At 68.3% G+C, this 114,533-nt stretch carries 101 protein-coding genes (2 of these 101 cut by a window edge); 74 read left to right on the top strand and 27 right to left on the bottom strand.

Annotated features, from left to right (window positions below; all coding sequences use genetic code 11):
- Window positions 1–86, top strand: partial view of an ABC transporter substrate-binding protein gene (locus tag CAL24_RS06130; protein WP_094806044.1) — the 3' portion only. 1,132 nt of this gene lie to the left of the window's left edge; 86 of the gene's 1,218 nt are visible here — the last part of the coding sequence; the start codon falls outside the window, past its left edge; it ends in the stop codon at window positions 84–86.
- A gap of 72 nt (window positions 87–158) precedes the next feature.
- Complete coding sequence (locus tag CAL24_RS06135) at window positions 159–1,652, top strand: CoA-acylating methylmalonate-semialdehyde dehydrogenase (RefSeq protein WP_028356337.1); 1,494 nt, start codon at window positions 159–161, stop codon at window positions 1,650–1,652.
- Window positions 1,653–1,691: 39 nt separating this feature from the next.
- Here the strand turns inward: CAL24_RS06135 and CAL24_RS06140 are convergent, their stop codons facing one another.
- Window positions 1,692–2,192: an Lrp/AsnC family transcriptional regulator gene (locus tag CAL24_RS06140; RefSeq protein ID WP_212591726.1), complete on the bottom strand. Its 501-nt coding sequence runs from the start codon at window positions 2,190–2,192 to the stop codon at window positions 1,692–1,694.
- Between the two features lie 131 nt (window positions 2,193–2,323).
- Here CAL24_RS06140 and CAL24_RS06145 point away from each other — a divergent pair, with 131 nt between their 5' ends.
- The 3 genes from CAL24_RS06145 to CAL24_RS06155 all read left to right on the top strand — a co-directional run bounded on the left by CAL24_RS06145 (window position 2,324) and on the right by CAL24_RS06155 (window position 4,539).
- A complete protein-coding gene (locus CAL24_RS06145) occupies window positions 2,324–2,959 on the top strand; it encodes a LysE family translocator (protein WP_094806048.1) in 636 nt (211 codons plus the stop codon).
- Window positions 2,960–3,095: 136 nt separating this feature from the next.
- On the top strand, window positions 3,096–4,040 hold the full coding sequence (locus tag CAL24_RS06150; protein WP_028356334.1) for a CysB family HTH-type transcriptional regulator: 945 nt from the start codon (window positions 3,096–3,098) through the stop codon (window positions 4,038–4,040).
- Window positions 4,041–4,227: 187 nt separating this feature from the next.
- Window positions 4,228–4,539 carry a DUF2325 domain-containing protein gene (locus CAL24_RS06155; RefSeq protein ID WP_028356333.1) on the top strand — a complete coding sequence of 104 codons (312 nt, stop codon included), beginning with the start codon at window positions 4,228–4,230 and terminating at the stop codon, window positions 4,537–4,539.
- A gap of 27 nt (window positions 4,540–4,566) precedes the next feature.
- On the opposite strand, the gene CAL24_RS06160 is transcribed toward CAL24_RS06155, so the two are convergent.
- A complete protein-coding gene (locus CAL24_RS06160; protein WP_028356332.1) occupies window positions 4,567–5,211 on the bottom strand; it encodes a C40 family peptidase in 645 nt (214 codons plus the stop codon).
- Between the two features lie 36 nt (window positions 5,212–5,247).
- Here CAL24_RS06160 and CAL24_RS06165 point away from each other — a divergent pair, with 36 nt between their 5' ends.
- From CAL24_RS06165 to CAL24_RS06220, 12 genes are all read left to right on the top strand, one after another.
- The gene (locus CAL24_RS06165) at window positions 5,248–7,338 is read left to right on the top strand and encodes a propionate--CoA ligase (RefSeq protein ID WP_283162967.1); all 2,091 of its coding nucleotides are present in this window, start codon (window positions 5,248–5,250) and stop codon (window positions 7,336–7,338) included.
- Window positions 7,335–7,742, top strand: coding sequence for a heme-binding protein (locus CAL24_RS06170; protein WP_028356330.1), 408 nt, complete (start codon window positions 7,335–7,337; stop codon window positions 7,740–7,742). The genes CAL24_RS06165 and CAL24_RS06170 overlap by 4 nt, the downstream gene beginning before the upstream one ends.
- The gene (locus tag CAL24_RS06175) at window positions 7,739–9,073 is read left to right on the top strand and encodes an MFS transporter (protein ID WP_028356329.1); all 1,335 of its coding nucleotides are present in this window, start codon (window positions 7,739–7,741) and stop codon (window positions 9,071–9,073) included. The genes CAL24_RS06170 and CAL24_RS06175 overlap by 4 nt, the downstream gene beginning before the upstream one ends.
- A gap of 168 nt (window positions 9,074–9,241) precedes the next feature.
- Complete coding sequence (gene acs, locus CAL24_RS06180) at window positions 9,242–11,221, top strand: acetate--CoA ligase (protein WP_028356328.1); 1,980 nt, start codon at window positions 9,242–9,244, stop codon at window positions 11,219–11,221.
- A 108-nt stretch (window positions 11,222–11,329) separates the two neighbouring features.
- Window positions 11,330–12,214 (top strand): DMT family transporter, encoded by an 885-nt coding sequence (locus tag CAL24_RS06185; RefSeq protein ID WP_028356327.1) that lies wholly within the window; start codon window positions 11,330–11,332, stop codon window positions 12,212–12,214.
- A 64-nt stretch (window positions 12,215–12,278) separates the two neighbouring features.
- Window positions 12,279–13,289 (top strand): low-specificity L-threonine aldolase, encoded by a 1,011-nt coding sequence (ltaE, locus tag CAL24_RS06190; protein WP_028356326.1) that lies wholly within the window; start codon window positions 12,279–12,281, stop codon window positions 13,287–13,289.
- A gap of 243 nt (window positions 13,290–13,532) precedes the next feature.
- Window positions 13,533–14,525: a Bug family tripartite tricarboxylate transporter substrate binding protein gene (locus tag CAL24_RS06195; protein ID WP_028356325.1), complete on the top strand. Its 993-nt coding sequence runs from the start codon at window positions 13,533–13,535 to the stop codon at window positions 14,523–14,525.
- Between the two features lie 43 nt (window positions 14,526–14,568).
- Window positions 14,569–15,051 carry a tripartite tricarboxylate transporter TctB family protein gene (locus CAL24_RS06200; protein WP_028356324.1) on the top strand — a complete coding sequence of 161 codons (483 nt, stop codon included), beginning with the start codon at window positions 14,569–14,571 and terminating at the stop codon, window positions 15,049–15,051.
- Between the two features lie 28 nt (window positions 15,052–15,079).
- Complete coding sequence (locus CAL24_RS06205; protein WP_028356323.1) at window positions 15,080–16,618, top strand: tripartite tricarboxylate transporter permease; 1,539 nt, start codon at window positions 15,080–15,082, stop codon at window positions 16,616–16,618.
- A gap of 44 nt (window positions 16,619–16,662) precedes the next feature.
- Window positions 16,663–17,355 (top strand): GntR family transcriptional regulator, encoded by a 693-nt coding sequence (locus CAL24_RS06210; RefSeq protein WP_094806052.1) that lies wholly within the window; start codon window positions 16,663–16,665, stop codon window positions 17,353–17,355.
- Window positions 17,356–17,412: 57 nt separating this feature from the next.
- Window positions 17,413–18,645 (top strand): CaiB/BaiF CoA transferase family protein, encoded by a 1,233-nt coding sequence (locus CAL24_RS06215; protein WP_028356321.1) that lies wholly within the window; start codon window positions 17,413–17,415, stop codon window positions 18,643–18,645.
- Complete coding sequence (locus CAL24_RS06220) at window positions 18,642–19,418, top strand: enoyl-CoA hydratase/isomerase family protein (protein WP_094806053.1); 777 nt, start codon at window positions 18,642–18,644, stop codon at window positions 19,416–19,418. The genes CAL24_RS06215 and CAL24_RS06220 overlap by 4 nt, the downstream gene beginning before the upstream one ends.
- 154 nt (window positions 19,419–19,572) lie before the next feature.
- Here CAL24_RS06220 and CAL24_RS06225 read toward each other — a convergent pair whose 3' ends face one another.
- From CAL24_RS06225 to CAL24_RS06235, 3 genes are all read right to left on the bottom strand, one after another.
- Window positions 19,573–20,688, bottom strand: a complete 1,116-nt coding sequence (locus tag CAL24_RS06225) for a hypothetical protein (protein WP_094806055.1) — start codon at window positions 20,686–20,688, stop codon at window positions 19,573–19,575.
- A gap of 62 nt (window positions 20,689–20,750) precedes the next feature.
- Window positions 20,751–21,581: an NAD-dependent epimerase/dehydratase family protein gene (locus tag CAL24_RS06230; RefSeq protein ID WP_094806057.1), complete on the bottom strand. Its 831-nt coding sequence runs from the start codon at window positions 21,579–21,581 to the stop codon at window positions 20,751–20,753.
- A gap of 8 nt (window positions 21,582–21,589) precedes the next feature.
- A complete protein-coding gene (locus CAL24_RS06235; RefSeq protein WP_038854074.1) occupies window positions 21,590–23,236 on the bottom strand; it encodes an electron transfer flavoprotein-ubiquinone oxidoreductase in 1,647 nt (548 codons plus the stop codon).
- 114 nt (window positions 23,237–23,350) lie between these two features.
- Between CAL24_RS06235 and CAL24_RS06240 the strand changes: the two genes are divergently transcribed.
- The 16 genes from CAL24_RS06240 to ftsB all read left to right on the top strand — a co-directional run bounded on the left by CAL24_RS06240 (window position 23,351) and on the right by ftsB (window position 40,968).
- Window positions 23,351–23,809: an acyl-CoA thioesterase gene (locus CAL24_RS06240; protein ID WP_170947033.1), complete on the top strand. Its 459-nt coding sequence runs from the start codon at window positions 23,351–23,353 to the stop codon at window positions 23,807–23,809.
- Window positions 23,810–23,894: 85 nt separating this feature from the next.
- Window positions 23,895–24,593, top strand: a complete 699-nt coding sequence (locus tag CAL24_RS06245) for a CoA transferase subunit A (RefSeq protein ID WP_028356315.1) — start codon at window positions 23,895–23,897, stop codon at window positions 24,591–24,593.
- Between the two features lie 12 nt (window positions 24,594–24,605).
- The gene (locus tag CAL24_RS06250) at window positions 24,606–25,256 is read left to right on the top strand and encodes a CoA transferase subunit B (protein ID WP_028356314.1); all 651 of its coding nucleotides are present in this window, start codon (window positions 24,606–24,608) and stop codon (window positions 25,254–25,256) included.
- A 163-nt stretch (window positions 25,257–25,419) separates the two neighbouring features.
- Window positions 25,420–26,304, top strand: a complete 885-nt coding sequence (locus CAL24_RS06255) for a MurR/RpiR family transcriptional regulator (RefSeq protein ID WP_028356313.1) — start codon at window positions 25,420–25,422, stop codon at window positions 26,302–26,304.
- Window positions 26,301–27,278 carry an isoaspartyl peptidase/L-asparaginase family protein gene (locus CAL24_RS06260; RefSeq protein ID WP_094806059.1) on the top strand — a complete coding sequence of 326 codons (978 nt, stop codon included), beginning with the start codon at window positions 26,301–26,303 and terminating at the stop codon, window positions 27,276–27,278. The genes CAL24_RS06255 and CAL24_RS06260 overlap by 4 nt, the downstream gene beginning before the upstream one ends.
- Window positions 27,279–27,332: 54 nt before the next feature.
- Window positions 27,333–29,207, top strand: coding sequence for a dipeptide ABC transporter ATP-binding protein (locus CAL24_RS06265; RefSeq protein WP_094806060.1), 1,875 nt, complete (start codon window positions 27,333–27,335; stop codon window positions 29,205–29,207).
- A gap of 34 nt (window positions 29,208–29,241) precedes the next feature.
- Window positions 29,242–30,804 carry a glutathione ABC transporter substrate-binding protein GsiB gene (gene gsiB, locus CAL24_RS06270; RefSeq protein ID WP_028354335.1) on the top strand — a complete coding sequence of 521 codons (1,563 nt, stop codon included), beginning with the start codon at window positions 29,242–29,244 and terminating at the stop codon, window positions 30,802–30,804.
- Between the two features lie 82 nt (window positions 30,805–30,886).
- Window positions 30,887–31,807, top strand: a complete 921-nt coding sequence (gene gsiC, locus CAL24_RS06275; protein WP_028354334.1) for a glutathione ABC transporter permease GsiC — start codon at window positions 30,887–30,889, stop codon at window positions 31,805–31,807.
- 7 nt (window positions 31,808–31,814) lie between these two features.
- A complete protein-coding gene (gene gsiD, locus CAL24_RS06280; protein WP_094806061.1) occupies window positions 31,815–32,699 on the top strand; it encodes a glutathione ABC transporter permease GsiD in 885 nt (294 codons plus the stop codon).
- Window positions 32,700–32,708: 9 nt separating this feature from the next.
- Complete coding sequence (locus tag CAL24_RS06285) at window positions 32,709–33,791, top strand: P1 family peptidase (RefSeq protein WP_141218050.1); 1,083 nt, start codon at window positions 32,709–32,711, stop codon at window positions 33,789–33,791.
- A gap of 24 nt (window positions 33,792–33,815) precedes the next feature.
- Window positions 33,816–34,634, top strand: coding sequence for a M55 family metallopeptidase (locus CAL24_RS06290; RefSeq protein WP_028354331.1), 819 nt, complete (start codon window positions 33,816–33,818; stop codon window positions 34,632–34,634).
- An 8-nt stretch (window positions 34,635–34,642) separates the two neighbouring features.
- A complete protein-coding gene (locus CAL24_RS06295) occupies window positions 34,643–36,439 on the top strand; it encodes an aminopeptidase P family protein (protein ID WP_028354330.1) in 1,797 nt (598 codons plus the stop codon).
- A 266-nt stretch (window positions 36,440–36,705) separates the two neighbouring features.
- The gene (locus tag CAL24_RS06300) at window positions 36,706–38,358 is read left to right on the top strand and encodes a CTP synthase (RefSeq protein WP_094806063.1); all 1,653 of its coding nucleotides are present in this window, start codon (window positions 36,706–36,708) and stop codon (window positions 38,356–38,358) included.
- Window positions 38,359–39,213, top strand: coding sequence for a 3-deoxy-8-phosphooctulonate synthase (gene kdsA / locus CAL24_RS06305; RefSeq protein WP_028354328.1), 855 nt, complete (start codon window positions 38,359–38,361; stop codon window positions 39,211–39,213).
- Between the two features lie 51 nt (window positions 39,214–39,264).
- Window positions 39,265–40,551: a phosphopyruvate hydratase gene (eno, locus tag CAL24_RS06310; RefSeq protein ID WP_028354327.1), complete on the top strand. Its 1,287-nt coding sequence runs from the start codon at window positions 39,265–39,267 to the stop codon at window positions 40,549–40,551.
- Between the two features lie 69 nt (window positions 40,552–40,620).
- Entirely contained in the window at window positions 40,621–40,968 is a 348-nt protein-coding gene (ftsB, locus tag CAL24_RS06315) for a cell division protein FtsB (RefSeq protein WP_028354326.1), read from the top strand.
- Window positions 40,969–41,004: 36 nt separating this feature from the next.
- On the opposite strand, the gene CAL24_RS06320 is transcribed toward ftsB, so the two are convergent.
- The 10 genes from CAL24_RS06320 to CAL24_RS06365 all read right to left on the bottom strand — a co-directional run bounded on the left by CAL24_RS06320 (window position 41,005) and on the right by CAL24_RS06365 (window position 50,706).
- Window positions 41,005–41,763: a TadE/TadG family type IV pilus assembly protein gene (locus tag CAL24_RS06320; RefSeq protein WP_141218051.1), complete on the bottom strand. Its 759-nt coding sequence runs from the start codon at window positions 41,761–41,763 to the stop codon at window positions 41,005–41,007.
- A 73-nt stretch (window positions 41,764–41,836) separates the two neighbouring features.
- Complete coding sequence (gene hslO / locus CAL24_RS06325; protein ID WP_094806064.1) at window positions 41,837–42,751, bottom strand: Hsp33 family molecular chaperone HslO; 915 nt, start codon at window positions 42,749–42,751, stop codon at window positions 41,837–41,839.
- A gap of 36 nt (window positions 42,752–42,787) precedes the next feature.
- Window positions 42,788–43,309 (bottom strand): gamma carbonic anhydrase family protein, encoded by a 522-nt coding sequence (locus tag CAL24_RS06330; protein ID WP_028354323.1) that lies wholly within the window; start codon window positions 43,307–43,309, stop codon window positions 42,788–42,790.
- A gap of 19 nt (window positions 43,310–43,328) precedes the next feature.
- Entirely contained in the window at window positions 43,329–44,990 is a 1,662-nt protein-coding gene (locus tag CAL24_RS06335) for an acyl-CoA synthetase (protein ID WP_028354322.1), read from the bottom strand.
- A gap of 137 nt (window positions 44,991–45,127) precedes the next feature.
- Window positions 45,128–46,003, bottom strand: a complete 876-nt coding sequence (locus tag CAL24_RS06340) for a UDP-2,3-diacylglucosamine diphosphatase (protein WP_094806066.1) — start codon at window positions 46,001–46,003, stop codon at window positions 45,128–45,130.
- Window positions 46,004–46,086: 83 nt separating this feature from the next.
- Window positions 46,087–46,596, bottom strand: a complete 510-nt coding sequence (locus CAL24_RS06345) for an RDD family protein (protein WP_028354320.1) — start codon at window positions 46,594–46,596, stop codon at window positions 46,087–46,089.
- Between the two features lie 148 nt (window positions 46,597–46,744).
- Entirely contained in the window at window positions 46,745–46,936 is a 192-nt protein-coding gene (locus tag CAL24_RS06350) for a hypothetical protein (RefSeq protein ID WP_028354319.1), read from the bottom strand.
- Between the two features lie 190 nt (window positions 46,937–47,126).
- The gene (locus CAL24_RS06355; protein ID WP_094806068.1) at window positions 47,127–48,554 is read right to left on the bottom strand and encodes a THUMP domain-containing class I SAM-dependent RNA methyltransferase; all 1,428 of its coding nucleotides are present in this window, start codon (window positions 48,552–48,554) and stop codon (window positions 47,127–47,129) included.
- A 32-nt stretch (window positions 48,555–48,586) separates the two neighbouring features.
- Window positions 48,587–49,009, bottom strand: a complete 423-nt coding sequence (locus CAL24_RS06360) for a CopD family protein (protein WP_038853434.1) — start codon at window positions 49,007–49,009, stop codon at window positions 48,587–48,589.
- Window positions 49,010–49,254: 245 nt separating this feature from the next.
- On the bottom strand, window positions 49,255–50,706 hold the full coding sequence (locus CAL24_RS06365; protein WP_094806069.1) for a bifunctional 2-methylcitrate dehydratase/aconitate hydratase: 1,452 nt from the start codon (window positions 50,704–50,706) through the stop codon (window positions 49,255–49,257).
- Between the two features lie 171 nt (window positions 50,707–50,877).
- Here CAL24_RS06365 and CAL24_RS06370 point away from each other — a divergent pair, with 171 nt between their 5' ends.
- The 3 genes from CAL24_RS06370 (at window position 50,878) to prpF (ending at window position 55,457) form a co-directional block, all read left to right on the top strand.
- Complete coding sequence (locus tag CAL24_RS06370; protein WP_028354315.1) at window positions 50,878–51,591, top strand: GntR family transcriptional regulator; 714 nt, start codon at window positions 50,878–50,880, stop codon at window positions 51,589–51,591.
- Window positions 51,588–54,203, top strand: a complete 2,616-nt coding sequence (gene acnD, locus CAL24_RS06375; RefSeq protein WP_094806071.1) for a Fe/S-dependent 2-methylisocitrate dehydratase AcnD — start codon at window positions 51,588–51,590, stop codon at window positions 54,201–54,203. Before CAL24_RS06370 ends, acnD begins: the two co-directional genes overlap by 4 nt.
- Window positions 54,204–54,275: 72 nt before the next feature.
- Entirely contained in the window at window positions 54,276–55,457 is a 1,182-nt protein-coding gene (prpF, locus tag CAL24_RS06380; protein WP_094806073.1) for a 2-methylaconitate cis-trans isomerase PrpF, read from the top strand.
- A 192-nt stretch (window positions 55,458–55,649) separates the two neighbouring features.
- Here prpF and prpC read toward each other — a convergent pair whose 3' ends face one another.
- From prpC to CAL24_RS06395, 3 genes are all read right to left on the bottom strand, one after another.
- The gene (prpC, locus tag CAL24_RS06385; protein ID WP_028354312.1) at window positions 55,650–56,855 is read right to left on the bottom strand and encodes a bifunctional 2-methylcitrate synthase/citrate synthase; all 1,206 of its coding nucleotides are present in this window, start codon (window positions 56,853–56,855) and stop codon (window positions 55,650–55,652) included.
- Window positions 56,856–56,922: 67 nt separating this feature from the next.
- Complete coding sequence (gene prpB / locus CAL24_RS06390; protein ID WP_028354311.1) at window positions 56,923–57,816, bottom strand: methylisocitrate lyase; 894 nt, start codon at window positions 57,814–57,816, stop codon at window positions 56,923–56,925.
- Window positions 57,817–58,161: 345 nt separating this feature from the next.
- Window positions 58,162–59,151, bottom strand: coding sequence for a malate dehydrogenase (locus tag CAL24_RS06395; protein WP_028354310.1), 990 nt, complete (start codon window positions 59,149–59,151; stop codon window positions 58,162–58,164).
- 251 nt (window positions 59,152–59,402) lie between these two features.
- On the opposite strand from CAL24_RS06395, the gene CAL24_RS06400 reads away from it, so the two are divergent.
- From CAL24_RS06400 to CAL24_RS06435, 8 genes are all read left to right on the top strand, one after another.
- Window positions 59,403–60,182 (top strand): GntR family transcriptional regulator, encoded by a 780-nt coding sequence (locus CAL24_RS06400; RefSeq protein WP_028354309.1) that lies wholly within the window; start codon window positions 59,403–59,405, stop codon window positions 60,180–60,182.
- A gap of 121 nt (window positions 60,183–60,303) precedes the next feature.
- A complete protein-coding gene (sdhC, locus tag CAL24_RS06405; protein ID WP_028354308.1) occupies window positions 60,304–60,717 on the top strand; it encodes a succinate dehydrogenase, cytochrome b556 subunit in 414 nt (137 codons plus the stop codon).
- On the top strand, window positions 60,718–61,101 hold the full coding sequence (gene sdhD / locus CAL24_RS06410; protein WP_028354307.1) for a succinate dehydrogenase, hydrophobic membrane anchor protein: 384 nt from the start codon (window positions 60,718–60,720) through the stop codon (window positions 61,099–61,101).
- Between the two features lie 3 nt (window positions 61,102–61,104).
- A complete protein-coding gene (sdhA, locus tag CAL24_RS06415) occupies window positions 61,105–62,883 on the top strand; it encodes a succinate dehydrogenase flavoprotein subunit (protein WP_028354306.1) in 1,779 nt (592 codons plus the stop codon).
- Window positions 62,884–62,896: 13 nt separating this feature from the next.
- On the top strand, window positions 62,897–63,613 hold the full coding sequence (locus CAL24_RS06420; protein ID WP_028354305.1) for a succinate dehydrogenase iron-sulfur subunit: 717 nt from the start codon (window positions 62,897–62,899) through the stop codon (window positions 63,611–63,613).
- Between the two features lie 21 nt (window positions 63,614–63,634).
- Window positions 63,635–63,895 (top strand): succinate dehydrogenase assembly factor 2, encoded by a 261-nt coding sequence (locus CAL24_RS06425; protein ID WP_028354304.1) that lies wholly within the window; start codon window positions 63,635–63,637, stop codon window positions 63,893–63,895.
- Between the two features lie 20 nt (window positions 63,896–63,915).
- Entirely contained in the window at window positions 63,916–65,226 is a 1,311-nt protein-coding gene (locus tag CAL24_RS06430) for a citrate synthase (protein WP_028354303.1), read from the top strand.
- A 69-nt stretch (window positions 65,227–65,295) separates the two neighbouring features.
- Window positions 65,296–66,354 carry a hypothetical protein gene (locus CAL24_RS06435; protein ID WP_094806075.1) on the top strand — a complete coding sequence of 353 codons (1,059 nt, stop codon included), beginning with the start codon at window positions 65,296–65,298 and terminating at the stop codon, window positions 66,352–66,354.
- Between the two features lie 6 nt (window positions 66,355–66,360).
- On the opposite strand, the gene CAL24_RS06440 is transcribed toward CAL24_RS06435, so the two are convergent.
- From CAL24_RS06440 to mdeB, 3 genes are all read right to left on the bottom strand, one after another.
- The gene (locus CAL24_RS06440) at window positions 66,361–66,813 is read right to left on the bottom strand and encodes a DUF2214 family protein (RefSeq protein WP_094806076.1); all 453 of its coding nucleotides are present in this window, start codon (window positions 66,811–66,813) and stop codon (window positions 66,361–66,363) included.
- 139 nt (window positions 66,814–66,952) lie between these two features.
- Window positions 66,953–69,250, bottom strand: coding sequence for an NADP-dependent malic enzyme (locus CAL24_RS06445; protein WP_094806078.1), 2,298 nt, complete (start codon window positions 69,248–69,250; stop codon window positions 66,953–66,955).
- A gap of 294 nt (window positions 69,251–69,544) precedes the next feature.
- The gene (gene mdeB / locus CAL24_RS06450; RefSeq protein ID WP_094806080.1) at window positions 69,545–72,229 is read right to left on the bottom strand and encodes an alpha-ketoglutarate dehydrogenase; all 2,685 of its coding nucleotides are present in this window, start codon (window positions 72,227–72,229) and stop codon (window positions 69,545–69,547) included.
- A 123-nt stretch (window positions 72,230–72,352) separates the two neighbouring features.
- Between mdeB and CAL24_RS06455 the strand changes: the two genes are divergently transcribed.
- From CAL24_RS06455 to CAL24_RS06510, 12 genes are all read left to right on the top strand, one after another.
- Window positions 72,353–72,823 (top strand): Lrp/AsnC family transcriptional regulator, encoded by a 471-nt coding sequence (locus tag CAL24_RS06455; protein WP_028354299.1) that lies wholly within the window; start codon window positions 72,353–72,355, stop codon window positions 72,821–72,823.
- A 60-nt stretch (window positions 72,824–72,883) separates the two neighbouring features.
- Window positions 72,884–74,947, top strand: a complete 2,064-nt coding sequence (locus CAL24_RS06460) for an OPT family oligopeptide transporter (protein WP_094806082.1) — start codon at window positions 72,884–72,886, stop codon at window positions 74,945–74,947.
- Between the two features lie 305 nt (window positions 74,948–75,252).
- A complete protein-coding gene (locus CAL24_RS06465; RefSeq protein ID WP_028354297.1) occupies window positions 75,253–78,123 on the top strand; it encodes a 2-oxoglutarate dehydrogenase E1 component in 2,871 nt (956 codons plus the stop codon).
- A 44-nt stretch (window positions 78,124–78,167) separates the two neighbouring features.
- A complete protein-coding gene (gene odhB / locus CAL24_RS06470) occupies window positions 78,168–79,394 on the top strand; it encodes a 2-oxoglutarate dehydrogenase complex dihydrolipoyllysine-residue succinyltransferase (RefSeq protein WP_028354296.1) in 1,227 nt (408 codons plus the stop codon).
- Between the two features lie 304 nt (window positions 79,395–79,698).
- Window positions 79,699–81,126: a dihydrolipoyl dehydrogenase gene (gene lpdA, locus CAL24_RS06475; RefSeq protein ID WP_028354295.1), complete on the top strand. Its 1,428-nt coding sequence runs from the start codon at window positions 79,699–79,701 to the stop codon at window positions 81,124–81,126.
- A gap of 230 nt (window positions 81,127–81,356) precedes the next feature.
- On the top strand, window positions 81,357–82,448 hold the full coding sequence (gene zapE / locus CAL24_RS06480) for a cell division protein ZapE (RefSeq protein WP_028354294.1): 1,092 nt from the start codon (window positions 81,357–81,359) through the stop codon (window positions 82,446–82,448).
- A 142-nt stretch (window positions 82,449–82,590) separates the two neighbouring features.
- The gene (locus CAL24_RS06485) at window positions 82,591–83,067 is read left to right on the top strand and encodes a sigma-70 family RNA polymerase sigma factor (protein ID WP_419670629.1); all 477 of its coding nucleotides are present in this window, start codon (window positions 82,591–82,593) and stop codon (window positions 83,065–83,067) included.
- Window positions 83,048–84,031 carry a DUF4880 domain-containing protein gene (locus CAL24_RS06490; RefSeq protein ID WP_094806084.1) on the top strand — a complete coding sequence of 328 codons (984 nt, stop codon included), beginning with the start codon at window positions 83,048–83,050 and terminating at the stop codon, window positions 84,029–84,031. The genes CAL24_RS06485 and CAL24_RS06490 overlap by 20 nt, the downstream gene beginning before the upstream one ends.
- 183 nt (window positions 84,032–84,214) lie before the next feature.
- Window positions 84,215–86,650 (top strand): TonB-dependent siderophore receptor, encoded by a 2,436-nt coding sequence (locus tag CAL24_RS06495; RefSeq protein ID WP_094806086.1) that lies wholly within the window; start codon window positions 84,215–84,217, stop codon window positions 86,648–86,650.
- 92 nt (window positions 86,651–86,742) lie between these two features.
- Window positions 86,743–87,048 (top strand): DUF3649 domain-containing protein, encoded by a 306-nt coding sequence (locus CAL24_RS06500; protein WP_231501713.1) that lies wholly within the window; start codon window positions 86,743–86,745, stop codon window positions 87,046–87,048.
- Window positions 87,045–88,652 (top strand): PepSY-associated TM helix domain-containing protein, encoded by a 1,608-nt coding sequence (locus CAL24_RS06505; RefSeq protein ID WP_094806087.1) that lies wholly within the window; start codon window positions 87,045–87,047, stop codon window positions 88,650–88,652. Before CAL24_RS06500 ends, CAL24_RS06505 begins: the two co-directional genes overlap by 4 nt.
- A gap of 7 nt (window positions 88,653–88,659) precedes the next feature.
- Complete coding sequence (locus tag CAL24_RS06510; RefSeq protein WP_028354289.1) at window positions 88,660–88,986, top strand: DUF3325 domain-containing protein; 327 nt, start codon at window positions 88,660–88,662, stop codon at window positions 88,984–88,986.
- Between the two features lie 4 nt (window positions 88,987–88,990).
- On the opposite strand, the gene CAL24_RS06515 is transcribed toward CAL24_RS06510, so the two are convergent.
- Window positions 88,991–89,707, bottom strand: a complete 717-nt coding sequence (locus tag CAL24_RS06515; RefSeq protein ID WP_094806089.1) for an MgtC/SapB family protein — start codon at window positions 89,705–89,707, stop codon at window positions 88,991–88,993.
- Window positions 89,708–89,717: 10 nt separating this feature from the next.
- Window positions 89,718–92,480 carry a magnesium-translocating P-type ATPase gene (gene mgtA / locus CAL24_RS06520; RefSeq protein ID WP_094806090.1) on the bottom strand — a complete coding sequence of 921 codons (2,763 nt, stop codon included), beginning with the start codon at window positions 92,478–92,480 and terminating at the stop codon, window positions 89,718–89,720.
- A 501-nt stretch (window positions 92,481–92,981) separates the two neighbouring features.
- On the opposite strand from mgtA, the gene CAL24_RS06525 reads away from it, so the two are divergent.
- From CAL24_RS06525 to CAL24_RS06550, 6 genes are all read left to right on the top strand, one after another.
- Window positions 92,982–93,611, top strand: a complete 630-nt coding sequence (locus CAL24_RS06525; protein ID WP_094806505.1) for a GntR family transcriptional regulator — start codon at window positions 92,982–92,984, stop codon at window positions 93,609–93,611.
- Between the two features lie 36 nt (window positions 93,612–93,647).
- Complete coding sequence (locus tag CAL24_RS06530; protein ID WP_094806092.1) at window positions 93,648–94,622, top strand: tripartite tricarboxylate transporter substrate binding protein; 975 nt, start codon at window positions 93,648–93,650, stop codon at window positions 94,620–94,622.
- A gap of 18 nt (window positions 94,623–94,640) precedes the next feature.
- Window positions 94,641–95,651 (top strand): Bug family tripartite tricarboxylate transporter substrate binding protein, encoded by a 1,011-nt coding sequence (locus CAL24_RS06535; protein WP_094806093.1) that lies wholly within the window; start codon window positions 94,641–94,643, stop codon window positions 95,649–95,651.
- A gap of 28 nt (window positions 95,652–95,679) precedes the next feature.
- Complete coding sequence (locus CAL24_RS06540; RefSeq protein WP_094806095.1) at window positions 95,680–96,741, top strand: isocitrate/isopropylmalate dehydrogenase family protein; 1,062 nt, start codon at window positions 95,680–95,682, stop codon at window positions 96,739–96,741.
- 2 nt (window positions 96,742–96,743) lie between these two features.
- Entirely contained in the window at window positions 96,744–97,607 is an 864-nt protein-coding gene (locus CAL24_RS06545) for an amidohydrolase family protein (RefSeq protein WP_249278478.1), read from the top strand.
- A gap of 89 nt (window positions 97,608–97,696) precedes the next feature.
- Window positions 97,697–99,040 carry a tryptophan--tRNA ligase gene (locus CAL24_RS06550; RefSeq protein WP_028354281.1) on the top strand — a complete coding sequence of 448 codons (1,344 nt, stop codon included), beginning with the start codon at window positions 97,697–97,699 and terminating at the stop codon, window positions 99,038–99,040.
- A 4-nt stretch (window positions 99,041–99,044) separates the two neighbouring features.
- Here CAL24_RS06550 and CAL24_RS06555 read toward each other — a convergent pair whose 3' ends face one another.
- Window positions 99,045–99,551 (bottom strand): hypothetical protein, encoded by a 507-nt coding sequence (locus CAL24_RS06555; RefSeq protein ID WP_028354280.1) that lies wholly within the window; start codon window positions 99,549–99,551, stop codon window positions 99,045–99,047.
- 240 nt (window positions 99,552–99,791) lie between these two features.
- Here CAL24_RS06555 and CAL24_RS06560 point away from each other — a divergent pair, with 240 nt between their 5' ends.
- Both CAL24_RS06560 and CAL24_RS06565 read left to right on the top strand, forming a co-directional pair.
- Window positions 99,792–100,502, top strand: a complete 711-nt coding sequence (locus CAL24_RS06560) for an ArsR/SmtB family transcription factor (RefSeq protein ID WP_028354279.1) — start codon at window positions 99,792–99,794, stop codon at window positions 100,500–100,502.
- A 149-nt stretch (window positions 100,503–100,651) separates the two neighbouring features.
- On the top strand, window positions 100,652–100,954 hold the full coding sequence (locus CAL24_RS06565; RefSeq protein WP_028354278.1) for a hypothetical protein: 303 nt from the start codon (window positions 100,652–100,654) through the stop codon (window positions 100,952–100,954).
- Between the two features lie 22 nt (window positions 100,955–100,976).
- Here CAL24_RS06565 and CAL24_RS06570 read toward each other — a convergent pair whose 3' ends face one another.
- A complete protein-coding gene (locus CAL24_RS06570) occupies window positions 100,977–101,450 on the bottom strand; it encodes a BON domain-containing protein (RefSeq protein ID WP_038853428.1) in 474 nt (157 codons plus the stop codon).
- A gap of 115 nt (window positions 101,451–101,565) precedes the next feature.
- A complete protein-coding gene (gene tex, locus CAL24_RS06575; protein WP_028354277.1) occupies window positions 101,566–103,935 on the bottom strand; it encodes an RNA-binding transcriptional accessory protein Tex in 2,370 nt (789 codons plus the stop codon).
- 141 nt (window positions 103,936–104,076) lie between these two features.
- On the opposite strand from tex, the gene CAL24_RS06580 reads away from it, so the two are divergent.
- A complete protein-coding gene (locus CAL24_RS06580) occupies window positions 104,077–106,158 on the top strand; it encodes an ATP-dependent DNA helicase (RefSeq protein WP_028354276.1) in 2,082 nt (693 codons plus the stop codon).
- 25 nt (window positions 106,159–106,183) lie between these two features.
- Here the strand turns inward: CAL24_RS06580 and CAL24_RS06585 are convergent, their stop codons facing one another.
- Window positions 106,184–106,978 carry an outer membrane protein assembly factor BamD gene (locus CAL24_RS06585; protein ID WP_028354275.1) on the bottom strand — a complete coding sequence of 265 codons (795 nt, stop codon included), beginning with the start codon at window positions 106,976–106,978 and terminating at the stop codon, window positions 106,184–106,186.
- A 108-nt stretch (window positions 106,979–107,086) separates the two neighbouring features.
- On the opposite strand from CAL24_RS06585, the gene CAL24_RS06590 reads away from it, so the two are divergent.
- From CAL24_RS06590 to CAL24_RS06630, 9 genes are all read left to right on the top strand, one after another.
- Window positions 107,087–108,058 (top strand): RluA family pseudouridine synthase, encoded by a 972-nt coding sequence (locus CAL24_RS06590; RefSeq protein ID WP_028354274.1) that lies wholly within the window; start codon window positions 107,087–107,089, stop codon window positions 108,056–108,058.
- The gene (pgeF, locus tag CAL24_RS06595; protein WP_028354273.1) at window positions 108,046–108,801 is read left to right on the top strand and encodes a peptidoglycan editing factor PgeF; all 756 of its coding nucleotides are present in this window, start codon (window positions 108,046–108,048) and stop codon (window positions 108,799–108,801) included. The genes CAL24_RS06590 and pgeF overlap by 13 nt, the downstream gene beginning before the upstream one ends.
- Window positions 108,802–108,981: 180 nt before the next feature.
- Window positions 108,982–110,604 (top strand): class I poly(R)-hydroxyalkanoic acid synthase, encoded by a 1,623-nt coding sequence (gene phaC, locus CAL24_RS06600; RefSeq protein ID WP_028354272.1) that lies wholly within the window; start codon window positions 108,982–108,984, stop codon window positions 110,602–110,604.
- Window positions 110,605–110,675: 71 nt separating this feature from the next.
- A complete protein-coding gene (gene phbB, locus CAL24_RS06605) occupies window positions 110,676–111,413 on the top strand; it encodes an acetoacetyl-CoA reductase (RefSeq protein WP_028354271.1) in 738 nt (245 codons plus the stop codon).
- A 91-nt stretch (window positions 111,414–111,504) separates the two neighbouring features.
- Window positions 111,505–112,074 carry a polyhydroxyalkanoate synthesis repressor PhaR gene (phaR, locus tag CAL24_RS06610; RefSeq protein WP_028354270.1) on the top strand — a complete coding sequence of 190 codons (570 nt, stop codon included), beginning with the start codon at window positions 111,505–111,507 and terminating at the stop codon, window positions 112,072–112,074.
- Between the two features lie 142 nt (window positions 112,075–112,216).
- Window positions 112,217–112,753: an iron transporter gene (locus tag CAL24_RS06615; RefSeq protein WP_028354269.1), complete on the top strand. Its 537-nt coding sequence runs from the start codon at window positions 112,217–112,219 to the stop codon at window positions 112,751–112,753.
- Entirely contained in the window at window positions 112,753–113,109 is a 357-nt protein-coding gene (locus CAL24_RS06620) for a cupredoxin domain-containing protein (protein ID WP_038853426.1), read from the top strand. Before CAL24_RS06615 ends, CAL24_RS06620 begins: the two co-directional genes overlap by 1 nt.
- Window positions 113,110–113,119: 10 nt before the next feature.
- A complete protein-coding gene (locus tag CAL24_RS06625; RefSeq protein WP_094806099.1) occupies window positions 113,120–113,956 on the top strand; it encodes an FTR1 family iron permease in 837 nt (278 codons plus the stop codon).
- Between the two features lie 57 nt (window positions 113,957–114,013).
- Window positions 114,014–114,533 carry the beginning of a 4Fe-4S binding protein gene (locus tag CAL24_RS06630; RefSeq protein WP_028354266.1) on the top strand. The gene runs 860 nt beyond the window's last position, so only the first 520 of its 1,380 coding nucleotides appear in the window; it begins with the start codon at window positions 114,014–114,016; its stop codon lies beyond the right edge, outside the window.

Below are 114,533 nucleotides of genomic sequence, written 5' to 3' on the forward strand. Positions count from 1 at the left end.
ATTATTCCAAGCTGGTCGCCACCATCCCGGCCGACGAGGCCTTCCAGCCGCTGGCGGACTCGACCTGCCCGCTGCTGAAGCAGTAAAACGGACGTACCGGGCGGCCCGCGGGCCGCCCTGGCGGCCGGCGGTATCCCGTTATTCATGAGGAGCATCCAATGAGCGAAGTCCCCAGCGTGCCGCTATTGATCGGCGGCAAGCTCGTGCAATCCAAGACCACCGAATGGCGCGACGTGGTCGATCCGGCCACCCAGAAAGTGGTCGCCCGCGTTCCCTTTGCCACGCGCGAGGAGCTGGACCTGGCGGTCGCCAACGCCAAAGAGGCCTTCCAGACCTGGCGCAACACCGGGCAGGGCGCGCGCATGCGCGTCATGCTGAAGCTGCAGCAACTGCTGCGCGAGAACACCGGCAAGCTGGCCGAGATGATCACCCGCGAACATGGCAAGACCCTGCCCGACGCGGAAGGTGAAGTCGGCCGCGGCCTGGAAGTGGTCGAGCATGCCTGCTCGATCGCCAACCTGCAGTTGGGCGAATATGCGGAAAACGCCGCCGGCGGCATCGACGTCTACACGCTGATCCAGCCGCTGGGCGTCTGCGCGGGCATCACGGCGTTCAATTTCCCGGTGATGCTGCCGTGCTTCATGTTCCCGATCGCGGTGGCCTGCGGCAACACGTTCGTGCTCAAGCCGTCCGAACAGGACCCGAGCTCGTCGCTGTTCCTGGCGCAGCTCGCGCTCGAGGCCGGCCTGCCGCCCGGCGTGCTGAACGTGGTGCATGGCGGCCCCGAGATCGCCAACGGCCTGTGCGAGCATCCCGACATCAAGGCGGTGTCGTTCATCGGCTCGACCCGCGTCGGCTCCGAGATCTACCATCGCGCCTCGAACGCGGGCAAGCGCTGCCAGGCCATGATGGGCGCCAAGAACCATTGCGTGATCCTGCCCGACGCCGACCCCGAAGTGGCGCTGAACCAGTTGGTGGGCGCGGCCTTCGGCGCCGCCGGCCAGCGCTGCATGGCCGCCTCGGTGGCCGTGCTGGTCGGCGAGGCGCGCAACTGGCTGCCCGATTTCGTCGAGCGCGCCAAGCGCCTGAAAGTCAATGCCGGGACCGACCGCGAAGCCGACCTCGGCCCGCTGGTGTCGCCCAATGCCAAGAAGCGCGTCGAAAGCCTGATCCAGCAAGGGGTGGATGAAGGCGCCAAGCTGCTGCTGGACGGCCGCAACTTGAAAGTGGCGGGTTTCGAGCAGGGCAACTTCGTGGGCCCGACGGTGTTCGACGGCGTCACCGAGAACATGACCATCTACACCGAAGAGATCTTCGGCCCGGTGCTGTGCGTGGTGGGCGTCGATACGCTGGAAGAGGCGGTGGCCTTCATCAACCGCAACCCGAACGGCAACGGGGTGGCCCTGTTCACGCAGGACGGCGGCGCGGCGCGCTACTTCCAGAACAACATCGACGTCGGACAGGTGGGCATCAACATTCCCATCCCGGTGCCCGTGGCCTGGTTCAGCTTCACCGGCTCGCGCGGCTCGAAGCTGGGCGACCTGGGCCCGAACGGCAAGCAGGCGGTGCAGTTCTGGACCCAGACCAAGACCGTGACCGCGCGCTGGTCGGCGCACGGGCGCACGGTCAACACCACCATCTCGATGCGCTGATCTCGCGGCGGCGCGGCGTTCATTGCCGCGCCGCCGTGCTCAGTCGCGGCCGGCCGTCGACGGCTGCGGCAGGTGGTCCAGCGGCAGGGCCGTCTGGCCCTTGATCGTGGCGATCGCAAAATTGCTGCGGATGTCGCTGACGCCGGGGAGCTTGAGCAGCGCTTCCATCAGCAATGATTCGTAGGCGGCCAGGTCCGGCACGACCACCTGCAGCAGGAAGTCGGATTCGCCGGACACCAGGTGACATGACACCACCGCCGGCAGCAGCGCCACCGCTTCCCGGAAAGCCGCCGCCTCTTCGGCATGGTGGCGGTCCACCTTGACGCCGACGAAGACCGTCAGCCCCAGGCCGATGCCGGTGCGGTCCAGCGCCGCGTGATATCCGCCGATGATGCCGGCTTCCTCCAGCAGGCGCACACGCCGCAGGCAGGGAGAAGGCGACAGGCCGACCTCTTCGGCCAGCTGCACATTGGTCAGGCGCGCATCGCGCTGCAGCGCCGCCAGGATGCTTCGATCGAGGTTGTCGAGCTTCATTGGCACAAAATGAAGGTTTAATGGTTTCCAGTGGCGTAATGTGCCACTTCTGGCCGGAAAAATACACAACTACGCAATACGGCCCGGCTGCGCAGCCGATATGCTTTTGTCGATGAGTTGCTTCGACAAAGGTTCGCATGCCTGACATCGCAATGTTCGTGGGCGCCCTGGTGGCGGTCTATCTGGTGTCAGGGCCCGACATGGTGCTGGTGCTGCAGACGTCCAGCACGCAAGGACGCGCCGCGGCCATGGCGGCGGCCGCCGGCCTGGCCCTGGCGCGCGCCTCCCACGTGGCCCTGGCGGCGCTCGGGCTGGCGGCATTGCTGAAAACCGCGCCCTGGGTGTTCGAGGCCGTCAGGGCGGCCGGCGCGGCCTACCTGGTGTGGCTCGGCATCAAGATCGGGCGGACCGCGTCGCTGGTGCCCGACGCCTTTCCAGCCGGCCGCACGGACCGCCGCCGGGTATACGCGCGGGCCGCCTGGCGGGGCCTGCTGACCAGCGGCTCCAATCCCAAGGCGCTGTTGTTCTGCTCGGTGCTGCTGCCGCAATTCGTCCATCCCGAGCGCGGCTCCGTGGCCAGCCAGTTCCTGTGGCTGGGCGTGATCGTGGTGGTCCTGGGCCTGCTGTTCGACGCCATGCTCGCCGTGGCCGGCATGGGGCTGGGGCGCTGGCTGCGCAGTCATCCCATCGCCCAGCATATCCAGCGCTGGACCTTCGCCGCGCTGCTGATCGGCTTCGGCGCCCGCCTGGCATTATCGGGCCGGCCTCAATGAAACAATATGCCCTGCGCCCGCTTGATTTGCCGCAAGCGCGAAGGGGAATGCCGGGCAATTCTCTAAGTTTATAACCAATAATAATATAGAAGTGGTTCTTTATTACTTATAATTGGCCCGTCTATCAGGGGCCACCATGAACCTGCAGCAATTCCGTTTTGTGCGCGAAACCATCCGCCGCGACTTCAACCTGACCGAAGCCGCGCGCATGCTCTATACCTCCCAACCCGGCGTGTCCAAGGCCATCATCGAGTTCGAGGATGAACTGGGGATCAAGATCTTCGAGCGGCATGGCAAGCGCATCAAGGGGCTGACCAAGCCCGGCCTGGCTGTCTCGCAGGTCATCGACCGCATCATGCGCGAAGTCGACAACCTGAAGAAAGTCAGCGATGAATTCGCGCGCCGCGACGAAGGCGGCCTGATCATCGCCTGCACCCATACCCAGGCGCGCTACCTGCTGCCGCGCGTCATTCCCGGTTTCCGCCAGCAGTTCCCCAAGGTGCACCTGTCGCTGGCCGAGGGCAGCCCCGCCCAGCTGGCCGAAATGGTGCTTCATGAACAGGCCGACCTGGCGCTGGCCACCGAATCGCTGGCGTTGACGCCCGGCCTGGCCACCTTGCCCGTCTACACCTGGGAGCACACCGTGGTCGTGCGGCCCGACCATCCGCTGGCCGAGCTGACCTCCAGCGCCGCCAAGAACCTGAAGCTGGCGCAACTGGCGGAATACCCCATCGTGACCTATGACCGCGCGTTCACCGGCCGCAGCACCATCGACGAAGTCTTCGCCAGCCAGGGCATCCATCCCGACATCGTGCTGGAAGCGATCGATGCCGACGTGATCAAGACCTACGTGGATGTGGGCCTGGGCATCGGCATCATCGCCGGCGTGGCCTACGATCCGCGCCGCGACGGCAACCTGGTGGGCCTGCCGGTGGGGCACCTGTTCGGCACGCACACCACCCGGGTCGGCGTGAAGGCGGGCGTGTTCCTGCGCGACTATGTCTATACGTTCCTGGAGATGATGTCCCCCTCGCTGACCCGCCAGGTTGTGACCGAGGCGGTCCAGGGCGCCAAGGCCTGACCGCGGCGCGCGGCGCACCGAGCCCGGCCCAGGCGGCCGGGCTTTTTTGTTTGCGCGCCCCGGGCTTCGCTATGTCGGGCTGATGGCCGATAAAAATAATTAAATAAGAACCGATCTCATTTGTGTTGACTAAAAAATGGGAATCATTATCATTAACTCCACGTCTCAACGATCTGGAGTACATATCATGGCAGCAGCGCTTAGCGCGGTGGTGGTGGGCGCCGACAGGCTGGGGAATATTCCGGACCTGCTGAAGGGGCACAATATTTCGATCACGCACCACATCAGTGGGCGCGATCCGTCGCACCAGAAGAAGACGCTGCAGTTGCCTTCCGGCACGCAGCTTGTCATCTTGCTGACCGATTTCCTCGGTCACAACGTCATGAAGACCTTCCGCAACGCGGCGCAGCGCGGCGGCATCAGGGTGGTGGCGTGTCGGCGTTCGGTCTGCAGCATGCAGCAGGCGCTGCAGCAATGCGGCCTGTGCGCCGGGCACTGAGGCCGCGGTGAACAGGCGGCCCGGCCGCTAGGGCCGGGGGGCGGCCCCGGCCGAGGCCAGCAGGCCGCCATCGAGGCGGCGCGCGCCGTTGTAGCGCTTGGCCCAGTAGGCCAGCGTCATTTTCTCGATGCGCACCACGCCGCCGGAACTGGGCGAATGCACGAAGCGGTCGTCGCCCAGGTAGATGCCTACATGCGAGTAGCGGCGGCCCAGCGTGTTGAAGAACACCAGGTCGCCCGGCTGCAACTGCTTGCGTTCGATGGCCGTGCCCATCAGGGCCATCGACGAAGCATTGCGCGGCAGCTTGAGCCCCAGCCCGCGTTCGGCCGAATAAGCCACCAGGCCGCTGCAATCGAAACCTTCTTCGGGCGACGAGCCCCCATAGCGATAGCGCACGCCGAGCTGGTCGAGGGCTTCGTCGATGAGCGGATTGGCGATGGCCTGCTGGCGTTCGCGGCTGAGCTTGCGCGTGACGAGCGCGCCGATCGGGTCGCCCGAGGAGGCGGCCCAGGCCAGGTCCTGCGATTCGAGCGAGGCCGTGTCGCGGCGCGGGCCGCTGCCCGCGCAGCCGGCCAGCAGCACGCACGCGGCGAGCGCCGTCAAGGCGGCGCCCCGGTGGAGGGATCCGAAGCGTGGAGTGTCAGGTTGCGCGCGCGTGAGGTGCCTGTGCATGCCCGCCCGGACGGGCCGGCCGGCCCGCCTTAGGTGATGAGGTTGGCGCGATTCTATCAAACCGCCGCGACGCCGGGTCGTTGGCGCCCGCCGGCCTTGCCATGCCGCAAGCCGCGCGGCCGGCCTGGGGAATACCCCAGGTCCGGGGGCAAGCCTGGTGCAAGTTTTGCCGGCCACAATAGCGGGGAATGGCCACAGAGCCACCCAAGGAGAGCCCGCGCATCTACGGAGACACCCATGCAAAAGACCCGCGATTTCCACCGCCGATCCATCGAAGACCGCGACGCATTCTGGCGCGAGGAGGCCGGCCGCATCCACTGGGAAACGCCGTTCGAGCAGGTGCTCGATTATTCCCGTCCGCCATTCGCGCGCTGGTTCGTCGGCGGGCGCACCAATCTCTGCTACAACGCGGTGGACCGCTGGCTGCCCCAGCAGGCCGACAAACCGGCCCTGATCTGGGTGTCCACCGAGGTCGACCGCGAAACCGTCTACACGCGCCGGCAGCTCCACGAGGAAGTCAACGCCGTCGCCGCCATGCTGCGCGAACAGGGCGTGGGGCCGGGCGACCGGGTCCTGCTCTACATGCCGATGGTCCCGGAGGCCGTGTTCACCATGCTGGCCTGTGCCCGGCTGGGGGCGGTGCATTCGGTGGTGTTCGGCGGCTTCGCCTCGGTCAACCTCGCCCAGCGCATCGACGACGCCGCGCCGAAGGTCGTCGTCTCCACCGACGCCGGCTCGCGGGGCGGCAAGGTGGTGCCCTACAAGCCGCTGCTCGACCGGGCGCTGGGCCTGTGCGCCCGCCCGCCCGGCGCGGTCATCGTGCTCGACCGCGGGCTGGCGCCGTGCGAGCGGCAGGCCGGCCGCGACCTCGACTACGCCGAGCTGCGCGCGCGCCACCAGGGTGCGCACGTGCCGGTGCAGTGGGTCGAATCCTCCGACCCCAGCTACATCCTCTATACGTCCGGCACCACCGGCAAGCCCAAGGGCGTGCAGCGCGACACCGGCGGCTACGCCGTCGCGCTGGCCGCCTCCATGGAATACCTGTTCGACGGCAAGCCGGGCGACACCTATTTCTGCACCAGCGACATCGGCTGGGTGGTGGGGCATTCCTACATCGTCTACGGCCCGCTGATCGGCGGCCAGGCCACCATTCTTTACGAAGGCACGCCGGTGCGGCCGGACGGCGCCATCCTCTGGAAGCTGGTCGAGCGCTTCCAGGTCAATACCCTGTTCTCGGCGCCCACCGCGGTGCGGGTGCTGAAGCGCCAGGCGCCCGAACTGCTGGCGCGCCACGACCTGTCCTCGCTGCGGGCCGTCTACCTGGCCGGCGAGCCGCTCGACGAACCCACGGCGCAATGGATCTCGCAGGGACTCGGCAAGCCCATCATCGACAACTACTGGCAGACCGAATCCGGTTGGCCGATCCTGTCGGCGCAGTCCGGGGTCGAGCGCGTGCCCACGCGCTTCGGCAGCCCGTCGTTCCCGGTGTACGGGTTCGACGCCCGCATCGTCAGCGAGTCCACCGGCGAGGACCTCCCGCCCGGCAGCAAGGGCGTGGTGGCCATCGCGCCGCCGCTGCCGCCCGGCGCCATGTCCACCATCTGGGGCGACGACGCGCGTTTCGTGCAGACCTACTTCACCTCCATTCCGGGCCGGCAGCTGTATTCCACCTTCGACTGGGGGCGCGTCGACCAGGACGGCTACTGGTTCATCCTGGGCCGCACCGACGACGTCATCAACGTCGCCGGCCATCGCCTCGGCACGCGCGAGATCGAGGAATCCATCAACAGCCACAGCGGCGTGGCCGAATGCGCCGTGGTGGGCGTGGCCGATGCGCTCAAGGGCCAGGCCGCCATGGCCTTCGCGGTGCTGAAGAACCCGGCCGGCGCCGCCGGCCCTGATGCCGCGCGAGCCCTGGAAGGCGATATCATGCGCGTGGTGGAAGAACAGCTCGGCGCCGTCGCCCGGCCCGCCCGCATCCGTTTCGTGGCGGCGCTGCCCAAGACGCGGTCCGGCAAGGTGCTGCGGCGCGCCATCGTGGCCATCTGCGAAGGGCGCGACCCCGGCGATCTCACCACCATCGAAGATCCCACCTCACTCGACCAGATCAAGGAATCGCTGCAATGAAAAGCAAACTCGCGTTGACCGCCGAAGATGTCAAGAAAGCGCTGGCGGCCGCCGAGGCGCATGCCGTGAAGAACGGCTGGGCGGTCACCATCGCTATCGTCGACGACGGCGGGCATACGCTGGGCATGCTGCGGCTGGACGGCGCCGCGCCGATCTCCAGCCGCATCGCGCCGGCCAAGGCGCAAACCGCCGCGCTGGGGTGCCGCGAATCGCGCGCCTACGAAGAGATCATCAACAACGGCCGCTACGCGTTCCTGTCGGCGCCGCTGCTCGAAGGCATGCTCGAGGGCGGGGTGCCCATCGTGGCCGACGGCCAGGTGGTGGGCGCGGTGGGCGTCTCGGGCGTGAAGTCGTCCGAAGACGCCGAGATCGCGCGGGCCGGCATCGCGGCGCTCGGCCTGTGACCCATCCCCTGCCACCCGAGGCAGGGCCGCAACCGGCCGCCGGCGTGCCCGCCGGCGCGCTCAACCCGGGCGTCGCGCGCCGCGAGGTCTGGGCCTGGGCCATGTACGACTTCGCCAACTCGGGCTACACCACGGTGATCCTCACCACCGTGTTCAGCACGTATTTCGTCAGCGTGGTCGGCGGCCGCGCGCACTGGGCCACGCTGGCCTGGACGGCGGCGCTGTCGCTGTCGTACCTGGCCATCATGCTCACCATGCCGACCCTCGGCGCGCGCGCCGACGCGCGCGCGGCCAAGCGCCGCCTGCTCTATACCAGCACGGCGGGCTGCGTGGCCGCCACCCTGGTGCTGACCCAGGCGGGGCCGGGGGATGTCTGGCTGGCGCTGGCGGCGGTGGCCGTGTCGAACTACTGCTATTGCGTGGGCGAATCGGTGGTCGCCGCCTTCCTGCCCGAGCTGGCGCGGCCGGCCGCGCTGGGCAAGGTGTCGGGCTGGGGCTGGAGCTTCGGCTACTGCGGGGGCATGCTCACGCTGGGCCTGTCGCTGGCGCTCGTCACGCTGGGCGAGGCCCGCGGCCTGGCCGCGCCGCAATATGTCCCGTGGGTCATCATGGTGACCTGCGCGGTATTCGCGCTGGCCGCGCTGCCTTCGTTCTTCCTGCTGCGCGAGCGCGCCGTCCCGCACGCCGTGGCGCTGCGGGCGCCCGACATGCTGCGCCGCCTGGCCGCTGCCTGGCACGATACCGGCAGGCATTTCCCCGAGTTCCGCCGCCTGTTGATGTGCGGCGCCTGCTACCAGGCCGGCATCGCGGTGGTGGTCACGCTGGCGGCGGTCTACGCCGAGCAGGTCATGGGCTTTTCCATGCCGCAGATCATGCTGCTGGTGTTCACCGTCAACATCGGCGCCGCGGCCGGGGCGTTCGGTTTCGGCTACCTGCAGGACCGCATCGGTCACAAGCGGGCGCTGGGCATCACCCTGGCCGGCTGGATCCTCATGGTGCTGGTCGCCTATGCGGCCGTGACCGTACCCGTATTCTGGGCCGCGGCGATACTGGCCGGCCTGTGCATGGGCACCAGCCAGAGCGCCGGCCGGGCCATGGTCGGCGCGCTGGCGCCGCCGGGCCGGCTGGCCGAGTTCTTCGCACTCTGGACTTTCGCCGTGCAGCTCGCCGCCGTCGTGGGCCCCCTGACCTACGGCCTGGTGACCTGGCTCACCGCCGGCAATCACCGGCTCGCCATCCTGGTCACCGGCGTGTTCTTCGTGGGCGGGCTGGCGCTGCTGACCCGCGTCGATGTGCGCAAGGGGCTGGCGCGGCGGGCGCTGCACGGCTGAGGCGTCCCGTGGCCGGCTGGTATTCTTATGACTGCAGCCGCAGGCGCGTTTGCGCATGGGCGGGCCGCTCCAGCCCCTTCTGCGTAAGGTGCCCGTAAGAGCGCGGCGATACGGTTGGGTAGCCGCAGGATGCAGTCATACCCACAAATCACGAACCCGGAGACAATCATGTCCAATACCATCGAATCCGTCCTGGTCGAAACGCGCGTGTTTCCGCCGCCCGAGCGCGCCGTGCAAGGCGCGCGCATCGCCAGCATGGACGCCTATCGGGCCCTGTGCCAGGAAGTCGAGCAGGACTTCGACGGCTTCTGGACCCGCCAGGCCCGCGAGAACCTGACCTGGGCCAAGCCGTTCACCCAGGTGCTCGACGAATCCGACGCGCCGTTCTACCGCTGGTTCGGCGACGGCGAGCTCAACGTGTCGGCCAACTGCCTCGACGTGCACCTCGCCAACGGCAACGCCGACAAGACCGCCATCATCTTCGAATCCGACGACGGCCGCGTCGACAAGGTCACCTACCGCGAACTGCTGGCGCGCGTATGCCGCTTCGCCAACGGCCTGAAATCGCTGGGCTACAAGAAGGGCGATCGCGCCATCATCTACATGCCCATGTCGATCCAGGCGGTGGTGGCCATGCAGGCCTGCGCCCGCCTGGGCGTGACGCACTCGGTGGTGTTCGGCGGCTTTTCCGCCAAGAGCCTGCAGGAGCGCATCGTCGACGTCGGCGCCTCGGTGGTCATCACGGCCGACGAACAGGTGCGCGGCGGCAAGACCATCCCGCTGAAACCGGCGGTCGAGGACGCCATCGCCATGGGCGGCTGCGATGCCGTCACCAAGGTCATCGTCTACAAGCGCACCGGCGGCAACGTGCCCTGGAATGAAGGCCGCGACCTCTGGATGCACGACGTCGAGGCCGGCCAGCCCGACACCTGCGAGCCGGTGCCGGTCAACGCCGAGCACCCGCTGTTCATCCTGTACACCTCGGGCTCCACCGGCAAGCCCAAGGGCGTGCAGCATTCGTCCGCGGGCTACCTGCTGTGGGCGCTGCTCACCGTGAAATGGACCTTCGACGCGCGCAAGGACGATGTCTACTGGTGCACCGCCGACGTCGGCTGGGTCACGGGCCACACCTACATCACCTATGGGCCGCTGGCCGCCGGCCTGACGCAGATCGTCTTCGAGGGCGTTCCCACCTATCCCGACGCCGGCCGCTTCTGGGACATGATCGCGCGCCACAAGGTCACCACTTTCTATACCGCGCCCACCGCCATCCGGTCGCTGATCAAGGCCGCCGAGGCCACGCCGGACGTGCACCCGCGCAACTACGACCTCGACAGCCTGCGCATCATCGGCACGGTGGGCGAGCCCATCAACCCGGAGGCCTGGATCTGGTACCACAAGAACGTCGGCCGCGAGCGCTGCCCCATCGTCGACACCTGGTGGCAGACCGAGACCGGCGGGCACATGATCAACCCGCTGCCGGGCGCCACGCCCACCAAGCCCGGTTCGTGCACGCTGCCGCTGCCCGGCATCGTGGCCGCGGTGGTCGACGAGACCGGCGCCGAAGTCGAACCGGGCAACGGCGGGTTCCTCGCCATCAAGCGCCCCTGGCCCTCGATGATCCGCACCATCTGGGGCGACCCGGAACGCTTCAAGAAAAGCTATTTCCCGCCCGAGCTGCGCGGCTACTACCTGGCCGGCGACGGCGCGCAGCGCGATGCCGACGGCTATTTCTGGATCATGGGCCGCATCGACGACGTGTTGAACGTCTCCGGCCACCGCCTGGGCACCATGGAAGTCGAGTCGGCGCTGGTTTCGCATGAGCTGGTGGCCGAGGCCGCCGTGGTGGGCCGGCCCGACGACACCACCGGCGAAGCCGTGGTGGCGTTCGTGGTGCTCAAGCGCGCCCGCCCCGAAGGCGAGGAGGCCCAGGCCATTGCCAAGCAATTGCGCGACTGGGTCGGCAAGGAGATCGGCCCGATCGCCAAGCCCAAGGACATCCGCTTCGGCGACAACCTGCCCAAGACGCGCTCCGGCAAGATCATGCGCCGCCTGCTGCGCGTGGTGGCCAAGGGCGAGGAAGTCACCCAGGACGTCTCCACGCTCGAGAACCCCGCCATTCTCGACCAGCTCTCCAAGTCCGTCTGAAGGCTGGTGCCTGGTGCCACGATCATGGCGGCACCATGGGAGTATCATCGGATGCGCCCGCCCGGCTGTGCCGGGCGGGCGCTTTTTCTTTGACCTGGAAGCCTGCGCGTGAGCCACAGCAATTTCGACCGGACCGGACTGGCCTTGATGTTCACCACCATCATGGTGTGGGCCGGCAGTTGGATCGCGATGAAGCTGGTGGTGCCGTACATCGCGCCGTTCCAGTTCGTGGCGGTGCGCTACCTGTCGGGCAGCATGGTGCTGTTCGCGCTGCTGGTGGCGTTGCGGCGCCCGTTGGGCATGACGCCCTGGAAACTGACGCTGTTGACCGGCTTGACGCAGACCGCCGGCTTCCAGGGTTTCGTGCAGACCGCGCTGGTCTCGGGCGGCGTCGGCAAGGTCTCGCTGATGGCCTACACCATGCCGTTCTGGGTCGTGCTGTTTGCCTGGTGGATCTTGAAGGAACGGCCCACCGCCCGCCATGCCATCGGCATCGTCCTGGCGGCGGCGGGGCTGGTGTGCTTCCTGGAGCCCTGGGGCGGCATGGGCGATGCGGCGCCGGTGCTGCTGGCCCTGGGCAGCGGGCTGTGCTGGGGGCTGGGCACGGTGCTGTCCAAGCGCATGTTCGACCTGCACGCGCCCGACCTGATGACCTTCACCGCCTGGCAGATGCTGCTGGGCGGACTGGTAATGACGCCGGTGGCGCTGTGGGTGCCGCATGCCCCGGCGCAATGGGGCTGGCAGCTATGGACCGGCATGATCTACATTGTCCTGATCGCCACCGCGGCCGGCTGGCTGCTGTGGCTGTCGGTGGTGCGACGGGTGCCGGCCTCGATCGCCGGCCTGTCCAGCCTGGGCGTGCCCATCGTGGCCGTGCTGCTGGCGTGGGGCCTGCTGGGCGAGCAGCCGACCCTGACCGAGGCCGCCGGCATGGCGCTCATCCTGTGCGGCTTGTGGGTCGTCAGCCGCGCCGCCCGTCCGGCAGCCCGATGAGGCCGGCGCTGTTTTCCCCTGGCGGGCCGGTGGCCGGCCAGCATACCGACACACTGGAGCATTCATGATCGATTTGCGCAGCGATACCGTCACGCGGCCGACCGCCGCCATGTTGCAGGCCATGACCTCGGCGCCGGTGGGCGACGACGTGATGAACGACGATCCCACTGTGCGGCGCCTGCAGCAGGCCGTGGCCGAGCGGGCCGGCAAGGAGGCCGGGCTGTTCTTCCCGTCCGGCACGCAGAGCAACCTGGCGGCGTTGATGGCGCATTGCGGCCGCGGCGACGAGTACCTGGTCGGCCAGCTTGCCCACACCTACAAGTACGAAGGCGGCGGCGCCGCCGTGCTGGGCAGCATCCAGCCGCAGCCGGTCGAGCATGCGCCCGACGGCACGCTGCCGCTGGAAAAGCTGGCCGCCGCCGTCAAGCCGCATGACGACCCCCACTATGCGCGTACGCGCCTGCTGGCGCTGGAAAACACCTTCCATGGCAAGGTCATCCCGGCCGGCTACATCGACGCGGCGGCGGCCTTCGCGCGCGAGCGCGGGCTGGCGCTGCACCTGGACGGAGCGCGGGTGTTCAATGCCGCGGTGGCTTCCGGCCGTCCGGTGGATGCCGTGTGCGCGCCGTTCGATACGGTGTCGATCTGTTTTTCCAAGGGCCTGGGCGCGCCGGTGGGCTCGGTGCTGGTCGGCAGCCGGCCGCTGATCGATGCCGCGCGCCGCTGGCGCAAGGTGCTGGGCGGCGGCATGCGCCAGTCGGGCGTGCTGGCGGCCGCCTGCGTGCACGCGCTGGAGCACCACGTCGAACGCCTGGCGCAGGATCACGACAACGCCCGGCTGCTGGCCGAGGGCCTGCGCGGCATCGAGGCCGTGCAGGTCTTGTCCCAGGACACCAACATGGTGTTCGTGCAATTCGAGCCGGCCCATTGCGAGCCGCTGACGCGCGCGCTGCAAGAGCAGGGCATCCTGATGCGCGCCGTCTATGGCGGCCCGACCCGCCTGGTCACGCACCTGGACGTTTCGCAGGACGACGTCCGGCAAGTGGTGCGCGCCGTCCAGGCGTATTTCGGCTGACGCGGCCGGCCGGCCAGGGCCGGTTCCCACACAGGTGACGCCCCGCTCAGCGGGGCTTTTTCATGCCCGGCCGCCGGCTGCCCGAGCGGCCGGGCGAGGCTGCATCATGGAAAACCCTTAAAACGCATAATGAATAATGAATGCATTATTCATATATCATGAGCCCACAGCCCGACGACGGATGCCATGCATGTCCGTCGCGACGCCCGGTTCTCCGGGTCCATCCATCATTCTGGAGAGACAATGAACACCACATCATCGTGGTCCGCCGGCCTGCTGGCCTGCGCGGTATTGGCCGCGAGCCCGGTCCAGGCGCAGCAATGGCAGCCCGAGCGGCCGATCGAATTCGTCGCCTCGGCGGGGGCGGGCGGCGGCACGGACATCTTCGCGCGCGCCATCCAGTCGGTCATCGCCAAGGACAAGCTGGTCGACACGCCCATCATCGTTACCAACAAGGGCGGCGGCAGCGGCGCGGAGGCGTACATCTACGCCAAGGGCAATGCCGGCGACCCCTACAAGGTGTACTTCGGCACGCAGGAGGTCTACGTGCTGCCGATCGCCTCCAAGCTGTCGTACAGCGTGAGCGACGTGACGCCGGTCTCGACCATGATCTTCGACCCCTTCCTGCTGTGGGTGAACCCCGAGTCCGGCATCAAGGACGTGCCTGGTTTCGTGGCGCGCGCCAAGCAGGGCGGCATGAAGGTGGGCGGCGCCCGCGCCAAGGAAGCCGACGAGACGCTGGTGTCGCTGATCCAGAAGGCCATCGGCGCCAAGTTCGTCTATATCCCGTTCCGCAGCGGCAGCGAGACCGCCGTGCAGCTGGCGGGCGGCCATATCCAGGCCAACGTCAACAACCCGAGCGAGAGCGTCGAGCAATGGCGCGCCGGCAAGCAGCAGCCGCTGTGCGTATTCAGCGCCGAGCGCATGCCCGGCAAGGACAAGGTCACGGCCACCCAGTCGTGGTCGGACATTCCCACTTGCCGGGAAGCCGGGCTGGACGTGCCGGTGTTCGAACAGCCGCGCATGATGTGGCTGGCGGCGGGCACGCCGCCCGAGGCGGTCGCCTTCTATCGCGAGCTGTTCAGGAAAGTCAGCGAAGCGCCCGAGTGGCAGGCCTACGTGGCCCGCGCCGCGCAGATCCCGCGGGTGATCTCGGGCGACGCCCTGGCGGACTTCGTGCGCAAGGACCAGGCCCGCTACGGCGAGATCTACGCCAGCAACGGCTGGGCCAAATAGGCCGCGCGCGGACGCCGTCGCCAGCCATCCGCCAGGAGCAGGCATGACCATCACTCGCTACGCCATGGAAGTGGCCGCCGCCTGCGCCACAGCCGCAGCGGCCGTTCTGATCGGCGCCTCCTCCCATGCCCTGGGCATCGGGTGGAGCGACGCCGGCCCCGAGTCGGGCTACTTCCCGTTCTACATCAGCGTGCTGCTGCTGTTGGGCAGCCTGGCCAACCTGGCGCGGGCGCTGGCGGGACGCCGGCGGCTGGGGCAGCCGTTCATCGAGCCCGGCCGCAGTGGCGCGGTGGCGGTGTTCGCCTTGACGCTGCTGGGCTTTGCCGTGCTGTGCGCGGTGCTCGGCATGTATCCGGCCATCGCCATCTATCTGTGCGGGCTTACCTGGTGGCGCGGCGGCTTGGGCGCCGGCCGGGCCGCCGCCCTGGGCCTGGGCGTGACCCTGTTCCTGTACGGCGCGTTCGAATACGCCTTCCAGCTGCCGCTGCCGAAAGGCCCTTTGCTCAACCTGCTGGGCGTGTACTGAACCCCGGCCGATTCCAGGAACCCGCGCAATGGGCAATTTCAACGAACTGCTTCACGGTTTCGGCATTGCGCTGACGTTCCAGCATGTGCTGATCATCGTCGGCGGCGTGCTGCTGGGGCTGGTGGTCGGGGTGCTGCCCGGGCTGGGCGCGCCCAACGGCGTCTCGCTGTTGCTGCCGCTGACCTTCACCATGGACCAGGTCAGCGCCATCATCCTGCTCACCAGCATGTACTGGGGCGCGCTGTTCGGCGGTTCGACCACATCGATCCTGTTCAACATACCGGGCGAGCCGTCGTCGGTGGCCACCACCTTCGACGGCTACCCCATGGCGCGCCGCGGGCAGACCGCCCGCGCCCTGACCCTGGCCTTCGGCTCGGCCGGCTTCGGCGCGCTCAGCGGGGTGGTGGTGATTACCTTGCTGGCCAACTGGATGGCCTCTTTCGCGCTGCAGTTCGGGCCGGCCGAATACTTCGCCGTGTATTTCATGGCGTTCGCCGGGTTCGTGGGCATGTCCAGCAACGGGGCCGGCAAGACCGTGGTGTCGATGATGCTGGGTTTCGCGTGCGCCACGGTGGGCATCGACACCATCTCGGGCAGCGCCCGGCTGACCTTCGGCATGGACTCGCTCATCTCGGGCATCAGCTTCCTGACCGCGGTGATCGGCCTGTTCGGCCTGGGCGAGCTGCTGATGACCATCGAGGAGGGCACCAAGTTCCAGGGCGCCAAGGCGCGCATGCCGGCGCGCGAGATCCTCGTCACGCTGGCCGAGATCCCGCGCTATTGGCGCACCGTGATCCGCAGCACCCTGATCGGCTGCTGGATGGGCATCACGCCCGGCGGGCCGACCGCCGCTTCGTTCACCAGCTACGGCATGGCGCGCCGCATGTCGCGCAACGGCGCCCAGTTCGGCCAGGGGCAGCCCGAGGGCATCGTGGCCCCGGAGGCGGCCGACCATTCGGCCGGCTCGTGCGCGCTGCTGCCCATGCTGACGCTGGGCATCCCGGGCTCCGCCACCGCGGCGGTGATGATGGGCGGCCTGATGATCTGGGGCCTGTCGCCTGGCCCCATGCTGTTTTCCGAGCGGCCGGATTTCGTCTGGGGACTGATCGCCAGCATGTACATGGGCAATGTCATCGCCATGGTGCTGGTGCTGGCCACGGTGCCGCTGTTCGCCGCCTTCCTGCGCGTGCCCTTCAAGATCATCGGGCCGATCATCGCCGTCGTGTGCCTGACCGGCGCCTTCACGGTGGCCAGCAAGGAGTTCGACATCTGGCTGGCGCTGGCGTTCGGCGCGGCCGGCTACATCTTCAAGAAGCTGGATTATCCGCTGGCGCCGTTCGTGCTGGCGATGGTGCTGGGTGACAAGGCCGAGGACGCCTTCCGCCAGGCCATGTTGTCTTCCGGGGGCGAGGCCAGTATCTTCTGGGCGAACAAGCTGGTCGGCGCCATGATGGTGATCGGGATCCTCCTGCTGGCCCTGCCGCTTGTCGCGCCGCTCTGGCGCCGGGTGTCGGGGCGCGGCAAATCGTCCGCCGCGCCGCGTCCCGCGGTCGCCAAAGAGAGTTGAAGCCGCCGGCGCTGTCTACCGGTTTCTACTGATCGAGCCTCATCATGGACCACCCCGAGACCTCGGAAAAAATCGTACGCGTCAGCCTGCACGACACGCTGATCGCCAATTTGCGGGCGCTGCTCATCCGCGGCGAGCTCAAACCCGGCCAGAAGGTGCCGGAACAGGCCCTGTGCCGCCGCTTCGGCATTTCGCGCACGCCCATGCGCGAAGCCCTGAAGGTGCTGGCGTCGGAAGGCGTGTTGCAACTGCTGCCCAATCGCGGCGCCATCGTGGCCGTGTTGCGCGAAGAGGAAGTCGAGCAGCATTTCCCCGTCATGGCGGCGCTGGAGGCGGTGGCCGGCGAAACCGCCTGTCGCCGGGCCACCGATGCCGACATCGCGCGGGTGCGCGCCATGCATGACGCCATGATCAAGCACTACCGCGCCGGCGACGAAGTGTCGTACCTGAAATACGGCCGCGCCATTCATTACGCGTTCTTCGAGATCGCCGACAACGCCGTGCTTACCGGCTTCTACGACCAGATCCTGATGCGCGTGCACAACGCCCGCTATGTGCGCAGCAAGTCGCAGGACAACTGGGATCGCGCCGTGCGCGAGCACGAAGCCATCATCGAGGCGTTCGAGGCGCGCGATGCCGAGCGGCTTGGGCGGCTGCTCAAGGCGCACGTCGCGGGCACCGTCGTGAACATCGCCAAGGAATCCATCCAGCGCGACCAGCCGCCCGCCCAGCCCTGACGGGCCGGCGGCGGGTGCCCGCGCGCTCCACCTCTCGATACGAGCGAGGACTTCAGCATGAACCAAGCCACCCCGAGCGCCACGCCGTCTGCCCGTCCATTGCCGCTGGCCGGCGTGCGAGTCATCGACCTGACCCAGGTCATGGCGGGCCCGTATTGCACCATGCTACTGGCCGACATGGGCGCCGATGTCATCAAGGTCGAGCCGCCCGGCACGGGCGACCAGACGCGCGGCGCCATGGGGTTCAAGATGAAAGGCGACGACAGCCTGGGCTTCATGAACCTGAATCGCAACAAGCGCAGCGTCACGCTGAATCTCAAGAGCGAGGCCGGCCGCGATGTGCTGCTGCGCCTGGTCGAGCAGGCCGACATCCTGGTCGAGAACTACCGGCCCGGCGTCATGCGGCGCCTGGGGCTGGACTACGACACCCTGCGCGAGATCAACCCCGGCCTGGTGTACGCCAGCATCTCGGGGTTCGGCCAGAGCGGCCCGTGGTCGCAGCGGCCTGGCTACGACCTGATGGCGCAGGCCATGTCGGGCGTCATGAGCGTGACCGGCCATCCCGGCGGGCCGCCGGTCAAGGCCGGCGTGCCCGTGGCCGATATCGGCTGCGCGCTGTTCGCCACCTATGCGGTGCTGGCGGCGCAGATCGGCAAGATGCGCGGCGGCGGCGGCCAGTTCATCGACGCCTCGCTGTTCGATTCGGCCATGGCGTTCTCGGTATGGGACATTTCGGAATACTGGGGCACCGGCAAGGTGCCCACGCCGCTGGGCACCGCCAACCGCATGAGCGCGCCCTACCAGGCAGTGGCAGCGTCCGATGGCTACTTCGTGATGGGCGCCACCAACAACAAGCTGTGGAAGCTGCTGTGCGACACCATCGGCCGCCCCGAGCTGCTGGCCGACGAGCGGTTCAAGGATATCTCCGCGCGGCTGGCCAACCGCGAGGTGCTGATCGAAGCGCTGGAGCAGACCTTCCGCACCCGCACGCGCGCCTACTGGACCGAGGCGCTGCTGGCGGCCGGCATCCCGGCCGGCCCGATGCAAAGCTACCCCGAGGCATTCGAAAGCGAGCATGCGCGGCATCGCGGCATGCGGCTCGACATCGCGCATCCGGTCGAGGGGTCGATCCCCAACATCGGCTTCGCGGTGAAGCTGTCGGATACGCCGCAACAGGTGCGCATGCCACCGCCCTTGCTGGGCGAGCATACACAGGCGGTGCTGGCCGAGCTGGGTATCGGCGGCGCCGAGTTCGATCGTCTGCAGGCGTCCGGAGCGTTCGCATCATGACTGACGGAAAAGTCCATTTGCACATCGAGGGCGGCATCGCCGCCGTGGTCTTCGACCGGCCCGACGCGCGCAATGCCATGACCTGGTCCATGTACGACGAGCTGGCGTCGATCTGCCAGGCGCTGGCCCCGCGCGACGATATCCGCGTGGCCACGCTGCGCGGCGCGGGCGGCCAGGCGTTCGTGGCCGGCACCGATATCGAGCAGTTCCGCGCTTTCGCCTCGGGCGAGGACGGTATCCGCTACGAGGCCACGATCGACGAGCGCGTGCAGTTGCTCGAATGCCTGCCGTTTCCCACCGTCGCCGTGATCGACGGCTACGCCATCGGCGGCGGCCTGGCGCTGGCGGCCGCCTGCGATTTCCGCGTCGCCACGCCGGCCGCCTCGTTCGGCGTGCCGATCGCCCGCACCCTGGGCAACTGCCTTTCCAGCGCCAATACGGCGCGCGTCGTGGCGGGCTTCGGCGCGGCGCGCACCAAGCGCATGCTGATCCTGGCCGAGACCATCGGCGCGGCCGAGGCGCGCGATTGCGGTTTCGTGCACGAGATCGTCGAACCCGAGGCCCTCGACGCCACGGTGGAGGCGCTGTGCCGGCGCCTGGCCGGCAACGCGCCCCTGACCATCAAGGCCGCCAAGGAAACGATCCGCCGCCTCACCGTCGAGGGCCTGGCGCGCAACGACGACCTGGTGCGCGAGTGCTACGGCAGCCGCGACTTCCACATCGGCATCGAGGCCTTCCTCGACAAGCGCCGTCCGCAGTGGACCGGCCGCTGAGCTGTGGCGCCCGGCCGTAGGTGTCTGACACCCCGAGTCGCGTTCGTTGCCAGTGCAGGTGGGGTGTCAGACACCTTGTTTGGGAAGCGTGCGGCCGTAGGTGTCTGACACCCCGTGCCGCGTTCGTTGCCAGTGCAGGGCATTCCATGGGGTGTCAGACACCTGGATACCCACTGCGCGGGGCCCCGAATTGCGGGATGCGCGCGTTCGGCAGAGGCAGATACCGGAAAGCGCGCGCCAGCGCCGCCACGTCGAGTCCCGCGCGCAGCAGGTAGGCCACCGCCTGGCCGGCCGCCTGCAGGGCGGGCGTGCGTCCCGGACAGGCATGGCGACCGGCGCCGAAGGTCCAGGCGGTCGCGCCGGCATCGGCCATGGCTGCCGCGGCCAGCACCAGCAGCACGCTGGCGCCGGCGGGCAGCTCGATGTCCGCCAGGACCAGCGGCCGCGCCAGGTAGCGGCGGGTGTTGTGGACGGGCGGATCGAGCCGCGCGCAGTCGGCCGCCGCCTGCAGGCACAGGTGCTGGTCGGCGCGCGCGGCGGCTGCCCGGGCGGGATCGCGGCCCAGTGCCACCAGCGTATTGCCGATCAGGCCGGCGCCGGCCTCGCACGATTGGAACAGCAGGCCGGCCAGGTTGGCGGCGAGCGTCTCGTCGTCGACGCCGGCTCCGGCGGCGCGGCAGCGCAGCGCGGCCAGGGCGCACGTGGCGGGCTGGCGCTCCAGGTGCGCCAGCAGCCTTTGCCGCAGGCGCGCGGCGGCCGCGTGGCCGGCCGCGATCTCGGCCGGCCGGGCCGTCGCCCGCAGCGCCGCGCGGAACTGCGTCACGTCGCGCGCGCATGGCTCGGCCTCCGCCTCAGGCAGGCCGAGCCGCCTGGCCTGGGCGTAGACCGGCGCGTCGAACAGGAAGCGGTCGAGGGCGGCGGGGCCGTCCGGCACGGGCGGCCAGTGCGCCGGCGGCCGCGCCCCAGGTTCGGCCAGATAGGCCTCCAGCAATGGTTTCAGCGCGGCATGCCGGGGACTGTCGATCATGCGGACGAAGCGGCTGAACAGTGCGCCTGCCGCGCCACCCTGCAACGCCTGTGGCACCGGCTCCTGCGCCGGCCTTACGCGCGCCGCGGGCTCATCGAGCAGGGCACGGACGACAGCCGGCGCGCTGGCGACCCACAGGCCGAGCGCCGCGTCGCGATACAGCGGCCGGCCGCGCGCGAGCGCGCGGTAGTAGGGGTAGGGGTCGGGATGCGTGACGGCGCTGATGGGATCGATGGCAGGCATGGCAACAGTGTGCCGCGCCGCCAGCGGTCGTGATTCGATGCGGATCGAAGCGTCGTCCGGATTCAGGCCAGCAGCGCGGCGTAGCCGGCGCGCGCGTCGGGCCATTGCAGCGCCAGGCCGCTGGCGCGCAACCGGGCGTTGCTCAGCCGCTTGCTGCCGACATTGGGCGGGGCCGGCCCGTCAGCCGGCGCCGGGGCGCCCGCCAGGCCGGCCAGGTGGGCGTACAGCTCGTGCAGCGGCAGCGGGGTGTCGTCGCAGCCCAGGTACACCGGCTCGGCGCGCGGCAGGTACAGCAGGTGATCGGCCGCCGCGGCGGCGTCGTCGATATGGATGCGGTTGGCCCAATGCGGCGGGTGGCGGGGCGCGCGCGCCTGTCCGGCGCGCAGGCGCTCGACCAATTGCAGCCGGCCGGGCCCGTACAGGCCGGCGAGCCGCAGGGCTACGGAGTCGAGCGGCTGGGCGGCGAGCCAGTCTTCGGTGTCGAGCAGGGTCCGCCCATTGAAGCCGAGCGGCGCGGGCGGCGTGGTTTCGTCGACCCAGTCGCCGTGGTGCTCGCCGTAGACGGCCGACGACGAGACGAACAGCACGCGGCGCAGGGCGGCGGTGTCCAGCGCCGCCAGCAGGGCGGGCAGGCCGTCGCGGAACACCGCGCGATACACGGCCGGGTCGCGCGCCCCGGGGGCGGGCAGGTAGGCCAGCCGGGTGATGCCGGCCGGCAGGCCGCGCAGGGTGTCCGGCCGGGTGAGGTCGGCGCGCAGCCAATGGATGCCGCTGGCGTCGTCGGCCGGCGGCTGGCGCCGCAGCGCCCAGACCTCGGCGCCGCGGGCCTGCAGGCGGCGGGCCAGGCGCAGGCCGAGGTCGCCGCAACCGGCCAGCAGCACGCGTTCGGCCATGGCCGCGCCTACATGCCGCTGTAGACCGGGCCTTCGCCGCCTTGCGGAGCGACCCACACGATGTTCTGGGTGGGGTCCTTGATGTCGCAGGTCTTGCAGTGCACGCAGTTCTGCGCGTTGATCTGCAGGCGGTCGTCGCCGTGGTCGTCCTTGACGAACTCGTAGACGCCGGCCGGGCAGTAGCGCGCCTCCGGGCCGCCGTACTTGGCCAGGTTGACGGCCACCGGCACGGTCGGGTCCTTTAGGGTCAGGTGGACCGGTTCGTTTTCCTCATGGTTGGTGTTCGAGATGAACACCGAACTGAGCCGGTCGAACGTCAGCTTGCCGTCCGGCTTGGGGTAGTCGATGCGCGCGCATTCCGAGGCCGGCTGCAGGCAGGCGTGGTCGGGCTTGGTGCGGTGGATGGTCCAGGGGATGTTGCCCTTGAGCACCAGTTGCTCGATGCCGGTCATCAGGGTCGCGATGGTGCGGCCCTTCTTGAACCACTGCTTGAAGTTGCGGGCCTTGTTCAGCTCGGTGTGCAGCCACGACGATTCGAACGCGGCCGGGTAGGCGGACAGTTCGTCCTGGCGGCGGTCGGCGGCCACGGCGTCGAACGCGGCCTCGGCGGCCAGCATGCCGGTCTTGATGGCGGCGTGGCTGCCCTTGATGCGCGAGGCGTTCAGGAAGCCGGCCTCGCAGCCGACCAGCGCGCCGCCCGGGAAGGTCAGCTTGGGCAGCGACAGCAGGCCGCCGGCCGTGATGGCGCGCGCGCCGTAGGCAATGCGCTTGCCGCCCTCGAACGTGCCGCGGATCGCGGGGTGGGTCTTGTAGCGCTGGAATTCCTCGAACGGCGACAGCCAGGGGTTGGCGTAGTCCAGGCCCACGACCATGCCGACCGCCACCAGGTTGTTGTCCAGGTGGTACAGGAACGAGCCGCCGTAGGTGTCGGCGTCGAGCGGCCAGCCGGCGGTGTGCACCACCAGGCCGGGCCGCGCCTGGGCCGGATCGACTTCCCACATTTCCTTCAGGCCGATGCCGTATGCCTGCGGGTCGCGGCCGTCGTCGAGCTTGTAGCGCTCGATGAGCTGGCGGCCCAGCTGGCCGCGCGAGCCCTCGGCGAAGATGGTGTAGCGGGCCAGCAGTTCCATGCCGGGCTGGTAGTGGTCGGTGTGCGATCCGTCGCGCGCCACGCCCATGTCGCCGGTGGCCACGCCGCGCACGGCGCCGTTCTCGTCGTAGAGGACCTCGGCGGCCGCGAAGCCGGGGAAGATCTCGACGCCGGCGGCTTCGGCCTGTTCGCCCAGCCACTTGACCACATCGCCCAGGCGGACGATGTAGTTGCCGTGGTTCTGGAAACAGGCCGGCAGCATCCAGTTGGGGGTGCTGCGCGCGCCGGTGCGGGTCAGGAACAGGAACTGGTCCTGGGTGACCGGCACGTTCAGCGGGGCGCCCTTGTCCTTCCAGTCGGGGATGAGTTCGGTCAGGGCCAGCGGGTCCATGACGGCGCCGGACAGGATGTGGGCGCCGATCTCGGCGCCTTTCTCGAGTACGCAGACGCTCAGATCGTGGTTGCGTTCGGTGGCGAGCTGCTTGAGCCGCAAGGCGGCGGCCAGGCCGGCGGGCCCGCCGCCGACCACCACCACGTCATATTCCATTGACTCGCGTTCGGACATTACACAAATCCCCTCTATGTGCCTTCTGGTGATGCAAAGAAGTATTATCGACGATTGTATTGCAGCCGGCCGCCCCGTGCCCCGGCAGCTTGATTCTCGTCAGGAGCACCATTCGTGAACCGGGATTCCCAGCCCGCGCGCACCCTCGAGGTGGGCGATTGCCACCAGGTCGAACTGCCCATGCGATGGGGCGACGCCGACGCCCTCAATCACATGAACAACACCATCTACTTCCGCCTGATGGAAGAGGCCCGCATCCAGATTCTCTACGCTGCGGGCCTGGCGCTGCCGGCCGACCAGGGCTTCATCCTGGCGCATGTGTCCTGCGATTTCCTGCGCGCGTTCACGTATCCGTGCACGGCGCGGGTCACCCACCGCGTGACCCGGCTGGGCCGCTCCAGCGTGGAGCATGAGCTGATGCTCGAGAAGGTGGGCGACGATACGGGGCCGTACGCGCGCGGCCGCTCGGTGCTGGTATGGATGGATTTCATCGCCAACCGCTCGCAGCCCTGGCCGGCGGACGTGCTGGCGCGCCTGGCCGGCCAGTTCGTGCCGGCCTCCGCATGCCGTTAAAATCGGCGCAAACCAGAATACGACCGGGCGTGCCACCCCCCGCAGCCGCGCCCTTTGGACCCGACCCTTACTAGGAGCAGGAGAGATGGACAAAGTTTATGCAAGCGCCGCCGAGGCGCTGGCAGGCATCGTCAAAGACGGGCAGATGGTCGCCGTGGGCGGCTTCGGCCTGTGCGGCATTCCCGAGGCGCTGATCGCCGCGTTGCGCGATTCCGGCGTCAAGGACCTGACTTGCATCAGCAACAACGCCGGGGTGGACGGCTTCGGGCTGGGCCAATTGCTCGAGACGCGCCAGATCCGCAAGATGATCGCCTCGTATGTGGGCGAGAACAAGGAATTCGAGCGCCAGTACCTGGCCGGCGAGCTCGAGCTGGAATTCACTCCGCAGGGCACGCTGGCCGAGAAGCTGCGCGCCGGCGGCGCCGGCATCCCGGCGTTCTTCACCCGCACGGGCGTCGGTACGATCGTCGCCGATGGCAAGGAACTGCGTGAGTTCGATGGCCACCAGTACGTCATGGAGCGCTCGCTGGTACCGGACGTCTCGCTGGTCAAGGCGCAGGTCGCCGACCGCAGCGGCAACCTGGTGTTCCGCAAGACGGCGCGCAATTTCAACCCCAACGTGGCGATGGCCGGCAAAGTCACCGTGGTCGAGGTCGAGCAGATCGTCGACACGGGCTCGCTCGATCCCGACCAGGTCCATCTTCCCGGCATCTACGTGCACCGCATCGTGCTCAACGCCCAGCCGGAAAAGCGCATCGAAAAACGCACCACTCGCCCGGCCTAAGGAGAATACGACATGGCATGGTCCCGCGATGAAATGGCGGCGCGCGCCGCGCGCGAGCTGCAAGACGGTTTTTACGTGAACCTGGGCATCGGCCTGCCCACCCTGGTGGCCAACCACGTCCCGCCGGGCGTGGAAGTGTGGCTGCAGTCGGAAAACGGCCTGCTCGGCATCGGCCCGTTCCCCACCGAGGACGAGGTCGACCCGGACCTCATCAACGCCGGCAAGCAGACGGTGACGACGCTGCCCGGCTCGTCGATCTTCTCGTCGGCCGATTCGTTCGCGATGATCCGCGGCGGCAAGATCAACCTCGCCATCCTGGGCGCCATGCAGGTGTCCGAGAAAGGCGACCTGGCCAACTGGATGATTCCCGGGAAGATGGTCAAGGGCATGGGCGGCGCCATGGACCTGGTGGCCGGCGTGGGCAAGGTCGTGGTGTTGATGGAGCACGTGGCCAAGAAGAAGGACGGCACCGAGGACATCAAGCTGCTGCCGGAGTGCACGTTGCCCCTGACCGGCGTCGGGGTGGTCGACCTGATCATCACCGACCTGGGCGTAATGGAAGTGGGCGAGAACGGCCTGAAGCTGCTCGAACTCGCTTCCGGCGTGACGGTCGAGGAAATCCAGGCCAAGACCCAGGCGAGGCTGGACGTCTCGGGCCTGTAAGCCGCCCGTCGCCCAGCAAAACCCTGCTTCGGCAGGGTTTTTTTATTGCGCCACGGCAGGGTAATCCCGGAGTATGAAAATCTATTTTCTTATCTAAAATCTCGATGTAAACGAATTTACATCAATCGGCCCTCCGGCCGCCCTCCGCAGTCTTCGCCCCGTCATGACCAAGGCAGTCCCCCTGTCCGTGTCCGCCCGGATCGCCCGCGCGCAGCCTTCGTTCAGCCGTGCCCAGCATCGCATGGCCGAATATGTGCTGGCGCACCAGTTCCGCGTGGCCACCATGACCATCGACGAGTTCGCCGCCGCGGTGGGCGTATCGGTGGCGTCGGCCAACCGTTTTGCGCGCGCGCTCGATCTGCCGGGCTATCCGCAGTTCCGCGCCGAGCTGGCGCGCGGCTTCGAGGCGGCGCTCGAGCCGGTCGAAAAACTGCGCGTCGAACTGGCGCACTCCGCCACGGCGGCGCAGGTGATGGCGGCCACGCTCGAGGAAGACATCCGCAACGCCCAGCGCACGCTGCAGAACCTGGACGCCGACGCCTGCGAGCGGGCCGTCGATATCGTCCTGGGCGCCGATCGCGTCTTCATCATCGGCTTCGGCGCCAGCGGCTTCCTGGCCGGGCTGCTGCAGCGCGGGCTGTGCATGCACCTGCACGCCTGCGAATCGCTGGCCGGGCCGGGCGGGGTGTCGCACGCCGCGCGCCAGATGTCGCGCATGACGGCGCGCGACCTGGTGATTGCCATCGGCTTCCCGCGCTACCTGGCCGATACCGTGACGCTGGGCCGCGCGGCGCAGCAGGCGGGGGTGCCGGTGCTGGTGCTGACCGACAAGCCCACCTCGCCGCTGGCGCCCCTGGCGACGGTGGCGCTGTATGCCCACACGTCGCGCCAGGCTTCGGCCAATTCCGAGACCGGCGCGCTGGGGCTGGTGGAGGGCCTGTCGGCCGCGGTGGCCCACCGGGCCAAGAATTCAATCCAGGCCGCGGCCGGCGTGACCCAGTCCGTCATGCCGTGGCTCATCCATGGCGTAGGAGCAGGAAAAAGATGATTCAGCCGGTTATCGCGATCCACGGTGGCGCGGGCGCCATGTCGCGCGCCGCCATGTCGCCCGAGAAAGAGCAGGAGTTCCTGGCCGCCCTGGACCGCATTCTGGCGGCCGGCCAGGCCGTGCTGGCCGCTGGCGGCAGCGCGCTCGACGCGGTGACCGAAGCGGTGCGCCTGCTGGAGGACTGCCCGCTGTTCAATGCGGGCCATGGCGCCGTGTTCACCAGCGCGGGCACCCATGAGCTGGACGCCTCCATCATGGATGGCGCCACGCTGCGCTGCGGCGCCATCGCCAATGTCTCGCGCGTGCGCAACCCGGTGCTGGCGGCGCGCCAGGTCATGGAGCACAGCAAGCATGTGTTCTTCGTGGGCGCCGGCGCCGAGGAGTTCGCCCGCGCCCAGGGGCTGGAACTGGTCGATCCGGCGTATTTCTCGACCGAGGCGCGGCGCGAACAGTTGCTGCGCGTGCAGCGCGAGACGCCCGACGCGGCGGTGCTCGACCACGACGGCCAGGCCCTGGTGGCGCGCGGCCAGCCGGCCCCGGCCGACCCGCTGGACGCCGACAAGAAGTACGGCACTGTCGGCGCGGTGGCGGTCGACGCGCAGGGCAATGTGGCCGCGGCCACCTCGACCGGCGGCATCACCAACAAGCAGGTCGGGCGGGTGGGCGACGCGCCGCTGATCGGCGCCGGCTGCTACGCCAGCAACCGCAGCTGCGCCGTGTCCACCACCGGCACCGGCGAGATGTTCATCCGCGCCGTCGCCGCCCACGACGTGGCCGCCCAGATGGAATACGGCGGCGCCTCGCTGCAGGCGGCCGCCGATCGCGTGGTGTTCGAGACCTTGCCCGCGATCCAGGGCAAGGGCGGCCTGATCGCCGTCGACACCGCGGGCAATGTGGTCCTGCCGTTCAACACGGAAGGCATGTATCGAGGCTACGCCCGCGTGGGCGAGCCGCCGGTGGCGGCCATTTACTGATGGCCGTTGCGCAATACCGCTGCCCACGCGGCAGCCAGCAGGGGATGAAGAAATATGGTTGATCGCGCTAGCAGCCTGACGCTGCCTGACAACCGCGTGGTCCAGGTGGACGACCTGAGTGTGCGCTTTGCCACGTCGGAGCGCACCGTGGACGCGGTGCGCAATCTGTCGTTCCACATCGATCGCGGCGAGACGCTGGCCATCGTGGGCGAATCCGGCTCCGGCAAATCGGTCACGTCGCTGGCGCTGATGCGGCTCGTGGAACATGGCGGCGGCAAGATCGCCAGCGGCAGCATGCTGCTGCGTCGGCGCAGCGGCGCCGTGGTGGACCTGGCGCGCGCCTCGGGCGCGACCATGCGCGGCATCCGCGGCGCCGACGTCGCGATGATTTTCCAGGAACCCATGACGTCGCTGAATCCGGTGTTCACCGCGGGCGACCAGATCGCCGAGTCGATCCGCGTGCACCAGGGCAAGGACCGCGCCAGCGCCCGCGCCGAGGCGCTGCGCATGCTGGAGCGCGTGCGCATTCCCGAGGCGCGCCAGGTGCTGGACCGCTATCCGCACCAGCTGTCCGGCGGCATGCGCCAGCGCGTGATGATCGCCATGGCGCTGTCGTGCAAGCCGCAGCTGCTGATCGCCGACGAGCCCACCACGGCGCTCGACGTCACGATCCAGGCGCAGATCCTGCAGCTGATCCGCCAGCTGCAGGAAGAAATGGACATGGGCGTGATCTTCATCACGCACGACATGGGCGTGGTGGCCGAAGTGGCCGACCGCGTGCTGGTCATGTACCGCGGCGACAAGGTCGAGGAAGGCACCTCGGACGCCGTCTTCGAACAGCCCCGCCACGCCTATACGCGCGCGCTGCTGTCGGCGGTGCCGCGCCTGGGCGCCATGGCGGGCACCGACTCGCCGGCCAAGTTCCCGCTGCTGCGCGTCGATTCGCAAGGCGAGGAGCCGGCCATCGAACCGCACGACACGCTGCGCGACGATGCCCAGCCGATCCTGCGCGTCAAGGACCTCATCACCCGCTTCGACGTGCCCAGCGGCCTGTTCGGCAAGGTCAAGCGCAGGGTGCACGCGGTCGAGAAGGTCAGTTTCGACCTGTATCCCGGCGAGACGCTGGCGCTGGTCGGCGAATCGGGCTGCGGCAAATCCACTACCGGCCGCTCGCTGCTGCGCCTGGTCGAGAGCCAGAGCGGCGCCATCGAGTTCGGCGGCCAGAACATCCGCGACATGCCCACCAGCACGCTGCAAAGCCTGCGCCGCAATATCCAGTTCATTTTCCAGGATCCGTTCGCCTCGCTCGACCCGCGGGTCACGGTGGGCTTCTCGATCATGGAGCCGCTGCTGGTGCACGGCCTGGCCAAGGGCGAGGCGGCGCGCCAGCGGGTGGCCTGGCTGCTTGAAAAAGTCGGCCTGCCGCCCGACTACGCCAGCCGCTATCCGCACGAGTTCTCGGGCGGCCAGCGCCAGCGCATCGCCATCGCGCGCGCACTGGCGCTGAACCCGAAGGTGGTGGTGGCCGACGAGTCCGTGTCGGCGCTGGACGTCTCCATCCAGGCGCAGATCGTCAACCTGATGCTGGACCTGCAGCGCGAACTGGGCGTGGCGTTCCTGTTCATTTCGCACGACATGGCGGTCGTCGAGCGCGTCAGCCATCGCGTGGCCGTGATGTACCTGGGCCAGATCGTCGAGATCGGCCCGCGCCGCGCCATTTTCGAGAACCCGCAGCATCCGTACACCCGCAAGCTCATGGCCGCGGTGCCCATCGCCGATCCGGCGCGCCGCCACCTGAAGCGCGAGCTGCTGTCGGACGAGATTCCCAGCCCCATCCGGGCCGTCGGCGACGAACCGGTGGTCCAGCCGTTGGTGCAGGTCGCGCCGCGGCATTTTGTCGCTCGGCATCGCATCGCCGGCGCCTATTGATAAACAAGCCGTCTACCCCCCAAGGAGCCTGTTCATGAAGAAACGAGTCGATGCGCTGTTCCAGCGCAAAACCCTGGCGGCAAGCCTGCTGGCGTTGTCGGCCCTGACCTGCGGCAGCGCCGCGTTCGCGGCCAAGGACGTCGTGCTGGCCCTGAGCTCGCAAGCCGAGACGCTGGACCCCTATAACACCAACACCACCCTGACCACCGCGGTTACCAAGTCGTTCTACGAAGGCCTGTTCGAGTTCGACAAGGACCTGAAGATCAAGCCGGTGCTGGCCGAAAGCTACGAGGTCACGCCCGACGGCCTGACCTATACCTTCAAGTTGCGCCAGGGCGTCAAGTTCCATGACGGCACGGACTTCAACGCCGAAGCGGTCAAGGTCAACCTGGAGCGCGTGCTCAACCGCGACAACCACCTGGCCCGCTATAACCAGTTCAACCGCATCGCCAAGGTCGAGGCGGTGGACGCCGCCACGCTGCGCATCACGCTCAAGGAGCCGTTCGCGCCGTTCATCAACTCGCTAGCGCACGCCTCGGCCGCCATCATTTCGCCCGCCGCGCTGAAGAAGTACGGCAAGGACATCGCCTTCCATCCCGTGGGCACGGGCCCCTTCGTGTTCGACGGCTGGAAGCAGACCGATTATGTGAAGGGCAAGAAGTTCGACGGCTACTGGAAGAAGGGCTATCCCAAGGTCGACACCATTACCTGGAAGCCGGTGCTCGAGAACAGCACCCGCGCCGCCATGCTGCAGACCGGCGAGGCCGATTTCGCCTACACGCTGCCCTATGAGCAGGCCGCGCTGCTGCAAAAGAGCGACAAGCTGGACGTGCTGACCGGCGATTCGATCATCACCCGCTACATCAGCTTCAACGTGCAGCACAAGCCGTTCGACAACGTCAAGGTGCGCCAGGCCATCAACTACGCCATCAACCGCGAGGCGCTGGCCAAGGTGGCGTTCGCCGGCTACGCCTTCCCGGCCCAGGGCATCGTGCCGCAGGGCGTGACCTACGCCTACAAGATGGACCCGTGGCCGTACGATCCCAAGAAGGCCAAGCAACTGCTGGCCGAGGCCGGCTACCCGGACGGCTTCGAGTCGGTGCTGTGGGGCGGCTATAACAACACCACCACCCAGAAGGTGCTGCAGTTCGTGCAACAGCAGTTGCGCCAGGTCGGCGTGAAAGTCCAGGTGCAGGCCCTGGAAGTCGGCCAGCGCACCGAGATGGTCCAATCCGCGCCCGATCCCGCCACCGCGCCGGTGCGCATGTACTACGCCGGCTGGTCGTCCTCCACCGGCGAGGCCGACTGGGCGCTGCGTCCGCTGCTGGCCTCGGAATCGTTCCCGCCCAAGCTGAACAACACGGCCTACTACAAGAACGAACTGGTCGACACCAACATCGCCAAGGCCCTGCGCTCGGTCGACGACCAGGAGAAGGCCAAGCTGTACCAGGAAGCGCAAGAGCAGATCTGGAAAGATGCCCCGTGGGCCGCGCTGGTCACCGAGAAGATGCTCTATGCCCGCAGCAAGAAGCTGGACGGCGTCTACGTGATGCCCGACGGCAACATCAATTCGGGCGAGATCTCGGTTTCCGAGTAATCGCGTTCTCCTAGAACGGCCGATACACGGCCGATGGCGCGCCGGCCCCGCCGGCGCGCCGTCACGCCGACCAGGTTGCAAAATGCTGAATTATTTTCTGAAGCGGCTGGTGGGACTGGCGCCCACGCTGCTGATCGTGGCGGTACTGGTATTCCTGTTCGTGCACATGCTGCCGGGCGATCCCGCGCGGCTGGCCGCGGGCCAGGATGCCGACCTCGAAACCGTCGAACTGGTGCGCAAGGAACTGGGCCTGGACAAGCCGCTGCCGGAACAGTTCGTGCGCTTCTTCACGAATATCGTGCAGGGCGACCTCGGCACGTCGATCCGCACGCGCCGGCCGGTGTCGGTGGAGATCGCCGAACGCTTCATGCCGACCCTGCTGCTGACGCTGGTCAGCATGGCCTGGTCGGTGGTGTTCGGCATGGGCATCGGCATCATCTCGGCGGTGTTCCGCAACCGCTGGCCCGACCGCCTGGGCATGACGCTGGCCGTGTCGGGCATTTCGTTCCCCGCGTTCGCGCTGGGGATGCTCCTGATGCAGATATTTTCGGTCGACCTGGGCTGGCTGCCGACTGTAGGGGCCAGCTCGTGGCAGCACTATATCCTGCCGTCGATCACGCTGGGCGCCGCGGTGGCGGCGGTCATGGCGCGCTTCACGCGCGCCTCGTTCGTCGAGGTCATCCAGGAAGATTTCGTGCGCACCGCGCGCGCCAAGGGGCTGCGCGAGCGGGTCGTCATCATCAAGCATTGCCTGCGCAATGCGCTGATTCCGGTGGTCACCATGATGGGCCTGCAGTTCGGCTTCCTGCTGGGCGGCTCGATCGTGGTCGAGGCCGTCTTCAACTGGCCCGGGCTGGGACGCCTGCTGGTCGATTCGGTGAACATGCGCGACTACCCGGTGATCCAGGCGCTGGTGCTGCTGTTCTCGCTGGAATTCATCCTGATCAACCTGGTCGTGGACATGCTCTATGGCTACATCAACCCCACCATTCGTTACAAGTGAGGCGGCCATGACGCAAACGACCGCCGCAAAGACCGGCACCGACGTACGTACCCCCTGGGGCGAGTTCTGGCGCAAGTTCCGCAAGCAGCACGTGGGCATGGGCGCCCTGGTGTTCGTGCTGCTGCTGGTGCTGGTGGCCGTGCTGGCGCCCTGGATCAGCCCGTACGATGCCGAGAACTACTTCGACTACGACATGATCAATACCGGCCCGTCCTGGACCCACTGGTTCGGGGTCGACCCGCTGGGCCGCGACATCTTCAGCCGCATCCTGATGGGGGCGCGCATTTCCCTGGCGGCCGGCTTCCTGTCGGTACTGCTGGGCGGCCTGATCGGCACCGCGCTGGGCCTGCTGGCCGGGTACTACGAAGGCTGGTGGGATCGCATCACCATGCGCATCTCGGACGTGCTGTTCGCGTTCCCCGGCATCCTGCTGGCGCTGGGCGTGGTCGCCGTGCTGGGCAGCAGCATGACCAACGTGGTGGTGGCGGTGTCGGTGTTCAGCGTGCCGGCGTTCGCGCGATTGGTGCGCGGCAACACGCTGGCGCTGAAGAGCCTGACCTATATCGAGGCCACCAAGAGCATCGGCGCGTCCGACTGGACCATCCTGGTGCGCCACATCCTGCCGGGCACCATCTCGTCCATCGTGGTCTACTTCACCATGCGCGTGGGCACCTCGATCATCACCGCCGCCAGCCTGTCGTTCCTGGGCATGGGCGCGCAACCGCCCACCCCGGAGTGGGGTGCCATGCTGAACGAGGCGCGCGCCGATATGGTCAACGCCCCGCACGTGGCCCTGTTCCCCAGTCTGGCCATCTTCTTCACCGTGCTGGCATTCAACCTGCTGGGCGATGCCCTGCGCGATGCGCTGGACCCCAAGATCGACCGCCTGTAGCCTGCCGCAATGCACAAGCAATTGAATCTACCCCGCATCGGCGCGCTGCCGGCGGGGCCGCTGGACGCCATCAGCGACGTGGCCGGCGTCACCGTCGGGCATTGCACCCTGGCCGACGGCCCGCTGCAGACCGGCGTAACTGTGGTGCGCCCGCATGCCGGCGATCCGTACCGCGACAAGGTGCCGGCCGCCGCCGCCGTGCTGAACGGCTTCGGGAAAAGCACCGGCCTGGTCCAGGTGCGCGAACTGGGGGTCCTGGAGACGCCCATCGCGCTCACCAATACCTTCGGCGTGGGCAGCGTCGCCAATGCGCAGATCCGCGCGGCGGTGGCCGCCAACCCCGAGATCGGGCGCGGCCTGCCCACGGTGAACCCGCTGGTGTTCGAGTGCAACGACGGCTACTTGAACGACATCCAGGCGCTGGCGGTCCAGGAAACCCATTACACGCAGGCGCTGGCCGGCGCCACCGCGCGCTTCACGCAGGGCTCGGTGGGGGCGGGGCGCGGCATGTCTTCGTTCTCGCTCAAGGGCGGCATCGGCTCGGCGTCGCGGCTGGCCGAGATCCAGCCCGGCCAGCGCTACACCGTGGGCGCGCTGGTGCTGGCCAATTTCGGCCGGCTGCCCAGCCTGACCGTGGCCGGCCGGCCGTTCGGCCGCGAACTGGCGCGCCAGCAGGACCGCGGCCTGCCGGACGCCGCGGCGGCCGGCCCGGAGCAGGGTTCCATCATCCTGCTGGTCGCCACCGACGCGCCGCTGGATGCCCGCCAACTGCGCCGCCTGGCGCTGCGGGCGGGCGCCGGGCTGGCCCGCACCGGCTCGGTGTTCGGCCACGGCAGCGGCGATATCGCGCTGGCGTTCTCCACGGCCTATACGATTCCCCACCTGGCCGAGCGCGGCATGCCCGCCGTGGCGCTGTTGCACGAAACGCGCATCGACCCGCTGTTCGAAGCCGCCGCCGAGGCGGCCGAGCAGGCCATCGTGGCGGCGCTGTGGCATGCCGATTCCGTGTCCGGACGCGACGGCCATCGCCGCATCTGCATCCGCGAAGCCGCGCCGCGCTGGCGCGAATGGCTGGCGCGCACCGAACTCTAGCGCCTGTTCACTGGTGACATATCCATGAAGATCCTGATTTCCACTGATATCGAAGGCGTGGCCGGCGTATTCCATGCCGAGCAGGTGCGCGCCGGCAATGGCGAGTACGAGCGCGCCCGGGCCTGGATGACCGGCGAGGCCAACGCCGCGGTCCAGGGCGCGTTCGCCGGCGGGGCCGACGAAGTGCTGGTCAACGACTCGCACGGCGGCTTCCGCAACCTGCTGCCCGACGCCCTGGACGAGCGCGCCCGCCTGGTGCTGGGCAAGCCGCGCTACCTGGGCATGATGGGCGGCCTGGAGGAGCACTGCGACGCGGTGTTCCTGATCGGCTACCACGCCCGCTCGCAGGCGCGCGGCATCCTGGCCCATACCATCAACAGCTTTGCGTTCGCCCGGGTCTTCATCAACGGCCAGGAGCTCGGCGAAGCGGGGTTGTACGGGGCGCTGGCCGGCGAACTGGGCGTGCCGGTGATCCTGGGCAGCGGCGATGACGTCTTCATCGCCGAAACGCGCGAGCTGTTCCCGCACGCCCAGTGGGTGCAGACCAAGGTGGCGCACGGGCAGGGTAGCGGGGCGACCCTGTCGCCGGCCGCCGCCCGCCGCGCCATCGCGGCCGCCGCCGAGGCCGCCGTGCGCGGGATGGCGGGCGCGGTTCCCCTGCGCATCGCCGCGCCTATAGAATGCCGGTTGCAGACGCAGAGCTCGGCGCTGGCCGACCTGTTCTGCATGTGGCCCGCGCTCGAGCGCGTGGACGGCGTGACCGTGCGCTTCACCGCCGGCAGCATGCAGGACGCCATCCGTACGCTGAACAGCCTGTCGGCCATGTCGTTCATGCTGCGCTGAGGAACTTCATGTCACCCACCGATACCCGCATTGCCGCACTGCGGCAGGCCATGCGCCGCCACGGCCTGGACGCCTGCATCGTGCCGTCCGCCGATCCCCACCTGTCCGAATACCTGCCGGAGCGCTGGCAAGGCCGGCAATGGCTGAGCGGTTTCACCGGGTCGGTGGGCACGCTGGTGGTCACGGCCGATTTCGCCGGCCTGTGGGTGGACAGCCGCTACTGGGTCCAGGCCGAGGCCCAGCTCGCCGGCACCGGCGTGCGGCTCATGAAAATCGCGGCCGCCGCCTCGCCCGGGCACATCGAGTGGCTGGCCGGGAACTTGCGCGCCGGCCAGCGGGTCGGCGTCGACGGCCAGGTGCTGGGCCTGGCCGCGTTCCGGGCCCTGACGGCCGCCCTGGCGCCGGTCGGCGCGACGCTCGACATCCAGGCCGACCTGCTGGCCGAGATCTGGCCCGACCGCCCGGGCCTGCCCGACGCGCCGGTCTACCAGCATCTGGCCCCGCACGCCTGCGTGGCGCGCGCCGACAAGCTGGCGCAGGTGCGCCAGGCCATGCGGGCGCATGGCGCCGACTTGCACCTGGTATCCACCCTGGACGACATTGCCTGGCTGTTCAACCTGCGCGGCGCGGACGTCTCGTACAACCCGGTGTTCCTGGCGCACGCCCTGGTCGGCCCGGACCACGCCACGCTGTTCGTGGCCGACGGCAAGATCGACGAGGCCCTGCGCGCGGTCCTGGCCGCCGACGGCGTCGCGGTCGCGCCGTACGGGCAGGCGGCCGAGGCGCTGGGTTCGCTCGAGCGCGACCAGACCCTCCTGATCGACCCGGCCCGCGTCACCTGCGGGGTGTTCCATGCCATGGACCCGGCCGTGCCGCGGGTCGAGGCCATCAACCCGTCGACCCTGCTCAAGTCGCGCAAGACCGACGCCGAGCTGGCCCACGTGCGCGAAGCCATGGAACTGGACGGCGCGGCGCTGTGCGAGTTCTTCGCCTGGTTCGAACAGGCGCTGGGCCGCGAAACCATCACCGAACTGACCATCGACGAGCGGATCACCGCCGCCCGGGCGCGCCAGCCCGGTTATGTGTGCCCCAGCTTCGGCACCATTGCCGGCTTCAATGCCAACGGCGCCATGCCGCACTATCGCGCCACGCCGCAAGCGCATGCGGTCATCGAGGGCGACGGCCTGCTGCTGATCGATTCGGGCGGCCAGTACCTGGGCGGCACCACCGACATCACGCGGGTAGTGGCGGTGGGCAGTCCGAACGCCGACCAGAAGGTCGATTTCACGCTGGTGCTCAAGGGCATGATCGCCCTGTCGCGCGCCGCGTTCCCGCGCGGCACGCCGTCGCCCATGCTCGATGCCATCGCGCGCGCGCCGATCTGGCAGGGCGGCGCCGAGTACGGCCACGGCACCGGCCATGGCGTGGGCTATTTCCTCAATGTGCACGAGGGTCCGCAGGTCATCTCGTACCGCGCCGCGCCGGGCCCCCACACGGCCATGGAGCCGGGCATGATCACCTCCAACGAGCCGGGCATCTACCGTCCCGGGCGCTGGGGCGTGCGCATCGAGAACCTGGTGGCCAATCGCACCTGGCTGAAGACCGACATGGGCGAGTTCCTCTGCTTCGAGACCCTCACCCTGTGCCCGATCGACACCCGCTGCATCGACGCGTCGCTGCTGCGGCCCGACGAGATCGCCTGGCTGGACGACTACCACCGCACGGTGCGCGAGCGCCTGGCGCCGCGCGTGGACGGGCCGGCGCTGGCCTGGCTGCAGGAACGCACCCGGCCGCTGCAGGCCTGAAAAGGGCGTGGCTCCCGGGCCACCCCGGGGTTGGCCAGGTGTCTGCCCAGGTGTCTGACACCCGAGGGGTGTCAGACACCTACGAGAGGCAGGCACCGCCTCGTCTCTCCACGCCGCCCGCCGTGTCTCCCGCCGCCGCCAGGCGCCGCAGGGCGCGCCTGCCCTTTGTTACGTGACAGGCCTCAGGGAAAACCCCTGATCGGCCAATCGGCCGGCTATAATCCAAATTTCCCGCATGCGCCCGTCCGTCCCGGGCGCCCATTACGATGACCAAATACGTATTTGTCACCGGCGGTGTGGTGTCCTCCCTGGGCAAAGGGATCGCCGCCGCGTCCCTCGCCGCGATCCTCGAATCGCGCGGCCTCCAAGTCACCCTGCTCAAGCTCGATCCCTACATCAACGTCGATCCCGGCACCATGAGCCCGTTCCAGCACGGCGAGGTGTTCGTCACCGAAGACGGCGCCGAGACCGACCTGGACCTGGGCCACTACGAGCGCTTCATCTCGGCCAAGATGCACAAGGTGAACAACTTCACCACCGGCCAGATCTACGAATCCGTGCTGCGCAAGGAGCGCCGGGGCGACTACCTGGGCAAGACGGTCCAGGTCATTCCGCACATCACCAACGAGATCCAGGACTTCATCGCGCGCGGCGCCGATGCCGCCTGGAACGGCGCCACCGACGTGGCCATCGTCGAGATCGGCGGCACGGTCGGCGACATCGAGTCCCTGCCGTTCCTCGAGGCCGCCCGCCAGATGAGCCTGCGCCTGGGGCGCAACAATGCCGCCTTCGTGCACCTGACCCTGGTGCCGTTCATCGCCTCGGCCGGCGAACTCAAGACCAAGCCCACCCAGCACTCGGTGCAGAAGCTGCGCGAGATCGGCATCTATCCCAACCTGCTGCTGTGCCGCGCCGACCGTCCCATTCCCGACGACGAGCGCGCCAAGATCTCGATGTTCTCCAACGTCCCGCTGGACGCGGTCATTTCCGTGTGGGACGCCGATTCCATCTACAAGATTCCCGCCATGCTGCACAAGCAGGGCGTCGACAACATCGTCTGCGAGGCCCTCGGGCTGACCCCGCCGCCGGCCGACCTGTCCATGTGGGACAACCTGGTCGAGGCGCTCGAACACCCCGAGCACCAGCTGACCATCGGCATGGTCGGCAAGTACGTCGACCTGACCGAATCGTACAAGTCGCTGTCCGAGGCGCTGGTGCACGCCGGCATCCACACGCGCTCGAAGATCAACATCGAATACATCGATTCCGAAGACATCGAGACCCGCGGCACCGACCAGCTCAAGCACCTGGACGCCATCCTGGTGCCGGGCGGCTTCGGCAAGCGCGGCACGGAAGGCAAGATCGCGGCCATCCGCTATGCGCGCGAGAACGGCGTGCCGTACCTGGGCATCTGCCTCGGCATGCAGCTGGCGGTCATCGAATTCGCCCGCCACGTGGCCGGCCTGGGCGGCGCCAACAGCACCGAGTTCGACCCGTCCGCCCCGCATCCGGTGGTGGCGCTCATCACCGAATGGATGGACCGCGAAGGCAAGGTCGAGAAACGCGACGCCAGTTCCGACCTGGGCGGCACCATGCGCAAGGGCGCGCAGCGTTGTCCCATCAAGCCGGGCACCCGCGCCCAGGCCATCTACGGCGACGACGTGAACGAGCGCCATCGCCACCGCTATGAAGTCAACAACGTGTACGTGCCGCGCCTCGAAGAGGCGGGCATGGTGATCAGCGCGCGCACGCCCACCGAGAACCTGCCGGAAATGATGGAATTGCCCGACCATCCCTGGTTCGTGGGGGTGCAGTTCCACCCGGAATTCACGTCCACGCCGCGCGACGGCCATCCGCTGTTCTCCAGCTTCATCGAGGCGGCCATCGCCAATCACGCGCGCAAGTCCCAGGAGGCCTGAATGAAAGCCTGCGGTTTCGACATCGGCCTGGAGCACCCGTTCTTCCTCATCGCGGGTCCGTGCGTCATCGAGTCGCGCGAGCTGGCATTCGACACCGCCGGCCGCCTGAAGGAAATCACCGGCAGGCTGGGCATCCCGTTCATCTACAAAAGCTCGTTCGACAAGGCCAACCGCAGCTCGGGCAAGTCGTTCCGCGGGCTGGGCATCGACGAAGGCCTGAAGATCCTCGCCGACGTGCGGGCCCAGCTGGGCGTGCCGGTGCTGACCGACGTGCACGAGACCTCCCAGGTCGCGCCGGTTGCCGCCGTGGTCGACATGCTGCAGACCCCGGCCTTCCTGTGCCGCCAGACCGACTTCATCCGCGCCTGCGCGGCCTCGCTCAAGCCGGTCAACATCAAGAAGGGCCAGTTCCTGGCGCCGCACGACATGGTGCAGGTGGCCCAGAAGGCCCGCGACGCGGCCATCGAGGCGGGCGGCGACGGCAACAACATCCTGGTGTGCGAGCGCGGCGCTTCTTTCGGATACAACAACTTAGTGTCCGACATGCGCTCGCTGGCTATCATGCGGGAAACCGGCTGTCCCGTCGTGTTCGACGCCACCCACTCGGTGCAGCTGCCGGGCGGGCAGGGCACCTCCTCGGGCGGCCAGCGTGAATTCGTCCCGGTCCTGGCGCGCGCGGCGGTGGCGGTGGGCGTGGCGGGCCTGTTCATGGAAACCCACCCCAACCCGGCCTGCGCGCTGTCCGATGGCCCCAACGCCGTGCCGCTGGACCACATGGCCGCGTTGCTCGAGTCGCTCGTCGAACTCGATCGCGTGACCAAACGCAACGGCTTCATCGAAAACCAGTTCGTCTGACCAGGGGCCGCCGTCATGAATCTGTTTATCGTTCAGGGAATCTGAGAAATTATGAGTGCAATCGTCGATATCATCGGCCGCGAAATCCTCGATTCGCGCGGCAATCCCACCGTCGAGTGCGACGTGCTGCTGGAATCGGGCGCCATGGGTCGCGCGGCCGTCCCGTCGGGCGCGTCCACCGGCGAGCGCGAGGCCATCGAGCTGCGCGACGGCGACAAATCGCGCTACCTGGGCAAAGGCGTGCTGCGCGCGGTGGAAAACCTCAATACCGAGATCTCCGAAGCGCTCATGGGCCTGGACGCCCAGGAACAGACGTTCGTCGACCGCACCCTCATCGACCTGGACGGCACCGACACCAAGGAGCGCCTGGGCGCCAATGCGCTGCTGGCCGCCAGCATGGCGGTGGCGCGCGCCGCCGCCGACGAGTCAGGCCTGTCGCTGTATCGCTACTTCGGCGGCAGCGGCCCCATGAGCATGCCCGTGCCCATGATGAACGTCATCAACGGCGGCGCGCACGCCAACAACACGCTCGACCTGCAGGAACTGATGATCCTGCCGGTGGGCGCGACCAGCTTCCGCGAAGCACTGCGCTGGGGCGCCGAAGTGTTCCACGCCCTGAAGAAGCTGATCCACGCCCAGGGCATGTCCACCGCGGTCGGCGACGAAGGCGGTTTCGCGCCCAACGTGCCCAATCACGAGGCGGCCATCCAGCTGATCCTCAAGGCCATCACCGAGGCCGGCTACGAGCCCGGCTCGCAGATCGCGCTGGGCCTGGATTGCGCCAGCTCCGAATTCTTCCGCGACGGCAAGTACACGCTGGCCGGCGAGGGCGGCCTGTCGCTGTCTTCCCAGGAGTTCGCCAACCTGCTGGCGACGTGGTGCGACAAGTACCCGATCATCAGCATCGAGGACGGCATGGCCGAGAACGACTGGGACGGCTGGAAGCTCCTCACCGAGCAGCTCGGCAAGAAGGTGCAACTGGTGGGCGACGACCTGTTCGTCACCAACACCCGCATCCTGAAGGAAGGCATCCAGAAGGGTGTGGCCAACTCGATCCTGATCAAGATCAACCAGATCGGCACCCTGACTGAAACCTTCGCCGCCATCGAAATGGCCAAGCGCGCCGGCTACACCGCCGTCGTGTCGCACCGTTCGGGCGAAACCGAAGACTCCACCATTGCCGATATCGCGGTGGCCACCAACGCCATGCAGATCAAGACGGGCTCGCTGTCGCGCTCGGACCGCATGGCCAAGTACAACCAGTTGCTGCGTATCGAAGAGGAACTGGCCGAAGTGGCTTCGTACCCGGGCCTCGAGGCGTTCTACAACCTGCGTTGACCGGACGCGGGGGCAGGGCGCCGCGCCTTGTCCCCGTCCAGGGCCGCACCTGTTGGGGGTTTTTCGCGTATGCGCCTGCTGTTCCTGGTGCTGCTCGTCTTGCTGGGCCTGATCCAGTACCCGCTGTGGCTGGGCAAGGGCGGTTGGCTCAAGGTCTGGGACCTGCAGCGCCAGGTGGCGGCCCAGCATGAAACCAACGAAGGCCTGCGCGCGCGCAATGCCGCGCTCGAGGCCGAGGTGCGCGACCTCGCCACCGGCGTGGGCGCCATCGAAGAACGCGCCCGCAGCGAACTGGGCATGATGCGCGAAGGCGAGGTCTTCGTGCAGATCCTCCCGCCCGGCAGCGCCGTGCCGAATACCCCGCCGCCCGCCGGCGCCGCTCCGGCCAAGCCCGCCAACGCGGCGCCGCGCCGCTGACCGCCAGCTGGCGCCGCGTGCCGGGCGCCATTGCCGCTAGCCATCCTCCCACGCGCACGCCAGGCTGCCGTACACCACCGGGCCACGGCGCGCCGCGGGCCAGGCGTGCCAATCCACCGGGTGCGACTGCATCTCGATGCGCAGTTCCAGCCTGAGCGGCAGCACGCCGCGCGACCAGGCGCGCGCGGTGCAGCCGTCGCCCGCCTGGCCGGCCCGGCGCAGCAGCGCGCGCACCAGCGGCGATAGCGGCTCGTGCAGGAATGTCAGCCGCGCATGCAGGGTATTGGCCTCGAAGATGGTCGGCTCGCCGCCGCGCGCGGCGTGCTGTTCGGCCTGGTAGTCATTGCTGATGGCGCGCCGCCCCGGCGCGGCGGGCACGGCCAGGCCTCGGCGCGCATGGGCCTGGAAGGCGGCGGCGCTGGGTTGCAGGACTTCGATGCGCCATGGGGCCATGCCGGCCTGGCTGCGCAGGCGTTGGAAAGCCCGCTGCTGCGCCGCGTCCGCGTCGCCGTCGGGGCTGGCGTAGCGCGGCCGCAGCGCGCGCTTGAACGCGCGGGCCATGGCGTCCGGGGCGCCATGGCTGGTGGCGCCGGCGCGCGCGGCGTCCAGCAACGCCACATATGCGATCTGGCGCGCCAGGTGCCAGTGGGCCGCCTCGACCGCCAGCAGGCCCAGCAGCAGCACCGGCGGGGCGGCGAGGGCGAATTCCAGCAGGGCGGCTCCGCGGTTGCGCGCCGGCGCCGCGCGGACGGTGGCGCGGGACGGACGGAAGAGGGCAAGGCGGGGGCGGCGCATGGCCCGGCAGTGTGCGCCGCCGGGCCGCTGGCGTCGATTGTGGCAACTACGACTGGATGAGACGGGCCACCTTTTAGTGGACCGTGGGGGGATCCTGCTCGGGCATCGGCCGCGCCGGTGCGAACAGGCCGGAGCAATCGACGGCATCGAATTCGTACGGCTTGCCGCAGAAATCGCACGACACCCGTACGCTGCCCTGTTCGGCCAGGATATCGTTGACTTCGCGCTCGCCCAGGGTGCGCAACATGCTGGCCACGCGTTCCCGCGTGCATGGGCAGTGCCAGCGCACCGGGGACGGGTCGAAGGCGAGCAGGGTTTCTTCCCAGTACAGGCGATGGATCAGCGTATCCGTGTCGGTGCGCAGCAGTTCGCCGGGTTCCAGGGTGTCGGCCAGCATGACGGCGCGCGTAAAACTGTCGGCGGCCTGTTCCGGCGTCACGCCGCCCTGGTCGGGCAGGCGCTGCACCAGCAGGCCGGCGGCGTGCTGGTCGTCGGCCGCCAGCCAGAGCCGCGTGTCGAGCTGTTCCGAGGCTTTCATGTAGTGCTGCAGCGCCTCGGCCACGGTGTCGCCTTCCAGCGGCACGATGCCCTGGTAGGTCTGTTGGCCCGGCACCTTGCGCTGCGGGTCCAGCACCACGATGAAGCGGCCCTGTCCGTTGGCGTTGAGCAGCTCCTGCATGCTGCCCCCGGCCGGCGGCTCGTGGCCTTCGCGGATCTTCACGGTGGCGCGCAGGTCCAGGTCCGAACGGCATTCGACCACGATCAGGGCGATCGGGCCGTCGCCCTGGATTTGCAGGACCAGCGAGCCCTCGAACTTGATATTGGCGGCCAGCAGCGTGGCGGCCGCCACCAGTTCGCCCAGCAGGCGCCTGATGGCGGGCGGATATTGATGATGTTCCTGCGCCTGCAGCCACGTCTGGTGCAGCCGCACGGCTTCGACGCGCACGGAGCGGTCTTCGAACAGGTATTTCTTGAGCAGATCGGTCATGGTGGAATGTTAGCCGATCGCCGGGGCGCCGCCGCTTCAGCCGATGCGCTTGAGCGCCTGCTTGTAATGCTGCGCGCGGGTCTCGTAGTGCCGGGTATTCTTGTGCATGCTGGCGATTTCCTCGGCGGACAGCTCGCGCACCACCTTGCCGATGCCGATCACCAGGGAATTGTCGGGGATGACCCGGCCTTCCGGAATGATGGCGCCCGCGCCGACCAGGCAATTGCGCCCGACCACCGCATTGTTCAGGACGATGGCCTGCATGCCGATCAGCGCGCCTTCATGGATGGTGCAGCCGTGCAGCATGGCCTGGTGGCCCACCGTGACGCCCGGGCCGACCGTCAGCGGACAGCCTTCGTCGACGTGCAGGACGCTCGATTCCTGGATGTTGCTGCCGGCCTGGATGACGATCGGCGCGTTGTCGCCGCGGATCGACACATGCGACCAGATGCTGACCCCCGCCTGCAGGGTGACGTTGCCGATGATGTCGGCGCTGTCGGCAACATACACGCTGGGATCGATGGCGGGAATGAGCTCGTCGAGCTGGTAAATCGGCATGCGCGGTCTCCGGTAAGCATCAGGCCTGGGCCGCGGCGCGCGTTTCCTCGCGCTGACGCAGCACCCTGCGCTGGATTTTACCGGTGGTGGTCATGGGCAGCTCGTCGATGAACTCGATTTCCTTGGGGTACTCGTAAGGCGCGAGGCGGTCGCGCACGTGATCCTGCAGCGCCTGGACGATCTCGCCCGGCTCGCGGCCGGCATATTCGGCCGTCAGCACGACGTAGGCCTTCACCAGGGCGCCGCGCTCGGCATCGGGCTTGGGGACGACGGCGACATTGGCCACGGCGGGATGGCCGAGCAGGCAGTTCTCGATTTCGCCCGGCCCGATGCGGTAGCCGGCCGACTTGAAGACATCGTCCGCGCGGCCGGCGTACCAGAAATACCCGTCGGCATCGACGCTGGCCAGGTCGCCGGTGCGGCACCAGTCGCCGGTGAATTTTTCCTGGGTGGCGGCTTCGTTGCGCCAGTAGCCCAGGAACAGGATCGGGTCCGGGAAGCCGTGGATGTCGAGCCGGTTCAGCGCGATCTCGCCGACTTCACCGGGCGGCAGCGGCTTGCCCGCCTCGTCGATGACCGCCACCTGGTGGCCGGGGTAGGGGCGCCCCATGCTGCCCGGCTTGGCCGGCCAGCGGCGCTGGCTATTGCCCACCAGGTAATTCATTTCCGTCTGGCCAAACATTTCGTTGGGCGTGATGCCCAGGGCCGAGCGGCACCAGTCGAAGACGGTTTCCCCGACGCTTTCGCCGGCGCTCATGATGGACCGCAAGGCCAGCCGGTAGCGGCTGGCGGGGTCCGGCACCGCTTTCATCATCATCTTGAGCGCGGTGGGGAACAGGAAGGTATTGGTGACCTGGTAGCGCTCCATGAGCTCGAAGGCGCGTTCGGGCGAGAAGCGCCCGCGGGTGCCCACGATGGGGTGGCCGAAGTACAGGGTGGGCAGCAGGGCGTCCATCATGCCGCCGGTCCAGGCCCAGTCGGCGGGCGACCAGAAAACGTCGCTGGGGCGGGGGAACCAGTCCTGCGAGGCGACGAAGCCGGGCAGGTTGCCGATCAGCACGCTGTGGGGCAGCAGGGCGCCCTTGGGCGCGCCGGTGGTGCCCGACGTGTACAACAGGATGGCGGGATCGGCGGCGCGGGTCGGCACCGGCTTGAATTCGGAAGGCTGGCGCGCCAGCAGGCTGCGCCAGGGCAGGACGCGCTCGTCGGCGAAGCCGATGCCGATGATCTGGTGCAGATTGGGGCAATTGTCGCTGATGCCGAGCAGGTTGGCGCTCGAGGCGTGGTCGACAATGGCGATGCGGGCGTCGGAATCGCGCAGGCGGGTTTCCAGGGCTTCGGGGCCGAACAGGGACGACAGCGGCACGACCACGGCGCCGACGCTGTAGATGGCCATGTGGGCCACGGCGGTCTCCGGCCGTTGCCCCAAAACCACACCTATCCGGTCGCCGCGTTCCACCCCCATCTTGACCAGCCCGTTGGCGAGCTGGTTGGCTGCCTCCGCCAGGCGGGCGTAGGTCCAGACTTCCCGGTTGCCGGATTCGTCTTCGTAATAGATGGCGATGCGCCGTGCGTCCGAACTGCTGGCGGCCCAGCGATGGCAGCAGACGTCCGCGATATTGAACTGGGTCGGCACCAGCCAGCGGAAGGATTGGTAGAGCGCCTGATATTGGTCGTTCATGGCCCTATGTTGTAAGCGCGCCGGCAGCGCCTCCACAGGACGCTGCCTTGGGGCCGGGATGCCCCAAGTGCAAGCATGACCTAGAGGGGCGCGAACTGCAACATTCCCGTGAAGCTAACGGGGACGTATAAGGGTTATCACGGGTGCTTGCCCTGGCGGCGCAGCGCGGAGGGCAGGGCGGGCAGCGACAGCGGGCGGCGGGCCCGGGCCGGCGTGGGCCCGGGCTCGCGCCAGGCCTGCTGCGCCGCCCAGTCCACCAGGACCAGCTGGCCGTCGTGAGTCTCGGCCAGCGCCGACAGGCTCTCGACCCAATCGCCGTCGTTGCAGTACAGGATGCCGGACACCTCGCGCAGCTCCGGCTTGTGGATATGGCCGCACACCACGCCGTCCAGGCCGCGCCGGCGGGCTTCCCCGGCCAGGGTTTCCTCGAAGTCGGTGATGAAGGCCACGGCGTTCTTGACCTTGTGCTTCAGGTACTGGGACAGGGACCAGTAATGCAGCCCCAGGCGATGGCGCAGGCGGTTGAAATGGTTGTTCAGCCACAGCGCGGTCTGGTAGAGCGTATCGCCCAGCCGCGCCAGCCATTTGCTGTGCTGGATCACGCCGTCGAACTGGTCGCCGTGCAGCACCAGCAGGCGCAGCCCGCGGGCCGTGACGTGGACGTCCTCGTCCAGCACCTCGATGTCGCCGAAGGCGAAGCCGATGAACTCGCGTGCGAATTCGTCATGGTTGCCGGGCACGAACACCACCCGCGTGCCGTTGCGGGCCTTGCGCAGGATGCGCTGCACCACGTCATTGTGCGCGCGGGGCCAGTGCCAGTGCTTGCGCAGTTGCCAGCCGTCGATGATGTCGCCCACCAGGTAGAGGGTGTCCGAATCGTTGTGGTCGAGGAAGTCCAGCAGGAACTCGGCCTTGCATCCGGCGGTGCCGAGGTGAATGTCGGAAATCCACAGCGTGCGCCAGTGGGTGGGGCGGATTTCATTCACGTTGGCGTCCCTCGGCGATATGGTCATGCCTAGGCATGTAACCACCGCGTCGTGACGCCTGTGTTAACGAGGGATGACGCTGTTGTGACGGCTGCGTCCCTGCAGCGGCTTCAGGGCTTGCGCGGCGGCGCGTTGCGCAGGCGCGTGCCCAGCAGGCGGTCGTGCAGGAACTGGCCGTCGCGGTCGAGCCAGGACCACGTGAAAATGGCGAACGGCGCCGCCACGATGAACATGTCCACCGATTTCCAGCCCGTGGCGGCCGATGCCGCCGCCACGATGCCCGCGGCCACCAGCACCAGCGGCCAGGCCAGGATGTAGCGCAGGATCAGGCGCGGCACCGACGGCGGGCGGCCGTCCCGGTCGACCAGGCGGATGTTCCAGGTCTTCATGGGCAGGGTCTGGCCGCTGCGGCGCCAGCACAACACGAAATAGGCGCCGATGGCCAGGAACAGCCAGGCTTGGCGCGCGTGACGCAGCATCAGCGCGTGCTTGCTCTGGGTCAAGGTATCGAATAGATAGCCTGCCAGAAATACAACGCCAAACAGCAGCACGGCTTCGTACATCATGCAGGCGAAGCGGCGCAGCCGGCTGGGGGTGAGCTCGGTATGGGGTGCGGTCATGGGGGCGTATTATCACGCATCCCGGCACGGGCGGCCCGGGCCTGGCCCAAGGCAAAAAAAAACCCGCCGTTGCGGGCGGGTCTTAAAAGGGGCTGTGCAGCCCCCAAGGGGAAAATGATTCGACTGCTGCGTGCTGGACGGCGCGAAATTACGCGGCGGTGTGCACGGCCTTGGCGCCGGCATTGCGGACGGCCAGGGACTTCAGGCCCTTGCCCACCTTGCGCAGGCCCGAAACCAGGGCGCGCATGGGACGAGGACGGAATTGTTCTTCAATGGCTTGCAGCATCAGCTGGCGTTCGAGTTCGTCGGTCAGACGAACGGAAGAATTGAGGTTGATCACGGTAGTTCCAGGACTTGCAACGTTCAACTGCTAGGGGTTAACCCGAATTTTAGGGTTAACCCTGAATTTATGCAAGAGCCTGGTGCACAACGCGCAGTTCTGGTGCCGATAATGCGCCAATCCGGCGCAATGTGGCATGGCAGCCACAATATTCGGACTATGTTGCCGTTTTTTTACAACAACATCGGTCTCAGGCCGGGTCGCGATAGCTCGCCGCGACCAGTTCGAAGCCGAACAGCCGGCAGTCCAGCGCGCCGTTGTGCAGCGGCGCGCGGCGTCGCGGCTTGAGCCGCAGGCGCTGGGGCAGGTCGCGGTCGCTGGAGATGACGTGCATCTGCCAGCCGGCGAATTCCCGCTTCAGGTGCGTCGACCAGGCGCGCCACAGCTCGTCGTCGTCGGTCGGCATGCGCTCGCCGTATGGCGGGTTGGTCACGATCCAGCCCTGCGGGGCGGGCGCCGGCACGGTGCGGGCGTCGGCGACCTCGAAGCGGATCGTGTCGGCCGTCAGCCAGGCGCGTTCGGCGTTGTTGCGGGCATATTCGATGGCTTGCGGGTCCAGGTCGCAACCCACCAGGGGCGCGTCCAGCCCGGGCAGGATGCGGGCGCGCGCGTCGTCCTTGAGGTCGCGCCAGCGGCGCGCGTCGTGGTCGCGCAGGCGCTCGAAGCCGAATGGCCGGGAAATGCCCGCGGGCACGCCCAGCGCGATCCAGGCCGCTTCGATCAGGATGGTGCCGCTGCCGCAGAACGGGTCCAGCAGGGCCGCGCCCGGGTCCCAGCCGGCCAGGGCCAGCATGCCGGCGGCGAGATTCTCGCGCAGCGGGGCCTCGCCCTTGTCCAGGCGCCAGCCGCGCTTGAATAGCGATTCGCCGGAGGTGTCCAGGTACAGGGTGGCGGTATGGCCGGTCAGGAACAGGTGCACGCGCGCATCCGGCCGTACCGTATCGATGCTGGGACGCTCGCCTTCGATCTCGCGCAGGCGGTCGCAGATGCCGTCCTTGGCGCGCAGATTGCAATACTGCAGGCTCTGCACGGGGCTCTTGATCGCCGAAGTATCGACGCGCAGGGTCTGTTCGGCGCCGAACCAGCGCTCCCAGGGCACGCTGCGCGCGAGGTCGAGGATGTCGTCCTCGTGGCCGATCTCGGCATGCGCGACTTGCACCAGGATGCGCGTGGCCAGCCGCGAATACAGGTTGGCGCGCTGCACGCCCGCCCAGTCGGCGCTGAAGTGGCAGCCGGCGCGGCCGGCGCGCGCGTCGGCGTAGCCCAGCGCCTGCATTTCGGCGGTCAGGGCCTCTTCCAGGCCCTGGGGGCAGGGGGCGAACACCAGGAAGGTCTCGGTTTCGCGCGGGGCGCGCGGCATGCGGCGGCGCGTGGCGCGTTCCGGCGGCGCATCATGCCATTCCGCTGCAGGCGCCGGGGCGCTGGCGGGCTGGCGCGGCGGCGCGGGGGGAGCGGCTTCCTCGCGGCGCACGATCTTTTCCTTGGCGCGTTCGAGCTGCGCGGCCGTACGCGCGCGGGCGCCGCTGCGCTTGCGCTTGCCATCGGCGGCGGCATGGGCGTCGCGCGCCGTTTTCTTGACCATCAGCGTCTTGCGGCGGCCTTGTTCATCAGAGGACATACGAATCCGGGCCAGCGGCCGGGCAGGTGTGGTCAGAAGGGCTTGAGCACCACCAGCAGCACCACGGCCACGAGCAGCAGGACCGGCACTTCATTGAACCAGCGGTAGAACTTGTGAGAGCGGGTGTTGCGGCCTTGCTCGAACTTGCGCAGCATCACGCCGCAGGCATGATGGTAGCCGATGATGAGCAGCACGAAGAACAGCTTGGCGTGCATCCAGCCGTTGCCCGGCCCCATGCCGATGCCGTAGCCCACGTACAGCCACAGGCCCAGGGCCACGGCGACGATGGCCAGCATGGTGGTGAAGCGGTACAGCCGGCGCGCCATGCCGACCAGACAGGACTGCACGGCGGCGTCGGACTGCTGGGCCAGGTTCACGAACAGGCGCGGCAGGTAGAACAGGCCGGCGAACCAGGAAGCGATGAAGACGATGTGAAAGGCCTTGACCCAAAGCATGGCTGGCGTCCGATACGACAAAGCGATGGCCGCATTGTAGTGCGCCGGCGCCGGATGTCGCCAGGCGCGGCATCTCAGCCGCAGCGAGGTGTCAGACACCCCGGGAGACGGCCGCCGATATGTCCTGTTCGCTCAAAAGGTGTCTGACACCTCAGGTGGGGCGATGGCCGGCAAGTTGCCGGGTTTTTTCAAAGGTGCCTGGCACCGGTGGACGCTGGCGCCTTCCGGCGGGCAGCGGCTGTGCCTCAGATCACGTACATGTCGACGTATTCGTGCACGGGCATGGCTTCCAGCGCCTGCTGGTCGAGCGACGCCGCCAGGATGCGCGCCTGCTGCCTGGCCGGGAAGACGCGCGCCAGGTTGGTGCGGAATTTCGCCTCCAGCAGCGGGATGCCTTCCTGGCGGCGGCGCTTGTGGCCGATGGGGTATTCGCAGACGATTTCGTCGAGCCGGGCGCCATCGGCGAATTCCACGGTGAGCGCATTGGCGATCGAGCGCTTGTCCGGATCGTGGTAGTCGCGCGTGAAGGCCGGGTCCTCGACGCAGATGATCTTGGCGCGCAGCGCGTCGATGCGCGGGTCGCTGGCGATTTCGTCTTCGTAGTCGGCGGCGGTGAGGCGGCCGAACAGTACCGGCACCGCCACCATGTACTGCACGCAGTGGTCGCGGTCGGCCGGGTTGGCGAGCGGGCCCTGCTTGTCGATGATGCGGATGCATGCCTCGTGCGTGCGGATGGTGATCCGGCTGATTTCGTCGGCCGTCCGGCCGGCCGCGGCGAGCCGGGCGTGGACCTCCATGGCGCACTCGACGGCGGTCTGCGCATGGAATTCGGCCGGAAAGGAAATCTTGAACAGCACGTTTTCCATGACATAGCTGCCGTACGGACGCTGGAACTTGAATGGCTGGCCCTTGAACAGGACGTCATAGAAGCCCCATGTCCTGGCCGTCAGCACCGAGGGGTAGCCCATTTCGCCGGTCCTGGCGATGAGCGTCAGGCGCACCGCCCGGCTGGTCGCGTCGCCGGCCGCCCAACTCTTGCGGCTGCCGGTGTTGGGGGCATGGCGATAGGTGCGCAGGCTCTGGCCGTCGACCCAGGCCAGGGACACGGCGTTGATGATCTCGTCGCGCTCCAGGCCGAGCATCTGCGCGACCACGGCCGTGGAGGCCACCTTGACCAGCACGACGTGGTCCAGGCCCACCTTGTTGAAGGAGTTCTCCAGCGCGATGCAGCCCTGGATCTCGTGCGCCTTGATCATGCCCGTGAGTACGTCGCGCATGGTCAATGGCGCCTTGCCGGCCGCCACCGCGTTGCGCGACAGCCAGTCGGCCGTCGCCAGGATGCCGCCAAGGTTGTCCGAGGGGTGGCCCCATTCGGCGGCCAGCCAGGTATCGTTGAAGTCGAGCCAGCGGATCATGGCGCCGATATTGAAGGCGGCCTGCACCGGATCGAGCTGGAACTGCGTGCCCGGCACCTTGGCGCCGTTGGGCACCACCGTGCCGGGCACGATGGGGCCCAGCAGCTTGCGGCAGGCCGGGTATTCCAGGGCTTCCAGCCCGCAGCCCAGCGTGTCGATCAGGCAGTTGCGGGCAGTCTCGTAGGCCAGCGCGCTGTCGACCTGGTAGTCCAGGACGTAATCGACGATATCGACCAGTACCTGGTCGGGGGCGGGGCGGACGTTGGAGACGGGGGCGGACATGAGGGGCTCCTTGGGGCGGGCCACGGGCGGCGGCGCACGGGTGGGACGGGCGGTTTACCTGCCATTGCCTGTTATAGATCAGGCAATATGCACAGCATAGGTGTCGACAATCTGGCTTGTAAACCCCGGTCTGGCTATAATTTGACCGCCAATAACGCATGGATTGTCGACATGGAGACCAAAATCCTGCCATTGCCGGTCGCCGCCCCGGGCGAGTCCGAAACGCTTTCGGACCACGTCTTCCGGGCCATCCAGTCGGCCATCGTCAAGGGCGAGATCGCCCCGGGCAGCAAGATTTCCGAGCCGGAACTCGCGCGCACCTACGGCATCAGCCGCGGGCCGCTGCGCGAGGCCATCCACCGCCTGGAAGGCCAGAAGCTGCTGGTGCGCGTGGCCCATGTGGGCGCCCGGGTGGTGGCGCTCAGCCAGCAGGAACTGTGCGAGCTTTATCAAATCCGCGAATCCCTGGAAGGCATGGCCTGCCGGCTGGCCGCCGAGCGCATGACGCCGGCGGCGCTGCAGGAACTGCGCCGCGTGCTCGAGGCGCACGAGCGCGACGAGGCTTTCCAGGCGGGCCGCGGCTACTACCAGCAGGAGGGCGACTACGACTTTCACTACCGCATCGTCCAGGCCAGCGGCAATCAGATGCTGATCCGCATGCTGTGCGATGAACTCTATCAACTGGCGCGCATGTACCGTATCCAGTATTCGGCCACGCCCAACCGGCCCCGCCAGGCGTACGCCGAGCATCACCGCATTCTCGACGCCATCGCCGATGGCGACGGCGAATTGGCCGAACTCCTGATGCGCCGGCACATCCGCGCATCCCGTCTCAACATCGAACGTCAGATCGCGCAGGGCAACCTGCAGCGCACCGAGGCATGAACATCAAATACCGCAAGCCCCTGCCCGGCACCAGCCTGGACTATTTCGACGCCCGCGCCGCCGTGGAGGCGATCGCGCCCGGCGCGTACGACCACCTGCCCTATACCTCGCGCGTGCTGGCCGAGAACCTGGTGCGCCGCTGCGATCCCGCCCTGCTGGACGACGCGTTGCGGCAACTGGTGGAGCGCCGCCGCGACCTCGATTTCCCGTGGTTCCCGGCGCGCGTGGTGTGCCATGACATCCTCGGCCAGACCGCCCTGGTGGACCTGGCCGGCCTGCGCGACGCCATCGCCGAGAAGGGCGGCGACCCCGCCAAGGTCAACCCGGTGGTCCCGGTGCAGTTGATCGTCGACCATTCGCTGGCGGTCGAGCACGGCGGGTTCGAGCCGGACGCCTTCCAGAAGAACCGCGCCATCGAGGACCGCCGCAACGAGGACCGCTTCCACTTCATCGACTGGACCCGCGAAGCCTTCCGCAACGTCGATGTCGTGCCGCCCGGCAACGGCATCATGCACCAGATCAACCTCGAGCGCATGTCGCCGGTCGTCCATGCCCAGGACGGCGTGGCCTATCCCGATACGCTGGTCGGCACCGATAGCCACACGCCCCACGTCGACGCGCTGGGCGTGCTCGCGGTCGGCGTGGGCGGCCTGGAAGCCGAGAACGTCATGCTCGGCCGCGCTTCCTGGATGCGGCTGCCCGATATCGTCGGCGTCGAGCTCACCGGCCGCCGCCAGCCCGGCATCACCGCCACCGACATCGTGCTGACGCTGACCGAGTTCCTGCGCAAGGAAAAAGTGGTGGGCGCCTACCTGGAGTTCTACGGCGAGGGCGCGTCCAGCCTGACGCTGGGCGACCGCGCCACGATCTCCAACATGGCGCCGGAATACGGCGCCACGGCGGCGATGTTCTCCATCGATCGCCAGACCATCGACTACCTCAAGCTCACCGGCCGCGACGATGCCCAGGTCCGGCTGGTGGAAACCTACGCCCAGGCCGCCGGCCTGTGGTCCGACAGCCTGAAAGACGCCCGGTACGAGCGCGTGCTGCGATTCGACCTGTCCAGCGTGGTGCGCACCCTGGCCGGGCCGTCCAACCCGCATCGCCGGCTGCCGGTCGCCGACCTGGCCGCGCGCGGCATCGCCGGCCCAGCCGAGGTCCAGCCCGGCCTGATGCCGGACGGCGCGGTGATCATCGCGGCCATCACCAGCTGCACCAATACCAGCAATCCGCGCAATGTGATCGCGGCCGGCCTGCTGGCCCGCAACGCCAATCGCGCGGGCCTGGCCCGCAAGCCCTGGGTGAAGACGTCGCTGGCGCCCGGCTCCAAGGCGGTGCAGCTATACCTGGACGAAGCCGGCCTGACCGCCGAACTGGAGCAGCTCGGCTTCGGCGTGGTGGCCTTCGCCTGTACCACGTGCAACGGCATGTCCGGCGCGCTGGACCCGGACATCCAGCAGGAGATCATCGAGCGCGATCTCTACGCCACCGCCGTGCTGTCGGGCAACCGCAATTTCGACGGCCGCATCCATCCCTATGCCAAGCAGGCCTTCCTGGCGTCGCCGCCGCTGGTGGTGGCATATGCGATCGCCGGCACCATCCGCTTCGACATCGAGCAGGACGTGCTCGGCACGGACGCCGACGGCAAGGAAATCCGCCTCAAGGACATCTGGCCGAGCGACGAGGAAATCGACGCGGTCGTCGATGCCGCCGTCAAGCCGGAACAATTCCGCAAGGTCTACGAGCCCATGTTCGGCATCCGGGACGAACGCCGCGAGGCCGTCAGCCCGCTCTACGACTGGCGCCCCATGAGCACCTACATCCGCCGTCCGCCGTACTGGGAAGGCGCGCTGGCCGGCGAGCGCACGCTGCGCGGCATGCGGCCGCTCGCGCTGCTGGGCGACAACATCACCACCGACCACCTCTCGCCGTCCAACGCCATCCTGCCGGACAGCGCGGCCGGCGAGTACCTGGCGAAGATGGGCCTGCCGGAAGAGGATTTCAACTCCTACGCCACGCACCGCGGCGACCATCTCACCGCCCAGCGCGCCACCTTCGCCAACCCCAAGCTCTACAACGAGATGGTGCGCGACGCCGACGGCAACGTGCGGCAGGGGTCGCTGGCGCGGGTCGAGCCGGAAGGCCAGGTGATGCGCATGTGGGAAGCCATTGAAACCTACATGGACCGCAAGCAGCCCCTGATCATCGTGGCGGGCGCCGACTACGGCCAGGGGTCGTCGCGCGACTGGGCGGCCAAGGGCGTGCGCCTGGCCGGTGTCGAGGCCATCGTGGCCGAAGGGTTCGAGCGCATCCACCGCACCAACCTGATCGGCATGGGGGTGCTGCCGCTGGAGTTCAAGCCCGGCACCGACCGCAAGACGCTGGCGCTGGACGGCACCGAAACCTACGACGTGGCCGGCGAGCGCAAGCCGCGCGCGGACCTGACGCTGATCGTGCGTCGCCGCGACGGCCAGGTCGTCGAAGTGCCCGTGACCTGCCGGCTCGACACGGCCGAGGAGGTCTCCATCTACGAGGCCGGCGGCGTGCTGCAGCGTTTCGCGCAGGACTTCCTCGAGGCCGAGTCCGCGGATACCGCCCGCAAGGCGGGGTGATCCGCTGGCAGCGGGGCGCCGCCGGCGCCCCGCCTTTCCCCTTCCGGACCAATCGTATTTCAGGATGCCACCATGGCCCACGCACCCCAGATCAGGATTCCCGCCACCTACATGCGCGGCGGCACGAGCAAAGGCGTGTTTTTCAAGCTGACCGACCTGCCCGAGGCGGCGCAAGTGCCGGGGCCCGAGCGGGACGCGCTGCTGCTGCGCGTGATCGGCAGCCCCGACCCCTACGGCAAGCAGATCGATGGCATGGGGGCGGCCACTTCCAGCACCAGCAAGACGGTCATCCTGGCCAAGAGTAGCCGGCCTGGCCACGACGTCGACTATCTATTCGGCCAGGTCTCCATCGACCAGCCTTTCGTCGACTGGAGCGGCAATTGCGGCAACTTGTCCGCCGCGGTCGGCCCGTACGCCATCGCCAACGGCCTGGTGGACCGGCAGCGCGTGCCCGGCGACGGCATCGCCGTGGTGCGCATCTGGCAGGCCAATATCGGCAAGACCATCATCGCCCACGTGCCCATGACCGGCGGCGCCGTGCAGGAAACCGGCGACTTCGAACTGGACGGCGTGACCTTCCCGGCCGCCGAGGTGCGCATCGAGTTCCTCGACCCGGCCGATGAAGGCGAAGGTGAAGGCGGCTCGATGTTCCCCACCGGCAATCTGGTGGACGACCTGGAAGTGCCCGGCGTCGGCACGTTCAAGGCGACCTTCATCAATTCCGGCATCCCGACCATCTTCCTGGAGGCCGCCGCGCTGGGCTACCGCGGCACCGAACTGCAGGACGACATCAACGGCGACGCCGCCGCCCTGGCGCGTTTCGAGCAGATCCGCGCCCATGGCGCGGTGCGCATGGGCCTGATCGATTCGCCCGAACAGGCCGCCGGGCGCCAGCACACGCCCAAGGTGGCTTTCGTGGCCGCGCCGGCGGACTACGTCGCCTCCAGCGGCAAGCGCATCGCCGCCGGCGATGTGGACCTGCTGGTGCGCGCGCTGTCCATGGGCAAGCTGCATCACGCCATGATGGGCACCGCCTCGGTGGCCATCGCCACGGCCGCCGCGGTGCCCGGCACCCTGGTCAACCTGGCCGCCGGCGGCGGCCAGCGCGACGGCGTGCGCTTCGGCCACCCGTCGGGCACCCTGCGAGTGGGCGCCGAGGCGCGCCAGGTGGACGGCGAATGGACCGTCACCAAGGCCATCATGTCGCGCAGCGCGCGCGTGCTGATGGAAGGCTGGGTGCGGGTACCCGGGTAGGCGGGGGCGTTCCGGCCCGCCGTCAGGTGTCAGACACCCTGCGGGTGTCTGACACCTGACGGGCCCCTGCGGAGGCCCGGTACCTGGCCGGCCAGTGGAGGAGTCTGGCTCCTCGGAAGGCTGGGGTTATCAGGCCCCGAAAAAAAAGGCCTGGGCGCGAGCCCAGGCCTTTTCGCATGCGCTTGCCGGCGCTTACTTGCGCTTTTCCAGCGGCACGTATTTCTGGTCTTCCGGACCGACGTAGTTGGCGGTGGGCCGGATGATCTTGTTGTCGACGCGCTGCTCGATGATGTGGGCCGACCAGCCCGCGGTGCGCGCGATGACGAACAGCGGGGTGAACATGGCGGTGGGCACGCCCATCATGTGGTAGCTGACGGCCGAGAACCAGTCCAGGTTGGGGAACATCTTCTTGACGTCCCACATGACGGTTTCCAGGCGCTCGGCGATGTCGAACATCTTGGTGCTGCCGGCCTTCTTCGACAGCTTGCGCGCCACTTCCTTGATGACCTTGTTGCGCGGGTCGGACACCGTGTAGACCGGGTGGCCGAAGCCGATGATGACTTCCTTGGCTTCGACGCGGCGGCGGATGTCCGCCTCGGCCTCGTCGGGGCTGTCGTAGCGCTTTTGGACCTCGAAGGCGACCTCGTTGGCGCCGCCATGCTTGGGCCCGCGCAGCGCGCCGATGGCGCCCGTGATGGCCGAGTACATGTCCGAGCCGGTGCCGGCGATGACGCGGCCGGTGAAGGTGGAGGCGTTGAATTCGTGCTCGGCGTACAGGATCAGCGAGGTGTGCATGGCGCGCACCCAGTCATCGGAGGGCTTCTGGCCGTGCAGCAAGTGCAGGAAATGGCCGCCGATGCTGTCGTCGTCGGTCTGCACGTCGATGATGCGGCCATTGTGGCTGTAGTGGTACCAGTACAGCAGCGCCGACCCCAGGTTGGCCATCAGGCGGTCGGCGATGTCGCGCGCGCCGGGGATGTTGTGGTCGTCCTTCTCGGGCAGCACGCAGCCGAGCACCGACACGGCCGTGCGCATCACGTCCATGGGGTGGCTGGAGGCGGGCAGGGCTTCCAGGGCGTCCTGCAGCTGGGCCGGCAGGCCGCGCAGCGCGCGCAGTTTTTCCTTGTAGGCCTTCAGTTCGGCCTTGGTGGGCAGCTTGCCGTGCACCAGCAAGTGGGCGATTTCCTCGAACTCGGCGGTGCCGGCGAAATCGAGGATGTCATAGCCGCGATAGTGCAGGTCGTTGCCGGTGCGGCCCACTGTGCACAGCGCCGTATTGCCGGCCACCACGCCGGACAGCGCGACGGACTTCTTGGGCTTGAACCCGGTTTTTTCCTCGGCTGGCGCGCTCTCCTTCTTGGCGGCGGGGGCGCTTTGCTTCTTTGGCGAGGTGCTCATGTCTCTGGCTCCTTTGCCCATGCGGGCGTAGATGGGGCGTAAACGCGAAAATGCGAAAAATGCGGGCCTACTTGCCTTTGCCCTGCTGGAACAGCGCGTCCAGCTGCGATTCGAAAGCGTGGTAGCCGATGCGGTCGTACAGTTCGTCGCGCGTCTGCATGGTGTCCAGCACGTTCTTCTGGTGGCCGTCGCGGCGGATTGCCTGGTATACGTTCTCGGCGGCCTTGTTCATGGCGCGGAACGCCGACAGCGGGTACAGCACCATGGCCACCCCCACGCCGCGCAGCTCGTCCACCGTGAACAGCGGCGTCTTGCCGAATTCGGTGATATTGGCCAGCACCGGCACCTTGACCGCCTGGGCGAATTTTTCGTAGGTGGGCAGGTCGTAGGCGGCCTCGGCAAAGATGGCGTCGGCGCCGGCTTCCACGCAGGCCAGGGCGCGCTCGATGGCGGCGTCCACGCCGTGCGAGGCGATGGCGTCGGTGCGGGCGATCAGGTAGAAATCGGAATCGGTGCGGGCGTCGGCCGCGGCCTTGACGCGATCGGCCATTTCCTCGGTGCTGACGATTTCCTTGCCGGGCCGGTGGCCGCAGCGCTTGGCGCCGACCTGGTCTTCGATGTGGCAGGCTGCCGCGCCGAACTTGATCAGGCTCTTCACGGTGCGCGCGATATTGAACGCCGACGGGCCGAAGCCGGTGTCGATGTCGACCAGCAGCGGCACGTCGCATACGTCGGTAATGCGGCGTACGTCGGTCAGGACGTCGTCCAGCGTGTTGATGCCGAGGTCCGGCAGGCCCAGCGAGCCCGCCGCCACGCCGCCGCCCGACAGGTAGATGGCGCGATAGCCGGCGCGCTTGGCGAGCAGCGCGTGGTTGGCGTTGATGGCGCCGATGATCTGCAAGGGGGTTTCTTCGGCCAGGGCCTGGCGGAACAGGGCGCCGGGAGAGGCGGGTCGGGTCATGGGCGAGTCTCCGTGGAAGGCACGGGGCGCTCGCTCGGGCGCCCAGGCCAGATTGATGTAGCGGAAAGCATCGCATGCCGGGCCGGGCCCGGAGCTGCGCAATAAATCTGGGTCCTTGCCGCCGGCAGGCAAAGCCGCCGGGAAAGACGCAGGTTTATTGCGTCGCGGCTGGCGCCGCGGCAGGTGTCTGACACCCGGTGGGGGTCAGACACCTGTAAACCAGGACAGCACTCACGCCCTATGAGCGTGATGCGCCTCAGTCGGGGACGCGCGGATCCGGCTCAGCCGGTCCGCAGCGTCGCCCCCTCGAGGGGGAAGCGCGCAGCGCTTCGGGGGTGGGTCACACTACTTCAGCAGGTCTTTCACGCCGTCGCGCTCTTCGAGCAGCTCTTTCAGCGTGAAGTCCAGGCGCTCGCGCGAGAAGGCGTCGATTTCCAGGCCCTCGACGCGCTTGTACTCGCCGTTCTCGGTGGTCACCGGCACGCCATAGATGATGCCTTCGGGGATGCCGTACGAGCCGTCGGACGGGATGCCCATGGTGACCCACTTGCCGTTGCTGCCCAGCACCCAGTCGCGCACGTGGTCGATGGCGGCGTTGGCGGCCGAGGCGGCCGACGACAGGCCGCGCGCATCGATGATGGCGGCGCCGCGCTTGCCCACGGTGGGGATGAAGACGTCGCGGTTCCAGGCGTCGTCGTTGATCAGCTTGGCCAGGCTCTCGCCGCCCACGGTGGCGAAGCGGTAGTCGGGGTACATGGTGGGCGAGTGGTTGCCCCACACGACCAGCTTCTCGATGTCGGCCACGGCCTTGCCCGACTTGGCGGCCAGTTGCGACAGGGCGCGGTTGTGATCCAGGCGCAGCATGGCGGTGAAGTTCTTGGCGGGCAGGTCCGGCGCCGACTTCATGGCGATGTAGGCGTTGGTGTTGGCCGGGTTGCCGACCACCAGCACCTTCACGTTGCGGCTGGCGACGTCGTTCAGGGCCTTGCCCTGGGCGGTGAAGATCTGGGCGTTGACGCTGAGCAAATCCTTGCGTTCCATGCCGGGGCCGCGCGGACGGGCGCCGACCAGCAGGGCCACGTCGGCATCCTTGAAGGCGGTGCGGGGATCGCTGTGCGCGGTCACTTCCTGCAGCAGCGGGAAGGCGCAGTCATCCAGTTCCATGATGACGCCCTTCAGGGCCTTTTGCGCTTTTTCGTCGGGGATTTCGAGCAGTTGCAGAATGACCGGCTGGTCTTTGCCCAGCATTTCGCCGGAGGCGATGCGGAACAGCAGGGCGTAACCGATTTGGCCGGCGGCGCCGGTGACGGCGACACGCATGGCGGGCTTGGACATGAAGGTTCTCCGTAATGAGTTCGGTGAGACAAAAATCTCGCCAATCAGTGTAATCGCTGGGCACGCCTGGACGCGCCGCCAGGGCGGGCGGATTGCTGCGAATCCTAGATCGAATTTACGTATGCGTCAATTGCTCTTATATCTTATATAAGACATAAGACGTTGGACAAGTCTGAAGGCGTTGTGCCAAAATGGTATGTTTGCCGGACAGGGCATACCCGCCGGACGAGCACGCTTCCAACACGACTTCCATGGCAGACCCCAGGCCCGATTCCTCCTCACGCACTCGCGCCGCCCGGCCCGCGGGCGAGGGGGCCGCTTTCAGTCCGCTGTACCGCCAGATCAAGGAACTGCTGGTGCAAAGCCTCGAGCGGGGCGAATGGAAGCCCGGCGAGCTGATTCCCAGCGAGATCGACCTGGCCGCGCGGTTCCAGGTCAGCCAGGGCACGGTGCGCAAGGCCGTCGATGAACTGGCCGCCGAACACCTGCTGCTGCGCCGCCAGGGCAAGGGCACCTTCGTCGCCACTCACCACGAGGCGCGCGTGCGCTACCGCTTCCTGCGGCTGGCGCCCGACGAAGACAGCGAAGGCGGGCGCGCCGAAAGCCGCATCCTCGAGTGCCGGCGGCTGCGCGCGCCGGCCGAGATCGCGCGCGCGCTGGAACTGCGCGTCGGCGAAACGGTGGTGATGATCCGCCGCCAGCTTTCCATGAACCACCGGCCCACCGTCATCGACGACATCTGGCTGCCCGGGTCGGTATTCCGCGGGCTGACCCTGGAACTCCTCACCGCCAACAAGGCGCCCCTGTACGGCCTGTTCGAAACCGAATTCGGCGTCAGCATGGTGCGCGCCGACGAAAAGCTGCGCGCCGTCGCGGCGCCGGCCGAGGTCGCCGGCCTGCTGGGCGTGGCGGCGGGCACCCCGATGCTGCAGGTGGACCGCGTTTCCTATACCTATGGCGACCGACCCGTGGAGGTCCGCCGCGGCCTCTACCTGACCGATCGCTACCATTACCGCAATAGTCTGAATTGATGAGCTTTTTTCCTACGATTTGATACCAACCCGTTGTCTGGGCGAAAATAGAGCGCTTGCCCGCAAGGGCAGTTCCCATTTCGCTGTCACGAATCCCTAGCACCGTAACACCGAGGCCGTCATGTCCGACACCGCTGCCAAGCCACGTCCGCAGTTTCGCAATATTGGCATTGCGCAAATCGCCAGCTACCGCCTGCCCCTGGCCGGCAAACTGTCCATTCTGCACCGCGTCAGCGGCGCGCTGCTGTTCCTCTGTCTTCCCTTGGTCATCCTGCCGCTGTTCGCGGCCAGCGTGGCCTCGCCGGAAAGCTATGCGCAAGTGGCCCAGTACGCGGGCAACCCCCTGGTGAAGCTGATCCTGCTGGCGCTGGTGTGGGGCTACCTGCATCACTTCTGTGCTGGCATCCGCTACCTGGTGCTGGACCTGCACATCGGCGTCGACAAGGTCTCGGCCCAGAAAAGCGCCGGCGTCGTGTTCGGCGTCAGCCTGGCACTGACCCTCGTATTCGCCCTCAAACTGTTCGGAGCTCTGTAAATGGCCGCCACCAAGAACTTTGGCCCCAAGCGCCTGGTCGTTGGCGCCCATTACGGCGTCGTGGATTTCATCGCGCAGCGCATCACCGCGGTCATCATGGCCGTCTATACGCTGGTCCTGATCGTCGGCCTGCTGGTCATGCCGTCGTTCTCCTATGAAAACTGGAAGGCCCTGTTCACCTTCCACGTGTACGCGCTTCCCGTCGGCCAGATCCTGGCGACGCTGTTCTTCTTTGCGCTGGCATGGCACGCCTGGATCGGCGTGCGCGACATCTGGATGGATTACGTCAAGCCCACGGGCGTGCGCCTGTTGCTGCAGGTGCTGACCATCCTCTGGCTGGTCGGTTCGGTCGTTTATTTCGCGCAAATCCTCTGGAGTATCTAAGCCGTGGTCTCTGTCATGAATTCCTTGCCGCGCCGCCAGTTCGATGTGGTGGTGGTCGGCGCCGGCGGAGCCGGCATGCGCTGCTCGCTGCAACTGGCCCAGGCGGGCCTGTCGGTGGCGGTCCTGTCCAAGGTGTTTCCCACCCGTTCGCACACCGTGGCCGCGCAAGGCGGCGTCAGCGCCTCGCTGGGCAACATGAGCGAAGACAACTGGTACTGGCACATGTACGACACCGTGAAGGGGTCGGACTGGCTGGGCGACCAGGACGCCATCGAGTTCATGTGCCGCGAAGCGCCCAACGCCGTCTACGAGCTCGAGCACTTCGGCATGCCGTTCGACCGCAACGCCGACGGCACCATCTACCAGCGTCCGTTCGGCGGACACACCGCCAACTTCGGTGAAAAGCCGGTGCAGCGCGCCTGTGCCGCCGCCGACCGCACCGGCCACGCCCTGCTGCATACGCTCTACCAGCGCAACGTGGCCGCGCGCACCCAGTTCTTCGTCGAATGGATGGCGCTCGACCTGCTGCGCAACGAGGCCGGCGACGTGGTCGGCGTGACCGCGCTGGAAATGGAAACCGGCGATATCTACATCCTGGAAGCCAAGACCACGGTGCTGGCCACCGGCGGCGCCGGCCGCATCTGGGCGGCCTCGACCAACGCCTTCATCAATACCGGCGACGGCCTGGGCATGGCGGCGCGCGCCGGCATCCCGCTGCAGGACATGGAATTCTGGCAGTTCCACCCCACCGGCGTGGCCGGCGCGGGCGTCCTGATCACCGAAGGCGTGCGCGGCGAAGGCGGCATCCTGCTCAACAAGGATGGCGAACGCTTCATGGAGCGCTACGCGCCCACCCTCAAGGACCTGGCGCCGCGCGACTTCGTGTCGCGCTCGATGGACCAGGAAATCAAGGAAGGCCGCGGCTGCGGCCCGGACGGCAGCTACGTGGTGCTCAAGCTCGACCACCTGGGCGCCGACGTGATCAACAAGCGCCTGCCGTCGATCCGCGAGATCGCCATCAAGTTCGGCAACGTCGATCCCATCAAGGAACCGATCCCGGTCGTGCCCACCATCCACTACCAGATGGGCGGTATCCCGGCCAACTACCACGGCCAGGTGCTGACGCGCGTCAATGGCGAGAACAAGGTCGTCAACGGCCTGTACGCCATCGGCGAATGCGCGGCGGTCTCGGTGCACGGCGCCAACCGCCTGGGCACCAACTCGCTGCTCGACCTGATCGTGTTCGGCCGCGCCACCGGCAACCACATCGTGGCCTCGCACCCCGAGCGCCAGCATGCGCACCAGCCGGTGCCCAAGGAAGCCGTCGACTTCTCCATGGATCGCGTCTCCAAGCTGGAAGCGCGCACCTCGGGCGAGAAGACCCAGGACGTCGCCAACGCCATCCGCGTGTCCATGCAGCGTCACTGCGGCGTGTTCCGCACGCTCGAACTGCTCAACGAGGGCGTGGGCCAGATCGAAGACCTGGCCAAGCAGGCCGAGCACGTGTATTTCAAGGACAAGTCCAAGGTGTTCAACACCGCGCGCGTCGAGGCGCTGGAACTGGCCAACATGACCGAAGTGGCGCGCGCCACCATCAAGTCGGCCGCCAACCGCACCGAGAGCCGCGGCGCCCACGCGCTGGACGACCACCCGAACCGCGACGACGAGAACTGGCTGAAGCACACCCTCTGGTACTCCGAGGGCAGCCGTCTCGATTACAAGCCCGTTCAAATGAAGCCCCTGACGGTCGAGTCCTTCCCGCCCAAGGCGCGTACTTTCTAAGCAGGATGCCGTGATGAGCACCAAGAGAATCGTCAAATTCGAAATCTACCGCTACGACCCGGACAAGGACGAGCGCCCGTACATGCAGAAACTGGAGGTCGAGCTCCAGCCCACCGACAAGATGCTGCTCGATGCGCTGGTGCGCATCAAGAACGACGTGGACGACAGCCTGGCGCTGCGCCGCTCGTGCCGGGAAGGCGTGTGCGGCTCGGATGCCATGAACATCAATGGCAAGAACGGCCTGGCCTGCACCACCAACCTGCGCGAGCTCAAAGAGCCCATCGTGCTCAAGCCGCTGCCCGGCTTGCCCGTGATCCGCGACCTGATCGTGGACATGACGCACTTCTTCAACCAGTACCACTCGATCCGCCCGTACCTGATCAACGACGCGCCGCCGCCCGAGCGCGAGCGCCTGCAGTCGCCCGAGGCCCGCGAAGAACTCGACGGCCTGTACGAGTGCATCCTGTGCGCCTGCTGCTCGACCTCGTGCCCGTCGTTCTGGTGGAACCCCGACAAGTTCGTCGGCCCGGCCGGCCTGCTGCAGGCCTACCGGTTCATCGCCGACAGCCGCGACGAAGCCACCGGCGAGCGCCTGGACAACCTGGAAGACCCGTACCGCCTGTTCCGCTGCCACACCATCATGAACTGCGTCGACGTCTGTCCCAAGGGCCTGAACCCCACCAAGGCGATCGGCAAGATCAAGGAACTGATGGTCCGGCGGACGGTCTAGTAGAACGGTGAAGAGATCGACATGAGCGGCCTGACCGAACTCGAACGCACGCGCCTGCGCTGGCGGGCTCGCCGCGGCCTGCTCGAGAACGACCTGATCATCACCCGGTACCTGGACGCATACGAGACGCAGCTCACCGATGAGGACGTCGACGCGCTGGCCCGGCTGTTCGAGCTCGGCGACAACGACCTGCTCGACCTGCTGCTGGCGCGCAAGGAGCCCGAGGGGGAACTCGATACCCCGCGCCTGCGCGCCATCATCGGAAAAATGCGTGAGCTCTGATTAATTGTGAGGAAATAGCGATGAACCTGTCTGACAAAAAAGCCACTCTATCCTTCTCGGACGGCTCCCAGCCGGTCGAGTTCCCCGTGTACAAAGGCACGGTCGGCCCGGACGTCATCGACATCCGCAAGCTGTATGGCCAGACGGGCATGTTCACGTTCGACCCCGGCTTCATGTCGACGGCGGCGTGCGAGTCGGCCATCACCTACATCGACGGCGACAAGGGCGAGCTGCTGTACCGCGGCTATCCCATCGAGCAGCTGGCCGTCAACTGCGACTTCCTCGATATCTGCTACCTGATCCTGAACGGCGAGCTGCCCAACGCCGACCAGAAGGCGGACTTCGATTCGCAAGTGACCCATCACACGATGGTCAACGAGCAGCTGCATTTCTTCCTGCGCGGCTTCCGCCGCGACGCCCACCCGATGGCCGTGCTGACCGGCCTGGTGGGCGCGCTGTCGGCCTTCTACCACGACTCCACCGACATCACCAACCCGCAGCACCGCCACGTCTCGGCGATCCGCCTGATCGCCAAGATGCCCACGCTGGTGGCCATGGCGTACAAGTACTCGCAGGGCCAGCCGTACATCTACCCGCAGAACGACCTGTCCTATACCGGCAACTTCCTGCGCATGATGTTCGCCACGCCGTGCGAAGAGTACAAGGTCAACGAGGTCGTCGAACGCGCCCTCGACCGCATCTTCATCCTGCATGCCGACCACGAGCAGAACGCCTCCACCTCGACGGTGCGCCTGTGCGGTTCGTCGGGCACCAACCCGTTCGCCGCCATTTCGGCCGGCGTGGCGTGCCTGTGGGGTCCGGCCCACGGCGGCGCCAACGAGGCGTGCCTGCAGATGCTGGAAGAGCTGCAGGCCAATGGCGGCGTGGCCAAGGTCGGCGAGTTCATGGAAAAGGTCAAGGACAAGAACTCGGGCGTGCGCCTGATGGGCTTTGGCCACCGCGTCTACAAGAACTACGACCCGCGCGCCAAGCTGATGCAGGAAACCTGCAAGGAAGTGCTGCAGTCGCTGGGCCTCGAAAAGGATCCGCTGTTCAAGCTGGCCATGGAGCTCGAGCGCATCGCCCTGGAAGACGACTACTTCGTGCAGCGCAAGCTGTACCCCAACGTCGACTTCTACTCGGGCATCGTGCAGCGTGCCATCGGCATCCCGACCTCGCTGTTCACCGCCATCTTCGCGCTGGCGCGCACGGTGGGCTGGATCGCCCAGTGGAACGAAATGCTGTCGGACCCCGACTACAAGATCGGCCGTCCCCGCCAGCTGTTCACCGGCCACGTCACCCGCGACGTGCCCCCGATGGACAAGCGCTGATCGGCTTACGGCAATCCCTGAAAAACGCCCGCAAGGGCGTTTTTTTTGCGGCGCCCGTTCCGAAAGACGATGATTCCGTCGATTTTTCCCTCCATCGAGAGCCTGCTGCTGCTGTTGGCCGGGCTGGGCGCCGCCCTGGCGCTGCTGGGCTGGCTGGCCGTGCTGGCCGCCAGCCGCGGCGCGCGCCGGCGCTTTGGCCGGCGGCCCTGGCGCAACGCGGTGGTGCTGGTGCTGCTGGCGGCCCTGGCCAGCCCGTATGCGGCGTTTCAGTACCATGGGTGGCGCTATAGCCGGGAACAGGCCCGGCGCGACGCGGCGCGCCATGTGACGCTGGCGCAGCCCCAGACCGTCGGGGGCGTAAGCATGCCCGCTGGCGCGCGCCTGGTGCTCGAAAAAGAGGGCGACCTGGAAACTTATGTCGAGGCGGCGTTCGATGTCCCCGTGCCGGCCTACGGCCTGCGCGTGACCCGGCTGCAGCGCTACCTGCGCGTCGACTACGAAGATGAAACCTATGCGGAAGCGGGCCGCTATCCGCTATCGGTGCACGCATGGGGACCGGGCGCGCAGCAGATCGAGGGATGGCACTGCGACGCGACGCAGGCCGTGCGCTTCGAAGCGCGCGCCAAGGGCCGGGAAATCGTGTTCGACGCCTGCTGGCTGGCCGACGGCAATCGAGCGGGCGAGACGGCCTTGCCGGCCGGTACGGAGCTGCAGCGCCTGGGCGAGATGGTCTATACCGACGGCCATCGCGAGCCGGCGCCCTGGATGGTGCGGGTGCCGGAATCCACGCCGGTGCGGGTGGCCGGGTTGCGGTTGGGCCCGGCCGTGCTGCACCTGGACGGGCAGGGTGGCCTGCTGCAGGTAAGCACGGCGAGCCTGGCGTGCCGCGTGCGCCTGGCGGGCGCGGAGTATCCCGCGGGCACCGCCGTGATGTCGGCCGGTTATCTGCTGCGCGATCGCGCGCCGGCCGGCGCATGGGTGTTCAGCCCGGCCGCGGGCGCGGCCGGCGAGGGAGACGGGCGGCTGTCGATAGGCGGCGGCATGTTCCTGCTGCGGCATCCCGGTGGCGGGGTATTCGGCATCCCGCCCAATGCCGCGGCCGGCGAGCCGGCCGCGGAGTGTTCCTGAGCGGGCCTACATGCCGATGCCGCGCGCCATCAGCGCGGCGAACAGCGGCAGCAGGATGAACAGGTGGGACTCGATCATGACCCAGCGGCGGGCGCGCTTGATCTCGGCCTCGCCGGGCGCGTAGCCGGGCTGCTGCAGGGCCTGCTTGCGCCAGCGCAGGAAGGTCAGCGTGGGCGGAATGGAACAGAGCGCGATCAGGACGAACAGCCCGATCTTGGCGTGGAACCAGGGGTTGCTCATGTAGAACGCCGCGCCCTTGGCGCCCAGCATCAGGCGCAGCGCGCCGGTGGCCAGCACGGCCAGCGCCGAGGCGAGGTACAGGCGGTCGTACAGCGCCAGCCGCCGCACGGCGTCGGACGACAGGTTGGGCCGCAGCAGCACGGCCTCGGCCGTCATGATGACGACGAGTACGAAAATGGCCAGGTAGTGAAACCAGGCGAGCAGGGCGTCTTGCAGCATGGCGGCTCCGGAAAAAGGGACAAGCGTGTTTGTACCATTGCCGTCGGGCTTCGGCGTGGGCAGGACATCAATAAAAACGGGCGCCCCGCAGGGCGCCCGCCAAGTGCCGGTGCGCGGCGCCGGGACGCCGCGCACGGGATCAACGGCGCTGCCTGGCGGCGTCGGCGGCTTCCTGCTGCGCGTCGACGACGGCCAATGCCGTCATGTTGACGATGCGGCGCACGGTGGCGCTGGTGGTCAGGATATGCACCGGCCGGGCCGCGCCCAGCAGGATGGGGCCCATGGCGATGCCGTTGCTGCCGGTCATCTTCAGCATGTTGTAGGTGATATTGCCGGTGTCGAGGTTCGGCATGATGAGCAGGTTGGCCGGCCCCTTGAGCTTGCTGTCGGGATAGGCCAGCATGCGGATCTTTTCCGACAGGGCGGCGTCGGCGTGCATTTCGCCGTCGACTTCCAGGTCGGGCGCGCGTTCCTCGACCAGGCGGCGCGCTTCGGCCATCTTGCGCGACGACTCGGTCATGCGGCTGCCGAAATTCGAATGCGAGAGCAGGGCGATCTTCGGCACCACGCCGAAGCGCAGCATTTCATCGGCGGCTTGCACGGTGATGCTGGCGATTTCCTCGGCCGACGGGTTCTCGTTGACGTGCGTATCGGCCACGAACAGCGTCTGGTTGGGCAGCATCAGGACGTTCAGCGCGGCATACGTATGGCCCGGCTTGCGGCCGATGATCTCGTCCACGTACTTGAGCTGGTTGTCGTACTTGCTGGCGACGCCGCACAGCAGGGCGTCCGCGTCGCCGCGCTGCACCAGCATGGCGCCGATCAGCGTGTTGTGCTTGCGGATCATCGCCTTGGCGATGGCCGGCGTGACGCCTTCGCGGCCCTTGAGCTGGTAGTACGCGTTCCAGGTTTCGTTGAAACGGCTGTCGTCCTCGGGGTCGACGATCTCGACGTTCTGCCCCGGCACCAGGCGTAGGCCGAACTTCTTGATGCGCATTTCAATGACGGCGGGGCGGCCTACCAGGATGGGACGCGCCAGGTTCTCGTCGACCACGGTCTGCACCGCGCGCAACACGCGTTCGTCTTCGCCGTCGGCATAGATGACGCGCTTGGGCGCCTGCTTGGCCTGGGCGAACAGCGGCCGCATCAGCTGGCCCGAGTGGTACACGAAGCCCATGAGCTTCTGGCGGTAGGCCTCGATGTCCTCGATGGGGCGGGCGGCCACGCCCGACTCGGCGGCGGCGCGCGCCACGGCCGGCGCGATCTGCACGATCAGGCGCGGGTCGAAGGGCTTGGGGATGATGTAGTCGGGGCCGAACGACAGTTCCTGGCCCGCATAGGCGTGCGCGACTTCGTCGTTCTGCTCGGCCTGCGCCAGTTCGGCGATGGCCTTCACGCAGGCCAGCTTCATCTCTTCGGTGATGCGCGTGGCGCCCGCGTCCATGGCGCCGCGGAAGATGAACGGGAAGCACAGCACGTTATTGACCTGGTTCGGGTAGTCCGAACGGCCGGTGGCGATGATGCAGTCCGGCCGCGCGGCGCGCGCCACTTCCGGACGGATCTCCGGCTCGGGATTGGCCAGCGCCAGGATGAGCGGCTTGTCGGCCATGGTCTTGACCATGTCGGCGGTCAGCACGCCGGCGGTGGAGCAGCCCAGGAACACGTCGGCGTCCTTGACCACGTCGGCCAGCGTGCGGGCGTCGGTCCGCTGCGCGTAGCGCTTCTTGTTGGCTTCCATGTTCTCGTCGCGGCCTTCCCAGATGACGCCGCGCGAATCGACCACGTAGATGTTCTCGCGCTTGATGCCCAGGTGCACCAGCAAGTCCAGGCAGGCGATGGCCGCGGCGCCCGCGCCCGAGACGGCCAGCTTGACGTCCGCGATATTCTTGCCCACGACCTTCAGGCCGTTGAGGACGGCGGCCGACGAGATGATGGCGGTGCCGTGCTGGTCATCGTGGAACACCGGGATCTTCATGCGCTCGCGCAGCTTCTTCTCGATGTAGAAGCACTCGGGCGCCTTGATGTCTTCCAGGTTCACGCCGCCGAGCGTGGGCTCGAGGGCGGCGATGATGTCGACCAGCTTGTCCGGGTCGGTCTCGGCCAGCTCGATGTCGAACACGTCGATGCCGGCGAATTTCTTGAACAGGCAGCCCTTGCCTTCCATGACCGGCTTGGCCGCCAGCGGGCCGATGTTGCCCAGGCCCAGCACGGCGGTGCCGTTGGTGATGACCCCCACCAGGTTGGCGCGCGAGGTGTACTGCGACGCGGCTTCATCGCCGCGCTCGAAGATCGCCATGCAGGCCGCGGCGACGCCCGGCGAGTAGGCCAGCGACAAATCGTCCTGGTTGGCCAGCGTCTTGGTCGGCGTGACCGAGATCTTGCCGGGAGTCGGATAGGCGTGATAATCGAGCGCCAGTTTGGTGAGGGTTTCGTCCATTGCTGATGAGATGCCTTGCGGCTCGGCTGACAAAGTAGAAGACGGGCCCGCCAGGGGCCCGTCCGGGAATGCGAAGGCGTCTATTTCAACAGAAAGTCGCTGTATATGTTTGCTGCGGTGCAGCGTAATGGGCTCGCGGCGGATGCTGCCCAGGTCGAGGCGCGCGGTCGTACGCACGGGGTGTCAGGCACCTGCGGAGCCTGACACCTGGGGCCACCAGACTTGCGAGTTGCCCCTTGTCCGCCCTTGGGTGTCAGGCTCCGCAGGTGCCTGACACCTCCTCCGGATCGCCGCCTAGCGCAGCCAGGGGGGCATGCGCCGCTCACCGGCGGCCAGCCTGGCCCGCGCCGCCTGGCGGGCCGCATCGAAGCGCGGGTCCCGCTCCGCCAGCAGGTCGAGCGCATGCAGCACGATCCAGTCCGCGCCGACTTCGAAGAAATCGCGCAGTTGCGCGCGCGTATCGCTGCGCCCGAAGCCGTCGGTGCCCAGGGTGCGGCAGGGGGCGGCGATCCAGGCGCGGATCTGGTCGGGCACGGCGCGGACATAATCGCTGGCGGCGACTACCGGCGCATCGCCGGGCAGGCATTGCTCGATCCAGGACTGCCGGCCCGGCGCCGTCAGGCCGAGCGCGCGCTCGCGTTCACAGGCGCGGCCGTCGCGCGCCAGTTCGGAAAAACTGGTCACGCTCCAGACCTCGGCGGCCACGCCATGGTCGTGCAGCAGCCGCTCGGCCGCCTGCAGCGCTTCGCCCAGCATCGGCCCGGCGCCCAGCAGGCGCACCTGCGCCGTGCCCTGCGCGGCGCGCACGCGATGCATGCCGCGCAGGATGCCCTCGCGCGCGCCGGGGTCGGGCAGGCTGGGCTGCGCCAGGTTCTCGTTGGTCACGGTCAGGTAATAGAACTCGTCGCATTGCTCGTCGAGCATGCGGCGCATGCCGTATTCGAGGATGACCGCGACTTCGTAGGCATGGGCCGGATCGTAGGCGCGGCAGTTCGGCACCGCCGCGGCCATCAGGTGGCTGGCGCCGTCCTGGTGCTGCAGCCCTTCGCCGCCGAGGGTGGTGCGGCCCGACGTGGCGCCGATGAGGAAGCCGCGCGTGCGCTGGTCGGCGGCCGCCCAGATCAGGTCGCCGATGCGCTGGAACCCGAACATCGAGTAGTAGATATAGAAAGGCAGCATGGGCAGGCCGTTGACCGAGTAGCTGGTGCCGGCGGCGGTCCAGGACGAGATCGCCCCGGCCTCGGTAATGCCTTCCTCCAGGATCTGCCCGTCATGCGCCTCGCGGTAGTACAGCACCGAGCCGATGTCCTCCGGCTCGTACAACTGGCCCTGCGCGGAATAGATGCCCACTTGCCGGAACAGGTTGGCCATGCCGAAGGTGCGGGCCTCGTCGGCCACGATGGGGACGATGCGCGCGCCCAGGGCCTCGTCCTTGAGGAGGCTGCCGAGCATGCGCACCACGGCCATGGTGGACGACATTTCCTTGCCCTCGGCCTGCAGCGCGAAGCGCGCCCATTGGTCGGCCGCCGGCACGGGCAGGCGCGGCGCGGTGGTGCGGCGCCGCGGCAGGTGCCCGCCCAGCGCCGCCCGGCGGGCCTGCAGGTAGCGCAGCTCGGCGCTGTCGGCCGCCGGTTTGTAGAACTTCAAGGCCAGGCAGTCGGCATCCGAGATGGGCAGTGCGAAGCGGTCGCGGAACGCCAGCAGGGCCTCGTCGTCGAGCTTCTTCTGCTGGTGGGTCGTCATCTTGCCCTGGCCGGCGGCGCCCATGCCGTAGCCCTTCTTGGTCTGCGCCAGGATGACCGTCGGCTGGCCGCGGTGACGCACCGCGCGGTGGTAGGCCGCGTGGATCTTGACGATGTCGTGGCCGCCGCGGCGCAGGCGGTCGATGGCCTCGTCCGACCAGTCCGCCACCAGCGCGGCCAGTTCCGGATTCTGGTTGAAGAAGTGGGCCCGGTTGTAGGCGCCGTCCTTGGCGGCGAAAGTCTGGAACTGGCCGTCGACGGTATGCGAGAAGGCGCGCGCCAGGACCCCGCCGCCGTCGCGCGCCAGCAATGCGTCCCAGTCGCCGCCCCAGACCAGCTTGATCACGTTCCAGCCGGCGCCCGCGTACAGCGTCTCCAGTTCGTCGATGATGCGGCCGTTGCCGCGCACCGGGCCGTCCAGCCGCTGCAGGTTGCAGTTCACCACGAACACCAGGTTGTCGAGTTTCTCGCGCGCGGCCAGCGTCAGGGCGGCGATGGATTCGGGTTCGTCCATTTCGCCGTCGCCGAAAATGCCCCACACCTTGCGGTCGGACGGCTGGGCCAGCGAACGATGTTCCAGGTAGCGCATGAAGCGCGCCTGGTAGATGGCGTTGATCGGGCCGATGCCCATCGAGCCGGTGGGGAACTGCCAGAAGTCCGGCATCAGCCAGGGGTGGGGGTACGACGACAGGCCGCGCAGGCCGCGCGCCTGCGCGGTGATCTCCTGGCGGAAATGGGCCAGGTCCGCGTCGCCGAGAAAGCCTTCCAGGTAGGCGCGGGCATAGACCCCGGGCGCCGAATGCGGCTGCAGATACACCAGGTCGCCGGCGAACTCGGCCGTGGGCGCCCGGAAGAAATGGTTGAAGCCCACCTCGAACAGGTCGGCGGCCGATGCGTAGCTGGCGATATGGCCGCCCAGTTCGCCGTGGGCCTGGTTGGCGCGCACCACCATGGCCAGGGCGTTCCAGCGGTTGATCGAGGCGATGCGTTCTTCAATGGCCAGGTCGCCGGGGAAGGGCGGCTCGTCGCGCAGGGGGATGGTGTTCAGGTAGGCGCTGCGGGTCTGGCCCGCCGCGCGCACGCCCAGGGCCGCCGCGTGCGCCAGCACCTGCTCCAGCACGTACCCCGCGCGCGGCGTGCCGGCCTGCTGCACCAGCGATTCCAGGGCCTCGCGCCATTCGGCGGTTTCGGCGGGATCGGTGTCGTCCGGAAGAGCGGCGGGGGTGGGGTCAAGCATGGCGTGGTCTCCGTTGGATCGACCATGCTAGCGCTTTCGTCCAGGCATGAGTGATCGAAAATGCGCCACCAATCGGGTAGTGGCGGCATAATGTGCCGGCATATATAGATTTCAAGGATGATCATGCCGAGCGCATCGCTGGACAGCACCGACCGCCGCATCCTGGCCATCTTGCAGACCGATTCCAGCCTGACCAATGTCGAGCTGGCCCGCCGCGTGCATCTGTCGCCGTCGCCGTGCCTGGCGCGGGTCAAGGCCCTGGAGGCCGCCGGCGTGATCCGCGGCTACGTCGCGCTGGCCGATCCCCTGCAACTGGGCCTGAGCCTGAACGTGTTCATCCAGGTCAGCCTGGAAAAACAGGTCGAAGCCGAGCTGGAACGGTTCCAGAACGCCATGGCCGAGTGCCCGGAGGTGATGGAGTGCTACTTGATGAGCGGCGATTCCGATTACTTGCTGCGCGTGGTGGTGCCGGACATGCAGGGGCTGGAGCGCTTCGTGGTGAGCCGCCTGTCGCGCATCCCGGGCGTGCGCAATATCCGTTCAGGATTCGCGTTGAAGCAGGTCAAGTACCAGACCGCGCTGCCGCTGGGCTGACGGCCGCCGCCACGCGGGGCGCTAGAATCGGACGGATAGCTACCCCGGAGCCGTCCGTCCATGACCCAACCCGCCCGCGTTCCCGATTCGATCACCTTGCCCGAGCTTACCGTGCGCGGCGTGATCGTCGGCGCCCTGATCACGGTGGTGTTTACCGCCTCGAATGTCTTCCTGGGGCTGAAAGTGGGGTTGACATTCTCGTCGGCGATTCCCGCCGCGGTGATCTCGATGTCGGTGCTGCGCATGTTCCGCGACGCCAACATCCTCGAAAACAACATGGTGCAGACCCAGGCGTCGGCGGCCGGCACCCTGTCCGCGGTCATCTTCATCCTGCCGGCGCTGGTCATGATGGGGCACTGGCAGGGCTTCCCGTTCTGGCAGACGCTGGGCATCTGCGCGGCCGGCGGCATGCTGGGGGTCATGTTCACCATTCCGCTGCGCCACATCATGGTGGTGCAGAGCGAACTGCCGTACCCGGAAGGCGTGGCGGCGGCCGAGATCCTGCGGGTGGGCAGCGGCGGCGCCGAAGCGGCCGATTCGTCCGCCGGCGCGCCGGCCCGCCCGGGGTCCACCGGCATGGCGGACATTCTGACCGGCGCCGGGCTGGCTGCCGCCGTCAGCTTCGCGGCCAATGGGCTGCGGGTGCTGGGCGATGGCGTGAGCCTGTGGTTCAGCGCCGGGGCGGCGGTGTTCCGCCTGCCGATGGGCTTCTCGATGGCCCTGCTCGGCGCGGGCTACCTGATCGGCATCGTGGCCGGGCTGGCCATGCTGACCGGCCTGGTGATCGCCTGGGGCGTGGCGGTGCCGGTGCTGACCGCGCTGGGCAGCATGCCGGCGGACCAGTCCCTGGCCGACTACGCCACCGGAATCTGGAGTTCGCAGGTGCGCTTCATCGGCGCCGGCGTGATCGGCGTGGGCGCCGTCTGGACCCTGGCCACCCTGTTCATGCCCATGATGCGCGGCATCAAGGCTTCCTTCGCGGCGTTCGGCCGGCGCGGCGCGGCGGCCGGCCAGGAGGCGCCGCGCACCCAGCGGGACCTGTCGGCGCGCTGGATCTCGCTGGTGACCCTGGTGCTGGTGGCCATCCTGGTGGCCACGTTCGCCGTGTTCCTGCGCGCCGAGCCGGTGTCGGCCGGAATGGTGGGCACGCTGGTGGCCTATTCGGTGGCGTTCGCCTTCATTTTCGGCTTCCTGGTGGCGGCCGCCTGCGGCTACATGGCGGGGCTGGTGGGGTCCTCCACCAGCCCCATCTCGGGCGTCGGCATCGTGGCCATCGTGCTGGTGTCGCTGCTGATGCTGGGGCTGGAGCGCGGCGCCGGCCTGCTGGGCAGCCCACAAGGGGTGCAGCTGGCGATCGCCCTGGCCATTTTCACGACCTCGGCGGTCGTGGCGGTGGCCTCGATCTCGAACGACAACCTGCAGGACCTGAAGACCGGCTGGCTGGTGGGCGCCACGCCCTGGCGCCAGCAGGTGGCGCTGCTGATCGGCTGCGTGGTGGGCGCCGCGGTGATCTCGCCGGTGCTCGACCTGCTGTACAACGCCTATGGCTTTGCCGACGCGCTGCCGCGCCCCGGCATGGACGCGAGCCAGGCGCTGTCGGCGCCGCAGGCCACGCTGATGCTGGCGATTGCGCAGGGCATCTTCACCCACCAGCTGAACTGGACCATGATCCTGATCGGCATGGCGGTGGGGCTGGGGCTGATCGCCGTGGACCAGGTCCTCAAGCGGACCTGCCGGGTCGCGCGCCTGCCGGTGCTGGCGGTGGGCATCGGCATGTACCTGCCGCCCACGGTCAGCGCGCCGCTGGTGGCGGGGGCGGTGCTGGCCTGGCTGCTCGAACGGGCGTTGCGCCGGCGCGCCGCGCGGGCGGGCCAGCCTCATGAACAGTACGCCGAGCTGGCCAACCGGCGCGGCACCCTGCTGGCTTCGGGGCTGATCGTCGGCGAAAGCCTGGTGGGCGTGCTGATGGCCGCCATCATCGGCGCCACCGGCAGCGACGCGCCCCTGGCGGTGGCGGGCGAGGGGTTCGCCGGCGCCGCGTCATGGCTGGGCCTGGCGGTGTTTGCAGGGGTGGCGGTGCTGTTCTACCAGCGCACGCTGGCGGCCGCCGGCCGGCGCCCATAGGCCGACCGTGGTTTTCGCGTCACATGGCCCGGCCGCCGCGTGGCGGCCGATGCCGGACGATCGCGGCCGGTAGCCGGCATCATGGCGGCCGTTGCACCGGCCATTCTGCCGGGGAATGCCGCCATGCCGGGGGGTGGGGCAGGGCGGCGAGACGCCGCAAATCCGAAGGGTTATACTTTTGAGTCATACGGCTTTCAAGGCTCGTACGCGCCTTCTGCCCCGCTATCCGCTAATCGGGAAGCCCGTGTCGCGGAAGGTTTTCCTGCATCGCATCGAGTGAAGCACTCGTCAAGGTGAAGCAACACATGTCCTCGGAAACAGAATCCCTTTCCACTTCGTATCTTTTCGGCGGCAACGCCCCTTACGTCGAAGAGCTCTACGAATCCTATCTCGACAATCCCGGCTCGGTCCCCGACAACTGGCGCGAATACTTCGACCAGCTGCAGCACACGCCGGCCACTGACGGCCAGGAAGCCACGCGCGACCAGGCGCATGCGCCCATCGTCCAGTCGTTCGCGCAGCGCGCCCGCAGCAACGGTTTCGTGCAGCATGCCGCGCAGCCCGACCTGTCGATGGCCAGCAAGCAGGTGTCGGTGCAGTCGCTCATCGCCGCCTACCGCTCGCTCGGTTCGCGCTGGGCCGACCTCGATCCGCTCAAGCGCCAGGAGCGCCCGGCCATCCCCGAGCTCGACCCGGCCTTCTACGGCCTGACCGAAGCCGACCTGGACCAGACCTACTCGGCCACCAACACCTACTTCACGACCGCCAGCACCATGACGCTGCGCGACATCCTGAAGGCGCTGCGCGACACGTACTGCCGCAGCATCGGTGCCGAGTTCACCCATATTTCCGATCCGGCCGCCAAGCGCTGGATCCAGGAGCGCCTGGAAAAGACCTTCGGCGCCGCGTCGTACAGCCCCGAGGAAAAGCGCCACATCCTGCAGCAACTGACCGAATCCGAGGGCCTCGAGCGCTACCTGCACACCAAGTACGTCGGCCAGAAGCGCTTCTCGCTCGAGGGCGGCGAGAGCTTCATCGCCTCGATGGACGAAGTGGTCAACCATGCCGGTGAAGCCGGCGTGCAGGAGATCGTCGTGGGCATGGCCCACCGCGGCCGCCTGAACCTGCTCGTGAACATCATGGGCAAGATGCCCGGCGACCTGTTCGCCGAATTCGAGGGCAAGCACGCCGAAGGCCTGACCGACGGCGACGTCAAGTATCACAACGGCTTTTCCAGCGACATCTCCACGCGCGGGGGCCCGGTGCACCTGTCGCTGGCGTTCAACCCCTCGCACCTGGAAATCGTCAACCCGGTGGTCGAGGGCAGCGCCCGCGCGCGCCAGGAACGCCGCGGCGACCACGAAGGCAAGCAGGTCCTGCCGGTGCTGGTGCACGGCGACGCCGCCTTCGCGGGCCAGGGCGTCGTCATGGAAACCCTGAACCTGGCGCAGACGCGCGGCTACGGCACGGGCGGCACGCTGCACATCGTCATCAACAACCAGATCGGCTTCACCACGTCCGACCCGCGCGACACGCGTTCGACGCTGTATTGCACCGACGTGGTCAAGATGATCGAGGCCCCGGTGTTCCACGTCAACGGCGACGACCCCGAGGCCGTGGTGTTCGCCACCAAGCTGGCGCTGGACTACCGCATGGAGTTCCGCCACGACGTCGTGCTCGACATCGTCTGCTTCCGCAAGCTGGGCCACAACGAGCAGGACACCCCGTCGCTGACGCAGCCGCTGATGTACAAGCGCATCGGCCACCACCCGGGCACCCGCAAGCTGTACGCCGACAAGCTCACCGCGCAGGGCGTGCTGGCCGAGGGCGAAGCCGACCAGATGGTGAAGGACTACCGCCAGCTCATGGAAGACGGCCAGCGCACCATCGAGCCGGTGCTGACCGACTACAAGAGCAAGTACGCCATCGACTGGTCGCCCTTCCTGGGCGCCAAGTGGACCGACCAGGCCGACACCGCGGTGCCGCTGGCGGAACTCAAGCGCATCGGCGAGCGCATCACCACCGTGCCGGAAGGCTTCACCGTCCACCCGCTGGTCAACAAGCTGCTGAACGACCGCCGCGCCATGGCCAAGGGCGAAATGAACCTGGACTGGGGCATGGGCGAGCACCTGGCCTTCGCCACGCTGGTGGCCTCGGGCTACGCGGTGCGCATCACCGGCCAGGATTCCGGCCGCGGCACGTTCACGCACCGCCACGCCGTGCTGCACGACCAGAACCGCGAGCGCTGGAACGACGGCACCTATATCCCGCTGCAGAACGTGTCGGACGGCCAGGCGCCGTTCACCGTGATCGACTCGGTGCTGTCCGAAGAGGCCGTGCTGGGCTTCGAGTACGGCTATTCCAGCGCCGAGCCCAACACCCTGACCATCTGGGAAGCGCAGTTCGGCGACTTCGTCAACGGCGCCCAAGTGGTGATCGACCAGTTCATCAGCTCGGGCGAGGCCAAGTGGGGCCGCCAGTCGGGCCTGACCCTGATGCTGCCGCACGGATACGAAGGGCAGGGTCCGGAACACTCGTCGGGCCGCATCGAGCGCTTCCTGCAGCTGTGCGCCGACAACAACATCCAGGTGGTGCAGCCCACCACCGCCTCGCAGATCTTCCACCTGCTGCGCCGCCAGATGATCCGGCCGTTCCGCAAGCCGCTGGTGATCTTCACGCCCAAGTCGCTGTTGCGCAACAAGGATGCCGGTTCGCCCCTGACCGAACTGGCCGGCGGCAATTTCCGCCCGGTGATCGGCGAATTGGACGATTCCATCGACGCGGGCGCGGTCAAGCGCGTGCTGGTGTGCTCGGGCAAGGTCTACTACGACCTGGTCAATGCGCGCCGCGAGCGCGAGGCCAGCCATGTCGCCATCATCCGCGTCGAGCAGCTCTACCCGTTCGCGCACAAGGCGTTCGAGGCCGAACTGCGCAAGTACGGCAAGGCCACCGAGATCATCTGGGTGCAAGACGAGCCGCAGAATCAAGGTCCGTGGTTCTATGTCCAGCACCACTTGTACGAGAACATGGCCGACGGCCAGAAGCTCGGCTACGCCGGCCGGCCGGCCTCGGCGTCGCCCGCGGTGGGCTATCTGGCCAAGCACCAGGAGCAGCAGAAAGCGCTGCTGGAGCAGGCTTTCGCCGCCAAGTACAAAGGCTTCATGCTGACCAAATAACGCCAGCCGCCGACATCGAACCCTTACTAACGGAACTCATTACTATGGCTATCACCGACGTCGTTGTCCCCCAATTGTCCGAATCCGTGTCGGAGGCGACCCTGCTCAGCTGGAAGAAGCAGAAGGGCGCCGCTGTCGAAGCGGACGAAATCCTGATCGAAATCGAGACCGACAAGGTCGTGCTGGAAGTGCCGGCGCCCGCGTCGGGCGTGCTGGCTGAAATCGTCGAAGGCGACGGCGCCACGGTCACCTCGGGACAACTGATCGCCAAGATCGACACCGCGGCCAAGGCCGCCGCCGCCGAACCGGCCGCCGCGCCGGCCGAGGCGCCCAAGGCTGAGAAGGCCGCCGAGAAGGCCGCCGCCGCGCCCGCGCCGGCTTCGTCCGGCTCGGCCGGCGTGGCTTCGCCGGCCGCCTCGAAGATCCTGTCCGAAAAGGGCGTGGATCCCTCCACCGTGGCCGGCACCGGCCGCGATGGCCGCATCACCAAGGCCGACGCCCAGGCTGCCAGCGCCGCGCCCGCCAAGGCCGCGGCCGCCGCGCCGGCGCCCGCCTCGGTGTCGCTGGACGGCCGTCCGGAACAGCGCGTGCCGATGAGCCGCCTGCGCGCCCGCATCGCCGAGCGCCTGCTGCAGTCGCAGCAGGAAAACGCCATCCTGACCACGTTCAACGAGGTCAACATGCAGGCCGTGATCGACCTGCGCAACAAGTACAAAGAGAAGTTCGAGAAAGAGCACGGCATCAAGCTGGGCTTCATGTCGTTCTTCGTGAAGGCGGCGGTCGCGGCGCTGAAGAAGTTCCCGCTGATCAACGCCTCGATCGACGGCAAGGACATCATCTACCACGGCTACTTCGACATCGGCATCGCCGTGGGCAGCCCGCGCGGCCTGGTGGTGCCGATCCTGCGCAACGCCGACCAGCTGTCGATCGCCGAGATCGAGAAGACCATCGCCGATTTCGGCAAGCGCGCGGCCGACGGCAAGCTGGGCATCGAGGAAATGACCGGCGGCACGTTCTCCATCTCGAACGGCGGCGTGTTCGGCTCGATGCTGTCGACGCCCATCATCAACCCGCCGCAGTCGGCCATCCTGGGCGTGCACGCCACCAAGGAGCGTCCGGTGGTCGAGAACGGCCAGATCGTCATCCGCCCGATGAACTACCTGGCGCTGTCGTACGACCACCGCATCATCGACGGTCGCGAGGCGGTGCTGGGCCTGGTGGCCATGAAGGACGCGCTGGAAGATCCGCAGCGTCTGTTGCTGGACCTGTAATCGGTTCCGGGCAATCGAGCCATGCGTTTTTCTGTCGCGACAGGCCGGGACTTGCCGGCCGGTGCGCGGCAGGCCCTGGCGGCCGGCCTGGCCGCCTGCGCGGCCAGACTGCCCTTCGCCTGCCTCGTCAGGCGGGGCGGCCGGGCAAACCCGCGCCGCTGCGCGGCGCCCGGACATGCCCGGCCGACTGCCCCCCGCCTTCCTTCGGTAGCGTCCGGCGGCCTTCACGGGCCCGCCGCGCACCGGCCGGCAAGCCCCGGCCTGGCGCTGGCGCTTTCTCAAGTTCCCCCTTTTCGAGATCATCATGTCCAAACAATTTGACGTCGTCGTCATCGGTGCCGGCCCTGGCGGCTACATCGCCGCCATCCGCGCCGCGCAACTGGGTATGTCGGTGGCCTGCATCGACGCGTGGCAGAACGGCCAGGGCGGCCCGGCCCCCGGCGGCACCTGCACCAACGTGGGCTGCATCCCGTCCAAGGCGCTGCTGCAGTCGTCCGAGCACTACGAGCAGGCCAACCACCATTTCGCCGAGCACGGCATCGAAGTGAAGGGCGTGAGCCTCAAGCTGGATACGCTGATCGGACGCAAGAACAACGTCGTCAAGCAGAACAACGACGGCATCCTGTACCTGTTCAAGAAGAACAAGATCACGTTCTTCCACGGCAAGGGCGCGTTCGCCGGCAAGGCCGACGGCGGCTATGCCATCAAGGTCTCCGGCACGGCCGACGAAGACCTGGTCGCCAAGCATGTGGTCGTGGCGACCGGCTCGTCGGCGCGCGAGCTGCCTGGCCTGCCGTTCGACGAAAAAGTGGTGCTGTCCAACGACGGCGCGCTGAACATCGATGCGGTGCCCAAGAAGCTGGGCGTGATCGGCGCCGGCGTGATCGGCCTGGAAATGGGCAGCGTGTGGCGCCGTCTGGGCGCCGAGGTCACCATCCTGGAAGCCATGCCGGAATTCCTGGCCGCGGCCGACCAGCAGGTCGCCAAGGAAGCCCTGAAGGCCTTCACCAAGCAGGGCCTGGACATCCAGATGGGCGTGAAGATCGGCGAGATCAAGGCCACGGCCAAGCAGGTCACGGTGCCGTACACCGACGCCAAGGGCGGCGAGCAGAAGCTGGTGGTCGACAAGCTGATCGTGTCGATCGGCCGCGTGCCGTACACCGGCGGCCTGAATGCCGAGGCGGTGGGCCTGAAGCTGGACGAGCGCGGCTTCATCGAGGTCGACGGCGACTGCAAGACCAACCTGCCCAATGTGTGGGCGGTCGGCGACGTGGTGCGCGGCCCGATGCTGGCGCACAAGGCCGAGGAAGAGGGCGTGGCGGTGGCCGAGCGCATCGCCGGCCAGCATGGCCATGTCAATTTCGACACGGTGCCCTGGGTCATCTACACCTCGCCCGAGATCGCCTGGGTGGGCAAGACCGAACAGCAGCTGAAGAAGGAAGGCCGCGAATACAAGGCGGGCAGCTTCCCCTTCATGGCCAACGGGCGCGCGCGCGCGCTGGGCGACACCACGGGCTTCGCCAAGGTGATCGCCGACGCCAAGACCGACGAGGTGCTGGGCGTGCATATCGTCGGGCCGATGGCTTCCGAGCTGATCTCCGAAGCGGTCACCATCATGGAATTCCGCGGCGCCGCCGAGGACATCGCCCGCATCTGCCACGCGCACCCGACCCTGTCGGAAGCCGTGAAGGAAGCGGCGCTGGCGGTGGACAAGCGCACGCTGAATTTCTGACGCCGGCGCGGGATGCCGCCGCGTCCCTGGCTGCCAGATAGCGTGTCACTCGGGTGTCAGACACCCATAGGTGTCTGACACCTGGGGACACCGGGTGGAAGTTGCGACACATGATTCAGGTGTCTGACACCTACAGGTGTCAGACACCTGGCGCATCAGGCGGGCCTCCCGCCTGGTCGCGATACAAGGCGGTCGGTCCGCCTTTTTTCTTTCAGGTTTTGCCCTGCGACATGAACGTCCGCGAATATTACGAACAGGCCCTGGCGGAGCGGGGCTACCAGCCCGATGCGGCGCAGAAACAGGCCATCGACCGGTTGCAGGCGTATTACGACGACTGGGTGCGCTTCAAGGCCATGCGCTCGAATGCCTTGAAGAAGCTGCTGAACCGGCCCGATGTGCCGCGCGGGGTCTACCTGTGGGGCGGAGTGGGACGCGGCAAGAGCTTCCTGATGGACGCCTTCTACGCCACCGTTCCGGTGGTGCGCAAGACCCGCCTGCATTTCCACGAGTTCATGCGCGGCGTGCACCGCGAGCTGGAAAGCGTCAAGGGCATGCAGGACCCGCTCGATGAAGTGGCGCGCCGGGTGGCCAAGCGCTACCGGCTGATCTGCTTCGACGAGTTCCACGTGTCGGACGTCGCCGACGCGATGATCCTGTACCGCCTGCTGCTCAAGCTGTTCGAGTACGGCACCTCGTTCGTCATGACGTCCAATTACGAGCCGTCGACCCTGTATCCGGACGGCCTGCACCGCGACCGCATCTTGCCGGCCATCGACCTCATCCAGAAGCGCATGGACGTGCTCAATGTGGACGCGGGCATCGATTACCGGCGCCGCTCGCTCGAGCAGGTGCAGTGCTACCACACGCCGCTGGACGCGCACGCGCGCGCCGCTCTGCAGGACGCCTTCGACCGCCTGGCCGACACGCCGCCGCAAGAGCCGCTGCTGCACATCGAGCACCGCGAGATCCGCGCCCAGGCGCTGGCCGGGTCGGTGGTGTGGTTCGACTTCGCGACGTTGTGCGGCGGGCCGCGCTCGCAGAACGACTACCTGGAGCTGGCCAACCGCTTTCACGCCGTGATCCTGTCGGACGTGCCGCGCATGGGGCCGCGCCAGGCCTCCGAGGCGCGCCGCTTCACCTGGCTGATCGACGTGTTCTATGACCACAAGATCAAGCTGATCATGTCGGCCGAGTGCGCGCCCGAGGAGCTGTACACCGAAGGGGCGCTGGCCAACGAATTCCACCGCACGGTGTCGCGCATCCTGGAAATGCAGTCGCGCGAATACCTGGAGGCGGAGCGGCGCCTGACGGTCGGCTTGTAACGCGCGCCGCCCGGCGGCAGGGTCGGGCTCATAGCGATTGATAATAATATTGGTTATCAATTACTATCAGCGTTTTCCGTCCTGTCCGCTTGCCGTGAAAACCTCTACGCCGTGCGGGCCCGTCGCGTCCGCGCCGGTGCCCGTGGATGTGCTTTACCGCGATCACCAGCCGTGGCTGTTCCGTTGGCTGCGGGGGCGGCTGGGCAGCCCATTCCGGGCCGAGGACCTGGCCCAGGACGTGTTCGTGCGCGTGCTCGCCGGGCGCAAGCAGGTGCACGCGGCCCAGGCGCGGCCGTTCCTGCGCACCATCGCCCACGGCCTGCTGCTGGACCACTACCGCCGCGCCAGCCTGGAGCAGGCGTATCTCGACTACCTGGCCGCGCTGCCCGAGCCGCAGCAGCCTTCGGCTGAACAGCGCGCCGCGGTGGTGCAGCAGGTCGCGGCGCTGGACCGCATGCTGGCCGGGCTGCCGGACAATGTGCGGCGCGCTTTCCTGCTGGCCCAGCTCGACGGGCTGTCTTATGCCGATATCGCCACGCGGCTGGGGGTTTCGCTGAGTTCGGTGCAGCAGTACATGACGCGCGCCCTGACGGCCTGCTATGCCTGCCTCCAGGACTGAGGCGCCGCCGGACGACGCGGTGGCGCGCGAGGCGATTGCCTGGTGGGTCAAGCTGCAGTCTGGCGAGGGCGGCGCGGCCGCGGCGCTGGCCTGTAGCCGCTGGCGCGCCGCCGACCCGCGCCATGAGCGCGCCTGGGCGCGCCTGGAGGGATTGGCGCAGGCGGTGCGCGGCATTCCGTCCGACTTCGCCCATGCCCAGCTGCTGGGCGCGCCGCGCTCGCGGCAGCGGCGCACCGTGCTCAAGAGCCTGGCCACGGCGCTGGTGGTGGGCGGCACGGCGGCGGCCGCATATGAATGGACGCCCTGGCAGCGGCTGTTCGCCGACTACAGCACGCGGGTAGGCGAGCGCCGCCGCGTGCTGCTGCCCGGCGACATCCGCATGGACCTGGCCAGCGATACCGCGGTGTCGGCCGAACTCGGCGCCGGACGGCGGCAATTGACCCTGTGGCGCGGACAGATGGGAATCGCGATCCACCATGCCGACGGCGCGCCGCCGCTGGTGGTGCGGGGCGCCGACAGCTTCGTCGAGGCGGTGCAAGCGCGTTTCGCGCTGCTGCGCGAGCCGGCGGGCATGCGAGTGGACGTCTACGAGGGCAGCCTGCGCCTGGTGGGCGCCGGCGGCGAATCGCGCCTGCTGAGCGCGGGCTCCGCGCTGTACCGCCAGGGCGGCGCATGGCGCGACGGGCCCGCGGCGGCCGACCAGGGCGCCTGGGTCGATGGACTGCTGGTTGCCAACGGCGATCGGCTCGACGCCGTACTGGCGCAATTGGCCCGCTACCGCCCGGGCATGCTGTCGGCCAGCGCCGCGGTGGCCGGCTTGCCGGTGTCCGGGGTGTTTCCCCTGGACGATACCGACCTGGCCTTGCGGATGCTGCAGCAGACCTTGCCGATCTCGGTGTCTCGCTGGGGAGAATTGTGGGTACGGGTCGAGGCCGCCGGGGCGGCCGCGCCAGGCCAGGCGTGAATCAATTTGTTGCAATTTGGGGCGGCGCGCGGCTGCAGGTTTGGCGCGCCCATGCGGAATAGCTCCTGCAAACCACCCATTCTTGCAGGAGTCCCCGTCTTGTCTTTTCTTGCTTCTTTCCTGACGGCCCCGGCCGGCGGCGCGCGGCGTCGCGGCCAGGATGCCCGGGTCCGGCCCGCCGCCATGCTGCCTGCGCTGGTCCTGGCGCTGGCCGGCGCCGGGCTGGCCACCTTGCCGCCCGCCGTGTTGGCGCAGCCGGCCGCCGCCCGCAGCTATTCCGTGCCCGCCGGTCCGCTCGGCCAAGTGTTGACCGCCTATGCGCGCCAGGCCGGGGTGCTGATCTCGTTCGATACCCGCCTGGTGGCGGGCCTGAGCGCCGCCGGCTTGCGGGGCAGCTACTCGGTGGGCGACGGCTTCGACGCCATCCTGCAGGGCTCCGGCCTGCAGGCCCAGCCGGGCGCGGGCGGCTGGGTGCTGCGGCGCGTGCCGGCCTCCACTGGCGGTACCGTGAGCCTGGCGCCGGTGGTGGTGCAGGGCGAGGGCGAGACCGGCACGGGGCAGACCTACGGCGTGGTGTCGCGGGTGGCGGCCACCGGCACCAAGACCGACACGCCCTTGCTGGAAACGCCGCAATCGATTTCGGTCATCACGCAGGACCAGATAGCCCAGCAGGGCGCCAATACGCTGAACCAGGTGCTGCGCTATACGCCGGGCGTGGCGGTGGAAACGCGCGGCGCGACGGCCACGCGGCTGGACCAGTTCACCATCCGCGGTTTTTCTGCCACCACCTACCTGGACGGCCTGCGCGTGTTCGGCGGGCGCGACGCGCTGCCGCAGGTCGACGCCTACCGGCTGGAGCGCGTCGATGTGCTGAAGGGGCCGTCATCGGTCGTATACGGGCAGGGCGGGCCGGGCGGTGTGGTCAACCAGATCAGCAAGCGGCCGGTCGACGGGCAGGTCAACGAGCTGGGCGTGGAATTCGGCACCGATTCGCTGCTGCGCGGCATGGCGGATGTCGGCGGGCGCCTGGACGACGAAGGCAAGCTGCTCTACCGGGTGGTGGCTTCCGGCTACAAGGCCGACGGCCAGCTCGACTATACGAAGGAACGCCGCTATTACATCTCGCCGTCCTTCACCTGGCAGCCCTCGGGCGATACGCGGTTGACGGTGCTGACGCATTTCCAGCGCGATCCGGACATGGGCGCATACGGCTCGCTGCCGGCCATGGGCACGGTGTACGAACTGCCGGACGGCAGCCGTTTTTCGCGCAGTTTCTATGACGGCGACAAGGGGTTCGAACGCAGCGACCGCAAGCATTATTCGCTGGGCTATGACTTCGAGCATCGCTTCAACGACACGTTCAAGGCGCGCCAGAACTTCCGCTATACGCACGCCGACGCGCAGTACCGCAGCATCTACAACAGCGCCTGGGCCGACCCCGGCACCTACCGCTACCTGACGCGCGGCATGATCGGCACCGACGTGGAGTTCGACGCTCTCACGCTGGACAACAACCTGCAGGCCGATTTCACCACCGGCGCATTCGCGCACAAGGTGCTGCTGGGCTTCGATTACCAGCACATCAAGACCGACACCCTGTCGGCCTCGCGCTGGGGCACGGCCGATTTCAACCTGGACACCTGGAACCCCAACTACGACGCCGGCTACACGCTGCCGCCGTTTACCAGCGACCAGACCCAGAAGCAATACCAGGCGGGCCTGTACCTGCAGGACCAGATCAAGGTGGGACGCCTGTCGGTGCTGCTGGGCGGGCGCTATGACTGGGCGCGCACGTCCACCGACACGACCAACCTGACTTCCGGCGCGCGCACCCATTCGCCGCAGCGCGCCCAGGCCTTCACCGCGCGCGCCGGCCTGCTGTACCTGTTCGACAACGGGGTGGCGCCGTATTTCAGCTATTCGGAATCGTTCGAGCCGCAAAACGGCACAGGCTGGAACAACCAGCCGTTCGACCCGGTGGAAGGGGAGCAGTATGAAGTGGGCGTGAAGTACGAGCCGGCGGGGTCGCGCATGCTGCTGACCGCCGCGCTGTTCGACCTGCGCCGCAAGAACCTGACCACCACCGATCCGGATCCGTCGCACATCTGCGGGTCGGGCCGCTGCAATATCCAGGCCGGCGAGGTGCGCACGCGCGGCCTGGAACTGGAAGCCAAGGCCGAGCCCATCGACGGCCTGAGCGTGATCGCCTCCTATACCTGGCTGAACAACGCCTACACCAAGGACAACCCCAATAGCGCGGGCGTCAGCCTGAAAGGCACTCACCCGACCGGCGTGCCCAAGCACCAGGCCTCGGCCTGGGTGCGCTACCAGCTGCAGGAAGGGCCGCTGGCCGGCCTGGGCGTGGGCGCGGGCGTGCGCTACCTGGGCGAAACGTGGGGCGATTCCGCCAATACGTTCCGCGTGCCGGGCGCGACGCTGTTCGACCTGGGCCTGGACTACGACCTGGGCCGTCACCAACCGGCCTTGAAGGGCTGGCAGGTCAGCCTGAACGTGGCCAACGTGTTCGACAAGCGCTATGTAGCGTCGTGCATCGACGAGAACTGGTGCTGGTATGGCTATGACCGCACCGTGAAGGCGGCGGTGCGATACCGCTGGTAGCGCAGGGTTGACCGCCCCGCCCGCGTGGCGGGGCTGGCAAGCTTGTTGTTAATGATTATAATTCTCAACTTAATTTGTTCGCAGGCTTTGCAGTGAAACCTGATCCCGGCGCCAGCCTGGCGCGTTATCGATGGGCCGTGGCGTCCCGTGTGGCCGCGGCCGTGCTGGGCGGCTACGCGCTGGCCTCGGCCACCGCAGCCTGCCTGGCGGTCTGGCTGCCGCTGGCGCGCGTCGATGCCGTCATCACCGCGATGCTGGCGGCCTTCGTGGCCTACGCCATCGGCGCGACCTGGGTGTTCGCCACCCGCAACGCGTGGCGCGCCTGGGCCGGCATGCTGGCGCCCGCGGCGCTGCTGGCCGCGTTGTTCTGGCTGGGCCGGCCCGCGGGGGTGGCATGAAGCCGTCCGCCAAGCCGCCCCAGGAGCCGGGCGAAGGCCTGCGCCAGGCCATGGCGTGGCTGCATACCTGGTCCGGGCTGGTGCTGGGCTGGGTGCTGTTCGCCATGTTCCTGACCGGCACGCTGGCGTTCTTCCGCCCCGAAATCACGCACTGGATGCAGCCCGAAATGCCGGCCCGCCAGGCGGCGATGCCGGCCGCGCAGGCCGCCGACCTGGCGCAGCGCTACCTGCAGCAGCACGCGCCCGATGCGCCGCGCTGGTTCATCGACCTGCCATCGCCGCGCGAGCCGCAACTGGGGCTGCTGTACCAGGTGCCCAAGCCGGCGCCGGGCGAACGCGGCTTCAAGCGCGTGAAACTCGATCCGAGCACCGGACAGGAGCTGCAGGCGCGCGAGACGCGCGGCGGCGATTTCCTGTACCGCTTCCACTTTGAACTGGAGATGGGTTTCCCGTGGGGGCGCTGGCTGGCCAGCATCGCTGGCATGTTCATGTTGGTCGCCATTATCAGCGGCGTGATCACTCACAAGAAGATCTTCAAGGATTTCTTCACCTTCCGCCCCGCCAAGGGCGGCCAGCGCGCCTGGATGGACGGCCACAATGCCCTGTCCGTGCTGGGCCTACCGTTCCACTTGATGATCACCTTCAGCGGCCTGGTGATCTTCATGGGCATGCTGCTGCCGGCCGGCATCTCGGCCGCCTACGACAATCCGCGCGGCTTCACTAACGACATGTTCCCGGCCTTCGCCGCGGCGCCGGCCGGCAAGGAAGCCGCGCCCCTGCTGCCGCTCGGCCGACTGGTCGAACAGGCGCAGGCGCAGTGGCGGGATGGCCGGGCCGGGCGCCTGGTGGTGGCGAATCCAGGCAAGGCCGGCGCGGTCGTGTCGGTCAGCCGCGATGCGGGCGAACGGGTGTCGTACGGCCGCCTGGCGCCCACCCTGCGGTTTGACGGCGTCGATGGCCGGCTGCTGGCGCGCCACGATAGCGATAGCGCGGCCATGGTGACGGCCGGCACCATCATTGGCCTGCACCTGGGCCTGTTCGCCGAGCCGGTGCTGCGCTGGCTGTACTTCCTGGTGAGCCTGGCCGGCACGGCCATGGTGGGGACCGGGCTGGCGCTATGGGTGGCCAAGCGCCGCCAGAAGGCGGGCGGCGCGGCGGCGCAATCGTTTTCGCTGCGGCTGGTCGATGCCTTGAATGCCGGCGCGATCGCCGGGCTGTGCGTGGCCCTGGCCGCGTACTTCTGGGCCAACCGGCTGCTGCCGCCCGAGCTGGCCGGCCGCGCCGCCTGGGAAACGCGCGTGTTTTTCGGCGTCTGGGCACTGACGTTCCTGTATGCCTTCGCGCTGCGCGCACGCATGTGGCCCGACCTGCTGTCGCTCGCCGCCGTGCTGGCGCTGGCGCTGCCGGCCTTGAACGCCGTCACGACGACGCGCCACCTGGGCGTGTCGCTGCCCGCCGGGGACTGGGTCATGGCCGGGTTCGACCTGACCGCGCTGGCGGCCGGGACGCTGCTGGCCTGGATGGCCCGCAAGGCGCGCAAGCCGCGCGCCCAGCCTGTGCGACGGCCGCTGGCGCGCGGCGCGGCGGCCCTGGAGACAAGGTGATCCGATCATGATGAGCGTCGCCGCTTTCTGCCTGGCCTACGCCGGCTTCGCCGCCCTGTGCCTGGGCATGGACCGCCACTACGAGGCGGTATTCGACCGCCAGCTGCCGCGCCGCCATCGCGCTCCCTTGCGGGTCGTGGGCTGGCTGGCGCTGGCCCTGTCGCTGTGCGCCTCGGCCGCGGTCTGGGGGTGGCGATACGGCACGGTGGAATGGATCGGCATCCTGAGCCTGGCGGGACTGCTGCTGATCTGGTTCGTCAGCTACCGCCCCGGCGCCGCGCTGGCGACCGGCGGGCTGTGCGCCATCGCGGCGCCGGTGCTAGCCTGGATGTGAGCCGTCAGTCCGTGGTGCTGGGGTTCCAGAATGCCTGCCGCACGGCGGGCAGCGCGGCGAGCCGCCGCACCAGCGCATCGAGTTCGTCGCCATCGACCGAGTCGGCCGCCAGGGTCGCCTCGATTTCGATCTCCGTCTGGCCGAAGGCGTGCGTTTCGAGATCGCGCGCCGGGTAATTGCTGCGTTCCAGCTCTTCCTCGAGCTGCACCAGGACCATCTTCTGGTGCGCGCGTTCGGCGATCAGGTAGACGGTGTTGGTGACCTCGGCCGACTGCACGTCGAGAGGTTTGCGGTTGATGGTGTTGACGATGGGGCGCAGCAGGGTGTTGGCCGCCAGCACGAACCCGGTGGCCAGCACTGCTTCGGCGATCAGGTCGGCGCCGGCGGCCGCCCCGACGGCGGCCGATCCCCATAGCGTCGCCGCGGTGTTGAGCCCGCGCACGTTGCCTTCTTCGCGCATGATGACGCCCGCGCCCAGGAAGCCGATGCCCGAGACGACATAGGCCATGACGCGCACCGCGCCGTCGGGACCGGCCAGGCGGTTGGCGGCGTCCACGAAAACGGCGGCCCCCACGGCCACCAGCACATTGGTGCGCAGTCCGGCGGTGCGCTGCCGGTACTGCCGTTCGAAGCCGATCAGGCCGCCGAGCACGAACGCCGCGGCGAGGCTGGCCAGGGTGTCGAGCAATGAGCCCGCATTGAGGTTCAGGAAAGCTTGCATGCCGGTTTCCTCATTGCCAGCCGTAGCGGCGCAGGTAGATGTTCTTCATGATTTGTGTCAGGCCCATGTACGCCAGCAAGATGGCGGGCAGGCACGCGAAGTACAGCGGCGGCAGCGCCTGCAGCTTGAAGTACGGGGCCAGCGGTCCCATCGGCAGGAAGATGCCGATGGCCACGATCAGGCCGGTCATCAGCAGCAGCGGCGCCGCCGCGCGGCTCTGGATGAACGGCAGCCTGGGTGTGCGGATCATGTGCACGATGAGGGTCTGCGTCAGCAGGCCGACGATGAACCAGCCGGACTGGAACAGGGTCTGTTCACGCGGCGTGTCGGCGCCGAAGACGAACCACATCATGGCGTAGGTGGCGATATCGAATATTGAACTGATCGGGCCGAAGAACAGCATGAAGCGCCCGATGTCGGCCGGCTGCCAGCGCTGCGGCCGGCTCAGCAGGTCCTCGTCCACGTTGTCGAACGGAATGGCGATCTGCGAGATGTCATACAGCAGGTTCTGCACCAGCAGATGGATCGGCAGCATCGGCAGGAAGGGCAGGAAGGCCGAGGCCACCAGCACCGAGAACACATTGCCGAAGTTCGAGCTGGCGGTCATCTTGATGTACTTGAGCATGTTGGCGAAGGTGCGGCGTCCTTCGCGGACGCCGGCCTCCAGGACCATCAGGCTTTTTTCCAGCAAGATGATGTCGGCCGCTTCCTTGGCGATGTCCACTGCCGTGTCGACCGAAATGCCGACATCCGCCGCGCGCAGCGCCGGCGCGTCGTTGATGCCGTCTCCCAGGAACCCGACCACGCGGTCGCCCGCCTTGAGCGCGCTGACGATGCGTTCCTTGTGGGCGGGCGTGAGCCGCGCGTAGATGTCGTGGCTTTCCACCGCCGCGGCCAGCGTCCGGTCGCTCATGCGCTCGATGTCCGCGCCCAGCAGCAGCCCGCGCGACGGCAGCCCCACCTCCTGGCAGATCTTGGCGGCCACGCGCTCGTTGTCGCCCGTGAGCAGCTTGACCGCGACGCCATGGGCGGCCAGCGCCGCGAGCGCCGGCGCGGCGGACTCCTTGGGCGGGTCCCGGAACGCGACATAGCCGGCCAGCACCAGGTCGCGCTCGTCGGCCACGCCATATTCCCGACCGGTCGGCGGCAGTTGCCGGGTGGCCACGCCGATCACGCGCAGTCCTTCATCGTTCAGCCGGCCGGTCACGGCCCGGATGCGCGCCAGCAAGGCGGGCGTCAGCGGCTGGACGGCGTCGCCGTGGCGCACCTGGGCGCAGGCGGCCAGCATCTCGTCGACCGCGCCCTTGGTGATCATGACAGGCGATCCATCGCGACCGGCCACCACTACCGACATGCGCCGGCGCGCGAAGTCGAACGGGACCTCGTCCACCTTGCGGTAGTTCCTGGCGGGCTGCAGCTCGCGATGCACCTCGGCATGTTCCAGCACCGCCACGTCCAGCAGGTTCTTCAGGCCGGTCTGGTAATAGCTATTGAGGTACGCAAGCTCCAGCACCTCGTCGCTGTCGCGGCCCCAGATATCGACATGCCGCGCCACGGCAACCCGGTCCTGGGTCAGCGTGCCGGTCTTGTCCGTGCACAGCACGTCCATCGCGCCGAAGTTCTGGACCGCGTCGAGCCGCTTGACGACGACTTGGCGGCGCGACAGGGCCACCGCGCCCTTGGCCAGCGTGGCGGTCACGATCATCGGCAGCATTTCGGGCGTCAGGCCGACAGCGATGGAGAGCGCGAACAGCACGGCCTCCAGCCAGTCGCCCTTGGTGAAACCGTTGATCAGCAGCACCAGCGGGGCCATCACCAGCATGAACCGGATCAGCAGCCAGCTGACCTTGTTGACGCCCGCCTCGAATGAAGTCGGGGCGCGATCGACCGCGGCGACCCGGCCGGCCAGCGCGCCGAAGTAGGTATGGTTGCCGGTGGCGAGCACCACGGCCGTGGCCGAACCGGACACCACGTTGGTGCCCATGTACAGGATGTTGTCCAGCTCCAGCGGATTGATCGCCCGTGCGTCGCGCTGGGTCGCGAACTTCTCGGCGGGCGTCGATTCGCCCGTCATCGCGGCCTGCGACACGAACAGATCCTTGGCGACCAGCACGCGGCAATCGGCGGGAATCATGTCGCCCGCCGACAGCGCCACGACATCGCCAGGCACCAGTTGCCGGATGGGCAGTTCGATGGCGTGCGCCGCGCGCGCGTGGCGCGGCGCGGCGCAACCCCGGGCGGACGTTCCCATGGCGCGCGCCGGGCCCGGACGGAGCACGGTCGCCGTGTTGGCGACCATCTTCTTGAGCGCCTCGGCGGCGGCGTTGGACCTCGCTTCCTGCCAGAAGCGCAGCAGCGTCGATAGCGCCACCATGGCGGCAATGACGATGGCGGCCTTCAGGTCGTCGGTCAGCAGCGAAATGGCCGCCAGCAAGGTCAGCAGCAGGTTGAATGGATTGCGGAAGCAATGCCACAAATGCCGCCACCAGGGCAGCGGCTTTTCGCGCTCGATTTCATTGAGGCCCTCGCGGGCGCGTATGGCTTCGGCCTGGGCGTCGCTCAGGCCCTCGGCCCGGCTGGCGAGTCGCTGCAACAGGGCCTGGGCATCGCAGTGCGCCGCCGCGGACAGGGATTGGCTCAGCGGCGCGGGGATATCCCGGCTGACGCCGGTGCGCGCCAGGCTCTCCAGCATCGCCAGGCGCCGGAAATGCCGGGCGATATGGCGAGCGCGAAGGAAGCTCGCAAAAAGCGCTTTCAATAGCGTGAAGTTCATTGTTGTTCTCCGGTTGGCATGCCTGCTTCACGCTTTGGGGCGGCGTGTTCAGGCGCGAGGGGGGCGGTCGGGGTTCTGGCATGGATGTGGTCAGGTCAAGTGGGCCGGGCGCGCAGACGAACGCGTCCGGCGGACGCGCGCCGTCGGCTCGCCGCGGACGGCAAGCGTCATTCGGGCCGGCGGCCGGCAAGGCCGTCGGCGCGTCAGGGTCTGGAGAAGGGGGAGAGCCGCGGCAGGGGTGCCGCGGCCGGGTGCCGCTTCCCGCACTCGGCGAGACAGCGGCAGGGACGAGCCTGCGCGTTATCGTGCCGAGGAAGTGCCGGTCTCCTGGACCGGCCGACTACTGTCGCTCGAACAAGTGCCCACGTCGGGGTCTCCGCAGTTGATGAACTGGCGCGATTCTACGCCGGCGGATAGGCCGCCTCAAGCCTTTTTCGCGTCCCTGTTTGCATTCTCTTTTTTGTATGCAAAAATATATATAAGTACACAATGCAGGCCGCCATGCCCATACCGCAAGCCAGTTCGCAGGCGTACGCCGCCTACAACGAGATCAAGCGCCGCATCTTCTCGGGGGAGTTCGCGCCCGGCGCGCGCTTGCGCGAGATCGAGGTCGCGCAACTGCTGGAGCTGGGCCGCACCCCCGTGCGCGAGGCGCTCAAGCGCGTCCAGGACGAGGGCCTGTTGCGCCAGGAGCCCGGCCGCGGCCTGGTGGTCACCACCATGGACCAGCAAGAAGTCGGCGAGCTCTACGCCATGCGCGAAGTGCTGGAATCGGCCGCCGCCGCGCTGGCCGCGCGCCATGCCGCCGACGCGGAGATCGCCAACATGGAAGCCATCCTGCGCGAGGGCGGCAGCGATCCGGTGGCGCTCAATCTACGCTTTCACGAAGCCATCTACAGCGCTGCGCACAATCGCCACCTGATCCGCCTGCTGCGCTCGCTGACCGACACCACTTACCTGCTGGGGCGCAGCACGCTCAGTTCCAGGCCGCGCGCCAAGGCGGCACAGCAGGAGCACGCCGGCATCGTGGCCGCGATCCGCGACCGCGATCCCGCGCGGGCAGCCGAGGCGGCCCGCGAGCATATCCACCAGGCATTGCTGGAGCGCCTGAAAATGCTGCGCCAGGGGTGAGCCAACCGTTTCAGATCATCGAGGAGACAAGGCATCATGCGTTACCTGAAGAGCATCCGCCGGCGCGCGCTGGCCGCGGCAGCCTGGATGCTGCCGGCGCTGGCTTGCGCGCAAGGCTTTCCGGACAAGCCCATCAAGCTGGTGGTGCCGTTCGCGGCGGGCGGCGGCACCGACAGCATTGCACGCGATATGGCGCGCACGCTGAGCGACCGGCTGGGCCAGCCGGTCGTGGTGGAGAACCACGGCGGCGGCGGCGGGTCGATCGGCGCCAATCTGGTGGCGCATGCCGCGCCCGACGGCTACACCCTGCTGTTCGCCACGTCCACTTTCGTGACCAACGCGGCGGCGCAGGCCACTCAGATGTACGACGTCGACAAGTCGTTCGCGCCGGTCGCGCTGATCGGCCGCGGCCCGCTGCTGGTGGTGGCCAGCAAGGATCTCGGCGTGACGTCGGTGGCCGAACTGCGCAGCCTGGCTGGCCGGCGGCCCGACGATATCAATTTCTGCTCGGCCGGGGCGGGCAGCATCAACCACCTGTCGGGAGAGCTGTTCAAGCAGAAGGCCGGCGTGCAGATGACGCACGTGCCATACAAGGGCAGCGGCCCGGCCACGGTGGATCTGCTGGCTGGCAGGGTGCAGGTGTTCTTCGCGACCGTGCCGACCATGCTGGGGCAAGTGAAGGAGGGCCGCGTGCAGCTGCTGGCCGTGACCAGCCAGGCGCGCTCGCCGCTGTTTCCCGATACGCCCACCATGGCCGAGGCGGGCGTGCCCGATTTCGACATCTCGACCTGGTGGGGCATTCTGGCCCCGGCCGGCACGCCGCCGCAGGTGGTGCGGCAGCTCAATACCGCGGTCAACCAGGCCGCCGCCGCCGATCTGGTGCGCCAACGCCTGACCAACGAAGGCGCCGACCTGTACGCGGGCCGGCCCGAGGACTTCGGCCGCGCCTTGTCGGCCGAACTGGCCCTGTGGCGGGGCGTAGTGCAGCGATCGGGCATTCGCCTGGATTGACGCAACGCAGGAGCGATCATGACACATGCTTTTGTTCGTCCGGCCCAGCCCGGCCGCCGGCGCCTGCTGGCGGGCGCCGGCGCCGCCGTGCTGGCCGTATTCGGCCATCACGCCCTGGCGCAGTCGGGCTATCCATCCCAGGCCATTACCGTCACCGTGCCATATGCGCCAGGCGGGCAGGGCGACGTCTTCGCGCGCTTGCTGGGCGAGCGGCTCGGCGCGGCGCTGGGCCAGACCATGGTGGTCGAGAACCGGCCCGGCGCCTCGGGCTCGATCGGCGCACGCCAGGTCGCGCGCGCCGCGCCCGACGGCTATCACCTGCTGCTGGGGCAGACGGGCGAGATGGCGGTCAATCCATTCGTGATGCCGGACCTGGGCTACGATCCGCAGCGCGATTTCGCAGCGGTCGCCCTGGTGGGCGATTCGCCGCTGGTGCTGGCGGTGCCGGCCGGCTCGCCGCATGCCGACCTGGCGGCATTGATCGCGGCGGCGCGCGCCCGGCCCGACACCGTCACATATGCATCGTCCGGCACGGCGACGCCGGGACACCTGGCCGCCGCCGCGCTGGCACTCGCCACCGGCGCGCGCATGGTCCACGTGCCGTACAAGGGCGCGGGGCAGGCCATGACCGATTTGCTCGGCGGGCATGTGGATTGTTTTTTCTCCAGCGCGTCCGCGGTGATGCCGCATATCGCGGCCGGCCGGCTCAGGGCGCTGGCCGTGTCCACGCCACGGCGCGTGGCCGCGCTGCCGGATGTGCCGGCGGTGGCGGAACGCGTCGCGCCGGGTTTCGATTTCAGCTTGTGGGGCGGCTATTTCGCGCCGGCGGGCACGCCCCAGGCTGTCGTGCAGCGCCTCAACAACGACATCAACGCCGTACTGGCCGACCCGCGCATCCGCCGCCGCCTCGAGGCCGACGGCACCACCGTGCGCCCGGCCTCGCCGGCGGACTTCGCCGCTTTCGTGCGCGACGAGGCGGAGAAGTACCGTCGCCTGGTCGAGGCGGCGGGCGTGCGCGTACAAGGCTGAGCGGTTCTTTTCTCATCGAGGTGTCTTTATGAAAATAGTGGTTCTCCCGGGCGACGGTATCGGCCCCGAAACGATGGCGGTGGCGGTCGAGGCCCTGGAAGAGGCGTCCCGGCGCTTCGGCCTGGGCTTGCAGCTCGAACACGACGTCGCCGGCCATGCCAGCCTGCAGCGGCATGGCGCCACCGTGACGCCGGCGTTGCTGGAAAAGGTGCGGGCGGCCGACGGCCTGATGCTCGGGTCGATGGCGACCTACGATTTCAAGGACGAGAGCAAGGGCGAGATCAATCCGTCCAAGTTCTTCCGCAAGAGCCTCGACCTGTACGCCAACATCCGCCCCGCCCGCACGTACTGCGGCATGCCGGCGCGGCTGGGCGAGTTCGACCTCGTCGTGGTGCGCGAGAATACCGAGGGCTTCTATGCCGACCGGAACGTCGAATCCGGCGGCAGCGAGATGCTGATCACGCCCGACGTGGTGGTGTCGCTGCGGCGCATTACGCGCCAATGCTGCGAGCGCATCGCGCGCACCGCCTTCGAGCTGGCCATGACGCGCAAGAAGCATGTGACCATCGTGCACAAGGCCAATGTGCTGAAGATCGGCGATGGCATGTTCATCGATATCTGCCGCCAGGTGGGGCGGGAGTTCCCCGAGGTGCGTGTCGATGACGTGATCGTCGACGCCATGATGGCGCATGTGGTCCGCGCGCCGGAGCGCTATGACGTGGTGGTCACGACCAACATGTTCGGCGACATCCTGTCCGACCTGACCGCGGAACTGTCGGGCAGCCTCGGCCTGGGCGGCTCGCTCAACGCGGGCCGCGACCATGCCATGGGGCAGGCCGCGCATGGGTCGGCGCCCGATATCGCCGGGCAGGACATCGCCAATCCGGCATCGCAGCTGCTGTCGGCCGCCATGCTGTTGAACTGGTACGGCCAGCGCAAGGGCGGGCGCAATTTCCTGGAAGCGGCGGCGGCCATCGAGCAGGCCATCGCGGCCGCCATCGCAGCGGGGCAGTGCACCCGCGACGTGGGCGGCAGCCTGGGCACGCGCGCCGCCGGCCAGGCCGTGCTCGACCGGCTGCGGGCCGCCTGACCATGCCGGCCAGCGCACTGCCCGCCGGCGCCTGCGACTGCCACGTACACGTGGTGGGCGATCCGCGCCGCTATCCCATGGCGGCCGACCGCCACTACACGCCCGGTCCGGCCGGCCCCGCGGACCTGCTGCGCCACCTGGACGGGCTGGGGCTGGCGCGCGCCGTCATGGTCCAGCCCAGCATTTACGGCACCGACAATCGTTGCCTGCTGGATAGCCTGGAGGCGCTGCAGGGCGCGGGCCGGGGCGTGGCGGTGCTGGACCCGGACGTGACGCCGGCGGCGCTGGCCGACCTGCACGCCTGTGGCGTGCGCGGAGTGCGCATCAACCTGGAAAGCGCGGGCCGCAGCGATCCGCACAGCATCCGTGCGGCGCTGGCGGCATGGGGCCGGCGCCTGGCGCCGCTGGGCTGGCATGTGCAGGTGTACGCCTCGCTGGATGCAATCGCCGCGGCGGCGCCCGCCCTGGGGGCGTTGCCAGTGCCCGTGGTGCTGGATCATTTCGCCATGATTCCGGCCGGCACCGCGCTGGCGGATCCGCGCGTGCAGGCGGTGCGGGGCCTGCTGGCGTCGGGCGCCGCCTATGTGAAGCTGTCGGCGCCGTATCGCGTCGATCCCTCCGGCCAGCAGGCCGGCGCGGTCGCCGCCCTGGCGGCGGCCTTGCTCGACAGCAATCCGGACCGCGTGCTGTGGGCCAGCGATTGGCCGCACACCAACCGCGAGCCGGGCAAGGCCGCGTCGGAAGTCAGCGCCTACCGCCGCGTGAGCGGCCACCAATTGGCCGCCGGCATCGCTGCCTGGCTGCCCGAGGCCGGCCTGCGCGCGCGGGTGCTGGCCGACAATCCGGCGCGCCTGTACGGCTTCTAGGGCCGGTCCACGCCAGAACGAGCCCCGGGTACCACGCGGCCGACGCGTTACACTGCGGACTTCCCCGCAACTGCCAGTTGTCCCCGTTCATGAGTACCCGCGTTCTTACCGGCATCACCACCACCGGCACCCCTCATCTCGGCAATTACGCCGGCGCCATCCGCCCCGCCATCCAGGCCAGCCGGCAGCCCGGCATCGACGGGTTCTATTTCATGGCCGACTATCACGCGCTGATCAAGTGCGACGATCCGGCCCGCGTGGCCCGCTCGCGCCTCGAACTGGCGGCGACCTGGCTGGCGGCCGGCCTGGACACGGAGCGCGTCACGTTCTACCGCCAATCGGACATTCCCGAGATCCCGGAACTGTGCTGGCTGCTGACCTGCGTGACCGCCAAGGGGCTGATGAACCGGGCGCATGCCTATAAGGCCTCGGTGGACCAGAACGCCGCCAAGGGCGTCGATCCCGACGACGGCATCACGATGGGCCTGTTTTCGTACCCGATCCTGATGGCGGCCGACATCCTGCTGTTCAACGCGCACAAAGTGCCGGTGGGACGCGACCAGATCCAGCACCTGGAGATGGCGCGCGACATCGCGCAGCGCTTCAACCATTTGTACGGACGCGAGTATTTCGTGCTGCCGGAAGTGGTCATCGAGGAAGAGGTGGCGACGCTGCCGGGCCTGGACGGCCGCAAGATGTCCAAGAGCTACAACAACACGATTCCGTTGTTCGAGGGCGGCGCGGCCGCGCTGCGCGCGGCGGTGATGCGTATCGTGACGGACTCGCGCCAGCCCGGCGAACCCAAGGATGCGGAGGCCTCGCACCTGTACACGCTGTACCGCGCGTTCTCGACGCCGGCCGAATCGGCGGCGTTCCGCGCGCAGCTCGAGGAGGGCCTGGGCTGGGGCGATGCCAAGCAGGCGCTTTGCGAGCGTATCGAGCGCGACCTGGCGCCGATGCGCGAACGTTACCAAGACCTGATCGCCAACCCCGGCCGCATCGAAGAGATCCTCCAGGCCGGCGCGCAGAAGGCCCGCAAGCTGGCCACGCCGTTCATCGCGGAATTGCGCGAGGCGGTGGGCCTGCGCACGCTGGGGGCCGCCCAGGCGACCGGCAAGGCCGCCAGGAAATCCGGCAAGTCGGCCCGCTTCGTCAGTTTCCGCGATGACGACGGCCGCTTCCGCTTCCGCCTGCTGGCGGCCGATGGCCAGGAACTGTTGCGCTCCGCCGGCTTCGATAACCCCAAGGAAGCCGGCGCGTTGATGCAGCGCCTGCAGGCCGGCGCGGCGGATTCACTGCGCGCCGACGGCCTGGCCTATGCGGCGGTGCTGGATGGCGAGCCGGTGGCTCATGGGCCGGCGGCGGCCGATGCCGCGCAGCGCGACGCGCTGATCGAGCAGACGCGCCAGGCGCTGGCCGCGCTGGGCGGCTGAGCACTCAGCGCGTGGCGGCCGCGACGATGCGGCCGTCCCGCACCTGGAAGCGCGGCGGGTTGCCCTGGCCGGCGATCTCCAGCACGTCGCCGTTCGCATAGCCGACCACGGCGGGGCAGTCCAGCCATTCCGGATTGATGAACGGGAAATACCGCAGCGTGCCGCTGCCCTGGCTGGCGAATTCGAAGGTGGTATTGGCCACCACTTCAGGGTCCCACTGGCTGGCGTCGAACACCATCGCGCAGTGCGCGCCGATGCGATACGTGATGCTGGCGCCCATGCTGGCAAAGCCCAGCGCGCCGGCGTGCAGGCTGGCGCCATTGACCAGTTCCACCAGGCGTGCGCCGAGGCGTTCCAGGGTGATCTGCTTGAAAGACACCTGCACGCCGTCCGGCACCAGATGGGCATACTGGCCCAGCGTGACCTCGTCGTAGCTCGCGCTGGAACTCAGGGTGGCGGCGTCTACGGTTTGCGACGCGTTGGCCGCGAGCGCAAGCGTGTTGCTTCGCATGATGAAAGAGTCTCCGGGATATCGGGGCGCAGCCGGATACCGCATGCTGACACCGGGATGGGGCAGCGGATTTTATTGTTTTGATACAAAAAGATATTTTCACTTAATTACGGCCGTCTGGCTGCTCTTTTCGCCCTGGCGCGCCTAGGGATAACCCGGCCAGCTCTCCTCATGTTTCGGCCGGCGTCGAATCGTGGCGCCCCGGCATGCGATAGAGTGAGGGTTCCCAGGAGTTGCGCGATGTCCTACCAACCGGGCTTTTCCGCCACCGCTTTTCTGCTGGCCGACCATGCGCGGGCCGCCATGCTGGCCGAGCTGCTCGACGGCCGCGCACTGCCCGCCGGCGAATTGGCCCGCACGGCGGGCGTCACCGCGCAGACGGCCAGTTCGCACCTGGCCAAGCTGCTCGACGGCGGGCTGCTCGCCGTGGAAACCGAAGGGCGCCACCGCTATTACCGCCTGGCGGGCGCGCATGTGGCGCGCATGCTGGAAAGCCTGTCGGCAATGCAGCCGGAGCGTCCCGCGGCGCGCAAGGCGCTCAGTCCGCAGGCGCGCGAGTTCCGCTTCTGCCGGCGCTGCTATGACCACCTGGCCGGGCAACTGGGGGTGGCCATCACCCAGGCCCTGCAGGCGCGCGCCTATCTGGCCGCGGCGCCGGACAAGCAGTTCGACGTCACGCCGGCCGGCGCCGCCTGGTTCAGCGGCATCGGCATCGACCTGGACCGCATCCAGCCGACGCGCCGCGGGCTGGCGCGCCAGTGCCTGGACTGCACCGAACGGCGCCATCACCTGGCCGGGCCGCTGGGCGTGGCCTTGCTTGCCGCACTGTGCGACCACGGCTGGCTGCGCAAGGATGCCCACTCGCGCGCGATCAAAGTCACGCCGCAGGGATGGCGCTGGCTGGGCGAACAACTGGGCCTGCAGGCCCCTTCGCTGCCCCTGGCCGCCTGAGCGGCGCGGCGGACGCCGCCGTTGCTGAAAGTTCTACTGGCCGCCGCAATTTTTACGCCGCCTGCGGCGCCGGCTGGCCGGCCGGGTACATGATGTGCTGGTCGACGGCTTGCCTGCCGCCATTCCGGCGGTCACGCCCAGGAGGACATATGCCCCGCTCTCCCCAATCTCCGACCGGCCGCGCGGCGCGTTCCGGCCCGTCCGGCGACGCCACGCCGGCCGACGATTACGAATTCCGGCATTCCGGGCGCCGCGCCGCCGGCCACGGCGGCGGCGCGCTGGACCCGGCGGCGCAAGCCCCCGACGATGCGGCGGGCCGGCCGTCGGGCGACGCCAGCATGGGCGGCCGCGGCCATACGCCGCAACGGTCCGTCAAGCGCGAAACCGACGAGGAGCTGGAGGGGCGCTCCGGCCCCTATGTGCGCAGCGGCGAGCGCGGCCGGTCCAAGTAGGCTGCGCGGCCGCGCGGGCGCGTCAGGTCGGCGCGCCGCCCTGCAACTCCGGCGTATTGCCCGGCGAGTCGTGGACTTCCATCTGGTCGTGCACGCGCCGCACCCCGGTCATGTGAGTCACCGCGGTGATGAGCGCGTCGCGCTCGGCCGCCAGGATATGGCCGCCCAGGGTGACTTCGCCCGCGGCGACCAGCACGCGGACCGCGCCGGGGTGGCTCACCAGGCGCCCGAGCTGTGCGCGCACACGCTCGCCCAGCTGGTGGTCGCTGGCGGGCTGGTCCAGGCCCAGCCCGGAACGTACGCCGGCCGTCCAGCCGTGCAGGTGGTCGGCCGCCTGCTTGCCTTCCGCCAGCAGGCAGTCGGCGGCATCGTTGCGCAAGGCCGTCATTTTGTCGCAGAGCAGCGCGCGGCGCCGCCGTCCCGATTGGGGGTCGAGGTAATACATAGCTGCCGCGCCGAGCGCCAGCGTGGCGATGCGGTTCAGGATCTGGTTCACTTGCGTCCTCCGGGTCGGTCGGGTCGTGGCCGCGCCGGTCGGCGGGGCCGGCCGTGGTGGCACTGCGCAAGCGATGTGCCCGGCCGCGAGCGGGCCGGGCGATGTGGCGGCGGCCTCAGCGCTTGAGGCGGGCGAAGGCGTCGGCCATGGCGCTGTTGCGCGGCTCGGCGCGGCCGGCATCGGCCTGCGGACGCCGGCCGGCCGGCTTTGCCGCGCCGCGCGGCGCGTCCCCGCCGCCGCGCCGGGCCGGCTGGGCGGTGTCGTTGAGCCGCATGGTCAGCGCCACGCGCTTGCGCGCCACGTCGACCTCCAGCACCTTGACAGTGACCGTCTGCCCGACCCGCACCACGTCGCGCGGGTCCTTGACGAATTTCTCGGCGAGCGCCGAGATATGCACCAGGCCATCCTGGTGCACGCCGATATCGACGAAGGCTCCGAAGTTCGCCACGTTGGTGACCACACCCTCGAGCACCATGCCGGGGTACAGGTCGTTGAGCGTTTCCACGCCGTCCTTGAACTGCGCCGTCTTGAACTCGGGGCGCGGATCGCGGCCGGGTTTCTCCAGTTCGGCGAAGATGTCGCGCACGGTGGGCAGGCCGAAGCGCTCGTCGGTGAAATCCGCCGGCGACACGCCCTTGAGTGCGTCGCGCTGGCCGATGATGTGCTGTACGTCGGCCTTGATCTTGGCCACGATGCGCTCGACCACCGGATACGCCTCGGGGTGCACGGCCGAGGCGTCGAGCGGGTTGGCGCCGTTGGGGATGCGCAGGAAGCCGGCCGCCTGCTCGAAGGCCTTGTCGCCGAAGCGCGGCACCTTGCGCAGCGTCTCGCGCGTAGGGAACGCGCCGTTCTCGTCGCGCCATGCCACGATATTCTTGGCCAGCAGCGAATTCAGCCCGGATACCCGCGCCAGCAGCGCGGCCGACGCGGTATTCACGTCCACGCCCACCGCATTGACGCAGTCCTCGACCACGGCATCGAGCGAGCGTGCCAGCTCGCGCTGGTTGACGTCGTGCTGGTACTGCCCCACGCCGATCGCCTTGGGATCGATCTTCACCAGTTCGGCCAGCGGGTCCTGCAGGCGGCGCGCGATCGACACGGCGCCGCGCAGCGTGACGTCGAGATCGGGGAATTCGAGCGCCGCGGTCTCGGAGGCGGAATATACCGAGGCGCCGGCCTCGGACACCACCACGCGCGTCAGTTTCAGGTCGGGGTACTGGCTCATCATGTCGCCGACCAGCTTCTCGCTCTCGCGCGACGCGGTGCCGTTGCCGATGGCGATCAGCTCGACCTGGTGCCGGGCCGCCAGCGCGGCCAGCGTGGCGATGGTGCCTTCGCGGTCGCGGCGCGGCTCGAACGGGTACACGGTGGCGGTGTCGACGACCTTGCCGGTGCGGTCGATGACGGCCACCTTGCAGCCGGTGCGGATGCCCGGGTCCAGGCCCAGCACGGCCTTGGGGCCGGCCGGCGCGGCCAGCAGCAGGTCTTTCAGGTTGGCGGCGAACACGCGGATGGCCTCGGCTTCGGCGCTTTCACGCAGGCGGCCGATGAGTTCGCTTTCGAACGCGGTCAGCAATTTGACGCGCCAGGTCCAGCGGCATACTTCGCCCAGCCAGCGCGCGCGGGGCGCGGCGTCCGCGGCAAACAGGCCGTTGCCCAGTTTCAGGAAAGCGGCGATGCGCGCCACGCAGGGGTGCGGGGTTTCGGCTTCCAGTTCGGCGTCCAGCCCCAGGCGCAGTTCCAGCACGCCCTGCTGGCGGCCGCGCAGCAGCGCCAGGATGCGGTGCGAGGGCAGGGTGCGCAGCGGCTCGCTGAAATCGAACCAGTCGCGGAAATTGGCGCCTTCGGTTTCCTTGCCTTCGGCCACCTTGGAATAGAGCAGGCCGGTGGACCACAGGTGTTCGCGCATGTCGGCCAGCAGGTCGGCATTTTCGGCGTAGCGTTCGGCCAGGATATCGCGCGCGCCGTCCAGCGCCGCCTTGGCGTCGTTGATCGACGCTTCCGGGTTCAGGTATTGCCCCGCCAGCGCGGCCGGATCGCAGGCCGGATCGGCCAGGATGGCGTCGGCCAGCGGTTCCAGGCCGGCCTCGCGGGCGATCTGGGCGCGGGTGCGGCGCTTGGGCTTGTAGGGCGCGTACAGGTCTTCCAGGCGCTGCTTGGTATCGGCGGCGGCAATCTCTTGTTGCAACTCGGGCGTCAGCTTGCCCTGCTGGGCGATCGAATCCAGGATGGCGCCGCGTCGCTCTTCGAGCTCGCGCAGGTAGCCCAGCCGCACTTCCAGGTTGCGCAGCACGGTGTCGTCCAGGCCGCCGGTGGCCTCTTTGCGGTAGCGGGCGATGAAGGGCACCGTGGCGCCGTCGTCGAGCAGTTCTACGGCGGCGGCCACCTGGGAGGGGCGGGTGCCGAGTTCGGTCGCCAGCTGGGCGAGGATTCGGACGTGGTCGACGCTGGGCGCAGTGCTCGTGGTGGCGGAAGTGTCGGGCATCTCGATACGACGGCAAAGGGAAAACAAGGGGCGGATTGTGCCACAAGGCGCGGCGCGGCCATCTGCGGCAGCGCTATTTTAGGCATCCCGGGCGGCCCGGGCGGGGTATCATTTGGGCCACTTCACCGTCTGCCCCGATTGATGCTGGACCTGGATATTTCCGAGTTTTTCGCCGCCCACGGCCCCCTGGCCGCGGCGCTGCCGGGCTATACGCCGCGTCCCGCCCAGGTCGAACTGGCGCAGGCCATCGGCCGCGCCATCGCGGACCGCGCCACGCTGGTGGCCGAGGCCGGCACCGGCATCGGCAAGACCTGGGCGTATCTGGTGCCGGCCTTCGCCCACGGCGGCAAGGTCATCATCTCGACCGGCACGCGCACCCTGCAAGACCAGCTGTTTGCGCGCGACCTGCCGCGCGTGCGCGCCGCGCTGGCCGCGCCGGTCACCGCGGCGCTGCTCAAGGGGCGCGCCAACTACGTGTGCCACTATCACCTCGACCGCCTGCAGGGCGACGAGCGCGCCCTGAAATCCCGCAGCGAGATGGCGCAACTGCGCCAGATACAAGTGTTCGCCGGCATCTCCAAGACCGGCGACCGGGCCGACCTGGGCAACGTGCCCGAAGACGCCGACATCTGGCAGCGCGTGACCTCCACCCGCGAGAACTGCCTGGGCCAGGAATGCCCGCGCATCCGCGACTGCTTCGTGGTGAAAGCGCGCCGCCAGGCCCAGGACGCGGACGTGGTGGTGGTCAATCATGCGTTGTTCATGGCCGACCTGGTCCTGCGCGAAGAGGGCGTCACCGATCTGCTGCCCGAGGCCGACACCGTGATCTTCGATGAGGCGCATCAATTGCCCGATACCGCCACGCGGTTCCTGGGCAGCAGCGTGTCGACGCACCAATTGCTCGACTTCGGCCGCGCCCTCGAGGCCGCCGGCCTGGCCTATGCGCGCGAGGCCGCCAAATGGAGCGAGGTCAGCCGCCAGGTCGAGACCGCCGCGCGCGAGCTGCGCCTGGCCTGCGCGCCGCTGGACCAGCTGCCGGGCCGCAAGGCCACCTTCGAGGCCATCCCCGACGCCGAGCAGTTCGACGTCGCGCTGGCGGCGCTGCGGCAGGCGGTCGATGCCGCCACCCGCGCCCTGGGGGCGGTGGCGGAAAAGCATCCCGACCTGGCCGCGGCCGCCCGCGGCGGCGCCGAGATCTCGCTGCGGCTGGCGCGCTGGGCCACGCCCGGGCGCGATGGCGCGGCGACGGATGAAGGATGGGGCCAGGACGTGCACGCGCCGGCGCCGGCCGGCACGGACGGCCCGCCGCTGGCCCAGGCCCTGCTGCAAGGCGCTGCCGCGGCGGCCGACCACGGCGGCCCGGCGGTGCGCTGGGTCGAGCACGGGCTGCATCATGTGCGGCTGCATTCGGCGCCCCTGTCGGTGGCGCAGGCGTTTTCGCGGTTCCGCAAGCCGGGCCAGGCGTGGGTGCTCACGTCGGCCACTTTGTCCGTGCACGGCGATTTCGGCCATTTCACGCGCCAGCTGGGGCTCGACGACGCCCGCACCGGCCGCTGGGAGTCGCCGTTCGACTACACCGGGCAGGGCTTGCTGTTCGTGCCGCGCGACATGCCCGAGCCGCAGTCGCCGCGCTTTGCCGAGCGTTTCGTGCAGACGCTGGTGCCGCTGCTCGAGGCCAGCCCGAGCGGCGCGCTGGTGTTGTGCACCACGTTGCGCGCGGTCGACCGCGTCGCCACGTTGCTGGCCGATGCGTTCGACGACCAGGGCCACGACTGGCCCCTGCTCAAGCAGGGCGATGCGACGCGCCGCGAGCTGCTGGAACGCTTTTGCAAACTGGATCACCCGATCCTGGTGGGCAGCGCCAGTTTCTGGGAAGGCATCGACCTGCCGGGCGACGTGCTGACGCTGGTGGCGATCGACAAGCTGCCCTTCGCGCCGCCGGACGATCCGGTCATCGAGGCGCGGCTGCGCGCCTGCCGGGTGCGCGGCGGCAATCCGTTCGCCGAATACCAGTTGCCCGAGGCGGCCATTTCGCTCAAGCAGGGCGCGGGCCGGCTGATCCGCACCGAACGGGACTGGGGCGTATTGATGGTGGGCGACGCGCGCCTGGTCGAAAAACCCTATGGCAAGCGCTTGTGGCGCGGGCTGCCGCCGTTCTCGCGCACGCGCGAGCTCGACGAGGTGCTGGCGTTCTATGCGCGGCGCCAGCAGGCGGCCGCGTAGCGCAGGCCGTTCGCGCCGCGGCGTTTCACCGCCACGAGAACGGGTTCCACCAGGTCTTGTCGGTGAGCAGCTTCGATTCGTCGTAGGAGCTGTTCGGGAAGTTGGTTTCCAGCACGCGCTGCGCGTCGTTCTTGAGGTCGGTCATGCCGAGCTTGTCGTACGAAGCGACCAGGATGTACAGCGCCTCTTCGGCCGCCGGCGCGCCTTCGAAATCCGTGATGACGGTCTGGGCGCGATTGGCGGCGGCCACGTACGCGCCGCGTTCGTAGTAATAGCGCGCCACGTAGACTTCGTTCATGGCGATCGCGTTGACCAGCCACGTGACGCGCTTCTCGGCGTCCGGCGTGTACTTGCTGGCGGGATAGCGCTTGATCAGTTCGTTGAACGCCTCGTAGGACGCGCGCAGACCCTTGGGATCGCGCTCGGCCGGGTCCTGCCCCGTAAGGTTGCTCATGAAGGCGCTGGCCGGCGTGAAGTTGATCAGGCCCTTCAGGTACAGCATGTAGTCGGTGCCCGGGTGGTTGGGGTACATCTGCTGGAAGCGGTCGATGGCGGCCAGGGCCTGCTCGTTTTCGCCATCCTTCCAGTTGACGTAGGCCAGGTCGATGAGCGCCTGCTGGGCGTACACGCCGAACGGGTAGCGGCTTTCGATGGCCGTCAGGCGTTCGCGGGCTTCGCTCCAGGCGCCGGCCGCGGTCTCGGCCTTGGCGTCAGCATAGAGCTGCTCGGCGCTCCAGCCTGCCGTCTTGTCATATTTCGTGTCAGTGCCGCTGCATCCTGCGATGGCCAGGGCGACAGACAGCGCGGCGGCCGTACGCAGGAGCGACCCGCGACGAGCAGGGCGGTTCGGAGAGGCAGCGGTGAGGAAAGTCACGAGCTTGGTTTCCTTGGTGTTAGGATGGCACGCTGAATTATATGATTTGTCCACATGCCCCACACAGACGCCCCTGCCGCCGCGCCGGCCGGCCTCGCGGCGGATGACGAGCCCCAGTTCATCACCGTGCCCGCCGGCACCCGCGCCGACCGCCTCGACAAGATCCTGGCCGCCTTGCTGGGAGGGCATTCGCGCAGCCGCCTGCAGGGGTGGATCGAGGCCGGATGGGTGCGGGTCAACGGCGCGCCGGCCAAGGTGCGCCAGGTCGTGGGCCCGGGCGATGTGCTGGCGGTCTGGGAGCAGCCCGCGCCCGAAAGCCTCGCCTTCGCGCCCGAACCGGTGGAGTTCGCGGTGGTCGACGAAAGCGCCGACTGGATCGTGGTCGACAAGCCGGCCGGCCTGGTCACCCACCCGGGCGCCGGCAATTGGCACGGCACCTTGCTCAACGGGCTGCTGCACCGCTATCCGGAACTGGCGCACGTGGCGCGCGCCGGCATCGTCCATCGCCTCGACAAAGACACCTCCGGCCTGATGGTGGTGGCGCGCACGGAACTGGCCCAGACCCACCTGGTGCGGCAACTGCAGGCGCGCAGCATGGGACGCGAATACATCGCCCTGGCGCACGGCTGGCTGGCCGGCCCGGGCGTGGTCGAGCGCGCCATCGGCCGCGATGCGCGCGTGCCGGTGCGCATGAGCGTCGACCGCCCCATCGCGCCCAAGCCCGCAGTCACGCATTACGCGCCGGCCCGGCGGGGAACGGCCGGCGGCGGGCCGGTGACCGAGGTCGTGTGCCGCCTGGAAACCGGCCGCACGCACCAGATCCGCGTGCACCTGGCCAGCCTGGGCCATCCGCTCCTGGCCGATACGCTGTACGGCGGCGCGCCGCTCGCCGGCGCCGGCCGCCAGATGCTGCATGCGCGCGCCCTGCATTTCGACGACCCCGGCGGCCGCGGCGAACTGGGCTTCAGCGCCGCGCCGCCCGAAGACATGCGACAAGTACAGGAAACCGTGCAATGGAACGCCTGATCCACGGATTGACCGTCGTCACAGGCCCGCAGTGGCCCGGCGTGCAATATTTCTGCACCACCCGCGCCGGCGGGGTCGGCACGGCCCCGCACGACACGCTGAATCTCGGCCTGCGCGCCGACGACCGGCCCGAAGCGGTGCGGGAAAACCGCCGGCGGGTGCGGGCCGCGGTGCCCGGCGAGCCGCTCTGGCTGCGCCAGGTGCATGGCGCCGAGGTGGTCGACGCCGATGCCGGCCCGGCCGCCGAGCCGGCCGCCGACGCCAGCGTCACCGCCGCGCGCGGGCGCGTGCTGGCCGTCATGGTGGCCGATTGCCTGCCGGTCTTCATCACCGACCTGGACGGCGCCGTGGTGGGCGCGGCCCACGCCGGCTGGCGCGGCCTGGCCGGCGGCGTGCTCGAGGCCACCTTGCGCAGCCTGCGCGCCAAGGCGCCCGGCGCGCGCGGCTGGCGCGCCTGGATCGGGCCCGGCATCGGGCCGGCCGCCTTCGAGGTGGGGGACGACGTGCGCGCCGCCTTCGCGGCGGACGGCCCCGAAGCCCAGGCCCTGTTCGCGCCGCGGCCGGGCCTGCCCGGCAAATGGCTGGCCGACTTGCCGGCGCTGGCCTTGTTGCGGCTGCGCCGTGCCGGCGTCGAAGACGCGCATGCCAGCGGGTTGTGCACCGTATCGGACCCGGCGCGCTTTTTCTCGTACCGGCGCGACGGCACGACCGGCCGGATGGCCCTGCTCGCGTGGCGGGAATGAGGCCGCCGCGGCGGCGCGGCAGCGGCCGGGCGGCCCGCCGTCACACTGTCGCGGTTATCCTTGTATACCCGCATTGACAGCCCCTATGTCGCCATGCACCATCGGGCTGTCGCGCAGTCATCAACACTAGGTGCAGGCTCGCGCCAGATGCCTCGCGCCTGACCATAATATGGTGTCGAAGTGAACGCCCCTCTTTCCGCTGCATGGCCCGTTCCGGTTAGCGTGGCGCCGGACGCCCTGGCAGAAATCCAGGCCGAATTCTCGCGTGAATGGCTGCGCCTGTGCGACGACGCCCGGCGCGGCGCGCTGGCGCCTCCCGCCGACCGGCGCTTCCGCGGCCAGGCCTGGCAGGCCAGCCCCCAGCACACGCTGCTGGCGCATGCCTACCTGCTGTCGGCCCGCACGCTGTCGCGCATGGTCGATGCCGCCCAGGTGGGCGAGCCGCTGCGCAATCGGCTGCGGTTCTCCATCATGCAATGGGTCGATGCGCTGTCGCCGTCCAATTTCCTGGCGTTCAACCCCGAGGCGCAGCAAGCCGCCATCGAGACCGCCGGCCGGGCGCTCAGCGACGGCCTGGCCAACCTGATCAACGACCTGCGCAAGGGGCGCATCAGCCAGACCGACGAGACCCAGTTCGAGATCGGCCGCAACGTCGCCACCACGCCCGGGCAGGTGGTCTACCAGAACCGGCTGTTCCAGTTGATCCAGTACGCGCCCCAGACCGCCACCGTGTACGAGCGGCCGCTGGTGATCGTGCCGCCCAATATCAACAAGTTCTACATCCTCGACCTGCAGCCGGCCAATTCCTTCGTGCGCTACGCGGTGGAGCAGGGCCACACCGTCTTCATGGTTTCGTGGCGCAATCCGCTGGCTTCCGATACCGACGGCGTCGACCGCGCCACCTGGTCGCAGTATCTCGAAGAGGCCGTGCTCAAGGCGCTGGAAGTCGCCGGCGACATCACCGGCCAGCCGCAGGTCAACGCGCTGGGGTTCTGCGTCGGCGGCACGCTGCTGGCCTCGGCGCTGGCGCTGGCCCACGCGCGCGGGCAGCGGCCGGCCGCGTCGCTCACGCTGCTGACCGTGCTGCTCGATTTCCACGATACCGGCGTGCTGCAGGTGTTCGTCGACGAAGCCCACGCGCTGCTGCGCGACCAGCAACTGGGCCAGGGCGGCCTGATGGCGGGCCGCGACCTGGCCACCACCTTCTCGTTCCTGCGGCCCAACGAACTCGTCTGGAACTATGTCGTGGGCAACTACCTGAAGGGCCAGACGCCCCCGGCCTTCGACCTGCTGTTCTGGAACGGCGACAGCACCAACCTGCCGGGGCCGTTCTTCGCCTGGTATTTCCGCAATACCTATCTCGAGAACAATCTCAAGGTGCCGGGCCGCGCGCAGGCGGCGGGCACGGCGCTCGACCTCACCCGCCTGGACATGCCGGCCTATTTGTACGGCTCGCGCGAAGACCACATCGTGCCCTGGACCGCCGCCTATGCGTCCACGCAGCTGCTGCGCGGCCCGCAGCGCTTCGTGCTGGGCGCTTCCGGCCACATCGCCGGCGTGGTCAATCCGCCGGCGTCCGGGCGGCGCAGCTACTGGGTCAGCGACGATCCGGCGCTGCCCGGCGATCCGCAAGCCTGGCTGCAGCGGGCCGCGGAACACGCCGGCAGCTGGTGGCCGGACTGGTCCCGCTGGCTCGCCACGCATGCGGGCGCCTCGCGGCGCGCCCGCACGAGCCTGGGCAATGCGCGCTACCGGCCGATCGAGCCAGCCCCGGGCAGCTATGTGAAGGTCCGCGCAACTTGAGCGGCCCCCCCCGGGTCGAATGGTTTGCAGCAAGCAGTCATTTAGGCGCCTAGCGCGCAGGAGGAAGGGACATGAGCGGGAAACTGGCATACGTCACCGGAGGTATGGGCGGCATCGGCACGGCGATCTGCCGCCGGCTCGCCAAGGACGGCTTTCGCGTGGTGGCGGGCTGCGGCCCGCGCCGCAACTACCAGCAATGGCTGGATGAGCAGGCGGCGCAAGGCTATACCTTCCACGCGTCGGTCGGCAACGTCTCCGACTGGGACTCCACCGTGGCGGCCTTCGAGAAGGTGGTCGCCGAGCTCGGCCCGGTCGATGTCCTGGTGAACAACGCCGGTATCACCCGCGACGGCCTGTTCCGCAAGATGTCGGCCGACGACTGGCGCGCCGTCATCGACACCAACCTCAACAGCCTGTTCAATGTGACCAAGCAGGTCATCGACGGCATGGTCGAGCGCCAGTGGGGCCGCATCGTCAACATCAGTTCGGTCAACGGCCAGAAGGGCCAGTTCGGGCAGACCAACTATTCCACCGCCAAGGCCGGCATCCATGGTTTCACCATGGCGCTGGCCCAGGAGGTGGCCAGCAAGGGCATCACGGTCAATACCGTGTCGCCCGGTTATATCGGTACCGACATGGTGCGCGCCATCCGACCGGACGTGCTCGAGAAAATCGTCGCCACCATCCCGGTGCGCCGGCTCGGCGCGCCCGAGGAGATCGCGTCGATCACGTCTTGGCTGGTGTCCGACGAAGCGGGTTTTGCCACGGGCGCCGATTTCTCTCTCAACGGCGGCCTGCACATGGGCTGACCGCAACCGGCCGGGAGGCGCCAGGCGGCCTTTCCGGCTTACACTTGGAATAGTTCAAAGTTAAAGAGATCGCCCGATCTCGGGGACAACCATGACGCAAGCACAGAACGGCGCCAGCCTGCGCCTGATTAAAAAGTACCCCAACCGTCGGCTGTACGACACGCAGACGAGCACTTACATCACCCTGGCCGACGTCAAGCAGCTGGTGCTGGCCAACGAAGAATTCCAGGTGGTCGATGCCAAGAGCGGCGACGACCTGACGCGCAGCATCCTGCTGCAGATCATCCTCGAAGAGGAAAGCGGCGGCATGCCGATGTTCTCGTCCAACATGCTGTCGCAGATCATCCGTTTCTACGGGCATGCCATGCAGGGCATCATGGGTTCGTACCTGGAAAAGAACATCCAGGCGTTCATGGAGATCCAGCAGCGCATGGCCGAACAGTCCAAGGGCCTGTACGGCAGCCAGTTCGGCCCCGAGGCCTGGGCGCAGTTCATGAACGTGCAGACGCCCATGCTGCAGAACATGATGAACAACTACATCGACCAGAGCAAGAACCTGTTCGTGCAGATGCAAGACCAGATGCAGGACCAGACCCGGGCGATGTTCTCGTCGTTCCCGTTCACGCCGGGCAGCGGCACGCAGGGCGGCGGACGCAAATAGCGCAGGCGGGCGAGGGCCCGTGAAACCTGCTCGGCTTGCGATATGTCAGGAGCCTGTCAGGACGTTCGCGATACAGTAATGAAAACGGTTCTTGTTTATTAAACGGAACCGTTTTCTCATTCTGTATCTAGAGGCTCCGCATATGTTGAAGAAAATCCTGGCGCTGGCCGCTGGCCTGGCGCTGTCCGGTTCTGCTCTCGCCGTCGAATACCCCATCGGCGAACCCGCGCAGAAAGGCGGCATGGAAATCGGCGCGGTCTATCTGCAGCCCATCGAAATGGATCCGCCCGGCATGATGCGTCCCGCCAAGGATTCCGACGTGCACCTCGAGGCCGACATCCACGCCACGGCCGACAACAAGACCGGCTTCCCGGAAGGCGAATGGGTGCCGTACCTGGTGGTCAAGTACGAAATCCAGAAATCCGGCAGCCCGAATGTGCAGAAGGGCCTCTTGATGCCCATGGTGGCCAACGACGGCCCGCACTACGGCGACAACGTCAAGCTCGAGGGCCCCGGCAAGTACAAGCTGAAATACTTCATCGCGCCGCCCGGCGCCGACCACGCCAGCCATTTCGGCCGTCACACCGACAAGGAAACCGGCGTCGGCCCGTGGTTCGAACCGTTCGAGCTCGAGTACGAGTTCGTCTATGCCGGCACTGGCAAGAAGGGCGGGTATTGATGGCGCGCCGCCGTCCCGCCTGGCTCGCCGCGCTGGCGCTGTGCGCCGGGCTGTCGGCCGGCCTGCCCGGCGCGGCGCGGGCCGAGCTGCCCACCTTCAAGCTGACCTTCAAGCCGGACGGCACCTTCGAGCCGGCCCGGCTGGTGGTGCCGGCCGGCCGCTTCAAGATCGAACTGGTCAACGAAAGCAACGAGCCGGTCGAATTCGAAAGCATCCCCTTGCGCAAAGAGAAGGTCATGGGGCCCGGCGTGAGCTCGTTCGTGGTGATCACCATTTCGCGGCCGGGCGAATATCCCTTCTTCGATGACTTCCACCAGGACGTGCGCGGCACGCTGGTGGTGACTCCCAAGGACTGATCCGGCATTCATGGAACAGGTACTTTTCATTGTCTGGCGCGAAAGCGTCGAAGCGCTGCTCGTGGTGGGCATCCTGTATTCGTGGCTGCGCGCCGCGCCCGAGGGCCGGCGCGGCCTGCCGTACCTGTGGGGCGGCGTGGCCGCCGGCCTGGCGCTGGCCGTGGCGCTGGCACTGGTGCTGCTGGGCGTGTCGTCGTGGCTCAGCGACGAGGGGCAGGAATGGTTCCAGGCCGTCATGTCGCTGGTGGCTTGCGCCCTGGTGGTGCAGATGGTCGTCTGGATGAAAAAGCATGGGCGCACGCTCAAGCGCGATCTCGAAACCGGCGCCAGCGCCTCGGCGGCGCACGACAACTGGTGGGGCCTGCTGGTGCTGGTGATGATCGCCGTGGCGCGCGAGGGCAGCGAGACGGTGGTGTTCCTGTACGGCAGCCTGGCGGCCGGGCAGGGCGGCTCCACCGCCATGCTGGCCCTGGCCGGCGTGGCCGGCTTCGCGGTGGCGCTGCTCACGTTCTGGCTGCTGCAGCTGGGCGGCAAGCTCATCACCTGGCGGCGCTTCTTCCGCCTGACCGAAGCGCTGCTGCTGTTGCTGGCCGGCGCCTTGCTGGTGGGCGGCCTGGATCACCTGATTTCCCTGGGCGTGCTGCCCACCCTGGTCGATCCCGTCTGGGACAGCTCCTGGCTGCTCGACGACAGCAGCGGCGTGGGCAAGGTCCTGGCCGATTTCGCCGGCTATCGCGCCTACCCGGCGTTGATGTCGGTGCTGTTGTGGGTGGCGTACTGGGTGGTGGTGTGGAGCCTGTTGCGGCGTGCCGGCCGGCCCTCCAGCACGGCGGCGGTGCCCGCCTGAGGCTTTGCGTTGAACGGCCGGCGCCCTTGCCGGCCATGGCGTTTGAAGGTTGATTCGATGGCAGCCGTACTCGGGCGCTCCGCCGCCCGCTTCGCTGATTTCCTGCGCGACCACGCGCCCCTGCTGCGCAAGTTGCAGTGGTGCGTGGTCGGCGTATATGCGTTCCTGCTGATCGTGCCGGCGCTGCTGCCGCTGCCCGACAACGCGGCGTCGGTCTTCAACAACCTGACCATCCTGGCGCAGTTCGCCTTCTGGGGCATCTGGTGGCCGTTCGTGCTGGTTTCCATTCCCTTGCTGGGCCGCGCCTGGTGCGGCTGGCTCTGTCCCGAGGGCATGCTCACCGAATGGGCCAGCGAGCGCGGCCGGGGACGCTCCATTCCCAAGTGGATGCGCTGGGGCGGCTGGCCGTTCGTGGCGTTCGCGCTCACCACGGTCTATGGGCAACTGGTCAGCGTGTACCAGTATCCACTGGCGGTGCTGGCCGTGCTGGGTGGCTCCACCATGGCGGCCATGGTGGTGGGCTACCTGTACGGGCGCAACAAGCGTGTCTGGTGCAAATACCTGTGCCCGGTCAACG

The organism is Bordetella genomosp. 2 (assembly GCF_002261345.1).
GTDB lineage: Bacteria > Pseudomonadota > Gammaproteobacteria > Burkholderiales > Burkholderiaceae_B > Bordetella_A.

Excerpts from the sequence above, each read along its gene's own strand:
- CAL24_RS06135 (WP_028356337.1), top strand. The coding sequence starts at position 159 with ATGAGCGAAGTCCCCAGCGTGCCGCTATTGATCGGCGGCAAGCTCGTG.
- CAL24_RS06145 (WP_094806048.1), top strand. The coding sequence starts at position 2,324 with ATGCCTGACATCGCAATGTTCGTGGGCGCCCTGGTGGCGGTCTATCTG.
- CAL24_RS06150 (WP_028356334.1), top strand. The coding sequence starts at position 3,096 with ATGAACCTGCAGCAATTCCGTTTTGTGCGCGAAACCATCCGCCGCGAC.
- CAL24_RS06155 (WP_028356333.1), top strand. The coding sequence starts at position 4,228 with ATGGCAGCAGCGCTTAGCGCGGTGGTGGTGGGCGCCGACAGGCTGGGG.
- CAL24_RS06160 (WP_028356332.1), bottom strand. The coding sequence starts at position 5,211 with ATGCACAGGCACCTCACGCGCGCGCAACCTGACACTCCACGCTTCGGA.
- CAL24_RS06165 (WP_283162967.1), top strand. The coding sequence starts at position 5,248 with ATGAGGTTGGCGCGATTCTATCAAACCGCCGCGACGCCGGGTCGTTGG.
- CAL24_RS06170 (WP_028356330.1), top strand. The coding sequence starts at position 7,335 with ATGAAAAGCAAACTCGCGTTGACCGCCGAAGATGTCAAGAAAGCGCTG.
- acs (WP_028356328.1), top strand. The coding sequence starts at position 9,242 with ATGTCCAATACCATCGAATCCGTCCTGGTCGAAACGCGCGTGTTTCCG.
- ltaE (WP_028356326.1), top strand. The coding sequence starts at position 12,279 with ATGATCGATTTGCGCAGCGATACCGTCACGCGGCCGACCGCCGCCATG.
- CAL24_RS06195 (WP_028356325.1), top strand. The coding sequence starts at position 13,533 with ATGAACACCACATCATCGTGGTCCGCCGGCCTGCTGGCCTGCGCGGTA.
- CAL24_RS06200 (WP_028356324.1), top strand. The coding sequence starts at position 14,569 with ATGACCATCACTCGCTACGCCATGGAAGTGGCCGCCGCCTGCGCCACA.
- CAL24_RS06205 (WP_028356323.1), top strand. The coding sequence starts at position 15,080 with ATGGGCAATTTCAACGAACTGCTTCACGGTTTCGGCATTGCGCTGACG.
- CAL24_RS06210 (WP_094806052.1), top strand. The coding sequence starts at position 16,663 with ATGGACCACCCCGAGACCTCGGAAAAAATCGTACGCGTCAGCCTGCAC.
- CAL24_RS06215 (WP_028356321.1), top strand. The coding sequence starts at position 17,413 with ATGAACCAAGCCACCCCGAGCGCCACGCCGTCTGCCCGTCCATTGCCG.
- CAL24_RS06220 (WP_094806053.1), top strand. The coding sequence starts at position 18,642 with ATGACTGACGGAAAAGTCCATTTGCACATCGAGGGCGGCATCGCCGCC.
- CAL24_RS06225 (WP_094806055.1), bottom strand. The coding sequence starts at position 20,688 with ATGCCTGCCATCGATCCCATCAGCGCCGTCACGCATCCCGACCCCTAC.
- CAL24_RS06230 (WP_094806057.1), bottom strand. The coding sequence starts at position 21,581 with ATGGCCGAACGCGTGCTGCTGGCCGGTTGCGGCGACCTCGGCCTGCGC.
- CAL24_RS06235 (WP_038854074.1), bottom strand. The coding sequence starts at position 23,236 with ATGTCCGAACGCGAGTCAATGGAATATGACGTGGTGGTGGTCGGCGGC.
- CAL24_RS06245 (WP_028356315.1), top strand. The coding sequence starts at position 23,895 with ATGGACAAAGTTTATGCAAGCGCCGCCGAGGCGCTGGCAGGCATCGTC.
- CAL24_RS06250 (WP_028356314.1), top strand. The coding sequence starts at position 24,606 with ATGGCATGGTCCCGCGATGAAATGGCGGCGCGCGCCGCGCGCGAGCTG.
- CAL24_RS06255 (WP_028356313.1), top strand. The coding sequence starts at position 25,420 with ATGACCAAGGCAGTCCCCCTGTCCGTGTCCGCCCGGATCGCCCGCGCG.
- CAL24_RS06260 (WP_094806059.1), top strand. The coding sequence starts at position 26,301 with ATGATTCAGCCGGTTATCGCGATCCACGGTGGCGCGGGCGCCATGTCG.
- CAL24_RS06265 (WP_094806060.1), top strand. The coding sequence starts at position 27,333 with ATGGTTGATCGCGCTAGCAGCCTGACGCTGCCTGACAACCGCGTGGTC.
- gsiB (WP_028354335.1), top strand. The coding sequence starts at position 29,242 with ATGAAGAAACGAGTCGATGCGCTGTTCCAGCGCAAAACCCTGGCGGCA.
- gsiC (WP_028354334.1), top strand. The coding sequence starts at position 30,887 with ATGCTGAATTATTTTCTGAAGCGGCTGGTGGGACTGGCGCCCACGCTG.
- gsiD (WP_094806061.1), top strand. The coding sequence starts at position 31,815 with ATGACGCAAACGACCGCCGCAAAGACCGGCACCGACGTACGTACCCCC.
- CAL24_RS06285 (WP_141218050.1), top strand. The coding sequence starts at position 32,709 with ATGCACAAGCAATTGAATCTACCCCGCATCGGCGCGCTGCCGGCGGGG.
- CAL24_RS06290 (WP_028354331.1), top strand. The coding sequence starts at position 33,816 with ATGAAGATCCTGATTTCCACTGATATCGAAGGCGTGGCCGGCGTATTC.
- CAL24_RS06295 (WP_028354330.1), top strand. The coding sequence starts at position 34,643 with ATGTCACCCACCGATACCCGCATTGCCGCACTGCGGCAGGCCATGCGC.
- CAL24_RS06300 (WP_094806063.1), top strand. The coding sequence starts at position 36,706 with ATGACCAAATACGTATTTGTCACCGGCGGTGTGGTGTCCTCCCTGGGC.
- kdsA (WP_028354328.1), top strand. The coding sequence starts at position 38,359 with ATGAAAGCCTGCGGTTTCGACATCGGCCTGGAGCACCCGTTCTTCCTC.
- eno (WP_028354327.1), top strand. The coding sequence starts at position 39,265 with ATGAGTGCAATCGTCGATATCATCGGCCGCGAAATCCTCGATTCGCGC.
- ftsB (WP_028354326.1), top strand. The coding sequence starts at position 40,621 with ATGCGCCTGCTGTTCCTGGTGCTGCTCGTCTTGCTGGGCCTGATCCAG.
- CAL24_RS06320 (WP_141218051.1), bottom strand. The coding sequence starts at position 41,763 with ATGCGCCGCCCCCGCCTTGCCCTCTTCCGTCCGTCCCGCGCCACCGTC.
- hslO (WP_094806064.1), bottom strand. The coding sequence starts at position 42,751 with ATGACCGATCTGCTCAAGAAATACCTGTTCGAAGACCGCTCCGTGCGC.
- CAL24_RS06330 (WP_028354323.1), bottom strand. The coding sequence starts at position 43,309 with ATGCCGATTTACCAGCTCGACGAGCTCATTCCCGCCATCGATCCCAGC.
- CAL24_RS06335 (WP_028354322.1), bottom strand. The coding sequence starts at position 44,990 with ATGAACGACCAATATCAGGCGCTCTACCAATCCTTCCGCTGGCTGGTG.
- CAL24_RS06340 (WP_094806066.1), bottom strand. The coding sequence starts at position 46,003 with ATGACCATATCGCCGAGGGACGCCAACGTGAATGAAATCCGCCCCACC.
- CAL24_RS06345 (WP_028354320.1), bottom strand. The coding sequence starts at position 46,596 with ATGACCGCACCCCATACCGAGCTCACCCCCAGCCGGCTGCGCCGCTTC.
- CAL24_RS06355 (WP_094806068.1), bottom strand. The coding sequence starts at position 48,554 with ATGTCCTCTGATGAACAAGGCCGCCGCAAGACGCTGATGGTCAAGAAA.
- CAL24_RS06360 (WP_038853434.1), bottom strand. The coding sequence starts at position 49,009 with ATGCTTTGGGTCAAGGCCTTTCACATCGTCTTCATCGCTTCCTGGTTC.
- CAL24_RS06365 (WP_094806069.1), bottom strand. The coding sequence starts at position 50,706 with ATGTCCGCCCCCGTCTCCAACGTCCGCCCCGCCCCCGACCAGGTACTG.
- CAL24_RS06370 (WP_028354315.1), top strand. The coding sequence starts at position 50,878 with ATGGAGACCAAAATCCTGCCATTGCCGGTCGCCGCCCCGGGCGAGTCC.
- acnD (WP_094806071.1), top strand. The coding sequence starts at position 51,588 with ATGAACATCAAATACCGCAAGCCCCTGCCCGGCACCAGCCTGGACTAT.
- prpF (WP_094806073.1), top strand. The coding sequence starts at position 54,276 with ATGGCCCACGCACCCCAGATCAGGATTCCCGCCACCTACATGCGCGGC.
- prpC (WP_028354312.1), bottom strand. The coding sequence starts at position 56,855 with ATGAGCACCTCGCCAAAGAAGCAAAGCGCCCCCGCCGCCAAGAAGGAG.
- prpB (WP_028354311.1), bottom strand. The coding sequence starts at position 57,816 with ATGACCCGACCCGCCTCTCCCGGCGCCCTGTTCCGCCAGGCCCTGGCC.
- CAL24_RS06395 (WP_028354310.1), bottom strand. The coding sequence starts at position 59,151 with ATGTCCAAGCCCGCCATGCGTGTCGCCGTCACCGGCGCCGCCGGCCAA.
- CAL24_RS06400 (WP_028354309.1), top strand. The coding sequence starts at position 59,403 with ATGGCAGACCCCAGGCCCGATTCCTCCTCACGCACTCGCGCCGCCCGG.
- sdhC (WP_028354308.1), top strand. The coding sequence starts at position 60,304 with ATGTCCGACACCGCTGCCAAGCCACGTCCGCAGTTTCGCAATATTGGC.
- sdhD (WP_028354307.1), top strand. The coding sequence starts at position 60,718 with ATGGCCGCCACCAAGAACTTTGGCCCCAAGCGCCTGGTCGTTGGCGCC.
- CAL24_RS06420 (WP_028354305.1), top strand. The coding sequence starts at position 62,897 with ATGAGCACCAAGAGAATCGTCAAATTCGAAATCTACCGCTACGACCCG.
- CAL24_RS06425 (WP_028354304.1), top strand. The coding sequence starts at position 63,635 with ATGAGCGGCCTGACCGAACTCGAACGCACGCGCCTGCGCTGGCGGGCT.
- CAL24_RS06430 (WP_028354303.1), top strand. The coding sequence starts at position 63,916 with ATGAACCTGTCTGACAAAAAAGCCACTCTATCCTTCTCGGACGGCTCC.
- CAL24_RS06435 (WP_094806075.1), top strand. The coding sequence starts at position 65,296 with ATGATTCCGTCGATTTTTCCCTCCATCGAGAGCCTGCTGCTGCTGTTG.
- CAL24_RS06440 (WP_094806076.1), bottom strand. The coding sequence starts at position 66,813 with ATGCTGCAAGACGCCCTGCTCGCCTGGTTTCACTACCTGGCCATTTTC.
- CAL24_RS06445 (WP_094806078.1), bottom strand. The coding sequence starts at position 69,250 with ATGGACGAAACCCTCACCAAACTGGCGCTCGATTATCACGCCTATCCG.
- mdeB (WP_094806080.1), bottom strand. The coding sequence starts at position 72,229 with ATGCTTGACCCCACCCCCGCCGCTCTTCCGGACGACACCGATCCCGCC.
- CAL24_RS06455 (WP_028354299.1), top strand. The coding sequence starts at position 72,353 with ATGCCGAGCGCATCGCTGGACAGCACCGACCGCCGCATCCTGGCCATC.
- CAL24_RS06460 (WP_094806082.1), top strand. The coding sequence starts at position 72,884 with ATGACCCAACCCGCCCGCGTTCCCGATTCGATCACCTTGCCCGAGCTT.
- CAL24_RS06465 (WP_028354297.1), top strand. The coding sequence starts at position 75,253 with ATGTCCTCGGAAACAGAATCCCTTTCCACTTCGTATCTTTTCGGCGGC.
- odhB (WP_028354296.1), top strand. The coding sequence starts at position 78,168 with ATGGCTATCACCGACGTCGTTGTCCCCCAATTGTCCGAATCCGTGTCG.
- lpdA (WP_028354295.1), top strand. The coding sequence starts at position 79,699 with ATGTCCAAACAATTTGACGTCGTCGTCATCGGTGCCGGCCCTGGCGGC.
- zapE (WP_028354294.1), top strand. The coding sequence starts at position 81,357 with ATGAACGTCCGCGAATATTACGAACAGGCCCTGGCGGAGCGGGGCTAC.
- CAL24_RS06490 (WP_094806084.1), top strand. The coding sequence starts at position 83,048 with ATGCCTGCCTCCAGGACTGAGGCGCCGCCGGACGACGCGGTGGCGCGC.
- CAL24_RS06495 (WP_094806086.1), top strand. The coding sequence starts at position 84,215 with ATGCTGCCTGCGCTGGTCCTGGCGCTGGCCGGCGCCGGGCTGGCCACC.
- CAL24_RS06505 (WP_094806087.1), top strand. The coding sequence starts at position 87,045 with ATGAAGCCGTCCGCCAAGCCGCCCCAGGAGCCGGGCGAAGGCCTGCGC.
- CAL24_RS06510 (WP_028354289.1), top strand. The coding sequence starts at position 88,660 with ATGATGAGCGTCGCCGCTTTCTGCCTGGCCTACGCCGGCTTCGCCGCC.
- CAL24_RS06515 (WP_094806089.1), bottom strand. The coding sequence starts at position 89,707 with ATGCAAGCTTTCCTGAACCTCAATGCGGGCTCATTGCTCGACACCCTG.
- mgtA (WP_094806090.1), bottom strand. The coding sequence starts at position 92,480 with ATGAACTTCACGCTATTGAAAGCGCTTTTTGCGAGCTTCCTTCGCGCT.
- CAL24_RS06525 (WP_094806505.1), top strand. The coding sequence starts at position 92,982 with ATGCCCATACCGCAAGCCAGTTCGCAGGCGTACGCCGCCTACAACGAG.
- CAL24_RS06530 (WP_094806092.1), top strand. The coding sequence starts at position 93,648 with ATGCGTTACCTGAAGAGCATCCGCCGGCGCGCGCTGGCCGCGGCAGCC.
- CAL24_RS06535 (WP_094806093.1), top strand. The coding sequence starts at position 94,641 with ATGACACATGCTTTTGTTCGTCCGGCCCAGCCCGGCCGCCGGCGCCTG.
- CAL24_RS06540 (WP_094806095.1), top strand. The coding sequence starts at position 95,680 with ATGAAAATAGTGGTTCTCCCGGGCGACGGTATCGGCCCCGAAACGATG.
- CAL24_RS06545 (WP_249278478.1), top strand. The coding sequence starts at position 96,744 with ATGCCGGCCAGCGCACTGCCCGCCGGCGCCTGCGACTGCCACGTACAC.
- CAL24_RS06550 (WP_028354281.1), top strand. The coding sequence starts at position 97,697 with ATGAGTACCCGCGTTCTTACCGGCATCACCACCACCGGCACCCCTCAT.
- CAL24_RS06555 (WP_028354280.1), bottom strand. The coding sequence starts at position 99,551 with ATGCGAAGCAACACGCTTGCGCTCGCGGCCAACGCGTCGCAAACCGTA.
- CAL24_RS06560 (WP_028354279.1), top strand. The coding sequence starts at position 99,792 with ATGTCCTACCAACCGGGCTTTTCCGCCACCGCTTTTCTGCTGGCCGAC.
- CAL24_RS06565 (WP_028354278.1), top strand. The coding sequence starts at position 100,652 with ATGCCCCGCTCTCCCCAATCTCCGACCGGCCGCGCGGCGCGTTCCGGC.
- tex (WP_028354277.1), bottom strand. The coding sequence starts at position 103,935 with ATGCCCGACACTTCCGCCACCACGAGCACTGCGCCCAGCGTCGACCAC.
- CAL24_RS06580 (WP_028354276.1), top strand. The coding sequence starts at position 104,077 with ATGCTGGACCTGGATATTTCCGAGTTTTTCGCCGCCCACGGCCCCCTG.
- CAL24_RS06590 (WP_028354274.1), top strand. The coding sequence starts at position 107,087 with ATGCCCCACACAGACGCCCCTGCCGCCGCGCCGGCCGGCCTCGCGGCG.
- pgeF (WP_028354273.1), top strand. The coding sequence starts at position 108,046 with ATGGAACGCCTGATCCACGGATTGACCGTCGTCACAGGCCCGCAGTGG.
- phbB (WP_028354271.1), top strand. The coding sequence starts at position 110,676 with ATGAGCGGGAAACTGGCATACGTCACCGGAGGTATGGGCGGCATCGGC.
- phaR (WP_028354270.1), top strand. The coding sequence starts at position 111,505 with ATGACGCAAGCACAGAACGGCGCCAGCCTGCGCCTGATTAAAAAGTAC.
- CAL24_RS06615 (WP_028354269.1), top strand. The coding sequence starts at position 112,217 with ATGTTGAAGAAAATCCTGGCGCTGGCCGCTGGCCTGGCGCTGTCCGGT.
- CAL24_RS06620 (WP_038853426.1), top strand. The coding sequence starts at position 112,753 with ATGGCGCGCCGCCGTCCCGCCTGGCTCGCCGCGCTGGCGCTGTGCGCC.
- CAL24_RS06625 (WP_094806099.1), top strand. The coding sequence starts at position 113,120 with ATGGAACAGGTACTTTTCATTGTCTGGCGCGAAAGCGTCGAAGCGCTG.